This window comes from Rhodococcus sp. As11, from assembly GCF_048957735.1.
GTDB lineage: Bacteria > Actinomycetota > Actinomycetes > Mycobacteriales > Mycobacteriaceae > Rhodococcus > Rhodococcus gordoniae.
Genome location: NZ_JARDJE010000010.1, coordinates 115,343 through 226,982 on the forward strand (window position 1 = coordinate 115,343; position 111,640 = coordinate 226,982).

At 68.6% G+C, this 111,640-nt stretch carries 127 protein-coding genes and 4 tRNA genes; 43 read left to right on the plus strand and 88 right to left on the minus strand.

All coding sequences use genetic code 11. From position 1 onward, the window contains the following. Positions 1-381 precede the first annotated feature (381 nt). From rplA to PV766_RS15120, 11 genes are all read right to left on the minus strand, one after another. A complete protein-coding gene (gene rplA, locus PV766_RS15070; RefSeq protein ID WP_016932671.1) occupies positions 382-1,095 on the minus strand; it encodes a 50S ribosomal protein L1 in 714 nt (237 codons plus the stop codon). A gap of 91 nt (positions 1,096-1,186) precedes the next feature. Next, positions 1,187-1,621 (minus strand): 50S ribosomal protein L11, encoded by a 435-nt coding sequence (gene rplK, locus PV766_RS15075; RefSeq protein ID WP_016932670.1) that lies wholly within the window; start codon positions 1,619-1,621, stop codon positions 1,187-1,189. A gap of 95 nt (positions 1,622-1,716) precedes the next feature. Beyond that, a complete protein-coding gene (gene nusG, locus PV766_RS15080) occupies positions 1,717-2,526 on the minus strand; it encodes a transcription termination/antitermination protein NusG (protein ID WP_421097310.1) in 810 nt (269 codons plus the stop codon). Between the two features lie 52 nt (positions 2,527-2,578). Continuing rightward, entirely contained in the window at positions 2,579-3,004 is a 426-nt protein-coding gene (secE, locus tag PV766_RS15085; protein WP_064062582.1) for a preprotein translocase subunit SecE, read from the minus strand. Between the two features lie 32 nt (positions 3,005-3,036). Next, a tRNA-Trp gene (locus tag PV766_RS15090) sits at positions 3,037-3,109 on the minus strand. 179 nt (positions 3,110-3,288) lie between these two features. After that, positions 3,289-3,714, minus strand: coding sequence for a (3R)-hydroxyacyl-ACP dehydratase subunit HadB (hadB, locus tag PV766_RS15095; RefSeq protein WP_016932668.1), 426 nt, complete (start codon positions 3,712-3,714; stop codon positions 3,289-3,291). Continuing rightward, positions 3,701-4,276, minus strand: coding sequence for a (3R)-hydroxyacyl-ACP dehydratase subunit HadA (gene hadA / locus PV766_RS15100; RefSeq protein WP_016932667.1), 576 nt, complete (start codon positions 4,274-4,276; stop codon positions 3,701-3,703). The genes hadB and hadA overlap by 14 nt, the downstream gene beginning before the upstream one ends. A gap of 84 nt (positions 4,277-4,360) precedes the next feature. Then, positions 4,361-4,528, minus strand: coding sequence for a 50S ribosomal protein L33 (gene rpmG / locus PV766_RS15105; RefSeq protein ID WP_016932666.1), 168 nt, complete (start codon positions 4,526-4,528; stop codon positions 4,361-4,363). A gap of 59 nt (positions 4,529-4,587) precedes the next feature. Further along, a tRNA-Met gene (locus PV766_RS15110) sits at positions 4,588-4,663 on the minus strand. A 43-nt stretch (positions 4,664-4,706) separates the two neighbouring features. After that, positions 4,707-4,779 (minus strand) — tRNA-Thr (locus tag PV766_RS15115). 287 nt (positions 4,780-5,066) lie between these two features. Further along, positions 5,067-5,149: transfer RNA gene (locus PV766_RS15120), tRNA-Tyr, on the minus strand. A gap of 149 nt (positions 5,150-5,298) precedes the next feature. On the opposite strand from PV766_RS15120, the gene PV766_RS15125 reads away from it, so the two are divergent. After that, positions 5,299-5,790: a YajQ family cyclic di-GMP-binding protein gene (locus PV766_RS15125; protein WP_064062583.1), complete on the plus strand. Its 492-nt coding sequence runs from the start codon at positions 5,299-5,301 to the stop codon at positions 5,788-5,790. 73 nt (positions 5,791-5,863) lie between these two features. Here the strand turns inward: PV766_RS15125 and htpX are convergent, their stop codons facing one another. After that, positions 5,864-6,724 (minus strand): zinc metalloprotease HtpX, encoded by an 861-nt coding sequence (htpX, locus tag PV766_RS15130; protein ID WP_064062769.1) that lies wholly within the window; start codon positions 6,722-6,724, stop codon positions 5,864-5,866. A gap of 101 nt (positions 6,725-6,825) precedes the next feature. Next, positions 6,826-7,872 (minus strand): polyprenyl synthetase family protein, encoded by a 1,047-nt coding sequence (locus PV766_RS15135; protein ID WP_064062584.1) that lies wholly within the window; start codon positions 7,870-7,872, stop codon positions 6,826-6,828. A gap of 111 nt (positions 7,873-7,983) precedes the next feature. On the opposite strand from PV766_RS15135, the gene PV766_RS15140 reads away from it, so the two are divergent. Then, positions 7,984-9,255 (plus strand): geranylgeranyl reductase family protein, encoded by a 1,272-nt coding sequence (locus PV766_RS15140; RefSeq protein WP_421097311.1) that lies wholly within the window; start codon positions 7,984-7,986, stop codon positions 9,253-9,255. Between the two features lie 62 nt (positions 9,256-9,317). Here PV766_RS15140 and PV766_RS15145 read toward each other — a convergent pair whose 3' ends face one another. The 4 genes from PV766_RS15145 to menD form a co-directional block, all read right to left on the minus strand. Beyond that, the gene (locus PV766_RS15145) at positions 9,318-10,019 is read right to left on the minus strand and encodes a demethylmenaquinone methyltransferase (protein ID WP_026002958.1); all 702 of its coding nucleotides are present in this window, start codon (positions 10,017-10,019) and stop codon (positions 9,318-9,320) included. Between the two features lie 39 nt (positions 10,020-10,058). Continuing rightward, positions 10,059-11,201 carry a glycosyltransferase family 4 protein gene (locus PV766_RS15150; RefSeq protein WP_064062586.1) on the minus strand — a complete coding sequence of 381 codons (1,143 nt, stop codon included), beginning with the start codon at positions 11,199-11,201 and terminating at the stop codon, positions 10,059-10,061. Positions 11,202-11,283: 82 nt separating this feature from the next. Then, the gene (locus PV766_RS15155) at positions 11,284-11,736 is read right to left on the minus strand and encodes a DUF3592 domain-containing protein (protein ID WP_064062587.1); all 453 of its coding nucleotides are present in this window, start codon (positions 11,734-11,736) and stop codon (positions 11,284-11,286) included. Further along, positions 11,733-13,352, minus strand: a complete 1,620-nt coding sequence (menD, locus tag PV766_RS15160; RefSeq protein ID WP_421097312.1) for a 2-succinyl-5-enolpyruvyl-6-hydroxy-3-cyclohexene-1-carboxylic-acid synthase — start codon at positions 13,350-13,352, stop codon at positions 11,733-11,735. Before menD ends, PV766_RS15155 begins: the two co-directional genes overlap by 4 nt. A 52-nt stretch (positions 13,353-13,404) precedes the next feature. On the opposite strand from menD, the gene PV766_RS15165 reads away from it, so the two are divergent. Further along, positions 13,405-14,034, plus strand: a complete 630-nt coding sequence (locus tag PV766_RS15165; protein WP_255161464.1) for a flavin reductase family protein — start codon at positions 13,405-13,407, stop codon at positions 14,032-14,034. Positions 14,035-14,100: 66 nt separating this feature from the next. Then, positions 14,101-14,961 (plus strand): siderophore-interacting protein, encoded by an 861-nt coding sequence (locus PV766_RS15170; protein WP_165369263.1) that lies wholly within the window; start codon positions 14,101-14,103, stop codon positions 14,959-14,961. Between the two features lie 94 nt (positions 14,962-15,055). Here PV766_RS15170 and PV766_RS15175 read toward each other — a convergent pair whose 3' ends face one another. The 3 genes from PV766_RS15175 to PV766_RS15185 all read right to left on the minus strand — a co-directional run bounded on the left by PV766_RS15175 (position 15,056) and on the right by PV766_RS15185 (position 17,194). Continuing rightward, the gene (locus PV766_RS15175) at positions 15,056-15,496 is read right to left on the minus strand and encodes a DUF6918 family protein (protein WP_016933854.1); all 441 of its coding nucleotides are present in this window, start codon (positions 15,494-15,496) and stop codon (positions 15,056-15,058) included. A gap of 73 nt (positions 15,497-15,569) precedes the next feature. After that, positions 15,570-16,565 (minus strand): o-succinylbenzoate synthase, encoded by a 996-nt coding sequence (locus tag PV766_RS15180; RefSeq protein ID WP_421097313.1) that lies wholly within the window; start codon positions 16,563-16,565, stop codon positions 15,570-15,572. Further along, a complete protein-coding gene (locus tag PV766_RS15185; protein ID WP_064062591.1) occupies positions 16,562-17,194 on the minus strand; it encodes a PaaI family thioesterase in 633 nt (210 codons plus the stop codon). Before PV766_RS15185 ends, PV766_RS15180 begins: the two co-directional genes overlap by 4 nt. A 64-nt stretch (positions 17,195-17,258) precedes the next feature. Between PV766_RS15185 and PV766_RS15190 the strand changes: the two genes are divergently transcribed. Further along, positions 17,259-18,152: a 1,4-dihydroxy-2-naphthoyl-CoA synthase gene (locus tag PV766_RS15190; RefSeq protein WP_016933851.1), complete on the plus strand. Its 894-nt coding sequence runs from the start codon at positions 17,259-17,261 to the stop codon at positions 18,150-18,152. Positions 18,153-18,229: 77 nt separating this feature from the next. Here PV766_RS15190 and PV766_RS15195 read toward each other — a convergent pair whose 3' ends face one another. Next, the gene (locus PV766_RS15195; RefSeq protein ID WP_016933850.1) at positions 18,230-18,526 is read right to left on the minus strand and encodes a DUF4193 domain-containing protein; all 297 of its coding nucleotides are present in this window, start codon (positions 18,524-18,526) and stop codon (positions 18,230-18,232) included. 185 nt (positions 18,527-18,711) lie between these two features. Here PV766_RS15195 and PV766_RS15200 point away from each other — a divergent pair, with 185 nt between their 5' ends. From PV766_RS15200 to PV766_RS15230, 7 genes are all read left to right on the plus strand, one after another. Further along, a complete protein-coding gene (locus PV766_RS15200) occupies positions 18,712-19,158 on the plus strand; it encodes a hypothetical protein (RefSeq protein WP_232284743.1) in 447 nt (148 codons plus the stop codon). Position 19,159: 1 nt separating this feature from the next. Beyond that, on the plus strand, positions 19,160-19,543 hold the full coding sequence (locus PV766_RS15205; RefSeq protein ID WP_421097314.1) for a VOC family protein: 384 nt from the start codon (positions 19,160-19,162) through the stop codon (positions 19,541-19,543). 194 nt (positions 19,544-19,737) lie between these two features. Further along, the gene (locus tag PV766_RS15210) at positions 19,738-20,919 is read left to right on the plus strand and encodes an inorganic phosphate transporter (protein WP_064062593.1); all 1,182 of its coding nucleotides are present in this window, start codon (positions 19,738-19,740) and stop codon (positions 20,917-20,919) included. Then, positions 20,916-21,176, plus strand: a complete 261-nt coding sequence (locus PV766_RS15215; RefSeq protein ID WP_421097315.1) for a hypothetical protein — start codon at positions 20,916-20,918, stop codon at positions 21,174-21,176. Before PV766_RS15210 ends, PV766_RS15215 begins: the two co-directional genes overlap by 4 nt. A 12-nt stretch (positions 21,177-21,188) precedes the next feature. After that, on the plus strand, positions 21,189-21,488 hold the full coding sequence (locus PV766_RS15220; protein ID WP_016934446.1) for a DUF3349 domain-containing protein: 300 nt from the start codon (positions 21,189-21,191) through the stop codon (positions 21,486-21,488). Further along, complete coding sequence (gene menE / locus PV766_RS15225) at positions 21,461-22,630, plus strand: o-succinylbenzoate--CoA ligase (RefSeq protein ID WP_421097316.1); 1,170 nt, start codon at positions 21,461-21,463, stop codon at positions 22,628-22,630. The genes PV766_RS15220 and menE overlap by 28 nt, the downstream gene beginning before the upstream one ends. Positions 22,631-22,696: 66 nt before the next feature. Then, positions 22,697-23,566: a 1,4-dihydroxy-2-naphthoate polyprenyltransferase gene (locus tag PV766_RS15230; RefSeq protein WP_371053377.1), complete on the plus strand. Its 870-nt coding sequence runs from the start codon at positions 22,697-22,699 to the stop codon at positions 23,564-23,566. A gap of 27 nt (positions 23,567-23,593) precedes the next feature. Here PV766_RS15230 and PV766_RS15235 read toward each other — a convergent pair whose 3' ends face one another. Beyond that, positions 23,594-23,983 (minus strand): phage holin family protein, encoded by a 390-nt coding sequence (locus PV766_RS15235; RefSeq protein ID WP_064062597.1) that lies wholly within the window; start codon positions 23,981-23,983, stop codon positions 23,594-23,596. A gap of 110 nt (positions 23,984-24,093) precedes the next feature. Here PV766_RS15235 and PV766_RS15240 point away from each other — a divergent pair, with 110 nt between their 5' ends. Beyond that, entirely contained in the window at positions 24,094-25,098 is a 1,005-nt protein-coding gene (locus tag PV766_RS15240) for a hypothetical protein (RefSeq protein WP_421097317.1), read from the plus strand. Between the two features lie 19 nt (positions 25,099-25,117). Here PV766_RS15240 and PV766_RS15245 read toward each other — a convergent pair whose 3' ends face one another. The 4 genes from PV766_RS15245 to PV766_RS15260 form a co-directional block, all read right to left on the minus strand. Next, positions 25,118-25,678 carry a Clp protease N-terminal domain-containing protein gene (locus tag PV766_RS15245; protein WP_421097318.1) on the minus strand — a complete coding sequence of 187 codons (561 nt, stop codon included), beginning with the start codon at positions 25,676-25,678 and terminating at the stop codon, positions 25,118-25,120. 5 nt (positions 25,679-25,683) lie between these two features. Continuing rightward, the gene (locus PV766_RS15250; protein ID WP_421097319.1) at positions 25,684-25,899 is read right to left on the minus strand and encodes a helix-turn-helix domain-containing protein; all 216 of its coding nucleotides are present in this window, start codon (positions 25,897-25,899) and stop codon (positions 25,684-25,686) included. Between the two features lie 75 nt (positions 25,900-25,974). Beyond that, a complete protein-coding gene (locus PV766_RS15255; RefSeq protein ID WP_421097320.1) occupies positions 25,975-27,072 on the minus strand; it encodes a PLP-dependent cysteine synthase family protein in 1,098 nt (365 codons plus the stop codon). After that, positions 27,069-27,452: a DUF4229 domain-containing protein gene (locus PV766_RS15260; RefSeq protein WP_421097356.1), complete on the minus strand. Its 384-nt coding sequence runs from the start codon at positions 27,450-27,452 to the stop codon at positions 27,069-27,071. Before PV766_RS15260 ends, PV766_RS15255 begins: the two co-directional genes overlap by 4 nt. Positions 27,453-27,660: 208 nt before the next feature. Between PV766_RS15260 and PV766_RS15265 the strand changes: the two genes are divergently transcribed. Both PV766_RS15265 and PV766_RS15270 read left to right on the plus strand, forming a co-directional pair. Further along, positions 27,661-27,870 carry a BldC family transcriptional regulator gene (locus PV766_RS15265; RefSeq protein ID WP_006552323.1) on the plus strand — a complete coding sequence of 70 codons (210 nt, stop codon included), beginning with the start codon at positions 27,661-27,663 and terminating at the stop codon, positions 27,868-27,870. A gap of 207 nt (positions 27,871-28,077) precedes the next feature. Next, the gene (locus PV766_RS15270) at positions 28,078-28,278 is read left to right on the plus strand and encodes a hypothetical protein (protein ID WP_016932633.1); all 201 of its coding nucleotides are present in this window, start codon (positions 28,078-28,080) and stop codon (positions 28,276-28,278) included. On the opposite strand, the gene PV766_RS15275 is transcribed toward PV766_RS15270, so the two are convergent. The 7 genes from PV766_RS15275 to hemL all read right to left on the minus strand — a co-directional run bounded on the left by PV766_RS15275 (position 28,260) and on the right by hemL (position 35,463). Beyond that, positions 28,260-29,315 carry a MinD/ParA family ATP-binding protein gene (locus tag PV766_RS15275; RefSeq protein WP_064062601.1) on the minus strand — a complete coding sequence of 352 codons (1,056 nt, stop codon included), beginning with the start codon at positions 29,313-29,315 and terminating at the stop codon, positions 28,260-28,262. The genes PV766_RS15270 and PV766_RS15275 overlap by 19 nt on opposite strands. Before the next feature lie 51 nt (positions 29,316-29,366). Further along, entirely contained in the window at positions 29,367-30,338 is a 972-nt protein-coding gene (gene ccsB / locus PV766_RS15280; protein ID WP_016932635.1) for a c-type cytochrome biogenesis protein CcsB, read from the minus strand. Next, entirely contained in the window at positions 30,338-32,005 is a 1,668-nt protein-coding gene (gene resB, locus PV766_RS15285) for a cytochrome c biogenesis protein ResB (RefSeq protein WP_016932636.1), read from the minus strand. Before resB ends, ccsB begins: the two co-directional genes overlap by 1 nt. Further along, positions 32,002-32,823, minus strand: a complete 822-nt coding sequence (locus PV766_RS15290) for a cytochrome c biogenesis CcdA family protein (RefSeq protein WP_421097321.1) — start codon at positions 32,821-32,823, stop codon at positions 32,002-32,004. The genes resB and PV766_RS15290 overlap by 4 nt, the downstream gene beginning before the upstream one ends. Next, the gene (locus tag PV766_RS15295; RefSeq protein ID WP_026002952.1) at positions 32,823-33,428 is read right to left on the minus strand and encodes a TlpA disulfide reductase family protein; all 606 of its coding nucleotides are present in this window, start codon (positions 33,426-33,428) and stop codon (positions 32,823-32,825) included. The genes PV766_RS15290 and PV766_RS15295 overlap by 1 nt, the downstream gene beginning before the upstream one ends. Continuing rightward, positions 33,425-34,075: a histidine phosphatase family protein gene (locus PV766_RS15300; protein WP_016932639.1), complete on the minus strand. Its 651-nt coding sequence runs from the start codon at positions 34,073-34,075 to the stop codon at positions 33,425-33,427. Before PV766_RS15300 ends, PV766_RS15295 begins: the two co-directional genes overlap by 4 nt. A gap of 62 nt (positions 34,076-34,137) precedes the next feature. Continuing rightward, complete coding sequence (gene hemL / locus PV766_RS15305) at positions 34,138-35,463, minus strand: glutamate-1-semialdehyde 2,1-aminomutase (RefSeq protein WP_026002953.1); 1,326 nt, start codon at positions 35,461-35,463, stop codon at positions 34,138-34,140. Between the two features lie 126 nt (positions 35,464-35,589). On the opposite strand from hemL, the gene PV766_RS15310 reads away from it, so the two are divergent. Then, positions 35,590-37,536: an acyl-CoA dehydrogenase gene (locus PV766_RS15310; RefSeq protein WP_016932641.1), complete on the plus strand. Its 1,947-nt coding sequence runs from the start codon at positions 35,590-35,592 to the stop codon at positions 37,534-37,536. Here the strand turns inward: PV766_RS15310 and PV766_RS15315 are convergent. The 8 genes from PV766_RS15315 to PV766_RS15350 form a co-directional block, all read right to left on the minus strand. Then, complete coding sequence (locus tag PV766_RS15315) at positions 37,518-38,015, minus strand: hypothetical protein (RefSeq protein WP_421097322.1); 498 nt, start codon at positions 38,013-38,015, stop codon at positions 37,518-37,520. The genes PV766_RS15310 and PV766_RS15315 overlap by 19 nt on opposite strands. Before the next feature lie 209 nt (positions 38,016-38,224). After that, positions 38,225-38,758: a hypothetical protein gene (locus PV766_RS15320; protein ID WP_421097323.1), complete on the minus strand. Its 534-nt coding sequence runs from the start codon at positions 38,756-38,758 to the stop codon at positions 38,225-38,227. Beyond that, a complete protein-coding gene (hemB, locus tag PV766_RS15325) occupies positions 38,755-39,732 on the minus strand; it encodes a porphobilinogen synthase (RefSeq protein ID WP_421097324.1) in 978 nt (325 codons plus the stop codon). The genes PV766_RS15320 and hemB overlap by 4 nt, the downstream gene beginning before the upstream one ends. 79 nt (positions 39,733-39,811) lie before the next feature. Further along, on the minus strand, positions 39,812-41,377 hold the full coding sequence (locus PV766_RS15330; RefSeq protein WP_064062606.1) for a uroporphyrinogen-III synthase: 1,566 nt from the start codon (positions 41,375-41,377) through the stop codon (positions 39,812-39,814). 63 nt (positions 41,378-41,440) lie between these two features. Continuing rightward, on the minus strand, positions 41,441-42,451 hold the full coding sequence (gene hemC, locus PV766_RS15335; RefSeq protein ID WP_421097325.1) for a hydroxymethylbilane synthase: 1,011 nt from the start codon (positions 42,449-42,451) through the stop codon (positions 41,441-41,443). Continuing rightward, on the minus strand, positions 42,448-43,869 hold the full coding sequence (locus PV766_RS15340; protein WP_421097326.1) for a glutamyl-tRNA reductase: 1,422 nt from the start codon (positions 43,867-43,869) through the stop codon (positions 42,448-42,450). Before PV766_RS15340 ends, hemC begins: the two co-directional genes overlap by 4 nt. Further along, positions 43,866-44,735, minus strand: a complete 870-nt coding sequence (locus PV766_RS15345) for a redox-sensing transcriptional repressor Rex (RefSeq protein WP_084421384.1) — start codon at positions 44,733-44,735, stop codon at positions 43,866-43,868. Before PV766_RS15345 ends, PV766_RS15340 begins: the two co-directional genes overlap by 4 nt. Before the next feature lie 159 nt (positions 44,736-44,894). Continuing rightward, complete coding sequence (locus tag PV766_RS15350; RefSeq protein WP_016935629.1) at positions 44,895-45,185, minus strand: glutaredoxin family protein; 291 nt, start codon at positions 45,183-45,185, stop codon at positions 44,895-44,897. Between the two features lie 209 nt (positions 45,186-45,394). On the opposite strand from PV766_RS15350, the gene PV766_RS15355 reads away from it, so the two are divergent. Further along, complete coding sequence (locus PV766_RS15355) at positions 45,395-46,351, plus strand: HAD family hydrolase (protein WP_421097357.1); 957 nt, start codon at positions 45,395-45,397, stop codon at positions 46,349-46,351. Positions 46,352-46,368: 17 nt separating this feature from the next. Here the strand turns inward: PV766_RS15355 and PV766_RS15360 are convergent, their stop codons facing one another. From PV766_RS15360 to PV766_RS15405, 10 genes are all read right to left on the minus strand, one after another. Beyond that, positions 46,369-47,352 (minus strand): lysophospholipid acyltransferase family protein, encoded by a 984-nt coding sequence (locus PV766_RS15360; RefSeq protein ID WP_421097327.1) that lies wholly within the window; start codon positions 47,350-47,352, stop codon positions 46,369-46,371. Continuing rightward, positions 47,349-48,380 carry an NAD-dependent epimerase/dehydratase family protein gene (locus PV766_RS15365; RefSeq protein WP_026003238.1) on the minus strand — a complete coding sequence of 344 codons (1,032 nt, stop codon included), beginning with the start codon at positions 48,378-48,380 and terminating at the stop codon, positions 47,349-47,351. Before PV766_RS15365 ends, PV766_RS15360 begins: the two co-directional genes overlap by 4 nt. A 224-nt stretch (positions 48,381-48,604) precedes the next feature. Continuing rightward, positions 48,605-48,706, minus strand: a complete 102-nt coding sequence (locus PV766_RS15370) for a 30S ribosomal protein bS22 (RefSeq protein ID WP_003402602.1) — start codon at positions 48,704-48,706, stop codon at positions 48,605-48,607. A gap of 249 nt (positions 48,707-48,955) precedes the next feature. Then, entirely contained in the window at positions 48,956-49,192 is a 237-nt protein-coding gene (locus PV766_RS15375) for a helix-turn-helix domain-containing protein (RefSeq protein WP_006552345.1), read from the minus strand. A 167-nt stretch (positions 49,193-49,359) separates the two neighbouring features. Next, entirely contained in the window at positions 49,360-50,220 is an 861-nt protein-coding gene (gene proC / locus PV766_RS15380; RefSeq protein ID WP_016933934.1) for a pyrroline-5-carboxylate reductase, read from the minus strand. Between the two features lie 102 nt (positions 50,221-50,322). Continuing rightward, complete coding sequence (locus tag PV766_RS15385; protein WP_064062611.1) at positions 50,323-51,180, minus strand: thioesterase family protein; 858 nt, start codon at positions 51,178-51,180, stop codon at positions 50,323-50,325. After that, on the minus strand, positions 51,177-51,842 hold the full coding sequence (locus PV766_RS15390) for a MerR family transcriptional regulator (RefSeq protein ID WP_064062612.1): 666 nt from the start codon (positions 51,840-51,842) through the stop codon (positions 51,177-51,179). Before PV766_RS15390 ends, PV766_RS15385 begins: the two co-directional genes overlap by 4 nt. A gap of 161 nt (positions 51,843-52,003) precedes the next feature. Beyond that, on the minus strand, positions 52,004-52,957 hold the full coding sequence (locus tag PV766_RS15395; protein ID WP_129977388.1) for a sugar phosphate isomerase/epimerase family protein: 954 nt from the start codon (positions 52,955-52,957) through the stop codon (positions 52,004-52,006). A gap of 4 nt (positions 52,958-52,961) precedes the next feature. Then, positions 52,962-54,095: a hypothetical protein gene (locus tag PV766_RS15400; protein WP_421097328.1), complete on the minus strand. Its 1,134-nt coding sequence runs from the start codon at positions 54,093-54,095 to the stop codon at positions 52,962-52,964. After that, positions 54,092-55,045, minus strand: a complete 954-nt coding sequence (locus PV766_RS15405) for a Ppx/GppA phosphatase family protein (RefSeq protein WP_081494135.1) — start codon at positions 55,043-55,045, stop codon at positions 54,092-54,094. Before PV766_RS15405 ends, PV766_RS15400 begins: the two co-directional genes overlap by 4 nt. A gap of 45 nt (positions 55,046-55,090) precedes the next feature. Between PV766_RS15405 and PV766_RS15410 the strand changes: the two genes are divergently transcribed. Further along, complete coding sequence (locus PV766_RS15410; RefSeq protein WP_064062614.1) at positions 55,091-55,909, plus strand: hypothetical protein; 819 nt, start codon at positions 55,091-55,093, stop codon at positions 55,907-55,909. Here the strand turns inward: PV766_RS15410 and PV766_RS15415 are convergent. The 9 genes from PV766_RS15415 to PV766_RS15455 form a co-directional block, all read right to left on the minus strand. Then, positions 55,891-56,580 (minus strand): winged helix-turn-helix domain-containing protein, encoded by a 690-nt coding sequence (locus PV766_RS15415; protein WP_421097329.1) that lies wholly within the window; start codon positions 56,578-56,580, stop codon positions 55,891-55,893. The genes PV766_RS15410 and PV766_RS15415 overlap by 19 nt on opposite strands. A gap of 61 nt (positions 56,581-56,641) precedes the next feature. Then, positions 56,642-57,814, minus strand: coding sequence for a sensor histidine kinase (locus PV766_RS15420; protein ID WP_026003098.1), 1,173 nt, complete (start codon positions 57,812-57,814; stop codon positions 56,642-56,644). A 178-nt stretch (positions 57,815-57,992) separates the two neighbouring features. Beyond that, positions 57,993-58,739, minus strand: a complete 747-nt coding sequence (locus tag PV766_RS15425; RefSeq protein ID WP_016933293.1) for a phosphoglyceromutase — start codon at positions 58,737-58,739, stop codon at positions 57,993-57,995. Positions 58,740-58,914: 175 nt separating this feature from the next. Beyond that, complete coding sequence (locus tag PV766_RS15430; protein ID WP_064062615.1) at positions 58,915-60,501, minus strand: AMP-binding protein; 1,587 nt, start codon at positions 60,499-60,501, stop codon at positions 58,915-58,917. Between the two features lie 201 nt (positions 60,502-60,702). Continuing rightward, entirely contained in the window at positions 60,703-61,032 is a 330-nt protein-coding gene (locus PV766_RS15435; protein WP_026003099.1) for a transglycosylase family protein, read from the minus strand. 441 nt (positions 61,033-61,473) lie between these two features. Beyond that, positions 61,474-62,028: a YbjN domain-containing protein gene (locus PV766_RS15440; protein ID WP_016933296.1), complete on the minus strand. Its 555-nt coding sequence runs from the start codon at positions 62,026-62,028 to the stop codon at positions 61,474-61,476. After that, on the minus strand, positions 62,025-63,359 hold the full coding sequence (mshA, locus tag PV766_RS15445) for a D-inositol-3-phosphate glycosyltransferase (protein WP_421097330.1): 1,335 nt from the start codon (positions 63,357-63,359) through the stop codon (positions 62,025-62,027). The genes PV766_RS15440 and mshA overlap by 4 nt, the downstream gene beginning before the upstream one ends. Next, positions 63,356-64,255, minus strand: a complete 900-nt coding sequence (locus PV766_RS15450) for an alpha/beta fold hydrolase (protein ID WP_051017512.1) — start codon at positions 64,253-64,255, stop codon at positions 63,356-63,358. The genes mshA and PV766_RS15450 overlap by 4 nt, the downstream gene beginning before the upstream one ends. Before the next feature lie 5 nt (positions 64,256-64,260). Beyond that, entirely contained in the window at positions 64,261-65,454 is a 1,194-nt protein-coding gene (locus PV766_RS15455; RefSeq protein WP_129977392.1) for an MFS transporter, read from the minus strand. 183 nt (positions 65,455-65,637) lie between these two features. On the opposite strand from PV766_RS15455, the gene PV766_RS15460 reads away from it, so the two are divergent. Then, complete coding sequence (locus PV766_RS15460; protein WP_421097331.1) at positions 65,638-66,732, plus strand: tocopherol cyclase family protein; 1,095 nt, start codon at positions 65,638-65,640, stop codon at positions 66,730-66,732. 16 nt (positions 66,733-66,748) lie between these two features. Here PV766_RS15460 and PV766_RS15465 read toward each other — a convergent pair whose 3' ends face one another. Further along, on the minus strand, positions 66,749-68,074 hold the full coding sequence (locus tag PV766_RS15465; protein WP_421097332.1) for an ROK family protein: 1,326 nt from the start codon (positions 68,072-68,074) through the stop codon (positions 66,749-66,751). A 282-nt stretch (positions 68,075-68,356) separates the two neighbouring features. After that, complete coding sequence (locus PV766_RS15470) at positions 68,357-69,034, minus strand: TetR/AcrR family transcriptional regulator (RefSeq protein WP_016933511.1); 678 nt, start codon at positions 69,032-69,034, stop codon at positions 68,357-68,359. 97 nt (positions 69,035-69,131) lie between these two features. On the opposite strand from PV766_RS15470, the gene PV766_RS15475 reads away from it, so the two are divergent. Continuing rightward, positions 69,132-69,881 carry an SDR family NAD(P)-dependent oxidoreductase gene (locus tag PV766_RS15475; protein ID WP_255161484.1) on the plus strand — a complete coding sequence of 250 codons (750 nt, stop codon included), beginning with the start codon at positions 69,132-69,134 and terminating at the stop codon, positions 69,879-69,881. A 64-nt stretch (positions 69,882-69,945) separates the two neighbouring features. Further along, entirely contained in the window at positions 69,946-70,980 is a 1,035-nt protein-coding gene (locus PV766_RS15480) for a DUF2804 domain-containing protein (protein WP_421097333.1), read from the plus strand. A gap of 30 nt (positions 70,981-71,010) precedes the next feature. Here the strand turns inward: PV766_RS15480 and PV766_RS15485 are convergent, their stop codons facing one another. Further along, complete coding sequence (locus PV766_RS15485; RefSeq protein ID WP_084421433.1) at positions 71,011-72,105, minus strand: UDP-N-acetylmuramate dehydrogenase; 1,095 nt, start codon at positions 72,103-72,105, stop codon at positions 71,011-71,013. A 23-nt stretch (positions 72,106-72,128) separates the two neighbouring features. Between PV766_RS15485 and PV766_RS15490 the strand changes: the two genes are divergently transcribed. The 3 genes from PV766_RS15490 (at position 72,129) to PV766_RS15500 (ending at position 74,049) form a co-directional block, all read left to right on the plus strand. After that, positions 72,129-72,638, plus strand: a complete 510-nt coding sequence (locus PV766_RS15490; protein WP_421097334.1) for a DUF2505 domain-containing protein — start codon at positions 72,129-72,131, stop codon at positions 72,636-72,638. 75 nt (positions 72,639-72,713) lie between these two features. After that, positions 72,714-73,214: a DUF2505 domain-containing protein gene (locus tag PV766_RS15495; protein WP_026003148.1), complete on the plus strand. Its 501-nt coding sequence runs from the start codon at positions 72,714-72,716 to the stop codon at positions 73,212-73,214. 4 nt (positions 73,215-73,218) lie between these two features. Continuing rightward, the gene (locus PV766_RS15500) at positions 73,219-74,049 is read left to right on the plus strand and encodes a hypothetical protein (protein ID WP_016933517.1); all 831 of its coding nucleotides are present in this window, start codon (positions 73,219-73,221) and stop codon (positions 74,047-74,049) included. Positions 74,050-74,071: 22 nt separating this feature from the next. On the opposite strand, the gene PV766_RS15505 is transcribed toward PV766_RS15500, so the two are convergent. Next, on the minus strand, positions 74,072-74,689 hold the full coding sequence (locus tag PV766_RS15505) for a type IV toxin-antitoxin system AbiEi family antitoxin domain-containing protein (RefSeq protein WP_064062625.1): 618 nt from the start codon (positions 74,687-74,689) through the stop codon (positions 74,072-74,074). A 104-nt stretch (positions 74,690-74,793) separates the two neighbouring features. On the opposite strand from PV766_RS15505, the gene PV766_RS15510 reads away from it, so the two are divergent. Further along, positions 74,794-75,555: a DUF2993 domain-containing protein gene (locus tag PV766_RS15510; RefSeq protein WP_129977403.1), complete on the plus strand. Its 762-nt coding sequence runs from the start codon at positions 74,794-74,796 to the stop codon at positions 75,553-75,555. A gap of 36 nt (positions 75,556-75,591) precedes the next feature. Here the strand turns inward: PV766_RS15510 and deoC are convergent, their stop codons facing one another. Next, positions 75,592-76,257, minus strand: coding sequence for a deoxyribose-phosphate aldolase (gene deoC / locus PV766_RS15515; RefSeq protein ID WP_421097335.1), 666 nt, complete (start codon positions 76,255-76,257; stop codon positions 75,592-75,594). Between the two features lie 132 nt (positions 76,258-76,389). Between deoC and PV766_RS15520 the strand changes: the two genes are divergently transcribed. The 3 genes from PV766_RS15520 to purU are packed head-to-tail and all read left to right on the plus strand — an operon-like array spanning position 76,390 to position 78,737. Continuing rightward, positions 76,390-76,923: a GNAT family N-acetyltransferase gene (locus tag PV766_RS15520; RefSeq protein ID WP_421097336.1), complete on the plus strand. Its 534-nt coding sequence runs from the start codon at positions 76,390-76,392 to the stop codon at positions 76,921-76,923. Then, positions 76,920-77,804 (plus strand): class I SAM-dependent methyltransferase, encoded by an 885-nt coding sequence (locus PV766_RS15525; protein WP_421097337.1) that lies wholly within the window; start codon positions 76,920-76,922, stop codon positions 77,802-77,804. Before PV766_RS15520 ends, PV766_RS15525 begins: the two co-directional genes overlap by 4 nt. A 45-nt stretch (positions 77,805-77,849) precedes the next feature. Beyond that, positions 77,850-78,737: a formyltetrahydrofolate deformylase gene (gene purU / locus PV766_RS15530; RefSeq protein ID WP_016935297.1), complete on the plus strand. Its 888-nt coding sequence runs from the start codon at positions 77,850-77,852 to the stop codon at positions 78,735-78,737. Positions 78,738-78,764: 27 nt separating this feature from the next. Here purU and PV766_RS15535 read toward each other — a convergent pair whose 3' ends face one another. The 6 genes from PV766_RS15535 to PV766_RS15560 all read right to left on the minus strand — a co-directional run bounded on the left by PV766_RS15535 (position 78,765) and on the right by PV766_RS15560 (position 83,953). Then, on the minus strand, positions 78,765-79,802 hold the full coding sequence (locus PV766_RS15535; protein ID WP_421097338.1) for an alpha/beta fold hydrolase: 1,038 nt from the start codon (positions 79,800-79,802) through the stop codon (positions 78,765-78,767). 40 nt (positions 79,803-79,842) lie between these two features. Further along, entirely contained in the window at positions 79,843-80,766 is a 924-nt protein-coding gene (locus tag PV766_RS15540; protein ID WP_129977411.1) for an AurF N-oxygenase family protein, read from the minus strand. A 147-nt stretch (positions 80,767-80,913) separates the two neighbouring features. Beyond that, positions 80,914-81,204: a DUF2516 family protein gene (locus PV766_RS15545; RefSeq protein WP_016934518.1), complete on the minus strand. Its 291-nt coding sequence runs from the start codon at positions 81,202-81,204 to the stop codon at positions 80,914-80,916. A gap of 64 nt (positions 81,205-81,268) precedes the next feature. Further along, the gene (locus tag PV766_RS15550; RefSeq protein ID WP_421097339.1) at positions 81,269-82,207 is read right to left on the minus strand and encodes a heparin-binding hemagglutinin; all 939 of its coding nucleotides are present in this window, start codon (positions 82,205-82,207) and stop codon (positions 81,269-81,271) included. Next, positions 82,204-82,680 (minus strand): helix-turn-helix domain-containing protein, encoded by a 477-nt coding sequence (locus PV766_RS15555; RefSeq protein ID WP_026003373.1) that lies wholly within the window; start codon positions 82,678-82,680, stop codon positions 82,204-82,206. Before PV766_RS15555 ends, PV766_RS15550 begins: the two co-directional genes overlap by 4 nt. A gap of 61 nt (positions 82,681-82,741) precedes the next feature. Then, the gene (locus PV766_RS15560) at positions 82,742-83,953 is read right to left on the minus strand and encodes a DUF445 domain-containing protein (RefSeq protein WP_371053392.1); all 1,212 of its coding nucleotides are present in this window, start codon (positions 83,951-83,953) and stop codon (positions 82,742-82,744) included. A gap of 156 nt (positions 83,954-84,109) precedes the next feature. Here PV766_RS15560 and PV766_RS15565 point away from each other — a divergent pair, with 156 nt between their 5' ends. The 3 genes from PV766_RS15565 to PV766_RS15575 are packed head-to-tail and all read left to right on the plus strand — an operon-like array spanning position 84,110 to position 86,191. Then, entirely contained in the window at positions 84,110-84,853 is a 744-nt protein-coding gene (locus PV766_RS15565) for a TetR/AcrR family transcriptional regulator (protein WP_115311496.1), read from the plus strand. Between the two features lie 44 nt (positions 84,854-84,897). Next, positions 84,898-85,305, plus strand: coding sequence for a DUF4873 domain-containing protein (locus PV766_RS15570; RefSeq protein ID WP_421097340.1), 408 nt, complete (start codon positions 84,898-84,900; stop codon positions 85,303-85,305). 28 nt (positions 85,306-85,333) lie between these two features. Further along, positions 85,334-86,191, plus strand: coding sequence for a polyphosphate kinase 2 family protein (locus PV766_RS15575; protein ID WP_421097341.1), 858 nt, complete (start codon positions 85,334-85,336; stop codon positions 86,189-86,191). Positions 86,192-86,301: 110 nt separating this feature from the next. Here the strand turns inward: PV766_RS15575 and PV766_RS15580 are convergent, their stop codons facing one another. The 4 genes from PV766_RS15580 to PV766_RS15595 all read right to left on the minus strand — a co-directional run bounded on the left by PV766_RS15580 (position 86,302) and on the right by PV766_RS15595 (position 89,011). Continuing rightward, entirely contained in the window at positions 86,302-86,523 is a 222-nt protein-coding gene (locus PV766_RS15580; protein WP_016932924.1) for a hypothetical protein, read from the minus strand. Positions 86,524-86,586: 63 nt separating this feature from the next. Beyond that, complete coding sequence (locus PV766_RS15585; RefSeq protein ID WP_129977419.1) at positions 86,587-87,150, minus strand: dihydrofolate reductase family protein; 564 nt, start codon at positions 87,148-87,150, stop codon at positions 86,587-86,589. Then, on the minus strand, positions 87,147-88,082 hold the full coding sequence (locus tag PV766_RS15590; protein ID WP_421097342.1) for a helix-turn-helix transcriptional regulator: 936 nt from the start codon (positions 88,080-88,082) through the stop codon (positions 87,147-87,149). Before PV766_RS15590 ends, PV766_RS15585 begins: the two co-directional genes overlap by 4 nt. 71 nt (positions 88,083-88,153) lie before the next feature. Beyond that, complete coding sequence (locus tag PV766_RS15595; RefSeq protein ID WP_129977423.1) at positions 88,154-89,011, minus strand: SDR family oxidoreductase; 858 nt, start codon at positions 89,009-89,011, stop codon at positions 88,154-88,156. Between the two features lie 126 nt (positions 89,012-89,137). On the opposite strand from PV766_RS15595, the gene PV766_RS15600 reads away from it, so the two are divergent. Next, positions 89,138-90,157: an iron-containing redox enzyme family protein gene (locus PV766_RS15600; RefSeq protein ID WP_421097343.1), complete on the plus strand. Its 1,020-nt coding sequence runs from the start codon at positions 89,138-89,140 to the stop codon at positions 90,155-90,157. Positions 90,158-90,236: 79 nt separating this feature from the next. On the opposite strand, the gene PV766_RS15605 is transcribed toward PV766_RS15600, so the two are convergent. The 3 genes from PV766_RS15605 to PV766_RS15615 all read right to left on the minus strand — a co-directional run bounded on the left by PV766_RS15605 (position 90,237) and on the right by PV766_RS15615 (position 92,276). Continuing rightward, complete coding sequence (locus PV766_RS15605) at positions 90,237-90,509, minus strand: hypothetical protein (protein WP_129977426.1); 273 nt, start codon at positions 90,507-90,509, stop codon at positions 90,237-90,239. Between the two features lie 80 nt (positions 90,510-90,589). Further along, on the minus strand, positions 90,590-91,690 hold the full coding sequence (locus tag PV766_RS15610) for an NAD-dependent epimerase/dehydratase family protein (protein ID WP_421097344.1): 1,101 nt from the start codon (positions 91,688-91,690) through the stop codon (positions 90,590-90,592). A gap of 40 nt (positions 91,691-91,730) precedes the next feature. Continuing rightward, positions 91,731-92,276 carry a Dps family protein gene (locus PV766_RS15615; RefSeq protein WP_016932917.1) on the minus strand — a complete coding sequence of 182 codons (546 nt, stop codon included), beginning with the start codon at positions 92,274-92,276 and terminating at the stop codon, positions 91,731-91,733. 216 nt (positions 92,277-92,492) lie between these two features. Between PV766_RS15615 and PV766_RS15620 the strand changes: the two genes are divergently transcribed. Beyond that, entirely contained in the window at positions 92,493-92,648 is a 156-nt protein-coding gene (locus PV766_RS15620) for a DUF6131 family protein (RefSeq protein ID WP_006552398.1), read from the plus strand. Between the two features lie 227 nt (positions 92,649-92,875). Here the strand turns inward: PV766_RS15620 and PV766_RS15625 are convergent, their stop codons facing one another. The 4 genes from PV766_RS15625 to PV766_RS15640 all read right to left on the minus strand — a co-directional run bounded on the left by PV766_RS15625 (position 92,876) and on the right by PV766_RS15640 (position 96,003). Then, the gene (locus PV766_RS15625) at positions 92,876-93,142 is read right to left on the minus strand and encodes a CDGSH iron-sulfur domain-containing protein (RefSeq protein WP_129977428.1); all 267 of its coding nucleotides are present in this window, start codon (positions 93,140-93,142) and stop codon (positions 92,876-92,878) included. 4 nt (positions 93,143-93,146) lie between these two features. Next, positions 93,147-93,773 (minus strand): HemK2/MTQ2 family protein methyltransferase, encoded by a 627-nt coding sequence (locus tag PV766_RS15630; protein ID WP_255162943.1) that lies wholly within the window; start codon positions 93,771-93,773, stop codon positions 93,147-93,149. A 197-nt stretch (positions 93,774-93,970) separates the two neighbouring features. Then, on the minus strand, positions 93,971-95,563 hold the full coding sequence (locus PV766_RS15635; RefSeq protein WP_255161496.1) for a phytoene desaturase family protein: 1,593 nt from the start codon (positions 95,561-95,563) through the stop codon (positions 93,971-93,973). After that, a complete protein-coding gene (locus PV766_RS15640) occupies positions 95,560-96,003 on the minus strand; it encodes an SRPBCC family protein (RefSeq protein WP_129977431.1) in 444 nt (147 codons plus the stop codon). The genes PV766_RS15635 and PV766_RS15640 overlap by 4 nt, the downstream gene beginning before the upstream one ends. Before the next feature lie 115 nt (positions 96,004-96,118). On the opposite strand from PV766_RS15640, the gene PV766_RS15645 reads away from it, so the two are divergent. Both PV766_RS15645 and surE read left to right on the plus strand, forming a co-directional pair. Next, the gene (locus PV766_RS15645; RefSeq protein WP_421097345.1) at positions 96,119-97,075 is read left to right on the plus strand and encodes a 1-phosphofructokinase family hexose kinase; all 957 of its coding nucleotides are present in this window, start codon (positions 96,119-96,121) and stop codon (positions 97,073-97,075) included. Next, a complete protein-coding gene (surE, locus tag PV766_RS15650) occupies positions 97,072-97,863 on the plus strand; it encodes a 5'/3'-nucleotidase SurE (RefSeq protein ID WP_421097346.1) in 792 nt (263 codons plus the stop codon). Before PV766_RS15645 ends, surE begins: the two co-directional genes overlap by 4 nt. Before the next feature lie 56 nt (positions 97,864-97,919). Here the strand turns inward: surE and PV766_RS15655 are convergent, their stop codons facing one another. After that, positions 97,920-98,975, minus strand: a complete 1,056-nt coding sequence (locus PV766_RS15655) for an alpha/beta hydrolase (RefSeq protein ID WP_421097347.1) — start codon at positions 98,973-98,975, stop codon at positions 97,920-97,922. 190 nt (positions 98,976-99,165) lie between these two features. On the opposite strand from PV766_RS15655, the gene PV766_RS15660 reads away from it, so the two are divergent. The 4 genes from PV766_RS15660 to PV766_RS15675 all read left to right on the plus strand — a co-directional run bounded on the left by PV766_RS15660 (position 99,166) and on the right by PV766_RS15675 (position 103,148). Continuing rightward, positions 99,166-100,692, plus strand: a complete 1,527-nt coding sequence (locus PV766_RS15660; RefSeq protein ID WP_421097348.1) for an FAD-dependent oxidoreductase — start codon at positions 99,166-99,168, stop codon at positions 100,690-100,692. Positions 100,693-100,780: 88 nt separating this feature from the next. Next, a complete protein-coding gene (locus tag PV766_RS15665; RefSeq protein ID WP_421097349.1) occupies positions 100,781-101,347 on the plus strand; it encodes a type 1 glutamine amidotransferase domain-containing protein in 567 nt (188 codons plus the stop codon). A 74-nt stretch (positions 101,348-101,421) separates the two neighbouring features. Further along, entirely contained in the window at positions 101,422-101,568 is a 147-nt protein-coding gene (locus PV766_RS15670) for a hypothetical protein (protein WP_016931993.1), read from the plus strand. Positions 101,569-101,705: 137 nt separating this feature from the next. Further along, complete coding sequence (locus PV766_RS15675; protein ID WP_129977441.1) at positions 101,706-103,148, plus strand: alpha,alpha-trehalose-phosphate synthase (UDP-forming); 1,443 nt, start codon at positions 101,706-101,708, stop codon at positions 103,146-103,148. A 71-nt stretch (positions 103,149-103,219) separates the two neighbouring features. Here the strand turns inward: PV766_RS15675 and PV766_RS15680 are convergent, their stop codons facing one another. Further along, positions 103,220-103,468: a hypothetical protein gene (locus PV766_RS15680; RefSeq protein ID WP_129977442.1), complete on the minus strand. Its 249-nt coding sequence runs from the start codon at positions 103,466-103,468 to the stop codon at positions 103,220-103,222. Between the two features lie 229 nt (positions 103,469-103,697). On the opposite strand from PV766_RS15680, the gene PV766_RS15685 reads away from it, so the two are divergent. Continuing rightward, on the plus strand, positions 103,698-104,054 hold the full coding sequence (locus tag PV766_RS15685; protein WP_016931990.1) for a hypothetical protein: 357 nt from the start codon (positions 103,698-103,700) through the stop codon (positions 104,052-104,054). A 131-nt stretch (positions 104,055-104,185) separates the two neighbouring features. Then, positions 104,186-105,439: a glycosyltransferase gene (locus tag PV766_RS15690; protein WP_421097350.1), complete on the plus strand. Its 1,254-nt coding sequence runs from the start codon at positions 104,186-104,188 to the stop codon at positions 105,437-105,439. Between the two features lie 24 nt (positions 105,440-105,463). On the opposite strand, the gene PV766_RS15695 is transcribed toward PV766_RS15690, so the two are convergent. Further along, positions 105,464-105,970, minus strand: coding sequence for a hypothetical protein (locus tag PV766_RS15695; protein WP_371053363.1), 507 nt, complete (start codon positions 105,968-105,970; stop codon positions 105,464-105,466). A 188-nt stretch (positions 105,971-106,158) separates the two neighbouring features. Further along, positions 106,159-106,602, minus strand: a complete 444-nt coding sequence (locus tag PV766_RS15700) for an STAS domain-containing protein (RefSeq protein WP_129977448.1) — start codon at positions 106,600-106,602, stop codon at positions 106,159-106,161. A 308-nt stretch (positions 106,603-106,910) separates the two neighbouring features. On the opposite strand from PV766_RS15700, the gene PV766_RS15705 reads away from it, so the two are divergent. Together PV766_RS15705 and PV766_RS15710 are read left to right on the plus strand one after the other, a co-directional pair. After that, positions 106,911-107,330 carry an ATP-binding protein gene (locus tag PV766_RS15705; RefSeq protein ID WP_026002807.1) on the plus strand — a complete coding sequence of 140 codons (420 nt, stop codon included), beginning with the start codon at positions 106,911-106,913 and terminating at the stop codon, positions 107,328-107,330. Continuing rightward, positions 107,327-108,109 carry a SigB/SigF/SigG family RNA polymerase sigma factor gene (locus PV766_RS15710; protein WP_016931985.1) on the plus strand — a complete coding sequence of 261 codons (783 nt, stop codon included), beginning with the start codon at positions 107,327-107,329 and terminating at the stop codon, positions 108,107-108,109. The genes PV766_RS15705 and PV766_RS15710 overlap by 4 nt, the downstream gene beginning before the upstream one ends. Positions 108,110-108,166: 57 nt before the next feature. On the opposite strand, the gene PV766_RS15715 is transcribed toward PV766_RS15710, so the two are convergent. Both PV766_RS15715 and metE read right to left on the minus strand, forming a co-directional pair. Continuing rightward, positions 108,167-109,225 (minus strand): NAD(P)-dependent alcohol dehydrogenase, encoded by a 1,059-nt coding sequence (locus PV766_RS15715; RefSeq protein ID WP_421097351.1) that lies wholly within the window; start codon positions 109,223-109,225, stop codon positions 108,167-108,169. 107 nt (positions 109,226-109,332) lie between these two features. Next, a complete protein-coding gene (gene metE, locus PV766_RS15720; RefSeq protein ID WP_421097352.1) occupies positions 109,333-111,624 on the minus strand; it encodes a 5-methyltetrahydropteroyltriglutamate--homocysteine S-methyltransferase in 2,292 nt (763 codons plus the stop codon). Between the last annotated feature and the right edge of the window lie 16 nt (positions 111,625-111,640).

Consider the following 111,640-nt stretch of genomic DNA (forward strand, 5'->3'; position numbering starts at 1 on the left):
AGTAACAGTCGTTTTCCCGGTGTCCCGACTGGGACGCCCCACCGGGGGACCGCAGTGGCCGGAAACGACGAACGCCCCGGCGCAGGGCACACGGGGCGTACAGGAGGAGGAACATCGATCGCGCGCGGAGCACGTTCGCGGTTCGCATCTTTCCTGACCTCGTCCTCCTGCGTGGGCCGCCGGACAACTCCGGACCTTCAACCGATCCGCACGCGGATTCGGTGACCAACGGTCTTGGGTAGAACATGATCGGGGTGAAGATCGGCACACGCCGAACTACCCGACCACTGTAACGGACGAGCTCCTTCGAATGCAAAACGGCCGGCACAGCGATGCTGTGCCGGCCGTTCCGGATGCAAGATCTGCTGCCTGCAGGGCGAATTACTCCGCGGTCTCGAGGAGGTTGCGGGTGCGCTGCGGATCCACCGGGATGCCCGGGCCGGTGGTCGTAGCGATCGTGACCTTCTTGATGTAGCGGCCCTTCGCGCTGGACGGCTTGGCGCGGAGCACCTCGTCCAGAGCAGCAGCGTAGTTCTCGACCAGCTTGGTCTCGTCGAACGAGGCCTTGCCGATCACGAAGTGCAGGTTGGCGTTCTTGTCGACGCGGAAGCTGATCTTGCCACCCTTGATGTCGGTGACGGCCTTTGCGACGTCCGGGGTGACCGTACCCGTCTTCGGGTTCGGCATCAGACCACGGGGACCGAGGACGCGGGCGATACGACCGACCTTCGCCATCTGATCGGGAGTCGCGATGGCGGCGTCGAAGTCCAGCCAGCCGCCCTGGATGCGCTCGATCAGATCCTCGGCGCCGACCACATCGGCACCGGCGGCCTCTGCCTCGGCAGCCTTCTCGCCCACCGCGAAGACGATGACGCGAGCGGTCTTACCCGTGCCGTGCGGCAGGTTGACCGTGCCGCGCACCATCTGGTCCGCCTTACGGGGATCCACACCGAGTCGCATGGCGACCTCGACGGTGGCGTCGTAGTTCTTCGAGGTGGTCTCCTTCGCGAGCTTGGCAGCTGCGAGGGGGCTGTACAGGTTGTCCGAGTCGATCTTCTCGGCCGCGGCGAGGTATGCCTTGCTGCGCTTTGCCATGTTCTTTCCTAACTTCTCACCGACAGGTGAATGGTTCGGGCGTGGTAGCGGGCCTGGCCGGCCCTCCCACGAGTACTACTTGGGGTGGGACTCAGCCCTCGACCGTGATGCCCATCGACCGAGCGGTGCCGGCGATGATCTTCGCGGCGGCCTCGATGTCGTTGGCGTTCAGGTCTTCCTGCTTGGTCTTGGCGATCTCGCGCACCTGATCCATGGTCACCTTGGCGACCTTGGTCTTGTGCGGCTCGCCGGAGCCCTTCTGCACGCCCGCAGCCTTGAGCAGCAGCTTGGCGGCCGGAGGCGTCTTCAGCTTGAAGTCGAACGAGCGGTCCTCGTAGACCGTGATCTCGACCGGCACGACGTTTCCGCGCTGCGACTCGGTCGCGGCGTTGTACGCCTTGCAGAACTCCATGATGTTGACGCCGTGCTGGCCCAGTGCGGGGCCGACCGGCGGAGCCGGGTTGGCCGCGCCGGCCTGGATCTGGAGCTTGATGAGCCCGGCGATCTTCTTCTTCTTGGGGGGCATCTCTATTCCTAGTTTCTTGCTCGGTGTGGTTCTTGCGTACTGCTACTGCAAGTCTGTGCGCGCCGGATGCCGGCGCCGTCGGGTCCTGGGGACCGTCAGATCTTCGACACCTGGTTGAACGACAACTCCACGGGAGTCTCACGGCCGAAGATCGACACCAGGACCTTGAGCTTCTGCTGCTCGGCGTTGACCTCGCTGATGGAGGCGGGCAGCGTGGCGAACGGACCGTCCATCACGGTGACGGACTCGCCGACCTCGAAGTCCACCTCGATGGCGGGCTTCGCAGCGGCGGCGGGAGCCTGCTCGCCTGCGGCCGGGGCGCCTGCCGCCGGCTTCTTCTTCGCCTGCTGCGGAAGGAGGAACTTCACGACCTCCTTGATCGTCAGCGGCGACGGACGCGAGGTGGCTCCGACGAAACCGGTGACGCCGGGCGTGTTCCGGACGGCACCCCACGACTCGTCGTTGAGTTCCATCCGCACCAGGATGTAACCGGGCAGGACCTTGCGGTTGACCTGCTTGCGCTGGCCGTTCTTGATCTCGGTGACCTCTTCGGTCGGCACCTCGACCTGGAAGATGTACTCGGTGAGGTCGAGGTTCTGCACGCGGGTCTCGAGATTGGTCTTGACCTTGTTCTCGTAGCCGGCGTAGGAGTGCACGACGTACCAGTCGCCGGGCTCGCGCCGCAGCTGCTTCTCGAGGGCCTCGGCCGGGTCGACCTCGTCCTCGGCGGCGTCGGCGCCATCCGTTGCGTCGGATACATCGGCATCGGACTCGGCAGCAGTGTCGGACTCGGAGACCTCGGTGTCCGCATCCGCCGACTCGGCCGTCACGTCGTCAACCAAGGCCTCGTCCGAAACGTGCTCCTCGGCCGAAGCCTCGTACGAGTCGTTCTCGGGGGTGCTCACCGGGCACTTTCCTCTCGTCGATCACATTTTTCGTCTCGCGCGCGGACAGGCGCTAACCGAACAACCAGCTGACGCCCTGCACGAACGCCAGATCCAATCCGAAGATGAACGCCGTCATGACGGTCACGAACGCAATGACCACGAGCGTGTAGGTGGTCAACTGCTTGCGATTGGGCCAGATCACCTTGCGGAGCTCGGCGACGACCTCACGGAAGAAGCGCGCGAGACGCTTGAAGATGTTCTCGGACTTCGCGGCGGGACGATCGCTCACGGCCGTGGCCGCACGCGACGTCTTGTTCGTGGACACCGCGCTCGTCGTGGACGCCGAGGAACCGGCTGCACCACGACGGGTGACCCGCTTACCGGTAGGCCGAGCGACCGCGGAGGAACCGTCGGGGGTTGCGCCGGTAGCCGTTCCAGCGTCGCCGGGAGTGTTCCCTGCGGTGCCGCTGTGGCGCTGACCGCGCTCCTCGCTCACATCGTTCCTCTCGGTCGCTGGCAGTCCGGGGGCAGGGGCGACAGGACTTGAACCTGCAACCTGCGGTTTTGGAGACCGCTGCTCTGCCAATTGAGCTACGCCCCTCTGGTCGGACATCCACACTCGTACGAAGCGAGTGTCCGGAACCGACCCATCTGCGACCACATGACACGCGCGCTACTCCGTCGGGCCGTGACGGCCTTCGAAGAGCAGCGCGCTGCTATGCGATCCCAGAAGCCTAAGTGTACTGCATTGCCCCGGGACAAACCCAATCCGCTCGGCCGTCAGGCCAAACGGACCGTTGCCGTGGCCCGCCCGAAGATCTTCCGACCGTCGGACTTCGCCACGATAGCGACCACTGCTGTCTTGCTCTCCTCGTCCACCGACTTGATCCTGCCGGTGAACTCGATCTCGGCGGCCTTGTCGGCCTCCACATACACCGGGCTGGTGAAACGAACGTTGTATTCGGTCACCGCGCCGGGGTCTCCCAGCCACTCCGTGACGAAGCCGGCCGCGATGCCCATCGAGAGCATGCCGTGCCCGACGACATCACGCAAGCCGGCCAGTTCGGCCACCTTGTCGCTCCAGTGGATCGGGTTGGGATCACCCGACACACCTGCATAGTTGACCAGATTTCCGCGCGTGAGTGTGACGACCTTCGACGGAAGCTCGTCCCCCACCGCGACATCCGCGAAGCTACGGAGTGTCACTGTGCATCACCACATCCTTGACCGCGTGTGCGATGTTGTCGTCGACCTCGCCACCGGATCGGGCCACGAGCGTCGTCCAGGACGTGAGCACGAGGTTGTCGTACTGGTCCGTGATCACGTTCTTCGTGGTGATGATGTCGCTGCCGGCCGCCTGACGGAAATCGTCGAGGTAGACGTCGCAGAAGAGCCGGTCACCGGCCTGGATCGGGCGGTGGTAGACCATCCGCTGATCGGTCTGCATGATCTGGCTCAGGTCGTATCCGGTGACGACCTCTTCGAACAGCTTCCGCTGCGCGATCATGCCGACGATGGACACGAAGGTCAGCGGGGCGATCACCCCGTCGTAACCCAGTCCGCGGGCAGCGTCGTCGTCGTGATGCGCCGGATGCGCATCGCGCACGGCCCGGGCGTACTCGCGGATCTTCTCGCGACCCACCTCGTAGTAGTCGTCCACCCGGTAGTGGTGCCCGACCATGGACTTGGCGTGCGCGGCGGCATCGAACGGGATCCCGGCCTGTTCGGTCGCGTCCACCGATTCCTGGTTCTCGAGTACGTTCGTCATACGCAAAACCTCCGCAATCCCGACGACGCCAACTGGCACGGTCGGTATTGCGGAGACCTTATGCGTCGACGTCGTTCCGACCGGCTACTTGGACTCGCGGTGCGACTGGTGCGTACCGCAGTTCGGGCAGAACTTCTTCAGTGCGAGCCGGTCGGGGTCGTTGCGACGGTTCTTCTTGGTGATGTAGTTGCGGTGCTTGCACACCTCGCAGGCCAAGGTGATCTTCGGCCGAACGTCAGTAGAGGAGGCCACGGGATGCCTTCTTTCGCGTCAATCCGATCAGTATCGATCAGGGTGGATCAATGAACTTTTGGTAGCGGTGACCGGACTTGAACCGGCGACGCAACGATTATGAGTCGTTTGCTCTACCAACTGAGCTACACCGCCTCGGTGCCGAGTGTCGCTACGAAGGCGGCACCTCAATCCAGCGAGCCCCCTGACGGAATCGAACCGTCGACCTTTTCCTTACCATGGAAACGCTCTGCCGACTGAGCTAAGGGGGCGTGGCCTCCGGAGCATCTCTGCTCGCTGCGGCCTCCAAAAGATTACACACACTCGGTCCCGGTGCAAAATCCGCAGGTAGAGACACATAAACGGGCACTGCTCGTCGGGCTGCGCCTGTCGAGTCCTTGCGTCGGTGTGCGCTCGCGCATGTGTACCCGCGTTCACCGCCGGCGGTGAACACCCGAAGGGTGGCCACCGAGGACGACGCGACGTCGAAGAGACCGGCATGCGAGACGACCCGGAAATGCAGAACGGCCCCGGTTCCGAAGAACCGGGGCCGTTCCGGTGGCAGGTGTAGGATTCGAACCTACGTAGGCGTAAGCCGACGGATTTACAGTCCGCTCCCATTGGCCGCTCGGGCAACCTGCCGGGTGCTATCGGGACCGCGTCCTCGATGCGTTTGGAAGAATACAACGCATACCCCCCCGAAACGCAAACCGAGTGGTCACAGCTCCGCGCGACCCGATAGCGTCGGGTGGACAGAACCCTTACAGATCGACCCGGAAGTGGAGTGAGACGTGGCTGATTCGTCGTTCGATGTGGTGAGCAAGGTCGACCGCCAGGAAGTGGACAATGCGCTGAACCAGGCGGCGAAGGAGATCGCCAACCGCTTCGATTTCCGGAACACCGGGGCGCACATCGAGTGGTCGGGCGACGAGGCGATCACGATCTCGGCCGAGACCGAGGACCGCGCGCTCGCGGCGCTGGAGGTCTTCAAGGAGAAGCTGATCCGTCGCGATCTGTCGCTGAAGTCGTTCGACGCCGGCGAGCCGGCGCAGTCCGGCAAGGTGTACAAGATCACCGGCACCCTGGTGCAGGGCATCAGTCAGGAGAACGCCAAGAAGATCTCCAAGCTGATCCGCGACGAGGGCCCGAAGGGCGTCAAGGCGCAGATCCAGGGCGAGGAGCTGCGCGTGACCAGCAAGAAGCGCGACGACCTGCAGGCCGTCATCGCTCTGCTCAAGAACGCCGACCTCGACATCGCCCTGCAGTTCGTCAACTACCGCTGACGCACTCCCGTCCTACGACTCCGCCCGCGACGATCGTCGCGGGCGGAGTCGTCCCGGTCGTGGAGTTCCCGGATCAGCGCATCCCCGCCATGCGTTCGAGACGCTCGATGCGATCGGCCATCGGCGGGTGGGTGGAGAACAACCGGCTCATCTTGTCGCCCGCCCGGAACGGCTCGGCGATCATCAGGTGCGACTGCGCCGCGAGTTTCGGTTCGGGCGGTAGCGGCGCGGCCTGCGTGCCGAGCGCGAGCTTCCGCAGCGCCGACGCGAGAGCCAGCGGATCACCCGTGAGCTCGGCGCCCGACTGGTCGGCCTGGTACTCGCGCGACCTCGACACGGCGAGTTTCACCACCGACGCCGCGATCGGGCCGAGCAGGGAAACCAGTAGCAGCGCCAGCGGATTCGCACCGCCCTCCCGGTTACCGAAGGCCGACGCGAAGAAAGCGAAGTTCGCCAGACCCGAGATGACGGCGGCCATCGCGCCGGCAACCGACGAGATGAGGATGTCGCGGTTGTAGACATGGGCGAGTTCGTGTCCGAGTACCGCGCGCAGTTCCCGCTCGTTCAGGATCTCGAGGATGCCCGTCGTGCAGCACACGGCGGCATTGCGAGGATTACGCCCCGTCGCGAACGCATTGGGAGCGTTGGTGGGACTGATGTACAGCCGCGGCATGGGCTGGTGCGCCGCGGTCGCCAACTCCCGCACGATCCGGTACATCGCCGGTGCCTGCACCTCGGTGACCGGCTGGGCGTGCATCGCCCGCAACGCGAGCTTGTCGCTGTTGAAGTACGCGTAGCCGTTCATGCCGACCGCGAGGACGATCGACATCAGCAGGACGGTCGAGTTCTGGAACAACGACCCGACGAACACGATCAGCGCGGACATTCCGACCAACAGACCGGCCGTCTTGAGACGGTTCGAGTATCCGTGCACGTCGCACCCCTTCCGCACCACGATTCCCCACTCGTTCGTCCAACGAACGAGCAGGCGGTGCGGTTCCCGCCCCGAAGGGGGCGGGAGTGCGCGACGGTCCGTCAGCCGACCCGGGCGACCGTGAAGTCCACGAGACGCCGCAGCGCCTCGTTCGCCGGGCCCTGAGGTAGGGCGTCGAGCTCGGCGTGAGCGCGGGCCGCGTAGGTCGCGAGGGTCGCTTTCGCCGCGTTCATGCCGGGCGAGCGGACGAGCAACTCGAGTGCTTCGGCGACCAGCGCTTCGTCCTCGATGGGACCGACGAGCAGTTCGCGGAGGCGATCCGCCTCGGGCCCGCTCTCCTGCAGCGCGTACAGCACCGGCAGGGTGTACACACCCTCGCGAAGATCGGTTCCCGGCGTCTTGCCCGACTCCGAGGTGTCCGACGCGATGTCGATGATGTCGTCGACGATCTGGAAGGCGGTGCCGACGGCGTCGCCGAGCCGTTCGAGACGCTCGACGTGTTCCGGAGCGGCTCCCGAGAACGTTCCCCCGAACCGCCCGCTGGCGGCGATCAGAGAACCGGTCTTCTCCCAGATCACCCGCAGGTAGTGCTCGATGGGGTCGTCGTTGGTACGCACGCCGATGGTCTCGCGCATCTGGCCGGTGACCAGCTCGGCGAAGGTCTCCGCGATGATCTGCACTGCCGACGGACCGAGAGTCGACACCAGCCGGGAGGCATGGGCGAACAGATAGTCGCCGGCGAGGATCGCGACGCTGTTACCCCAGCGCACGTTGGCGCTCGGTGCTCCACGTCTCATCGTCGCCTCGTCCATGACGTCGTCGTGGTACAGCGTCGCGAGGTGCACGAGTTCGACGACGGTCGCCGCCGTCACCACGGCGGGATCGGTCGGCTTCGGTCCGAGCTGTGCGGTGAGGATCGTGAACAGCGGCCGGAACCGCTTGCCGCCCGCCTTCGCCAGGTGCAGCGCGGCCTCCGTCAAGAAGTCCTCACCGTCGGACAATTCCTCGACCAGGAGTTTCTCGACGCTCGCGAGGCCGTCCCCGACAGTCGCGGCGAGGATCGGATCGCCGAGTTCCACACCGGCCACGACGGTGCTCGGCGTCGCGTCGGCCGAACCGGCGGTCCGAGCCGCCCCCTCAGTGCTCACGATGACGTACCCATCCTGTCTGTCGCCTCGACTTCACCGTAGTGAACCTAGCCGTTCGTTCCCCGATCCACCTCGTCGAGGCGGCAGATCGCGGCCTGAGAAGATGGAACGGTGGTGGCCGAACACTCCGCGCGAGATCCGCGGCAATCCCAGTCCTGCGTTCCCGACAGTACCGATGTTCTCGTCGTCGGTGCCGGTCCAGCCGGTTCCGCCGCTGCCGCATGGGCTGCCCGCGCCGGTCGAGACGTCCTGCTCGTCGATGCCGCGACCTTCCCTCGCGACAAGACCTGCGGCGACGGACTGACGCCGCGCGCCGTCGCCGAACTCGACGAACTCGGGCTGGGCGACTGGCTGCGCACCCGCGCCGTCAACCGCGGTCTGCGCCTCGAAGGCTTCGGTGGGCGCTTCGAACTCCCGTGGCCCGACTCGTCGTTCCCGACCGTGGGCAGTGCCGTGCCGCGCACCGAACTCGACGCGCGGATCCGGCAGGTCGCGCTCGACTCGGGAGCCCGCGCCGTGGACGGAACGAAAGCCGTCGACGCCGAACGCGACGGCGACCGGGTCTCGGCCGTGGTCTTCCGCACCGCCGACGGACCGCGGACCGTCGCGTGCCGCACCCTGATCGTGGCCGACGGGGTGCGTTCACCCCTCGGCAAGGTTCTCGGTCGCCGCTGGCACCGCGACACCACCTACGGCGTGGCCGCTCGCGCCTACGCCACCTCCCCGCGCAGCGACGATCCGTGGATCACCTCGCACCTCGAACTGCGCGACGACGCCGGGGCCGTCCAGCCGGGCTACGGCTGGGTGTTCCCGCTCGGCACCGGCGAGGTGAACCTGGGGGTGGGTACCCTCGCGACCGCCTCGCGACCGGCCAACGGATCGTTGCGCCCACTCATCGATCTGTACGCGCGGCAGCGCCGCGCCGAGTGGGAACTCGGCGAGGTGACACGGGTGGCGTCGGCGCTGCTTCCCATGGGCGGAGCGGTGTCGGGAGTCGCGGGCAGGAACTGGGCGCTGATCGGCGATGCCGCGGCGTGCGTCAACCCGCTCAACGGCGAGGGCATCGATTACGGACTCGAAGGCGGTCGGCTGGTCGCCGGACTGCTCGACGCCGACGACCTCACCGACCTGTGGCCGACGACGTTGCGCTCCCATTACGGTCGCGCGTTCTCGACCGCACGTCGCCTCGCGAGCCTGCTCACGATCCCGAAGTTCCTGCCGACGACGGGCCCTGTCGCGATGCGGTCGCGGGCGATGATGTCGGTCGCAGTGCGGGTGATGGGCAATCTCGTCACCGACGAGGACGCCGATCTCGTCGCCCGCGTGTGGCGCACGAGCGGTCACCTCTCGATGCGATGGGATCGGCAACCACTCTTCGCCTGAGCAGTGCACGGCAGCGCTACCGCACACCAGCGCTACCGCACTACAGCGGTACCGACGCGCGGCTACGTGCGCACCGCGCGGTGCAGCGCCGTGATGCCACCGGTGAGATTGCGCCACTTCACGTCGCTCCATCCCGCGGCCTCGATGCGCCGGGCGAGCTGTTCCTGATCGGGCCAGGCCCGGATCGATTCGGCGAGGTAGACGTAGGCGTCGGGATTGCTGCTGACCGCCCGCGCGACCCGCGGCAGCGTCCGCATCAGGTACTCCATGTACACCGTGCGCAGCGGTTCCCGCACGGGCGTGGAGAACTCGCACACCACCAGGCGCCCGCCCGGCTTGACCACGCGGGCGATCTCGCGCAGCCCCTCGTCCGGGTCGGCGACGTTGCGCAGTCCGAAGGAGATGGTCGCGGCGTCGAAGACCGCGTCGGCGAACGGCAGTCGCATCGCGTCGCCGGCGACCATCGGGACGTTGCGGAACTCGCCGGCGTGCAACATGCCCTTCGAGAAGTCGGTGGCGACGACCCACGCGCCGGAGCGTCCCAGTTCGACGGTGGACACCCCGGTGCCCGCGGCGAGGTCGAGTACGCGCTCGCCCGGCTTCAGATCGAGTGCCGCCCGGGTCGCGCGACGCCACCCGCGGTCCTGCCCGAACGACAGGACGGTGTTGGTCAGGTCGTAGCGTGCAGCCACCCCGTCGAACATGGACGCGACCTCACGCGGGTCCTTGTCGAGCGACGCGCGTGATCCCTGAGTTGTTGCCACGGCCGAAACGTTACCCGCTCCCCTGCCGGGCCTCGGCCGTCATGCCGCCCCGTGGAGAGAGTGCACGGGCAGGCCCTGAACGCGGTTGTAGTGTGCAAGAAGCTGCTCGCACACCACCGGCCAGGTGCGTCCGAGCACTCCACGGCGCGCCGCACGCCCGAATTCGTCCCGGACCCCGGGAGCGAGCAGCGCGTCGACGGCTCCGGGCAGCAACTCGGCGAACCGGTCCACGGGCAGGCGGTAACCGTTGCGGCAGTGGGCGACGAGGTCTCGGGGGCCACCTGCGTCCGGCACGATCGCCGGGACTCCGCTCGCCAGTGCTTCCTGCACGGCCTGGCAGAAGGTCTCGTGTTCGCCGGGGTGGACGAACACGTCGAGGCTCGCGTAGGCACGGGCCAGTTCCTCTCCCCCGAGCTGTCCGGTGAACACGGCCGACGGCAGGTGCCGTTCGAGCCGCGACCGTTCGGGACCGTCGCCGACCACGACGAGCTGCAACCGCGGGTCGTGGGCGAGGGTCGCGAGCCGTTCGACATGTTTCTCGGGCGCGAGGCGCCCCACGAAACCCACGATCGGGCGGCCCTCCGGCGCCCAGCGGGCGCGCAGATCCTCGTCCCGCCGGGACGGCGCGAAACGATCGGTGTCGATGCCCCGCGACCAGCGCTGCACGCGCGGGATGCCGTGGGCGACGAGGGCGTCCACAGCGGCGGTCGAGGGCGCGAGGGTGAGATCGCAACCGCGGTGCAGGCGCCGCGTCCATCGCCAGGACGCACGCGCCGCGAGGCCGAGCCCGTAGCTGGAGGCGAATCCGGCCACATCCGTCTGGTAGACCGCGACCGCCGGAACGTCGAGGCGTCCCGCGGCGGCGAGACCGCCGGCACCGAGCACGAACGGGGACGCGAGGTGCACCACGTCCGGTGCGAAATTCCGCAGGACCGGAAGGAGCTCCGGGCCGGGTACACCGATCGGGAGGGAGCTGATCCTCGGTACCCGCACGGCCGGTAGGCGGTGGACGGGTGTCCCGTGATGGTCGGACGGAGCGGGCGGACCACCGGCGACCGTGTCGGGCGCGACGACCAGCGCATCGTGGCCGGTGCGGTCGAGGTGCTCGAGGATGCGGAGCACCGAGTTGGTGACACCGTTGACGTTCGGAAGGAAGGATTCCGCGACGATGGCTACTCGCACCCCGCCAGCGTGGCGAGGTTCCGGGTCGAGCAGGTGCGCCCTCGGTGACCGGCGAGCGAAGTCGCGGCGAACGTTCCGTTCGTCACATCCGCAGCCGCCGATCCTGCCTTCCGCGAGCGGGAGCGGGAGCGACGCCACCCTTCCGCCCGAGCCGGATCAGCAGGGGCGTGGCGATCATCCATGTGACGACGATCACGGATCCGGTGGGGATCAGTGCGACGCGGGCATCGCGTCCGGTCACTCGCACGAGATCGGGATCGCTGCGGGCGTACTCGACGGCGATCCGCTGACCGGCGGTCAACCCCGTCGGGTACAGGACCCCGAGTTCGGGATTGTGCGTGACGCCGTCGGGGGTGACGAAACTCACCGCCGAGCGGAGGGATCCGGCCGAGAGCACCTCCGCGACGGCCGTCCCGGTGTCGGACCGGATGGTGAGGTCGTTGCGGAGTGCGCCGAGGAACAGGATCACCGCGAGACCGGAGATCGCCACCGCGACGACGAGAACCGCGCGCCGCGCGCGCTCGGATCCGCTCACAGCTGCGCTCGCACCGCCGCGTGGAGTTCGCGCAGCCCTGCCCGGTCGGTGGTGACCTCGACGACGCGAACGCCTGCGGGCGGCGGCGCCGTATCGGCGAGGGCCAGAGCGAGTCCCTGCAGATCCACCCGCTCGTGCGGAATTCGGTAGGCCGCGCACAGCGCCGCGAGGTCCATGCCGTGCGGAGTGCCGAAGACACGCTCGAAGACACCCGCGTACTGCGGGTCGCCCTGTTCGAGCAGTTCGAAGATTCCGCCGCCGTCGTCGTTGGCGACGACGATGGTGAGATTCTGCGGACGCGGTTCGGACGGCCCGATGAGCAGACCCGACGCGTCGTGCAGGAAGGTCAGGTCGCCGAGCAGCGCGACGGTCCGTCCCTGCTCGTAGGCCAATGCGGCACCGAGCGCGGTGGACACGGTGCCGTCGATCCCCGCGACACCGCGGTTCGACAGCACCTTCACTTCCGGCTTCGGGTAGCCGACGAGCGCAGCGTCGCGCACCGGATTCGACGCGCCGAGCAGCAGCTGGTCGCCGGGCTTCAAGGCGTCCGTCACGATCGCGGCGACGTGCAGCCCGGTGGGCTTCGGATGCCCGTCGAGCTGGGCGCGCACGGCCTTGTCGGTGTGCGCCGACAGCTGGCGGCACCGTTCGAGCCACGCCTCGTCGGGTGTTCCCGACACCACCGCGCGGGTGCCGGTCGCGATGACGTTGCCCGAGACGTCGGGCCAGCGCGGACCGGTGGTCAGCGCGTACACCGCGACGGCGGGGTCGGCGAGCAGGTTCGACACCGGCCGGTGCAGTGTGGGCCGGCCGGTGATGATCGCCTGCCGCGGCTTCAGGTGCGGCAGCGCCATCGGATGCAGCGGAATGCCGTGCAGCGGGGCAGTGGGTTCGGCGACGGTCGGCAGCCCGGACAGTTCGGAGCGGAGCGCCGAGCCGTGACCGGAGATCACGACCGTGTCGGGGGTCAGGTCGATCTCGAGTGGGACGTCGAGGGTGGCGTGCACCGTCGTGGTCCAGGCCTTGCGGCCGGGACGTCCCTCGGGCACCGGGCCCTTCGCGTCGAGCTCGGGCACGAGCGGTTCGCGCAGCGGGATGTCGAAGTGGACCGGGCCCGCGTTGCCCGATCGGGTCCCCCGGGCAGCGGCGAGGACGCGCGACACCGCCGAACGCCACTGACTGTTCTGCTCGATGCCTTCGGCGAGACCGAGGCTGATGGTCGCGCGCACCTGGCTGCCGAACAATCCGAGCTGCTCGACGGTCTGGTTCGCGCCGGATCCGAGCAACTCGTAAGGACGGTTGGCGCTGAGCACGACCAGCGGCACGCGGGCGTAATTCGCCTCGAGCACGGCCGGCGCGAGGTTGGCCACGGCGGTACCCGAGGTCATGACGACGGGAACGGGACGATCCGAGGCCAGTGCCAGACCGATCGCGAGGAATCCGGCGGTGCGCTCGTCGATACGCATGTGCAGGCGCAGACGCCCCGCGCTGTCGGCGGCCTGGAGCGCGAAGGCGAGTGGCGCGTTGCGCGAGCCCGGGCACAGCACGACGTCCCGGACACCACCCCGGGCGAGTTCGTCGACGACAGCGGTGGCCTGGGCAGTGGACGGATTCACGAAGTCCAGGGTAATTGCGCCGCAAGTGTGGCCGGGGGCAGGTGCGGTCAGAATGGAGCGCGTGCGCACAGTCTTCGATCCCGCCGAGTCGAGCCCGGGCCGCTTCTATCGCCTCCTCACCGCGACAATCGTGCCGAGACCCATCGCGTGGGTGTCCACGGAGGCGGAGGACGGTGTGTTCAATCTCGCGCCGTACAGCTTCTTCACCGTCGCCAGTACCTCACCGCCGGTCGTGCAGTTCACGTCCGTGGGGCGTAAGGACAGTCTGCGGAACATCGAGCAGACGGGCGAGTTCGTGATCAACATCGCGACCGTGCCGTTGATGGAGAAGGTCAACGCCTCGTCGGCGGCGTTCCCGCACGATATCGACGAGTTCACGGAAGTGGGCCTGCACGCCGAGCCGAGCGAGCGGGTGCGGCCGCCGCGGGTCGCGGAGGCGCCCGCGTCGATCGAGTGCCGGCTGCACCGCGTGATCGAGATCGGCGACTCGTTCGTCGTGATGGGTGACGTGCTGGCCGTGACGGTCGATCCGGCGGTGCTGGCGGAGGACGGTGCACCCGACTTCGCGGCCCTCGGCGCGGTGAGTCGGCTGGGACGGGCGGAATGGGGACTGACACCCGAGGTGCGGAGACTCGAACGTCCCGGCACTCCCCGAGGTCGCTCCGAGCCGAAGCGAACATAGGTTAGGCTTCGCTGAACGATTGTCGGGATGCCGTGTGGCGCATCCGTACAACCCACGGAGGGTCGCATGGCGAAGACCACGGGAACCGCGCGGCGCAATCCGTACATCAAGCCGGCCTCCCGGCGCATGGTGCGCGCGCAGGTACTCGCCGCCGAACGGATCAGCCCGACCTTCGTCCGCATCACCGTGGGGGGCGAGGACGTCGACTCGATCGCACCCATGGGTTTCGACCACTGGTTCCGCATGTTCCTCCCCGCCCCGGGCCGGCAGGAACCGACTCTTCCCCGTGCGACCGACGACCGCTGGTGGCCCGAATATCAGGAACTGCCCGAGGAGCGCCGCCCGGTGCTGCGGAACTACACCATCCGCCGCGTGCGACCTGCGGGCGCGGGACTGTTCGGCACGACCTCCGAGATCGAGATCGACTTCGCGTCGCACGGGGATCTGGGTCCGGCATCGGCGTGGGCGGAACGGGCGAAGCCCGGCGACGAGATCGGCATCCTCGACGAGGGCATCAGCACTCTGCCCCTCGACGAAGCACGTTCGTGGCTGCTCGTCGGTGACGAGAGCGCGGTGCCCGCCGTCGCCGGCATCCTCGGGTCGATTCTCGCCGCCGATCCCCTCGCGGCCGTGGAGGTGTTCGTCGAAGTTCCGCACCCCGACGATCTCACCGCCCAGGACCTGCCGACGGGCGAGAACGTGCAGGTGCATCCGGTGATCAGAACGGATGCGCAGGCCGTCCCGGGCAGTCTGGTCGCCGATGCGGTGCGGGAGGCGGCCCCGTCGCCGGATTCCACCCATGCGTTCGTCGCGGGCGAGTCGTCGCTCGCGACCGGCGTGCGCCGCCATCTCGTGCGTGAGTGCGGCTGGGACCGGTCGGCGGTGACCTTCATCGGATATTGGAAGTACGGCGAGCCCGTCTACTGAAGGCCCGAATCCCCCTCGAAACGACGAACGCCGCGGCACCGACCGGCGAACCGGTTCGGGACCGCGACGTTCTGGTGTCGCTGGTGTCGGCGGGTCAGCCCGCGTGCTTCTGGATGAGATCACCCAAGCGCGGCAGCGCCTCGACGACGTGCTTCTTGGCCGAGGGACGCAGCGAGTCGTAGACCTTCTTGACGCCGGCCTTCGACGTGCCGGCGATGCGCTCGTCCGTCACTCCGAGAAGAGCGTCGGCGACGACCTCGCCGCGGGCGACCAGGTAGTCCGAGAACGAACCGTTGCCTGCGTACTCCACCCAGAACGGCTGGAGCTTCTCGACGAATTCGGGCAGAAGACCTTCGACCGCGCCCGGCACGATGCCCGGGCCGACCTTCTTCACTGCTGCGTAGCCACCCTTGAGGGCGAGACCGGACGCACCCTTCTTGTCCGACACCTCAGCATCGATCAGGGCTTCGACGTCTGCCTTGACCGCCGGGAACTTGTCGGCGCCGAGGAGGGCATCGCCCAGAGCTGCAACCACTTTCACTGCCTCCGTAGATGTGACACTTGTGACCGTTGGGACGCGGGGAACGATATACGACGATTCCGCCGCATCACAGTCCGCGTCCGGCGAGCACCGTACGGCAACGCCGCAGCCGTTCGCACCACCACTCGACGCGGTCGGGATCGGCTCGCAGCGCATCGAGCATGTCCGGTTCGGGCGCGACGGGGACGACGTCGAGCGCGCCCTCGGACAGGTGCAGAGCGGGGGCGACATCGGCCTCGAAGAATCCTCCCGTGCCGAGTCCGCAGGCGTAGGGAAGCTCCGGCAGGGCCGCTGCCGCGGCGAGGCCGGTGGCGATGCCCACCGCGGAGTCGAGGGCACTCGAGACGACCACCTCGACGCCGTGACCGGCCAGTTCGCCGGCGAGCGCGACCAGACGTCGGACCCCGCCGAGCGGCGCGACCTTCACGATCGCGACGTCCGCTCCCCCGGCGTGCACGACACGCAGCGGGTCCTCGGCCCGGCGGATGCTCTCGTCCGCGGCGATGCGCACGCCGGGCAGGCGCCGGCGCACCTCGACGAGTTCGGGCACGGTCGCGCACGGCTGCTCGGCGTATTCGAGCGGGGCATCGGCGGTGAGCGCCGTGAGCGCTCGGACGGCCTCGTCCACGCTCCAGCCGCCGTTGGCGTCGATCCGCACGTTCGGTAGGTGTTCGCGCACGGCGCGGACGCGGGCGAGGTCCTGCGCGAGGTCCTGCCCCGGCTCCGCGACCTTCACCTTCGCGGTGCTCGCACCGGGGAAACGGGCGAGCACGTCCGCGACCCGCTCCGGGCCCACGGCGGGCACGGTGGCGTTCACGGCGATCCGGGAACGCCGCGCGGGCGGATACCCCTGCCAGGCGGCCTCGATCGCCGACTGCAACCAATATGCCGCCTCGTCGTCGCCGTACTCGGGGAACGGACCGAATTCTCCCCACCCCGCGGGTCCGCGCAGCAGCAGGACTTCGCGCTCGGTGATACCGCGGAAGCGGACACGCATGGGCAGCGAGACGACGACGGCTCCGTCGAGGAGTTCGTCGGCGGACGGCAGCGGACGGGGGGTCACGGCTGGCCCGGCAGCAGCTGGATCATGAGGGCCTCGCAGTCGGCGAGGAGCGTACCGTCGGTTTCGCGCAATTCGGCCGCACAGAAGATCTTGCGGCCCTCGACGCGCTCGACTCTCCCCTCGACGACGAGTTCGGTCCCGAGCGGCGTGATCTTGCGATAGTTGATGTGGAGATAGCCGGTGCGCGCGATGGGATGCCCCGAGGCGTGGACGACCATGCCGAACAGGTCGTCGAAGAGCAGCGGCAGGGTTCCACCGTGCGCCGCTCCGTTGCCGCCGCGGTGATAGAGCCGGAAGACGCCTCGGGAGCGGACCGATTCCTCGTCGAACTTTTCGATCTGCCAGGGCAGCATCAGCAGGCTGCCGCGACCCGGAAGGTCGGGATTGAAACCGGCCGGGGACCTGCCCTCGGGAACGCGATGGGGAGCGAGCAGATCACCGAGCGCCTCGGCCTGCTCGATCGCGCGGTCGATCACCTCGTCGGGTGCGTGGGTGGACACCGCCAGGTCCTGCAGCCGTCGCAGCGCTTCGACGAATCGACCGTAGTTCGGCCCCGCCTTCACCGGTTCGTAGACCGGGAATCCGCCGTGATGCTCGTAGTCGTCGCGGGGGTCGGTCTGCTCGCTCATGCCTGTGCACGTTATCGGGCCGCAGGTCGCGGCGGACCGGTGCCCGGCCCTTTATGGTGGCGAGGTGACCTTCGATCCAGAACTGTGGCGCCCGGTACCCGGGTTCGAGAACCTCACCGACATCACCTATCACCGACACGTCACGCAGGGCACCGTCCGCGTCGCGTTCGACCGCCCCGAGGTGCGCAACGCGTTCCGCCCGCACACGGTGGACGAGCTCTACCGCACACTCGACCACGCGCGGACCACCTCCGACGTCGGCGTCGTGCTGTTCACGGGCAACGGCCCGAGCCCGAAGGACGGCGGATGGGCGTTCTGCTCCGGCGGCGACCAGCGGATCCGCGGACGCAGCGGCTACCAGTACGCGAGCGGCGAGACCGCCGACACGGTCGACAAGGCCCGTGCCGGCCGCCTCCACATCCTCGAGGTCCAGCGACTGATCCGGTTCATGCCGAAGGTCGTCATCGCGCTGGTCAACGGCTGGGCCGCCGGTGGCGGGCACAGCCTGCACGTCACGTGCGACCTGACACTCGCCTCCCGCGAGCACGCCCGCTTCAAGCAGACCGACGCCGACGTGGGCAGCTTCGACGGCGGCTACGGCAGCGCCTACCTCGCCAAGATGGTCGGCCAGAAGTTCGCGCGCGAGATCTTCTTCCTCGGCGACACCTACACGGCCGAGGAGATGCACCACATGGGTGCGGTCAACAAGGTCGTCGACCACGACGAACTCGAGAACGTCGCGCTGGAGTGGGCGCAGAAGATCAACGGCAAGTCGCCGCAGGCCCAGCGCATGCTCAAGTACGCCTTCAACCTGCAGGACGACGGTCTCGTCGGCCAGCAGTTGTTCGCGGGCGAGGCCACGCGTCTGGCGTACATGACGGACGAAGCGATCGAGGGTCGCGATGCCTTCCTCGAGAAGCGCGACCCGGATTGGTCGCCCTATCCGCATTACTACTGATCCTGACGCGGTGAATCGGGTTTCGCCCCTGCTACAGCAGGCGCACGGCCCGGTTCACCGCGTGAGGCGTGTGATCGTCAGACGCAGTCGCCGCAGAATGCCTGCTCGCCGTCACCCGTGGCGCGACGGCTGTGGTGCTGGACGAGGAAGCAGCCCATGCAGGTGAACTCGTCCGACTGCTTGGGCAGGACCTGGACCGAGAGCTCTTCCGCCGACAGCGCCGACAGGTCGGCGCCGGGCAGATCGAGGGTCTCGAGGATCTCGCCTTCGTCGGTGTCGGCGGCCGCGGTGGGCTTCAGGTCCAGCTCGTCCAGGGCAGTGCCACCGCCGCCCAGGATGTCGGTGGTGCGGGGAGCGTCGTAGTCGGTCGCCATGGCAGTTCTCCTCACTCGATGTCAGCGGTGCCGCGCAGCCACGGCGTGCGGCTGCGACGGACCCGCTGTGGCAGGCCGGCCCTGTCACGGGCACCGTTGCCGTCAGTAATGTCCCAACCGAAGCTTCGTCAAACACATATGTCCAGTTACGTTCGAACCGTGTGCTCTCGGGCACACTGTGGGTCATGACCGACCGCCAGAGTCCGCGAACCGCCCACACCCGCCCGCACGGCGTCTCCGACGCCACCGTCGAAGCGACCGGCAAACTGTCCGAGGCCCTCGAGACCGTCGAGCAGGCGCGGGGCCATCTCTACGCCTTCCACCAGCTGATGGGCCGCGCCGATCTGCTCACCGGCGACGCCGAGGAGCTGATGCGCAAGGCCGGGCACGACGACATCGCCGAGCGACTCGGCACCGAGATCATCGGACGCAACATCGCCGAGGGACGCTGGACCTTCCAGCTCGTCGAGGAGTTCGACGACGGCTACTGGTCGGATTTCCGGAATTTCGAGAAGCAGGTACGCGACGAACTCGTGCAGGGCCGCCGTCACCTGTTCGAAGCCGAGATGAAGGAGTCGCGGCGCACGCACGGCCGCCGGCATCACGAGGCCCGCCCGGCCGAGGAGCAGTGACGTGGAGATCCTCAGCAGCCGCACGATCCTCCGCCCGCGCGATTACGAGGCCGCCCTCGAGTTCTACGGCTCGACGCTCGGGCTGGCCGTCGCGCGGGAGTATCCCGGCGGAACGGTCTTCTTCGCGGGGCAGTCGCTCATCGAGATCGCCGCGCACGGTCGGCCCGACGACACCGGCGAGGTCTTCCACGGTGCCCTGTGGCTCCAGGTGCGCGACGTCTACGGCGCCGAGGCCGAACTGGCGCCGAAGGGTGTGCACATCGTCCGCGGCGCGAAACAGGAGCCGTGGGGGCTGCACGAGCTGTGGGTCGCGGATCCCGACGGGATTCCGATCGTCCTGGTGCACATCCCCGAAGACCATCCGCTGCGCCGCGACCTCCGCTGATCGGATCGAGTTACCCGGCTGCGTCCGGAAGCAGTCCCGCAGCGCCGGTGATCTTGCACACAAGCCATGTGGTCTGCTCTCGACTCCGCGCATGGTCGGAGTCCGAAAGAACCACGGCGGCGCGACGACGCGACACAGAATTCACACCCCCGTCACTGTACATTCACCTGCCCGCTACCCCACAATCGACAGACGTGACCGCAGAGTTCGTCGTGCTCCTGGTGGTGGTCGTCACTGCCCTCGCATTCGATTTCACCAACGGCTTCCACGACACCGGCAATGCCATGGCGACATCCATCGCCACCGGCGCCCTCAAACCGAAAATCGCGGTCACTTTGTCCGCGACCCTCAACCTCGTCGGCGCCTTCCTGTCCGTGGAAGTCGCCGCGACCGTCGCGAAGGGTGTCGTCGACCTCGACACCGTCGGCGGTAGCGATCTGTTGCTCATCGTCTTCGCCGGTCTGGTGGGCGCGATCCTCTGGAATATCGCGACCTGGCTGTTCGGCTTGCCGTCCAGTTCGTCGCACGCCCTGTTCGGCGGTCTCATCGGTGCCGCGCTCGCGTCGATCGGTGTCCAGGGTGTGGTGTGGGACGGCGTACTGGGCAAGGTCCTGCTCCCGGCTGTGCTCGCGCCCGTCATCGCCGCACTCGTGTCGACGGTGGGTATCTGGTCGATGCACCGCCTCACGCGTCCGGTCTCCATCGAGAACCGCGACCGGGGATTCCGGATGGGCCAGATCGGCACCGCCTCCCTGATGTCGCTCGCTCACGGCACCAACGACGCGCAGAAGACCATGGGCGTGATCTTCCTGGCCCTCGTCGCGCACGGCAGCATCACCGCCGACACCGAGATGCCGTTCTGGGTCAAGGTCGCGTGTGCCGTGGCGATCGCCCTGGGCACCTATCTCGGCGGTTGGCGCATCATCCGGACGCTGGGTAAGGGCCTCGTCGAGATCGCCCCGCCGCAGGGCCTGGCCGCCGAGTCGTCCTCGGCGGCGATCATCCTCACCTCGAGCCACTTCGGGCTGCCGCTGTCGACCACGCATGTCGCCACGGGATCGATCCTGGGTACGGGCCTGGGAACCAAGGGCGCCGAGGTGCGCTGGTCGGTGGCACGGCGGATGGTCGTCGCGTGGCTGATCACCCTGCCGTGTGCCGCGGTCGTCGGAGCCGTCTGCTGGGCGATCGCTCATATGATCGGCGGGATGCCCGGTGTTCTCGTGGTCTTCGCCATCCTGTGCGGTCTGGCCCTGTTCATGTGGCTCCGCTCGCGCCGGCAGCCCATCGACGCCTCCAACGTCACCGCCGAGTGGGACGACTCGCTCGCCCCGACGCCGGGTGCCTCCGAAGCGGTCACCGGGGAAGGACGCTCGTGAACCTGCTGACGCACACCCTCGACTCGTTGTGGCAGGTGGTTCTCGTGGGCCTGCTCCTCGGCGCGGGCCTGCCCTGCCTCTTCGCGCTGGGGGTCCGCGCGCTCGACACCGGTCGCGGCAGCGACGGCACCCCGAATCCCGCGGCCAGGACCGCGGCCGTGCTGTGCTTCGCCGTAGTGGCCTGTGCAGTCCTGGCAGGAATCCTCCTGCTGGCCGACGACTTCCTCGCCGGAACGTTCGGCATCGACATCTTCTGATCGGAGTGACGGGTGGCCCTCCCGCCGTTTCTCGCTTCCATCGTCGAGTGGCTCCGCGCCGGTTACCCCGAAGGGGTGCCGGAGCAGGACTACGTACCCTTGTTCGCGCTGCTCGCGCGGCGCCTGTCCGACGAGGAGGTCGCCCAGGTCGCGGACACGCTGATCGAGGACGGCGACCTCTCGATCACCCGCATCGACATCGCAGTCCTGATCAGCAAGATCACCAACAACATGCCGTCGCCCGACGACGTGGACCGGGTCCGCCGCCAACTCGAGGCGGGCGGATGGGACACGACACAATACGATCTGTGACCACACTCGAGCTTCTTCCCGTCCCCGCCGGGGCCGCCGTCCGCTCCGTGCTGCCCGGCCTGCGGCGGATGCTCGACGGTGACGGACCGGCACTGCTCCCCGTCCCTGCCGGGGACGAACGGGAGACACTCCGGCTCACCGACGCGCTGCACCCGGGTGAGCCTGTCGCGGACGGCGTCGGCCTGGTGGTCGCAACCTCCGGCACGACCGGCACCCCGAAAGGCGCCCTGCTCTCCGCGGACGCACTGCGTGCGAGCGGCGACGCCACCCACGCCCGGCTGGGCGGAACGGGCTCGTGGCTGCTGGCGCTGCCCGCCCATCACATCGCGGGCATACAGGTGCTGCTGCGCAGCCTCCTCGCGGGAACCGAACCCGTCGTCGTCGACGTGTCCGCCGGTTTCGATCCCGAGGTTCTGCCGGAAGCGGTGGACGCCGTACCGGGCCCTCGCCGGTACAGCTCGATGGTCCCCACCCAGCTGATCAAGGCTCTCGACCATCCCGACGCGACCGCGGCGCTCGCCCGCCTCGACGCGATCCTGCTGGGCGGTGCCGCGACTCCCGTGCCGGTCCTGGAACGCGCCCGTGCGGCCGGAATCACGGTGGTCCGTACCTACGGCATGAGCGAGACCTGCGGCGGCTGCGTCTACGACGGCGTGCCCCTCGACGGGGTGCAGGTGCGGGTCGACACCGACTCGCGCGTGTGGCTCGGCGGCGCGACCCTCGCCTCGGGTTACCGGAACCTGCCCGACCATCCGGCCTTCGCCGAACCCGGCTGGTTCCGCACCGACGATGCGGGCACGTTCGAGAACGGGGTCCTGCACATTCTGGGACGACTCGACGAAGCCATCTCGACCGGTGGTCTCACGGTGGTCCCGCAGGTGGTCGAGGCCGTACTCGTCGAGCACCCGGCCGTACGGGAAGTCGCGGTGGTGGGTCTGCCCGACACCCGGCTCGGTCAGCGCGTCGCGGCGGTCGTCGTGCCCGTTCCCGGCGCCGTACCGACGCTCGCGGAGCTCCGCGACCACGTCACGGCGACGCTCGACGCGACCGCTGCGCCGCGTGAGCTGCAGGTCGTGGACGCACTGCCTCTGCGCGGACCGGGCAAGGTGGATCGCCGGGCACTGATCTCGCGATTCTCCTGACAGGTGCGCTCGAGGCCGACGGGTGTGCTCGACGCGGTGGCCGGGCCCGGGTGCGAAGATCGACCCATGGCAACGGCTGGTCAATGGCTCGAAGGCGCTCGTCCGCGCACCCTCCCCAACGCGATAGCGCCCGTCCTGGCAGGAACGGGAGCAGCGGCGTGGCTCGGCGAGGCCGTGTGGTGGAAGGCACTGCTCGCGCTGGTCGTCGCGCTCGGACTGATCATCGGCGTGAACTTCGCCAACGACTACTCCGACGGTATCCGCGGCACCGACGACGAGCGGGTCGGCCCGATGCGGCTGGTCGGCTCGGGCGCAGCGAGCCCCGGCGCCGTCAAGCGCGCGGCGTTCGTGTGCTTCGGTATCGCGGCGGTCGCGGGACTCGCCCTCGCTCTCACCACCGCGTGGTGGCTCGTCCTCGTCGGCGCGGTCTGCATCGCCGGTGCCTGGTACTACACCGGCGGAAAGAACCCCTACGGCTACAGCGGCTTCGGGGAGATCGGCGTGTTCGTCTTCTTCGGGCTCGTCGCAGTGCTGGGCACACAGTTCGTCCAGGCCGGTCGCATGGACCGGGTGGGCCTGGCGTGCGCGATCGCCGTCGGCTCGATCTCGACGGCCGTGCTGGTCACGAACAATCTCCGCGACATCGCCACGGACACGGAGACCGGCAAGCGGACCCTCGCGGTCAAGCTGGGCGACCCGAGGACCCGCACACTGCACCTGGTGCTGGTCGTCGTGCCGTTCGTGATGTCGCTCGTGCTGGTCGCGGCGACGCCCTGGGCGCTCGCCGGCTTCCTCGCCGCGCCGTTCGCGATCCGCGCGCACAAGCCGGTCCGGGCCGGTGCTCTCGGTCTCGCGCTGATTCCGGCGTTGAGCGATTCGGGTGTCGCGATGCTGGTGTGGGCGGTGGCCACCGCACCCGCGCTGGCCTTCGGCTGACCGTGACGCGGGCGCGGAGACGGGAGGTCAGTCCCCGTCGGGCACGACCAGTCCGAGGACGAAGTTGACGATCGCGATGATCACGCCGCCCCACAGGGCGGCCCAGAACCCGTCGATCGTGAGCCCGTACTCGGTGAATCCGCTCAGCCACGCGGTGAGCAGCAGCATCAACGCGTTGACGACCAGCAGGAACAACCCGAGGGTGAGAATCACCAGCGGCAGCGACAGCAGCTTCACCAGTGGTTTCACGAGTGCGTTGACGATCGTGAAGATGAGTGCGAGGACGACGAGGGTGACGACCTTGCGGGTCGTGTCGGATGTGCCCGCGGCATCGGTGTAATCGATCCCGTCGACCAGCTCGACCGCGAGCCACAATCCGACCGCGTTGATGATCAACCGCAGTATCAGAGAAATCATGGTGCCACTGTGGCACACGGCGCCCGGTCCCGGAACGGGCGAATCGGGCGGGTGCAGGAGTCCCCCTCCCCTCAGGGGTCTCTCAGCGACGCTCGGTAGCGTCGACGAGCGTGCGTTCACGTCTTCTCCCCCTGTTCCTCGCCGTGGCCGGACTGCTCCTCGTGGGCACGGGTGCGGTGTTCGCCTGGACCGATCACCCCGAGCCGGCGGTCGCGGCCGCTGCGGACCGACCGGCCCCCTCGGCGGACGGCGTCGACGAGGCCCGAAGCGATCTTCAGCGGGCCGGACTGCCGTTGTCGGTGCTCGGCGGCGGGGTCGGGCAGCTGACGGAGGGCAGTACCCAGCTCGACGACGGCGCCCGGCAACTGTCGGACGGCCTCCGGCAGGCACGCGCCGGCGGTGAGCAGCTGGCCGACGGCCTCGGGCAGCTCGACGGCGGTGTCGACATGCTCGGCGACGGTGCTCGTCAGGTCAGCGGCGGCGTCGACGAGGTCGTCGACCGGCTCTCCGGTTTCGGAGAGATGCAAGGGGACGTGACCGCCCGGCTCACCTCCGTCGCCGCCACGCTCGGCGCGTCACCGGATCCGATCTCCCGGAACGCGGCCGCCCAGCTCCGCGGGCTCGTCGAGACCCTGGACACGCAGGGCCTCGGACCGGACACCCTCGACCAGCTCGGACAGTTGCGCGACGGCGCGCAGCAGCTCGCCTACGAACTCACCGATCCGAACGCGCAGTTCGTCGCGGGTATGGCGCAGGCGGCCGACGGGTCGCGGCAGCTACGCGACGGTCTCGTCCTTCTCGACGACGGCGGACGGGCCCTCACGGACGGCACAGGCCGGCTCGTCGACGGTGTCGGCCCGGTGGCCGATGTCGTCGGCGGCATCGCGGACAACGTCCGGTCGGCGACGGAAGCACTGCCACGCACCGCGGCGGGCGATTCCGCGGCCACGCAGGCCACGACCGTCCAGGCCGAAGCGGCGGCCGTGACGGCCGATCGTCTCCGGTGGCCGTTCGCCATGATCGCGATCGGCACCCTCCTGCTCGTCGCGGCGACGGTCGTACCGCTCGTCGCCGCCCGGCCCGTTGCTCCCTCGCCGGCGCAGGCCGGCCGGTAGCACCGTCCGGAAGGCGGCGTCAGGCGGCGTCGAGGTGCGTGTTCAGCAGTTGCCGTAGCTCGTCGCGCGGAATCCGCGATTCGACGAGAGCGGTGGTCGGCGGATCGTCGCTGCGCAGCAGCCCGAGCAGGATGTGCTCGGGACGGATGACGCGTTCGCGGCGTGCGATCGCCTCTCGCAACGCGAGTTCGAGCGACTTCTTCGCGGCCCGGTCGAACGGGATGTGGCCGCAGCGGTGCGCGGCGCCCCGGCGGTCGGCACTTCCCCGATCGAGCACTCCCTCACCGAAGACGGCCTCGACGCGGGTGCGTACCTCGTCGAGATCGATCCCGATCGCTTCGAGCGCCGCGGCGTCCTCGTCCCCCAGCGGCGAGTCGGCGGTACGGGCGGCGCGTTCGGAACGCAGCCCGTCGACCGTCAGGCCGGCCTCCGCGAGCAGTACCCGGAGCGGTTCGTCCGCGGTGACGGCGACCCCGATCAGAAGGTGTGACGCCTCGATCCGGGGGTCGTGCACGCGGATCGCCTCTTGCTGGGCTGCCACGACGCCGGACCTGGCACCGTCGGCGAATCGTTCGAACATGTCGATCACCTGCGCTTCCGGGTGTGTTTCTGATGCACCGCCTGGCGGCTGACCCCGAGTTCGTCTGCGATGGCCTGCCAGGACCAGCCCCGCTCGCGGGCGTTCGCCACCTGGACCTCCTCGAGCCGTTCGAGCAGTCGGCGCAGGGCACGCACGGCGTGTAGGCCCACTGCGGGATCGGAACTCGCGGCGGCAGCGGCGAGGGTGGTGGCTTCACTCATATTGTCAATATAGGTTGACAATCGGGATGCGTCAACGAAAATTGACAACGGCCCGGTGCGCAGGTAGCAGAGGTTCTACCGGGGCCAACGGCCGGTGGCCGAGAACTTCTCCAGCACCGCGAGCGGCCCGGCGAGGTCCATCCCCTCGGCGGCGACCCACTCGTCGGAGAAGTAGGTGTCGGCGTAACGCTCACCGCCGTCGCACAGCAACGTCACGACACTGCCCTCGCGGCCCGCGGCGAGCATCTCGGCGATCAGGCCGAAGGCTCCCCACAGGTTCGTGCCCGTCGAGCCGCCCACGCGACGCCCGAGCGTGGCACTCGCGTGCCGCATCGCAGCGATCGATGCCGCATCGGGCACCCGCACCATCCGGTCGACGACCTCGGGCACGAAGGACGGCTCGACGCGCGGACGTCCGATCCCTTCGATGCGCGAGGACATCCCGGTGGTGTAGTCGGCCGATCCCGTCTCGTATCCGCCGAAGAACGCGGAGTTCTCCGGATCGACGACGGCCAACCGCGTCCGATGCCGGCGGTAGCGGATGTATCGGCCCAGGGTCGCGCTCGTGCCGCCGGTCCCGGCGCCGACGACGATCCACTCCGGCACGGGATGACGCTCGAGGCGCATCTGCGAGTAGATGCTCTCGGCGATGTTGTTGTTGCCGCGCCAGTCGGTGACCCGCTCGGCGTTCGTGAACTGGTCCATGAAGCATCCGCCGAGCTCGTCGGCGAGCCGCTGCGCCTCGGTGTAGATCTCCGGCGGCTGATCGATGTAGTGGCACCGGCCGCCCTGCGCCTCGATGAGCGCCACCTTCGCAGGCGACGTGCGACGCGGCACGACCGCCACGAAGTCGAGGCCGAGAAGTCGCGCGAAATACGCCTCACTCACGGCCGTGGAACCGGACGATGCCTCGATGATCGGAGTTCCCTCTCGGATCCAGCCGTTGCACAGGGCATAGAGGAACAGCGAGCGCGCCAGACGGTGCTTGAGGCTGCCCGTGATGTGCGTCGACTCGTCCTTGAGATAGAGATCGATGCGCCAGTCCCCCGGGAGCGGGTAGCGGAGGAGATGGGTGTCGGCGCTGCGCTGGGCGTCGGCCTCGATGAGCCGGACGGCGTTGTCGACCCAGTCCCGGGCTGCGCTGCGGTCGACGACCGCTCCGGTCGTGGTCACCGCCCGTTCTCGCCGCGCATGCGCTTCTCGAGGTCGGCTCGGTCGGTGCGGCGACGCTCGTCGACCGCGGCGATGCCCTCGTTGACACGACGCCGGAGCGCGGAGAACAGCACGAGCGAGACGGGCAGCGCGATGAGCACTCCGAACAGGGCGGCGACGAGGAGCGGGATTTCCACCCCGAACACACGGGGAACGTAGAGAATGAGCAGAGTGAGCACGACCACGAGAGCGAGCCGGGCCACCGAGTACAACGCGACGTCCCGGATCAGGGACCCGGTCCCCGTCCGGCGGCCGTCGGCCGTGGCACCCCCGCCACGAGGGTGTGGGGCGCGCTGGGAAGGGGTATCCGAGGGTTCGTTCCGGCGTTCGTCGTTCACCAGTCCAGGTTAACCGGCCGTCGGGACCACGAGTTCGGAGACGATTGCCGGAAGTCGGACATCCGTCCGTTTTGTCTATTACTTCCGCTTTACCAACCGTAGACCGTTCGAGCAACCAGGGGTGTCGGTGCCACCATGGGCTTGGACATCCCGATCGAACAACTCGATCGCGTCGAACAACTCGATCACGACAACCGGGAGGACATTCGCAATGAGCGCACCCACTTTCAACGGCGCGAAGGAATCCCTGCTGACCCCGGGTCAGGTGGCGGCCCTGTTCCATGTGGATCCCAAGACCGTCACCCGGTGGGCCCACGCCGGCCGATTGGGCTCGCTGCGGACCCCGGGCGGACACCGCCGCTTCCGTGAGTCGGAGGTCCTGGCACTCCTCCGCTCGCTCACCACCGAAGCAACGCGCTGATCGGAGCACGCACGACTCTTCGAGTCGGCACATCGCACTTCCGGCGTGCACCTACCGGGCACCGTCCGCCCACTCGCGGAACCCACGTGCCGGACCCGGTTCCGCACACATAGACTGTGGACGAACCGTGCTGCGCGCGCCGCAGCCCGGAAGGTGCACGGCGAGGGCGCATCCTCGTCCGGCACTGCCACGGTCAGGAGGTGCAACGTGCTCTATCTGTTGGCACTCATCGGTGCGGTGACCCTCGCCGTCCTGCTGTGGAAGGCGTACGGTCCCGCATCTCGTCCGCCGACCCGCGTGGTCGGCCCGGACGACGATCCCGACTTCCTGTGGAAGGTCGATCGCGAGGTGCACCGCCGCCGCAGCGGCGACGGCACGACCGAGTCCGATCAGGAGCGGGGCGACTGACCGCTCGCACTGCGGACCGAACCACCGGCCGAACCGTCGCGTCCCTGCGCGTCGCGCCACCGGCCCTCGTTCCGCTGGGCGCCGAAACCGTCTGCGATATCCGCGGCGAGTCCGAGGAGGGCACGCCGCGTTCTCCTGTGCACCCGCTCCAGGTCGATCTCCGCGCCTTCTTCGAGGTGGGGATCGAAAGGTAGGACGTGTACCGTGCGGCAACGCTGTTCGAAATGCCGCACCACGAGGTCGAGATCGACCTTGCCCGATCCCGGCCGCACCGCGTTGACCACGGCCACCGATCGCTCGACGAGTTCGCGGTAACCGTGTGCGTCGAGCCAGTCGAGCGTCGCCGAGGCGCTGCGGGCGCCGTCCACCGAACCCGAACTGATCACGACCAGCGTGTCGGCGTTCTCGAGGATCGCGCTCATGGCCGAGTGCATGAGTCCGGTCCCGCAATCCGTGAGCACGATGCTGTAGAACCGGTCGAGCAGGCCCAGCGTCCGCTCGTAGTCGCCGGCGCTGAACGCCTCGGAGACCGCCGGGTCGGTGTCCGAGGCGAGCACCTCGAGACGGTGCGTGTTCTGCGAGGTGTAGGCGCGGACGTCCGCGTACGTCTCGAGCAGTGCCTGGTCGCGCAGCAGTGTGCGCACGGTGGCCGGAGTCTGGTCGGCCACCTTCTGGCTCAGCGTGCCCCGGTCCGGATTCGCGTCGACCGCGACGACCCGATCACCGCGCAGCTCTGCGAAGGTCGAGCCGAGGGTGACCGTCGTGGTCGTCTTCCCCACCCCGCCCTTGAGGCTCAGCAGGGCGATCCGATGGCAGCCGTACAACGGTGCACGGACCCGCTCGGCCAGCTCGTCCTTGCGTTGCTGCCGGAAACTCTCCCCGACGTGGACGCGACCACCGGTCGCCCGGTGGACCACCCGCCGCCAGCCCTTCCGCGGCGGGGCTGCGACCGGCCGTACCAACAGCGACGAATCCAGCGCTGTCGCATCCAGAGCGTTCCCGTCGAGCCCCCACGACTCGATACCGGACCCATCCACCGCGTTCTCCCCCCGTCGACTGTCACGGACGACGGGGGGACGATAGCAGCCTCAGTTGAGCCCGGCGTACGAGTGCAGGCCCGAGACCACCATGTTGATGATGAACAGGTTGAACAGCATCGCGACGAACCCGACGACGTTGATCCAGGCCGCACGGGTGTTACGCCATCCGGAGGTCGCGCGGGCGTGCAGATAGGCGGCGTAGACCACCCATGTGATGAACGAGACCGTCTCCTTCGGGTCCCATCCCCAGAACCGTCCCCATGCCGCCTCGGCCCAGATCGCACCGAGGATGATGCCGACACCGAAGAGCGGGAACCCGATGATCGTGGTGCGGTAGGCGAGCCGATCGAGGGTCTGGGCGTCCGGCAGACGCTCCGCGAGCGCTGCGAACACTCCGCTGTGCTCCTCGCCCTTCGGGAAGCGGATCCGCAGAAGGAACAGCAGACTCGCCACGCCCGAGACGAGGAAGATGCCGCTGCCGACACTGATGATCGTCACGTGGATCGGCAACCAGAACGACTGCAGGGCGGGAACCACGGGAGCAGCGTCGGCGTACAGCACCGTCGCCGCGAGGAACATGAGGATCAGGACGGGGGCCAGCAGGTAGACCCACATCGTGCGGTAGGCCGGCCTGCGCAGGACGACCAGGCCGAAGATCACAGCGGCGGCGCACGCCATCGCCACGAACTCGTACATGTTGCCCAGCGGGAACCGCTCGGTGGCCAGGCCGCGCAGCACGATGGAAGCGACCTGCAGTCCGGCGACCACGACGACCAGTGCGCGTCCCATGTTGCCGACACGCTGCGACAGGGTGCGCCCGGGGGTCTGGTCGATCCGTCCCGGTCCGGCAGGGGCCGATCGGGTGCCGGAGGCCACGAGTTCGCGTTCCCGCTGCGCCACCAGGTCGGCCCGGTGGGTCGCGTACTCGGCGACGAGCAGCACCAGCGCCAGCACGAGCACCGCGAACGCCGATTCGAAGGCCCAGTCGCTGTACCGCGCGAGGGTGTCGTTCTGTGTCATCAGTTCTTCTTCTCCTGTGCCGCCGGGGCGGAAGGTGCGTTGTCGCCGAGAAGGCGCTCGACCAGACGGTCGAACTCGTCTCCCCATCCGGCCTGATCGGTTCGTGCGAGGCCGCCGAGCTCTACTACGGTTCGTCGTTCACCGTCGATCACTGTACCGTCCGGGTACGCGCGTGCCCACACTCTGCGTCGTTTGACCAGCAGCGATACGAGCAGGCCGATCATCATGGAGATCGCCGCGACCAGCACCCACTGCTGAACCGGGTCGTGGGAGACCTGCAGGTTGACGAAGTCGGTGGCCTTGTCGAACCGCACCTCGGTGCCGTCGGCAAGTGTCACGCTCTCCCCCGGACGCAGGTTGACGCGGTCCTGTTTCACGAGGCGTCCCTGATTGATCAGTTCCTTGCTGAGTGAGAACAGCGACTGCGGGCTGCCGGTGTCGAGACCGGAGTCGCCCTTGTAGATGTCGATGGCGACGGCCGGGTCCGTCATCGCCGGGAAGATCGATGTGAGCAGTGTGCCGTGGAACGACGCCGTCGGCGCGAACAGTCCCTCGATGGCGATCTGGTTCTTCCGGCGCTCGTCGGCGTCGGGGAACATGCCGCCGGGCGGGTCGAAGCGCATCGCGCCGCTGCTGAGGAAGGTCGTCGCGTCGTCCGGTGCCCACTGCAGCGTCTCGGTGCGGGTCTCACCGTTCGGCCAGGTGACCGTGAAGGTCGGGGCGTAGCCGTGGCCCTGCAGGTACACACGGTCGCTGCCGACCCGCAGCGGATGATTGACCTTCAACTGCGCGTCGCGCCAGGTGTTCGTGACGAGATCGTCGCCGTACTGGTACTCGATGTCGGAGGTGAACATCTCCGCCTGCCCGTTGTCGAGATAGTCGGCGGCGAAGGTGTGCACCCGTACGCACATCGGGTTCAGTCCGGTCCCGTCGAGCGTGAGACCGGCCCGGAAGGAGTCGAAGGACGCCGGTGATGTCGTGCAGAACTCCTGACCGTTCGCCACGAGGATGCGCTGACCCTCGTAGCCGAGAAGCTTGCCTGCGGCGACCGCGACGAGCAGTCCGACGAGGGAGATGTGGAAGACCAGGTTGCCGGCCTCGCGCAGATAGCCCTTCTCGGCGGAGAGGGTCATCTCGCCGTCGCGCTCCCGGGCACCGCCCTCGCGACGCGCGATCTTCCATCCGCGCAACTGCCCCTGGATGTGCTCGAGGACCGCCTCGGGGGTCTCGGCCACTGTGGTCTGCACATGATGCGGAAGACGCTTCAGGTTGCGGGGTGCGGGGACCGGCGGTGTCCGCAGGGCGCGCAGATGCTCGACGCAGCGCGGCAGGATGCAGCCGACCAGCGAGACGAACAGCAGCACGTAGATCGCGGTGAACCAGAAACTGCCGAAGACGTCGAACAGCTCGAGCCGGTCCATGATCGGGCCGAGGGCCGGACGTGCCGCGATGTACTCGTCGACCTTCTGGTTGTTGAGGCTGCGCTGCGGCAGGAGCGCGCCGGGGATCGCGGCGAGAGCGAGCAGGAACAACAGGACCAGGGCGGTCCGCATCGACGTCAGGCCGCGCCAGGTGTTCCGGACGAGCGCGGCGGCACGTCCGGCCGTGCTCTGCCGGGGCGGAGGCGAGGGTTGCGGGGCGGGCGTCGGGGTGTGTGTCGCGGTCATACGGGCAGAGTCACTTCCGAGATGAACGAGTCACGGATCCAGGACACGAACAGGTCCCATGCGCCGGTGACGAGAGCGATACCGACGGCCACGAGCATCAGGCCGCCGACGATTTGCACGGTACGCGCGTGCGTCCGCAGCCAGCCGACTCCGCGCAATGCCCGCGCCGAACCGAGGGCGAGCACGACGAACGGCAGTCCCAGGCCGAGGCAGTACGCGACGATCAACGCGACCCCACGGGCTGCGGTCGTACCCTCCGTACCCGCCGCGAGCGAGATCACCCCCGCGAGGGTGGGGCCGAGGCAGGGGGTCCACCCGAGCGCGAACACCGCGCCGAGCAGCGGCGCTCCTGCCAGATTGGAGATGCGGCGCGGGGTCGGCCGGGTGTCGCGCTGCAGAGCCGGCACGAGGCCGAGGAAGACCAGACCCATGACGATCGTGATCACACCACCGACCCGCATGAGCAGTTCACGGTTGACGGCGAGCGCGGAGATCGCACCGAAGATCGAGACCGTCGCGAGGACGAACACCACCGTGAAACCCGCGACGAACAGTGCGGCAGCACCGGCGACCCGGAGCCGTCCGTCGCTGCGGAGCGTCGTCGTACGGGTACCGGCCTGCTCCGCGGTCACGGCCGGAGCCTCGGCTCCCACCACCCCGGCGAGATAGGACAGATAACCGGGAACGAGCGGCACCACACAGGGCGACGCGAAGGAGACGAGACCGGCGAGCAGGCACGCGCCCATCGCCAGCAGCAACGGACCCGACAGGGCCGCGTTCTGGAAGGTCTCGCCGATACCCGCCGCCAGGATCGTCATCACCGCTCCGTCTCCGGCTCTGCCGCGACCCGCTCGACGACCGGCTGCAGGTCCTCGGCGAGCAACTCCGTCAGGTACACCGCGGCCACCCGGTGCTCCCGGTCGAGCACGACCGTCGTCGGCACCACCGAGGTCGGATAGTTCCGTCCGAGCGCGAGAAGCGAGCGCATCGGCGGGTCGTAGATCGACGGATAGCCGATCCGCTGATCGGTCACGAAGTCCTGGGCCTTGTCGCGCTGGCTGTCGCGCACGTTGATGCCGAGGAACTGCACCCCGAGATCCTTGGTGGCCTCGTAGACCCGTTCGAGATCGTCGGCTTCGCTGCGGCAGGGGGCGCACCACTGGCCCCACACGTTGAGCACGACCACCTGTCCCTCGTAATCGTCGAGGGAGAGGGTCTCGCCCTCGTTCATGAGGTCTTCCCCGGACAGTTCCCCGAGGGTGCCGCGCTCGGCCGGGGGGTCGTAGAAGATGCGGGTCTGCCCACCGGGCGAGACGAAGTCGAACGTTCCGCCGGTGGCGACGGCGTCGTCGCCGGTGGCACAGGAGGTGAGAAGAACGGCGCCGCAGAGCGCAACGACGGCCGCCCGGAGCACTCTTCTCATGCGCCGTGGACGTTGGGGTCGGAGGCGCCGGCCGGTTCGGAGTACACCAGGTCGACGAGGGTGTCGCCCTCGTAGACCAGGGAGGTCAGCGACGCGAGGCTGCACTGGCGACGGCGCGGATCGTGCCACAGGCGCTCGCCCTCGAGGAACCGGCGCAGCGTCCACACCGGAAGCTGGTGACTCACGCACACCGCTTCGCGTCCCGCCGCGGCCACGCGCGCGGCGTTGACGGCGGCGAGCATGCGGTGGGCGATCTGCAGGTAGGGCTCCCCCCACGACGGCGTGAACGGATCGCGCAGCTTCCACCAGTGCCGGGGCCGGGCGAGCGCACCGTCGCCGACCGAGACCTTGAGGCCCTCGAAGTCGTTGGCCGCCTCGATGAGGTTCTCGTCGGTGCGGATCTGCAGTCCGTGCTTCTCCGCGATCGGAGCGGCCGTCTGCTGCGCCCGGTCGAGCGGCGATGCGACCACGTGCGCGATGTCGTGGTCGGCCAGCGAGGCCGCGACCGCTCGTGCCTGCGCTTCGCCGGTCACCGACAACCGGAATCCGGCCAGGCGACCGTAGAGGATGCCGGAGGGGTTGTGTACCTCTCCGTGGCGGAGCACATGCACGATCGTGCGGGTCTCGGACGGGGCGGCGTCGGTCACGTCGATTGTTCCTCGAGGGGTGTGGAAGGGGCGGGAGTTCGTCGGCAGGGAACGCGGTGGGGTTACGGCGCGGTCGCCGCCGCAGCCGCGCGGGCGGCGTGCGGCAGGGCATCGGCGATCCGCGAGAACGCGTCGTCGTCGAGCGCGGACGAGACGAACCACGTCTCGAAGGCGCTCGGGGGCGCGTAGACGCCACGCTGGAGCAGAGAGTGGAAGAAGGCCGGGAACCGCCAGGTCTGCGCAGCCTTGGCCTGGTCGTAGTTCGTCACCGGCTCATCGGTGAAGAAGACGCTCAGCAGAGTGCCGGCGTTCTGGATGCGGTGCGGCACCCCTTCGGCGGCCAGAGCCTCGCCGAGCAGGCGACCGAGGGTCTCGGCGTTGCGGTCCAGTGCGGCGTAGACGTCGGCGTCGGCGGCCCGCAGGCTCGCGAGGCCGGCGGCGACGGCGACAGGATTACCGGAGAGGGTGCCGGCCTGGTAGACCGGGCCGCTCGGGGCGAGATGGGCCATCACGTCGGCGCGACCGCCGAAGGCCGCGGCGGGCAGACCACCGCTCATGACCTTGCCGAAGGTCATCAGGTCGCCGGAGACGCCGTCGATGCCGTGCCAGCCGGTCGGGCTCGCACGGAAGCCGGTCATCACCTCGTCCATGATCAGCAGCGCGCCGTGCTCGCGGGTGAGCCCGCGGAGCCCCTCGTTGAAGCCGGGCACCGGCGGAACCGTTCCCATGTTGCCGGCGGCAGCCTCGGTGATGACCGCCGCGATCTCGCCGGGGTTCGCTTCGAAGGCGTCGCGTACGGCGTCGAGGTCGTTGTAGGGGACGACGATGGTGTCACCGGCCTGGGCACCGGTGACCCCCGGCGAGGTGGGCAGACCGAAGGTCGCGAGACCGGAACCGGCGTCGGCGAGCAGGGCGTCGACGTGACCGTGATAACAGCCGGCGAACTTCACGATCTTCGATCGTCCGGTGAATCCGCGCGCGAGGCGGACCGCACTCATGGTCGCCTCGGTGCCGGAATTGACGAGCCGGACCTGCTCGACGGGCGCGATGCGAGCGACGATCTCCTCGGCGAGTTCGACCTCACCTTCGGTGGGTGCACCGAACGACAGACCGGCGACGGCGGTGGACCGGACCGCCTCGACGACGGCGGGATGAGCGTGCCCGAGAATCATCGGACCCCAGGAACACACCAGGTCGACATAGGTATTGCCGTCGACGTCGGTGAGCAGCGGACCCGATCCCGACGCGAAGAAGGGGGGATTGCCGCCGACCGATCCGAACGCGCGGACCGGAGAGTTGACGCCCCCCGGTGTCACCTTCGATGCCCGGTGGAAGAGTGCGGCGGATCGAGTGTCGTGGGTGGACGAAGCATCGGGGGTCGCAGTCACGACTTCCAGTGTCCGTAGTTTCGCGAGATTTGCCAAAAACACGGGTGATCAAACCTGATGTGTTTTTTCTCCCGTACCAGGAAAAAGGGACACCGTGAGTGACATGCCGCACCTATCGTCTGAGGCATGCCGACCACAGCCGAACATCTGCGCATCGCTCTCGACGGTGCGTGGCACGAAGCCCGCGAACGCGCACGCACGGATCTCGCGCACGAGAAGTTCGCACCGCACTACACCCCCGAGACCGACAAGGCCCGCGCCATCGCACTCGAGCAGATGCGCCTCCTGGCCGAGCACGGGTACGCCGCGGCAGGCTTCTCCGTCGAATCCGGCGGCACGGGCGACGCGGGCAGTGCGGTGGCCTCCATCGAGATGCTCGCGATGTCCGACCTGTCGCTGATGGTCAAGGCCGGCGTGCAGTGGGGGCTGTTCGGCGGTGCCATCGAGAACCTCGGCACCGAGCGGCACCACGAGAAGTACGTCAGACGACTCATCGATCTCGACGTCCTCGGCTGCTTCGCGATGACCGAGACCGGCCACGGCAGCGACGTCCAGTCGCTCGAGACCACGGCGACCTACGATCCGGACACCCAGGAGTTCGTGATCCACTCCCCCACCCCGTCGTCCCGCAAGGATTACATCGGTGGCGCAGCGCAGCACGCCCGGTTCGCGGCGGTCTTCGCCCAGCTCGTCACGCAGGGCGAGACCCACGGCGTGCACTGTTTCGTCGTCCCGATCCGCGACGAGGACGGCCACGACCTGCCGGGGGTGACGACCTCCGATTGCGGATACAAGGGCGGTCTGCCGGGTGTCGACAACGGCCGCATCGTCTTCGATCGGGTGCGCGTCCCGCGGGAGAACCTGCTCGACAAGTACGCGGACGTCGAACCGGACGGGACGTACGTCTCCGATATCGACAACCCGAGCCGGCGGTTCTTCACGATGCTCGGCACCCTCGTCCGCGGCCGGATCACCGTCGGCGGGTCGGCGGGGGCTGCCGCGCGGGTCGCGCTGTCCATCGCCACCCGCTACGCCGAGAAGCGTCGTCAGTTCGACGCCCCGGGGCGCGAGGGCGAGGTTCCGATCATGGACTATCTCGTCCACCAGCGGCGCTTGCTCCCCCTGATCGCCCGCTCGTACGCGCTCGGTTTCGCGCAGAACGAGCTGCTCACGACGATGCACCGGTTGCAGTCGACGTCCTTGCAGGAACTCGACGCGCAGGAGCAGCGCGAACTCGAGGGCCGCGCGGCCGGTCTGAAGGTCGCCAACACCTGGCACGCGTCGCGGGCGATCCAGGAGTGCCGCGAGGCCTGCGGTGGTGCCGGGTACATGGCCGAGAACCGGCTCACGGCGCTGCGCGCGGATGTGGACGTGTTCACCACCTTCGAGGGCGACAACCACGTCCTGACCCAGCTGGTCGCGAAGGAACTGCTCACGGCCTACGCCGACGAGGTGCAGGGCATGAGCCCGGTGGAGTGGATGCGGTTCGCCGCCACCACGATCTCCGACATCGTCAAGAAGCGCACGGCGGCGCAGCAGATCATCCAGACGATCGTCGACACCCGCCAGGACAACGAGGAGGACGGCAGCCTCTTCGACCGTGGCACGCAGGTGACGATGTTCGAGGACCGTGAGCAGTACCTGCTGTCCACCGCCGCCCGCCGCCTGCAGGGCGCGATGAAGCGCGAGGACAATCCGTTCGACGCTTTCAACTTCGTGCAGGACCACGTGCTGCACGCCGCCCGCGCGCACATCGACCGGGTCGTGCTCGAGGCGTTCGTCGCCGCGATCGAGGACTGCACGGACGAGACCGCCCGCGACCTGCTGTCGGAACTGTGCGATCTCTACGCGCTGACGATCATCGACGAGGACAAAGCGTGGTTCATGGAACACCGCCTGCTGTCGGTCGAACGGGCCAAGGCGGTCACGCGCGGGATCAACGAGCGGTGCCGCAGCCTGCGCCCGCACGCGCTGACGCTCGTGGAGGGTCTGGGTGTGCCCGAGTACCTGCTCGGCTCGGCCATGCTCGAACGTGAGGGAGCGGTCGTTCCGCCTCAGGACGTCTCGGTCTGACCGGGATCGCCGACGAGCTCGCCGAGCCGAGCTCGAAGCTCGTCGGCGTCCTTCGCCCACGCTCGCACGAACGTCCCTCCGGTCAGGCGCAGTCCGACGGCCTTGCGTCCGCGTGGCACGTCGGACAGTTCGCCGAGGCTACGGGCGGTTTCCCATCGTTTCGGTTCCCCGCGGTCGGCGGGCGGCGGCAGCACCGCCTCGATCTCGGCGACCGGCAGTTCCTCGGTGCCCTGCCGCAGGGCCGTGGACGTGAGTTCGACGCTGACGTGCCGGCGGGCCGCCACGACCATGACGTAGGAGAAACCGGCGAGCACGATCGCGAGGATCGGCAACGCGGCCCAGTGCACGACCGGGCCGGTGAGCAGTTCGACGACGAGGGCCACCACGCAGAAGGCCGGGCCGATGGCGACGGTGCGCCATCGCGCGCCGGGTTCGTGGAACAGCGGCTCGGCTGCCTCGGACGGGGACGGACCGGTCAAGCGGCGAACGCGCCGGGGATCACGAGCAGCACCGTGGTCACCAGGCCGAGGACGGCGATGAGAGCGATCAACACCAATTCGCGACGGCGCCCATAGGGCCGCGGTTCCAGCTGCATGACGTCCTTTTCGCTCGACGGGAAGGGCCTTCGGACCCACATGGTGAGCCCACCGTACTCTTCCGCCGCACGCGACGAAACCGAGTGGTACGTCTATTCTTCCGGCAGCCGCAGGAAGAATCGGTTGGCATCGCGCCGGTGCATCAGCACGATCGCTCCGACGGTCGCGACGGCTTGCAGAATGCCCACCACACCGAGTATCCAGCCCGCGCCGCCCTCTCCGACGCCCACGCCGAACACGGTGGGCAGGGTCGACAGCGACATGAACACACCGAGCAGGGTCAGTAGCATCCGGGCCCAGTTCTTGGCCTTCAGCAGCTGCCGGACCACCAGGTACAGCAGTCCGACGATCACCAGCCCGATGCCCGCGGTCAGCACGACCAGCACCGGGACTGCCGACTCGAGTTGCTCCGTGGTGATGCCCTCGACGGCCTGATCGGCGGCCATCGTGGACATGAGATCGAGCAGTTCGTCGCGTCGGCTCAGCAGATCGGCGAGACTTGCCGCCAAACTCACGACGGCGAGAGCGAGTACCCCACACCACAATTGGTAGGCGGTAGTGACGTCTCCGGGGACGGGACGGTTCGCCGCGGGACCGGGCCCGACGGGCGGAGCGGGAAAACTCATGACAGGCGACCCGCGACCTCGGCGGCCCAGTAGGTGAGGACGATGTCGGCGCCGGCACGCCGGATCCCCATCAGCGATTCGAGGATCGCGGCGTCGCGGTCGATCCAGCCTTTCTGCGCGGCCGCGCTGATCATCGAGTACTCCCCGGAGATCTGGTAGGCGGCCACCGGGACGGGCGAACGGTCGGCGACCTCGCGCAGCACGTCGAGATACGACATCGCCGGCTTGACCATCACCATGTCGGCGCCCTCGGCGAGATCGAGATCCACCTCGTGCATCGACTCCCGGCGATTCGCCGGATCCTGCTGGTAGGTGCGGCGGTCGCCTTCGAGGGACGAGCCGACGGCGTCGCGGAAGGGACCGTAGAACGCCGAGGCGTACTTCGCGGAATAGGCGAGCTGGCCGACTTCGGTGTGTCCGGCCTCGTCGAGAGCGGACCGGATGAAACCGATCTGCCCGTCCATCATCCCGCTCGGCCCCAGCAGGTGGGCTCCGGCCTCGGCCTGCGCGACGGCCATCTCGGCGTAGCGCTCGAGCGTCGCGTCGTTGTCGACGACACCGGAACCTGTGAGCACGCCGCAGTGACCGTGGTCGGTGAACTCGTCGAGGCAGGTGTCGGCCATGATCACCGTGGAGTCGCCGAGTTCGCTGCGCAACGAACGCAGTGCGCGGTTGAGCACACCGTCGGGATCGCTCGCCGCGGAGCCGCGGGCGTCCTTGTCCTCGGGCCGGGGCACACCGAAGAGCATCAGTCCGCCGACACCGGCGGCCACGGCCTCGGTCGCGGCCTTGCGCAGCGAATCGGCGGTGTGCTGGTACACCCCGGGCATCGACACGATCTCGCGCGGTTCGTCGAGGCCGTCGGCCACGAACATCGGGAGCACGAGATGGCGGGGTTCGAGGGAGGTCTCTGCCACCAGCCGTCGGATGGCAGGGGTGCTGCGCAGCCGGCGGGGACGGATGTCGGGGAACATGGGGAGAACACCTTCCATACGGGTCGTGCGCGGTTCCGGTAGCGGTGACTACCGGAACCGCGCACGAGTCATCGGAACATCAGCGGCGGGCGCGGGACTTCTTCCGCGGCGGGGGCAATGCGCCCTCGGCACGGAGCCGGGCAGCGTGCTCGGCGAGCGCGTCGACCAGCGGACCGATCTGCGCGGTCTCGGGCTGCACGTCCACCCGCAGGCCGAACTCGATCGCGGTCTCGGCCGTCTTCGGGCCGATGCACGCGACGATCGTGCGGGCGTGCGGCTTGCCGGCGATACCCACGAGATTGCGGACGGTCGACGACGACGTGAAGCACACCGCGTCGAAACCACCGGTCTTGATCATCTCGCGGGTCGCGGCCGGCGGCGGAGCGGCACGCACGGTGCGGTAGGCAGTGACGTCGTCGATCTCCCAGCCCCGTTCGCGCAGGCCTTCGGCGAGGGTCTCGGTGGCGATGTCAGCGCGCGGCAACAGCACCCGGTTGACCGGGTCGAAGACGTCGTCGTACGGGGCGAACTCGGCGAGCAGGCCCAGGCTGGACTGTTCGCCGCTGGGCACGAGTTCGGGGATGATTCCGAACGAGCGCACCTTCGCGGCCGTGGCCTCACCGACACACGCGATCTTGACGCCGGAGAACGCCCGCGCGTCGAGACCGAACGCCTCGAACTTCTCCCACACCGCACGCACGGCGTTGGTGGAGGTGAACACCACCCACTGGTAGCGGCCGTCGACCAGACCCTTGACCGCACGTTCCATCTGGGCGGGGCTGCGCGGCGGCTCGACCGCGATCGTCGGCACCTCCATGGGGATCGCGCCGTGCGTGACGAGTCGTTCGCTCATCTCGCCGGCCTGATCCTTGGTGCGGGGCACGAGGACGGTCCAGCCGTACAGGGCGCGCGACTCCCACCACGACATCTTGTTGCGGTGCGAGACGACCTTGCCCACGGTGACGACGAGCGGCCCGACGAGTTCGGAGCCCGCGTCGTTCAGGGTCGCGAGCGTGGCCTCGACGGTGCGCTGCTGACGGGTGGTTCCACGCACGGTGATCGCTGCGGGGGTCTGCGGCGCGAGACCGTGCTCGACCAGCGCGCTGGCGGTCTCGGCGAGGTGACCGGAGGTCGCGTGGAGGACGAGGGGTCCGGGGGCTGCGGCGAGCGCGGCCCAGTCGACCTCTCCGCGCACGTCGACCTCGGTGTGGCACGAGCCGAGTGCCATGCCGGCGTAGCTCGGCACCGACGATCCGGCGGGCAGACCGGGGAGGACCTCGAAGACCACCTGGGTGCGGGCGACGGCGTTGACCTCGGCGATCACCGAGTCGGTCGTGAGGGGATCACCGGCGACGAGGCGCACCACGTCGTGTCCGGTCTTCGCCTCCGCGACGAGCGTCTTGGCGACCTCGGAGGGCTCGCCGAGCGCGGGACGAACCTCGGCGACGGGTTCACCGGTCTCCGGGTCGGCACCGTGATCGGAACCGACGAGGGCCACGACACCCTTGTCGACATCGGGGTCGGTGAAGGCGATCGTGGCGCCCGCCAGCACGTCACGTGCGCGCACGGTGAGCAACGCAGGATCGCCCGGCCCCGATCCCACGAACAGGATGCGCCCGGGGTTGTGCTTACGGACTCGGCTCATCGGTCATTCTCCAGTGCGGTCAAATCAGTGATAAGGGCAAATCGGGTGACGGTCACGGCTGGGTCAATCATCGGCAGGTCTCGTCTCGGGAACGATCCCGTGCTCGACCATGAGTTCGCGCGCACCGAGCTCGAGCAGTTCGCGCGCGATACGACGGCCGAGTTCCTCGGCCTTCTCCGGCGCCCCCACCGCGCTCGCTCGCAGCACATCCGATCCGTCCAGGGCGGCGGCACACCCCCGCACCGACAACTCCTCGATCACGCGGCCGTCGTCGTCGAGGGATTCGACGACCTCGGCGATCGCTCCGACCGGTGCGGTGCATCCGGCTTCGAGTTCGGCGAGCAGCGACCGCTCGGCGACGACCGCGGCGCGGCTCGGGGCGTGGTCGAGACCCGCGAGCAGTTCGATCATCTCGGGATCGTCCGACCGGCACTCGACGGCGAGCGCACCCTGCGACGGCGCCGGCAGCATCTGCACCGGTTCGAGGGACTCGGTGACGCGGTCGAGGCGCCCGATGCGCGACAGTCCGGCGCGCGCGATGACGATCGCGTCGAGTTCTCCGGAGTCGACCTTGCCGATCCGGGTGTCGATGTTGCCGCGCAGCGGTTCGATCTGCAGTCCCAGTCCGAGCGCGGCGAGCTGTGCCCGCCGGCGCGGTGCCGAGGTGCCGACCTTCGAACCGGGCGGGAGTTCACCGAGGACGAGTCCGTCGCGGGCGACGAGCGCGTCGCGCGGATCCTCCCGTTCGGGGACGGCCGCGATGACGAGGCGCGGGTCCTGGAAGGTGGGCAGGTCCTTGTAGGAGTGCACGGCGACGTCCACCTCACCGGCGAGCAGCGCCTCGCGCAGCTCGGCGGTGAACACGCCGACACCGATGCGCTGCACGGGGCCGGGGGTGACATCGCCCTTGGTGGTGATGATGACGAGCTCTGCCGGGCGACCGGCGGCGATGAGTGCGTCGCGCACGGTGCCGGCCTGGGTCGTGGCGAGCACGCTGCCACGGGTACCGATCCGCAGTGGGCGGTCCTGCCGAGCAACGTCGTCGCGGGAAACCGATGCGGCTTCGGTGCTCATGCGGTGCCGTCCTTTCGTGAGACCTGGAGTTCGGTGGTGACAGCGGGGTCCAGTGCGGCGGACAGATCCACCGCGAGGGTCGGATCGGTCAGCGAGCCCAGGTCCTTGGTGGGAGTCGCGACCGCCTCGGCCGAACCCGGGCTCAGCTCGAACAGCTCCCGCAGGGCCTCGGCGTACTGGTCGCCTCCCGGCGTCGACGCGAGCTGCTTGACGCGCACCGTCGGCGCGTGGAGGAGCTTGTCGACGACCCGACGCACCGTGCGGGCGACCTCACCGCGCTGCCCGTCGTCGAGATCGGGCAGTCGCGATTCGAGGCGCATCAGCTCGGCCTCGACCACTTCGGCGGCACGCTGACGCAGTGCCGTCACCGTGGGGGTGACCTCCGCGAGGCGCTGCGCGGTGAGGTACTGCGACAACTCGGCGGCGACGATCGTGCGGGCGGCGTCCGCGTCGTTCGCCGCGGCGCCGGCCGACGGGTCGCGCTGCAGCGACTCCATGTCGAAGACCTGCACGCCGGGAAGACCCGCGACGGCGGGATCGACGTCGCGCGGCAGGCCGAGATCGCAGATCGCGAGGGGGCGTTCGCCGCGCCCGGGCTGTGCGAGCGCACGGTGCGCGTCGGCGAGAGTGACGACGGCGCCCACGGCCCCGGTGCAGGTGACGGCGACATCGGCGCGGCTCAGTGCGGCCGCGAGGTCGTCGAACGCGACGACCTCGGCCTCGACACCGGCGGCCCGCGCGGTCTCGGCGAGTCGCTCGGCGCGGTCGCGGGTGCGGTTGGCGACGACGATCGAGCCGATCTCCGCCCGGACGAGGTGTGCGACGGCGAGACCGCCCATGGCACCGGCCCCGATCACTGCGGCGGTGCGGCCCCGGAGGTCGCCGCCGAGGAAGTTCGCGGCCTTGTCGAGCGCAACGGAGACGACGGAGGCACCGGCGGCGTCGATGCCGGTCTCCGAGTGCACCCGCTTGCCGACGCGCAGCGCCTGCTGGGCGAGTTCGTGCAGTGTGCGGCCTGCGGCCTGCTGGGCGTCGGCGGCGGCGTAGGCCGTGCGGATCTGCCCGAGGATCTGCTGTTCCCCCACGACCATCGAGTCGAGACCGCTCGCGACGGAGAAGAGGTGTTCGGCCGCCGCCTCGCTGTATCGGACGTAGGCGTGCTTGTGCAGTTCGGTGACGGGAAGACCCGAGTGCTCGGCGAGCAGATCGCTGACCGCGGCCAGCGCACCGTGGAAGGCGTCGACCACCGCGTAGATCTCCACCCTGTTGCAGGTGGAGACGATCATCGCTTCGGAGATCTTGTCCGACGCCAGCATCTTGTCGGTGAGCTTGGGACGGTCGGTGTCCGTGACCGCAACCTTCTCGAGCACCGGGACCGGTGCGCTCCTATGCGATATCCCGACGAGGAGAACACTCACGGTGCGATCACCGATCCGTTTCTGGTCGCGGCCGATCCCATCGGACCCGCCTTTCCTGTTGTGGTACGCCGTGCAGAGCTTCGGGTGGAGACCCGCGGGATGCCGGCGGGGCGGACGTCGCCGGCTGCCGGACGGACGTCGGCGCTCGCGGAACGGGCGGTCTCGTCGTTGCGCGTGCTGTTGAAGGACAGGACCTGCATCTCGACGGACAGGTCGACGCGGCGGATCTCGACATGCTCGGGCACCTCGAGTTCGACGGGCGCGAAGCTCAGGATGCTGCGCACCCCTGCGAGCACGAGCAGGTCGCACACCTGCTGCGCGGCGTCGTCGGGGGTGGCGACGACACCGATGGTCGCGCCGAGTTCGCGGGCGCCGCTCTCGAGATCGTCGACGGGCCGGACGACGAGGTCGCCCACACGGGTGCCCACCACGGCGGGATCGGAATCGAAGAGTCCTGCCATGGTGAAACCGCGGCGGTCGAAACCGGGATACCGGGCGAGCGCTCGTCCGAGATTGCCCACTCCCACGAGTACGACGCGGTGACCCCGGTCGAGCCCGAGGGCGGCTTCGATGCGGGACTGCAGGCGCAGGACGTCGTAGCCGACGCCGCGCACTCCGTTGGGCCCGAGGAAGGACAGATCCTTGCGCAGCTTGGCGGAACCGACCCCGGCCGCGGCCGCGAGTTCCTCACTGGAGACGATGAGCGTGCCCGCTTCCGCGAACGCACCGAGGACCCGGAGATAGGTCGCGAGACGCGTCACAGTAGCCTGGGGGATATCGCGGACCGGAGGGGTGGAAGTGGCACCCTCGCCGGACTCGGCGGTGCCGCGAGCGTCCTCGCCCTGCGGTGGGTGCAACTGCGTCACGGTACGTGGCTCCTCGTCCGGCCGGTGGATACACGCCTGGCCTCACGGTGATCCGGGAATTCGTTCACACCACGGTAACCGCTTGTGAAGCCATGCACAAAGTTGCTCGAAGCACCCCGAATGTGCTTCCCACCTGCTGTACGACGAGGGCCTGTCGCGTCAGCGAGCGAGATCGGCGCGCAAGCGCGGCTCGTCGACCTCCCAGTAACTGTGCTCGCGTCCGTCGAGCAGGACGACGGGCAGGCGGTCCCCGAATTCGGCTCGCAGATCGGGATCGGTTGCGGCAGCAAGATCCACGTCGATGCAGGTGACCTCGACGCCGAGCTCCTCGGCGAGCGCCTCCAACTGTTCGCGTGCCGGCCCACACGCGCCGCATCCGGCACGGACGAGAAGTGTCAGATGATGACGGCGCGCGGAACCGTCCGTTGCCGAAGACGAATGCTCACTCATACCTCCACTGTGCGGCACGGCCCGTCGAGATGAACGTCACACCCGGTCACGGGGGCGACGGCCTCCCCGTGACGAACGGCATCGCGGGCTAGGCTTGGCGCGGGTCGCCCGCGGACGCGCCGGGCACGACCCCGCCCGTTTCGACAGCCCCGCCCGTCACGACACCGGAGGTGCGAGTGCCAGGACGTTCGTTCCCCTACAGCTGGGGCATGGGTGAGACGTGGGCGCGCATCATCCGTCCCGGACGCCGGCTCTTCTCCCGCAAGTTCGGACCCAGCGAGGAAGAGGTCCGCGCCAATCTCGCAGGTGAGGCGAGTGCCGACGCCGCCCTCGCCCTGCAGGAATCCCGCGTCGAACCCGAGCCCTCGCCCGACACCCCGCCCGTTCCGCGCGATCTGACCGCGGCGGCCTTCTTCGACGTCGACAACACGATGGTGCAGGGTGCGTCGATCATCCACTTCGCCCGCGGCCTCGTGGCGCGGAACTATTTCGACAAGTCCGACCTGTTCGAGTTCGCCTGGCAGCAGGTCAAGTTCCGCCTGACCGGCAAGGAGAACATGAACGACGTCGCGTCCGGTCGCGACAAGGCCCTGTCGTTCGTGCAGGGCCGCTCCACCGAGGAGCTGCGCCGGCTCGGCGCGGAGATCTACGACGAGATCATCGCCGACAAGATCTGGCCGGGCACCCGCGCTCTCGCGCAGATGCACCTCGACGCCGGGCAGCAGGTGTGGCTCGTGACCGCGACGCCGGTCGAACTGGCCGACGTCATCGCCGAACGCCTCGGCCTCACCGGTGCGCTGGGGACCGTCGCCGAGTCGGAGAACGGGGTGTTCACGGGCCGTCTGGTCGGCGACATCCTGCACGGTCTCGGCAAAGCGCACGCGGTACGCGCCCTCGCGATCCGTGAGGGTCTCAATCTCAAGCGGTGCACGGCATACTCCGACAGCCACAACGACGTGCCCATGCTGTCGGTGGCGGGCACGGCCGTCGCGATCAACCCCGATCCGGATCTGCGGCAGGTCGCCCGTACGCGCGGGTGGGAGATCCGCGATTTCCGGACGGCGCGCAAGGCCGCGAAGGTCGGGGTGCCGACGGCGCTCGGCCTCGGGGCCGCAGGTGGTGCGGTCGCGGTCCTCGTGGGCCGCCGCCGCGATCGAGCGGCATAGGCCGGAGGCGGCGGCACTCAGCCGAGGAAGACGTTGCGGCGACGCGTGAGCAGCTTGTAGAGGGTCTGCTGGATCGTCTCACGTACGTGGTCGGTGACCTCGAACAACACCATCGGATCTTCCGCCGCCGCGTCGTCGTACACGTCGGTGACGATCGGTGTGCCGAACTCGATGTACCACTTGGAGGGCAGCGGCACGATCCCCAGCGGCCCGAGCGCCGGGAACTGCGGGGTGATCGGGAAGTAGGGCAGGCCGAGCAGGCGGGCGAGCGAGGTGAGGTCGGCGAGATTCGGGTAGATCTCCTCCGAGCCGACGATCGAGCACGGCACGATGGGCGCCTGGGTGCGCAGCGCCGCCGACACGAAACCACCGCGTCCGAACCGCTGCAGTTTGTAGCGTTCCTTGAACGGTTTGCCGAGCCCCTTGTAGCCCTCGGGGAAGACCGCGACCACCTGGTCCTGGGCGAGCAGGCGTTCGGCGTCGGGATGGCACGCGAGGGTGTGGCCCGCCTTGCGGGTGACCGTCCCGACCACGGGCAGACCGAAGGCGAGGTCGGCGGCGAGCATCCGCAGCGGGCGGCCGGCGTGGTCGTGCACGGCGACGGAGGTCATCAGCGCATCGACGGGGAGCGTGCCGGCGTGGTTGGCGACGACGAGCGCGCGGCCTTCGGCGGGGATGTTCTCGATGCCGCGGACCTCGACGCGGAACCACTTGTCGAACAGCGGGCGCAACACCGGCAGGACGACGTTGTCGGTGAAGTGCGGGTCGAAGCCGAAGTCGTCGACCTCGTAGTCGCCGGTCATGCGGCGGCGGACGAACTCGGCGGTAGCCGTGACCTGCTGTGCGAGGGTTCCGCGCAGGTCGTCGAGGAACTGATCGGCGCGGCTCTTCCGTTCGGGGGTGGACGGTGGCCCCATCGACGGATGGGGTGTGCGTGCGACCCGTTCGCCGGGACGGCGGTTGCCGGCGTGCAACGGGATGACCTTCGCGACCTCCGTCATCGCGTCTCCCTCGTCTCTCCGAGCACGGAGAGCGCCATCGACTCGGCCTTGTCCACCCATTCGGTCTTCACGAGGCGGGTGAGGGCGAGGCCCCGGGCGAAATCGTCGAGCGCTTCTCTCGTGGTCCAGCGTGGCTCGAATCCGAACTCGTCGCACATGCGCGTGGTGTCGAGCCCGCATCCGAAATGGAAATAGTCGAGTTCTTCCTTGGTGAACGAGTTCATCACGGAACCCATGAGTGCGTGCCCGACGGTACGGAACAGCGCGTAGGGCATCGGCACGATGACGCCTCCGGCCCGGCGCACGGCCTGGGTCATCATGACGATGCCCTCACCGGCGATGTTGTACGTCCCGGGTGGCCCGGCGACGACCGCGTGTTCGAGCGCACCGAGCGCGTCCTCCTCGTGGAGCAACTGGAGGCGCGCGTCGCGGCCGAGCACGTTCGGGACCAGCGAGGAGGTGAGATAACTCGACACCGAGCCGGGCAACCGGTTCCCGACGGTGGGTGCGAGCCGGAGGATGGTGGTCGCGATGTCGCTGCGCCGCCGGGCGACTCCGCGCAGATACCCCTCGACCTCCAGCATGTCGCGGGCGAAGGCACCGGTGGGCCGGCGGCGGGCACTCATCTCCTCGGTGAACTTCGCGGGATCCTTGGCGCTCGAGCCGTAGACGACGGACGAGGACCGCAGCACGATCCTGCGCACCGACGGCGCCTTCTGGCACACCGCGAACAACTGCATCGCGCCGAGGACGTTCATGTCCTTCATCGCGGTGCGGCTGCCCGACTTCGGGGCCTTGGTGACGGCGGACGCGTGGACGACGGTGTCGACGTCCATGTTGCGGATGATCTTGCCGATGAGCGGATTGCGGATGTCGGCGAGCACGAACTCGGCCCGGCCCATGCGTCGGAGCATGTCCTTCGACGGTGACTGCGTGTCGACGCCGATCACCCGCTCGATATCCGGATTCTGGGCAAGCCTGGTGACGAGGAAACCACCCAGGAACCGACTTGCTCCGGTGACCAGCACGACTCGCGGACGTGCCGCCTCGTGCCCCTGCGAAACCACTCGTGAACCCCCTGCTGCACCACACGCGTCATCGGTCACATTCGCCCCGGCGCGGTATGCCGTCCCACAATACGGCCACTTCGCTGCCGTCGCACGACAGGTCGGTGAATTTTCGGGTGCCGGGATGCGGAGACGAACGATGCCCGTCACCATGGATGGTGACGGGCATCGGACAGGCGCAATGCTTACTTGCCGAGTTTACGACGCTGCACTCGAGTGCGGCGGAGCAGCTTGCGGTGCTTCTTCTTCGACATGCGCTTACGGCGCTTCTTGATCACAGATCCCATGTGGGCATCCCTCACGTTCCTTGTAGCGTTCCTGCGCACGCCGGTGACGTACGCCTGATGTATGTCGACGCTGGGCCTCGTGGCGACGAGTAACAGCGCCTCACGACACCGGCTGGCCGGTACGACGTCAAGCAATCCTACCGGGGCGGCCCACCGGCGTGAAACCGAGGTCCGCCCCGGGACGCGACTTCCCTCGCGCACCGGATCCGTTCGCCGGACCGCCGTCCCCGACGACGCGCCGACCGTCCCTTATCCGACGTCGAAATACGACGTCTCCAGATAGTCGTGGACGGCCTTCGCGTGCACGCGGAACGACCGTCCCACCCGCACTGCGGGTAGTTCGCCGCTGTGCACCAGCCTGTACACGGTCATCTTCGACACCCTCATGAGAGCTGCCACTTCGGCAACCGTCAGGAACTGGGTACCGGCGAGAACCGACTGTCCGTCTTGAGGTTGACCCTTCGACGGCGTGTTTCCTGAAACCATTACACACCTCCGGCACGCCCGCGCCGCCGGCTTCCCCTCCGGCGGAACAGACACGCACGTGCTGATTCGAGCTTAGCGTGACAAATGGTTCGTGTGCGACGATGCAGCCGGGGAATTTCCGGCGAGCGAGCCGTTCGTCGTCACGCTACGCCTCACCTGGGCCTCTGTCAGGCGGTCCCGGAGAGCCCTTCCCGGGCCACGGGCGACACCTGATCGGATGCCGCTCCGAGTTGCGCGGAACGACGCTTCGCGGCGTCGAGCGCCTCGTAGAAGGCAGTGCGCACCCCTCCACGCTCGAGTTCGCGGATCGCTGCTGCGGTGGTTCCTCCCGGCGAGGTGACCGCCGCGCGCAGGTCGGCGGCGTTGTCTCCGGAACGCGCGAGCATGGCCGCCGAACCGGTCATCGTCTGCACCACCAGGTCGGTGGCGACCGCTCGGGTCAGACCGAGCGCGACACCGGCATCGATCATCGCCTCCGCGACGAGGAAGAAGTAGGCGGGACCGGATCCGGACACCGCGGTGACCGCATCGATCTGCGACTCCGGGACCACCGAGACCGTCCCCACGCTCGCGAGGATCTCGCGGACCGTGTCGAGATGCTGCTGCTTGACGTACCGGCCCGCGGACAGCACGCTCGCACCCTCCCCGACCAGCATCGGGGTGTTCGGCATCACGCGCACGACGGGGAATCCCGCCGGGAGCTTGGTCTCGTAGCGGACCGTCGGGATGCCGGCCGCGAGCGACACCAGGATCTGTTCGTCGTCGTTCCCGGCGTCGACCGCCGCGAGGGCGGTGACGACGGCGTCCACATCGTTGGGCTTGACGGCCACGACGACCACGTCGGCGCCTTCCGCGGCGTCGGCGGTGCTGTCGGTGACCCGGATCGAGTAGGTCCGTGACAGTTCGTCACGTCGTTCCTCGAACTTCTCGGCGACCACGAGATCCTTGGTCGCGAAACCGTTCTTCAGCAGACCCGAGACCAGCGCCTCGCCGATCCTGCCGCCACCGATCACTGCGATTCTCGTCATGGGGACAGACTGCCACGACGGCTCGTGCGGTCCACACCACGGTGACGGTCGTGCGGTCACACCGCACGACCCGCCTGCCGGGACCGACCTCGGTGGAGTGCGTCAGCGCGGCATCATGGCCAGCTGACGCGACTGCACGACGACCTGACCGGTCGAGTCGACGACGGTGTGGTCCTCCTCGAACCAGGTGTTGCCGAGGACGCTGCTCTCGGCGATGACGCGCAGCCATCCCGGAGCCGGCACCCGGCGCAGATATGCGGTGAGCTGCACCGTCGGCGCCCACCCGAATCGGCCGAGGTTCATCGCCACGGGAGCCGACACGTCGCCGCACATGAGCGCGAACAGTACCGAGGTGTCGACGTCGGCCTCGTCGCCCGGTGACGGCCGCGTCCACATCGACACGAGCGGTTCGCCCTGCTCCCCGTCGAGGAAGCGCGCGGTGGAGGCGTCGATCCGGAGCCGGGAGGTGGAGGCGAACTTCACGATCTGCCCCATGGGGTGCTCGGGGGTGACGAGCACCGACCCGTCCGGCGGGTCGGCGGGCATGGTGGTCGCGCGGTGCGGCACCGTGTGGAACGGCTGCTCGGTGTCCGGTGCGCCGAGGGTGACGCTCGCCCGCACCGCCACGCGACCGGCCTGGGACAGCTCGACGTCCACGACACCGATCTGTTTGCCCTGCTTGCGCAGGACGGTGGTGAGCTCGACGTCGCCGGGATCGGGCGCGGAGACGAACGAGGCGCTGACGGCGAGGGGCTGGGTGAGGGGGTCGACGCCGGCGTCGAGCACAGACCTGCGGGCCACGGACGCGCAGACCGCGAGCAAGCAGCCGCCGTGCACCTTGGGTCCGATGGTCCACACCGGAGCGATGTGGGCCTGCCATGCGGCGGTGCCGTCGGGGTGGCCGCCCGGCACCCGGGTGACCGAAGTCAGGTCGCGGAAGGGCTGGTCGGTGGGGGTCACTGCTGCTCCTGGTGGTCGTTCGGGGCCGGATCGTCGCCGGTCGTGGGGAGATCGCCGGACCCGAACATGCGGGCGGCGAGATGCTGGTGGGCCAGTCGGCGCATGGCGGTGAGCACCGGTTCGTACAGCGCGGTCCCGAGCACGGCCGCCTCCACGGTGATCTCCCGGGAGTCCGTCGGCAGCAGCTCGAGGTCGAGCTCGGCGATGGCGCGGACGTGTCGGCCGTAGGCATCGATCCGGCGATGTCCCATCCGCAGACCGGCCGTCTCGAGTGCCGCGAGCGCATGTTCGAGTTGTGCCACGGCCGCGAACCGCGGGTCGTAGATCTGGCCGAGGTGTTCGAGCAGCCGACGGGCCCGGGGGTAGTCGGGACCCGTCGAGCCCTCGACGTAGGGAGGCAGCGCGGCAATGGCGTGGCCGAGTTCGACGAACAGGTCGTCGCGGGGGTTGTCGACGAGCTCCACGACGGTCTTGATCTTCTCGAGGGGCAGGCCCTGGGCGGCGAGAGCCCGGACGAGACCGAGGCGGCGGACGTGCCGGTCGTCGTAGGTCGCCGAGGTAGCGCTCGTCGCCACCCCGGGCATGAGCAGCCCTTCCCGCAGGTAGTACTTCACCGTCGGCAGCGGCATGCCGCAGCGCTCGGCGAGTTCCGAGATACGCACGGATCACCTCCCGTCCTCGACACCGGATACTACAACTATCCAGTTACGTGGATCCTGATGAGCAGGTGTGGAGAGGACTTCCGCGCCGGAGCGACTCGGCAGGATGTTCGTGGCGGTTCGGCGGTTCCGCTCGCCGGCCTCCCTCACCGCGGGTGCTGATCTCAGGCGTCGCCGTGTTCGCCGCCGGAATCGGTGCGCTCCGATTCGGGTATGCGCGCGATGTCGGTGTGCCGGGGACTCTCGGGACCGGCCGTGAGCGCGCGCGTCGCCGAACGATCCAGATGCGTCCGCGCGAAGGCCAGCGACCGGGCCAGCATCCCGGCACGCTCGGCACGTGTGCGCGCGCTCTGGGTGCTGATCTCGAGCACGACGTGACCGCCGAAATCGCTCGCCGCGATTCGGCGGCAGACCTCCGCGCACGGCTGCGTGCCCGTTCCTGGGACGAGGTGCTCGTCGAGCGAGGACCCCCTGCCGTCGGCGAGGTGGAGGTGGGCCAGCCCCTCCCCCATCCGATCCGCCAGTGCGAGAGCGTCTGCTCCTGCCGTCGCGGTGTGCGACAGGTCGAGCGTGTAATGCGCGAAACCGGTGTCGGTCGGGTCGAGCGACGGGCTGTAGGCAGAGACCGCGCGGCCCGGACCGCGTCTGCGCAGACGTTCGGCGCCGCGATCACGACCACCGAAGACGACGTCGGCCCTCATGGGATACATGTTCTCGACCGCGACCGCCACGCGACTGTCGGCCTCCAGCGCCGCGACCTGATCGGAGAATCCCTCCGCATAGCGGCGCTGCCACCGGAAGGGTGGATGGACCACCACGGTCTCCGCCCCGAGGATCTCTGCGACACGCACCGAACGGTCGAGCTTGGCGGCGGGATCCGCTCCCCACACGCGCTGCGAGATCAGCAGGCACGGCACGTGCACGGCGAGCACCGGCACCCCGTACTCGCGGACGAGACGCTCCACCGAGGTGGGATCCTGGCTCACCGGTTCCGCCCACACCATCAGCTCGACCCCGTCGAAGCCGAGGTCGGCCGCGAACCGGAACGCCGCTTCGGTGTTCTCCGGGTAGACCGAAGCGGTGGACAGCCCTACCCGGATTCCCTGCGCGGTCGGCATCGGCTCACCCGCCGGGAAGCAGGAACAGGAGCGGCCCGAAGGACACGAAGGCTCCCACGGCGAGTGCGATGAGCTGGCTCGTGATGTCGTCGGTGCGCCGCAGTACGCGCACGAGCGCGACCAGGCCGACGATCACCAGCAGGGCGAGCGCGAAGGCGACCCAGGGCATGAGATCCCACAGACGCTCGAAGCCCTTGAACAGCAACCCACCCGCGACGATCGCCGCGACGCTCTCAACGATCAGCAACGCCCACTGCTTGAGGCTGCTGCCTCGATCCGCGTCGCCGGAACTCTTCCGTGCCGAGTCGTCGGCCGCGGCGGCCGACGATCCCGTGCCTCGGGACTTCCGCGAACGCGTCGCCGGCGATGTCTTCTCCGCAGGCGCATCGGAGGTCCCGGCCGCAGCACCGATGGTGTCGGTCGAGTCGTCGAGGTCGGAGCCGGTGCCCTGCAGGTCGCTCGCAGGACCGGACAGCAGTCGCGGTTCCGCGACATCGGCCTTACGCGCCGATACCGCCGGCGCACTCGCCTTCTCGGACTTCTTGTCGGGGACCGCCTCACCGGGCTGCGCACCCGTTGCGGCAACCGCGCCGAGATGCGCCCGCGCGCGGCGCGGAAGCGCTTCGGGACGAATGATCTCGGTCGGCGACTCGACCTTCGGCGGAGCCGACACGGACACCTTCGATACGGTCGCATTCGCCTCGGGAGAGGGCGGTGTCTCGGCCGGAGGTGTCGTCGATCCGGTCTTCACGGGAGGTGTCTTCGCGGGAGCCTTCACGGGGGGCGTCTTCGCGGGAGCCGTCTTCGATTCGGCAGCGACCCGCGGCGTCACGGTGGTCTTCTCGACATCGGACAGCGCGAAGGTCGCCGTCTTCGGCGTCTCGGCCGTGCGATCCACCGGTGTCGCCGGTTCGCGGGTCTCCGTCTCCGCGGGAGCGACCGGATCCGTCTGCTCGGCAGTCTTGTCGTCGGCTGCACGCGTGATCGGGATCTCGCCCGTCAATTCGGCGACCGAGATGCCGCCGCTCGCACCTCGTCGGCGTCGTCCCCCGGCCCGCGTTCCCACCTTCTGGCCGTTACGCGCCAACAGCTCGGCCACGGAGATCTGGCCCGTGTCGTTGCTGCGATTCTCGCTCATCCGGTTGCCACCACCAGTTCGCCACCCATATCCGTATCGAGCTTCCGAAGAATCAGGCCTTCGCGCAACGCCCAGGGGCAGATCTGCAGCGTTTCCACTCCGAGGGCACGCATACTCGCCTCCGCGACGAGGGCGCCGGCGACGAGCTGCTCGGATCGGTCGGAACTGACCCCTTCGAGTTCTGCCCGGTCGGCCGTGGTCATTCGCGAGATGAAGGCGATGAGCTGACGCAGTCCGCTCGCCGTCAGGGTCCGTTGTACCCGCAGGCCCGCCGACGAAGGAGCCGCGCCCGTCAGGCGCGCCAGGGTCCGGAAGGTCTTGGACGTGCCCACGCACAGATCCGGGTCGCCCGCGCTGCTCAGAATCTTCGCCGGTTCGGCGAGTTCCGCGTCGAGCCAGTCGCGCAGAGCCGATATCCGGCGCTTCCCGGGCGGGTCCTCACGGAACCAGTCGCGTGTGAGTCGCCCGGCACCGAGCTGGAGGGAGTAGGCGATCTCGGGATCTTCGTCGCCGCCGAACGTGAGCTCGAGCGAGCCACCCCCGATGTCGAGATCGAGGATGTTTCCGGCGCTCCAGCCGTACCAGCGACGCACCGCCAGGAATGTCAGCCGGGCCTCGTCCTCACCGGAGAGCACGTCCAGCGACACCCCGGCTTCCCGGCGCACGCGTTGGAGGACCGCCTCGGAGTTCCCGGCGTCGCGCACCGCGGACGTGGCGAACGCCATGAGTTCCCCGCATCCCGACGTGCGGGCGATGCTGGCGAACTCGGCGGTGGTCTCGACGAGCCGGTCGGCGCCCCTGGTGGTGATGTCTCCGTTGTCGTCCGTGTTCTCGGACAGCCGCAGGGTGGCCTTCGTCGAACTCATCGGCGTGGGGTGCCCACCACGATGGGCGTCCACCACCAACAGGTGGACGGTGTTGCTTCCGACGTCGAGTACCCCTAAGCGCACATCAACACGGTACTGGGTCTACCGTCGGGACCTGTGACAGCAGGTATGTCCCATGCCCCACACAAACTCGACCCGGCCCCCGAAGTCCCTCTCGACTTCCCTCGGGAATGGGTGGAGTTCATCGACCCCGACAACGACGAACACGTCATCGCCGCAGACATGACATGGTTGCTCTCGCGGTGGACCTGCGTGTTCGGCACCCCGGCGTGCCAAGGCATCATCGCCGACCGGCCCGACGACGGGTGCTGTTCGCACGGCGCATTCCTGTCCGACGACGACGACCGCACGAAGCTCGCGAAGGCAGTGAAACACCTCACGCCGGCCGATTGGCAGTTCATGGACAAGGGCCTGGGCAAGAAGGGCTATCTCGAAGAGGACGAGATCGACGACGAGCCCGCCCTGCGCACCCGCCGTTACAAGGGCGCGTGCATCTTCCTCAACCGCCCCGGATTCGAGGGCGGCCAGGGATGCGCCCTCCACACCATGGCGTTGCGACGCGGCATCGAACCGCTCGAGATGAAGCCCGACGTGTGCTGGCAGCTCCCGATCCGGCGCACCCAGGACTGGGTCGAACGGCCCGACGGCACCGAGGTGCTGCGCACCGTCATCACCGAGTACGACCGGCGCGGCTGGGGCGAGGGCGGTCACGACCTCGACTGGTACTGCTCCGGCTCACCCGACGCACACGTCGGCGAGCGTCCGGTCTGGCAGTCGTACGCCCCCGAACTCACCGAACTCCTCGGAGCGGCGGCCTACGACGAGCTCGCGCGCCTGTGCCGGCGACGCCAGGGACTCGGCCTCGTCGCGATCCATCCCGCGACGTCGGCAGCACAAGCGGGAGACGGTCAGGCCTCGAGCTTGTAACCGAGGCCGCGCACCGTCACGAGGTGGCGCGGCTTGGCCGGGTCCTGCTCGATCTTCGAGCGCAGTCGCTTGACGTGGACGTCGAGGGTCTTGGTGTCGCCGACGTAGTCGGCGCCCCAGACCCGGTCGATGAGCTGGCCTCGGGTGAGCACCCGTCCCGAATTGCGCAGGAGGTATTCGAGCAGGTCGAATTCCTTGAGCGGCAGGGCGATCGGTTCTCCGTCGACGTGGACGACATGACGGTCGACGTCCATCCGCACCGGGCCGGCCTCGAGCAGTCCGCCGTCCGGCGCGGTCTCGCTCTCGGTGTCGGCCCCACGCCGCAGGACCGCCCTGATCCGTGCGATGAGCTCGCGGGCCGAGTACGGCTTGGTGACGTAGTCGTCGGCACCGAGTTCGAGCCCGACGACCTTGTCGATCTCGCTGTCGCGAGCCGTGACCATGATGACCGGAACACCCGAGCGGGTCCGTAGTTGTTTGCACACGTCGGTGCCGCTCATTCCGGGGAGCATCAGATCGAGCAGGACGATATCGGCGCCCTGCCGGTCGAACTCGGCGAGGGCCGAGGGACCGTCGCCTGCGATCGTCGTCTCGAACCCTTCCTTGCGCAGCAGGAAGGCGAGCGGATCCGCCAACGATTCCTCGTCCTCGACGATCAGCACACGCGTCACGAACTGGTCCTCCGTCTGTTTCTCGATATCCGTCCGCCCGGGAGCCCGGGTGGGGTCTGTGTCACGATCCGACCGCCTTCTCGGTGCGTTCGACGGTCTCGTCGTCGCTGTCCTCGACATGGGCGGGAACGAGCAGGGTGAAGGTGGAGCCGGTGCCCGGCTTGCTCCACAGGGTGATCTCGCCGTGGTGGTTCGCGGCCACGTGCTTGACGATGGCCAGCCCGAGGCCGGTGCCACCGGTGGCCCGCGAGCGGGCCTTGTCGACGCGGAAGAAACGCTCGAAGACCCGTTCCTGGTCTTCCTTCGCGATACCGATCCCCCGGTCGGTGACGGCCATCGCGACCTTGCCGTCGCGCAGCGACCTGCTGATCGACACCGGTGAGCCCGCCGGCGAATAGGCGATGGCGTTCTCGATGAGATTGGTCAGGGCGCTGACGAGCAGTGTCCGGTCGCCGAGCACCTCGTACCCGCTCGGCCGGTCGGTGCTGATCGTGATGGAGGCGTTCTCGGCGGTCAGGTGTGTCCGCTCGAGGGCTTCGGTGACCACGGTGTCGACGTCCACGACTTCGAGGTCGGGCAGTTTCTCGGCGCCCTGCAGCCTGGACAGGGCGATCAGCTCGGTCACCATGTTGCCGAGGCGGGTCGCCTCGCGTTGCACCCGCTCGCCGAAGTGGCGGACGGTGTCGGGATCGTCGACCGATTCGAGCAGTGCCTCCGCGAGCAGCGCCATCGCCCCGACCGGCGTCTTGAGTTCGTGGCTGATGTTGGCGACGAAATCGCGGCGAGTCGCTTCCATCCGGACCTGTTCGGAGTCGTCGAAGGCGTAGAGCACGACGAAGCGCGGGTCGCGGTCGAGGAGTGGCCGCACCGTGCACCGCACGGCGAGGCGGTCCCGTCCGAGCGAGGATTTCGTACCGAGGTCGAGTTCGAGAGGCTTGCGGCTCTCCAGAACCCGGGTGGCCGCGATCCAGGCACGATCGTCGATGAGACGGTTGCGTACGAGTCCGAGTTCCTCGGCCCTCGGATTGAACAGGATGACGTCGTGGAACTTGTCGACCACGGCGATCCCGGTCGACGACCCGTGGACGACGGCGTCGAGCACGTCGAGCATCGTGAGGTCGGCGTCGTCGCTGCCGTGCGCCCGGCGCTGCGCCAGCCTCCCGACGGCGACGGTGACGATCCCGCCGAGGACCGCCGCGACCACGGCCAGCATGACGGCCTGCGTAACACTCACACTTGGAATCGTAATGACACCGGTACCCCGCCGGACACCGGGTAGCCGGCATTTCCCGCACGTCACACCGCATTTTTCGGTTGTTCGAGCGTTGTTCACCGATTGTTCGCCCGGCACGGACGCAACCGACCCCGTCGCCGGCCGGCGACGGGGTCGGTTGTCGGTCCTGTCGGAACCGTTACTTGGCGCCCTGGTTCGCGACCGCGGCCGCTCCGGCAGCCGCGGCCTCGGGATCGAGGTACGTTCCGCCCGGGTTCAGCGGACGCAGGTTCTCGTCGAGGTCGTAGCGCAGCGGGATGCCCGTCGGGATGTTCAGGCCGGCGATGTCGTCGTCGGAGATCCCGTCGAGGTGCTTGACGAGTGCGCGCAGCGAGTTGCCGTGTGCGGTGACGAGCACGGTCTTGCCCGCGAGCAGGTCCTGGGAGATCGTCGACTCCCAGTACGGGATCAGACGGGTGACGACGTCCTTCAGGCACTCCGTGAGGGGAACCTCGTCGACGTCGGCGTAGCGCGGGTCGGCGTCCTGGCTGTACTTCGAACCCGGCTCGATCGGCGGCGGCGGGGTGTCGTAGCTGCGACGCCACAGCATGAACTGCTCCTCGCCGAACTCGTCCTTGATCTCGGACTTGTTCTTGCCCTGGAGCGCACCGTAGTGGCGCTCGTTGAGACGCCAGTCGCGGATGACGGGGATCCAGTGCCGGTCGGCGGCGTCGAGCGCGAAGTTGGCGGTGCTGATCGCGCGGCGCAGCAGGGAGGTGTAGGAGACGTCGGGAAGCACGTTGTGCTCGGCGAGGAGGGCACCGGCCCGCTTGCCCTCGGCGATCCCCTTGTCGGTCAGATGAACGTCCACCCAGCCGGTGAACAGGTTCATCGCATTCCATTCGCTCTCGCCGTGGCGGAGCAGAACAAGTGTTCCGATACTCATGGCCCAATCCTGACACGCGCGGGTGGCGATTTCGCCACGGGCGCCCCCGATCGTCGGCTATATCCGACAACGCGCGTTGCCAGAAAGGCGGGTTCACAGTGCTCCGCGGTCCACGGGCATCGAAAACAGGTGCGGCTCCGATGCGGCGGGCACCGGAGCCACACCCCCGCAGATGTCAGGCGTTCAGTGCACGCAGATCCTTGCGGAGAATCTTGCCCGCAGAGGATTTCGGCACCGTGTCGATGAACTCCACCTGCCGGACCTTCTTGTGCGGCGCGACCCGCCCGGCCACGAACTCGATGACCTCGTCCTCGGTGATCGTCGAATCCTGCTGCCGGACGACGAAGGCCTTCGGGACCTCCTCACCCTCGTCGTCGCGGACCCCGATCACCGCGGCGTCCGCGATCTGCGGATGAGTGAGCAACAGCGCCTCGAGTTCGGCCGGCGGCACCTGGTAGCCCTTGTACTTGATGAGTTCCTTGAGCCTGTCGACGATCCGGACGGCGCCCTTCGCGTCGACGGTGGCGATATCACCGGTATGGAGGAAGCCGTCCTCGTCGAGGGTGTCGGACGTGGCCTCGGGGTTGCCGAGGTAACCGACCATGACGTTCGGTCCCTTGCACCACAGTTCGCCGGGCGCCGAGACACCCTCACCGGTGGGGTACTCGACCTCCTCACCGGTCGCGGGATCGACGATCTTGCATTCCATGTTCGCGATCGTCGGACCGACCGAATCGAGTTCGGTGTCGTTGTCGTCGAAGGGGATTGCGTGCGACACCGGCGACATCTCCGACATGCCGTAGCCCTGCCGGACGTTGCAGCCGAGCCGGGCGGCGACGGCGCCGGCGAGCTCCTTGTCGAGCGGTGCGGCACCGGAGAACACCGTATGCACACTCGACAGGTCGTACCGGTCGACGAGGGGGTGCTTGGCGAGCGCGACCGCGACGGGCGGCGCGATGAACACGTACGTGCACTTGTGTTCCGAGATGTAGGTGAGGAAGTCGACGAGATCGAACTTCGGCATCGTCACCAGCGAGGCACGGTTGCAGAGGGCGGCGTTCAGCAGCACCGTCATGCCGTAGATGTGGAAGAAGGGCAGCAGTGCGAGCACGCGATCGTCGGCGCCGATCCCCATGCGCGGGTTGATCTGGGAGACGTTGGCCACGAGATTGCGGTGCGTGAGCATCACACCCTTGGGCCGGCCGGTCGTGCCCGAGGAGTACGGCAACACTGCGAGGTGAGTCGCCGGATCGAACTCGACGGCGGGGGCCGGTGCACCCTCGGTGAGCAGGTCGCGCAGGGAGGGATGCCCCTCGGCGCCGTCGAGCACGATGAGCAGCTCGTCGGGGATGCCGGCGGCCGCGGCGGCCTCCTTCGCCTGCGGCAGGAACAGGGAGACCGTGAACAGTGCGACGGCTCCCGAGTCGTCGAGCTGCTTCGAGATCTCACCGGCCGTGTAGAGGGCGTTGATCGTGGTCGCGGTGGCTCCGGACCGCAGGATGCCGTGGAAGACCGAGGCGAAGGCCGGCACGTTGGGCGCGAGCAGGCCGACCACCTTCCCGACACCGATGCCCCGGGCGGCCAGCGCCCCGGCCACGGCATCGATGTGGGCCACGAGCGTGCGGTAGTCCGTCACGGCGCCGGACGCGCCGTCGATCAGGGCGGGTCGCGCGAGGTCGGACTCGTCGAGCGAACCGAACAGGAAGTCGTAGACACTCGATGCCGGGATGTCGACGTCGGGAAAGGGACTACGGAAACTCATTCTCATCCTCCGAGCATTCTGTCCGGCACGCGGTGCCGACTTTCGGTCGAGGTCACACTACCGCAGTGATGTGAACCCGGTCACAGGCGTTGTGAGGATACCGGTTGCACCGGGCGCCGGGCCACGCCCGGCCTGCCGGGAGCGCACGAACCCCGCGTGCGACGAATCGCACGCGGGGTTCGGAAGCTGCTCGGGCTGCGCTCAGAGGTACTGACCGCACACCGGCCATGCACCGGCGCCCTGGCCGTCGAGGACGTTCTCGGCGACGCGGATCTGCTCCTCGCGCGAGGCGTTGTGGGCGTATCCGGAGCCGCCGTAACCCTCCCACGTGCTCTGCGAGAACTGCAGGCCGCCGTAGTAGCCGTTGCCGGTGTTGGTCGCCCAGTTTCCACCGCTCTCGCACTGTGCGACGGCATCCCAGTTGCCGGATGCGGCATTGGCGGTACCCGCACCCAGAGCGAACGGGGTCGCAACGAGTGCAGTGGAGGCAGCGAGGGTGCCCAGGGCGCGCTTGATCGTGAACTTTGCCATGTGGATGAATCCTTTCCGGCTGCTTGCGAGGCCCCCGACCCAGGGATCCGCCACACAGGCGGACGGTCGGTGCCGGCAACACGGTGCGGTGCTCGACGCACGCCCGGTTGCTCTCTCGCTCCACCCCTCGGCAGGTTGTGGATCCGACAATCCCGCGGGGGTGGAACGAGCGGCTGCGGGGCCGGTGTGTAACGCCCGTCGGTATCGGGCCTACATCGACCGTAAGGGTTCATCACGGCGAGGTCACGGACCGATTTTCCGGTACGGCCGTCCGAGAACTCCCGGGGGCATTCGGGAAATCCCCAGGTCGACTCGCAGGAACACACCGTTTCCCGGGCGTTTCCGGGACATCGCACTTGTGGCGATGGTCACACGATGTGCCCGTACAGACCTCTCGAACCGGGCATGTTCACGGCGCGATAACGACGCCCGAGTGGAGTGTCACCCGTTCGCTTCGCGCGGATCCTCGGGTTCGTCGTCGTCCGTCTCGGGGTCGAACGGCGTACCGGTCTCCCCCTCGATGAGGTGACGGAACGGCTCGAGATTGCGCAGCGGCTCTCCGCGCGAGACGCGCCACTCCCATTCACGCTTGATCGACGTGATGAACCCGATGCCGAGAATGATGTCGAAGTCGTGGTCGGCCGCCTCGAGCACCTGCCCGAGGACCGCGTCGATCTCCTCGGGGGTCACGGCGTGCGCGGCGATGCGTCCCACCAGGTAGATGTCGCCGACCTTGTCGAGGGTGTAGGCCACGCCGTAGAGGCGCCGATTGCGGCGCAGCAGATAGCGGTACACCGATTCGAAGTTCTCGTCCGGTTTGCGGCACACGAATGCCTCGACCCGCACACCGTGTCGTCCGACACTGAGCAAAGTGGTCGTCTCGAGCTTCTTCTCACCCGGAAGCTTGACGACGAAGTGCCCGCCCTCCTTGACAGAGAACTCGAGCCCGCGATCGCGCAGCGTCGATTCGATCGATTCGATGAGCCGGTCGCTCATGCGGTGACTCCCCTCGTCCGTCGCAACTTCCACACTCCCCGCTGCCGCCGCAGCGAATGCTCGCCGGTACCGAAGGCCCGGTTACGGCGCATCCCCGCCCGGCGGTAGCTGTCGAGCAGGCCTTCTGCGGTGTGTTCCCACGAGAAGGACTCCGCATGCACAGGCGCGGTCGCCGCGAATCGCGCGAGGCGATCGGGATCGCCCACCAGAGAACGCAGCGCGGTCGCCCAGTCGTCGATGCGGTGCCCGTCGACGAGCATGCCGGTCTCCCCGTCGCGCACCGCGACGCCGAGACCACCGACGTTCGCGGCCAGCACGGGCGTGCCGCATGCCTGCGCTTCGATCGCGACGAGACCGAACGACTCCGAATAGCTCGGCACCGCAACGAGATCGGCGGCCCGGTAGACCTGGGCCAGACGGTCCGGGGGTTGCGGCGGGAGAAAGGTGACCCGCGACGCGATGCCCAGCGCGGATGCGAGTTCGATGAGCGCATCGGGCCGCTCGAGGCCGGTTCCGGACGGGCCTCCCACGACCAGCACCCGCAACGGCATGCCGGGGTCGTCGGCGAGTGCTCGCGCGGCGGCCTCGAGCAACACGTCGGGGGCCTTGAGCGGCTGGATACGGCCCACGAACGCCACAACGGTCTCACGCGGGTCGAGTCCGAGTTCTGCGCGAGCGGCCGCACGGTCGCCGGGCCGGTAGCGATTGAGGTCGGCGCCCGGGGCGACGACGTCGATCTTCGCGGGATCGGCCCCGTAGATACGTTCGAGCTGCCCTGCCTCGTCGGCGGTGTTGGCCACCAGCCGATCGGATTCCGCGACGACCTGTTGCTCCCCGATCTGCCGGGCTGCGGGTTCGGGGGTGTCGCCCGCGGCGAGCGACGCGTTCTTCACCGCGGCGAGGGTGTGGGCGGTGTGCACCAGCGGCACACCCCAGCGGTCGCGTGCGAGCCAGCCGACCTGCCCGGACAGCCAGTAGTGCGAGTGTACGAGGTCGTAGTAGCCCTGCGGGTGCCGCGCTTCCTCGCGCAGCACACCGGCGGCGAAGGCGCACAGCTGCGTCGGCAGATCGTGTTTGTCGAGCCCTTCGAACGGGCCGGCCTCGATGTTGCGGACGAGAACCCCGGGTGCGGCCTGCTGCACGGCCGGGTCTGCCGAGGAGGTCGCGCGGGTGAAGATCTCGACTTCCACGCCGCGACGCGCGAGCTCGACAGCGGTCTGCAGGACGTACACGTTCATGCCGCCTGCGTCCCCGGTTCCGGGCTGCGCCAGCGGCGAGGTGTGGACCGAGATCACGGCCACGCGGTGCGGGCGGCTGGGCTGGGACGTCACCCCTCCATACTGCCCTGCTGCCGATCTTCGCGTGTCGTCGACTCCGCCGTCGCGGTCCGAGCGAACTCTCCGACCTCGGCGACGAACCGGTCCGGATCCTCGACGAACGGACCGTGGTCGACGCCCTCCCAGATCGAGGTCGTGACGCGGCGCAGCAGTGACGCCGCATGGTGCGCCGCGGAGACGTCGACGACCGAGTCGGCGTCGCCGTGCAGGAGGAGAACCGGCACCTCCAGGTCCGCGAGCAGGTCGTCGTTGCCCACCGCGCGATCGAACAGGGCGGCACGTACCCGCGGCGGGGTGGACAGACTCGCACCGAACAGCGCCTGCGACACCGCGCCCTTGCCCTCGCGGAGACCACCGCCCTCGACAGGACCGGTGAGCGCGTTGCCGAACGAGCCGAGTGCGCGCACCGCCTCCTCGGGGTCCTCCGACATCGCAGCGGGGATCGCGGCGCGCATCGAGGCACCGACGCGTCCACCCTTCTCGCCGCGGCCGATGCTCGTGATGGCACCCACGAGAACCAGCCCCGCGACGGCTCCCGCGCCGTGCTCGGCGAGATAGTCGCAGATCACCAGGCCGCCGTACGACCAGCCGAGCAGCACCGCCGGGTTCGCCTCCGAGACGCTCTCGGCGGCAAGGACAGCGGCGAGATCACCGGCCCAGAGGGCACGGTCCGCGTATCCGGTCTCGGAAGCCTGCGAGTAACCGTGTCCGCGCAGGTCGACGGCGACCACCCGGAAGTCCCGGGCGAGCGCGTCCAGGACTCGGTCGCCCCAGCAGCGCGACGACTGCGCCCATCCGTGGACGAGCACGAGGACCGGTGCCGTGTCGGAGCCGAATACGCGATACACGAGGGAGGTGCCGTCGATGCCGGCCACTTCACGAACTGCCATGTGCGTCACTCTAACCGTGCCCGAATGTGGATCCCGCCCGCGCACGTGACCGCGAGGATGCCCGCGGCCACCGCCACGAGATATCCGGTGCCGGCATCGGCCCGGTCGATGACCTGACCCACCAGCGCAGAACCCGCCGCGACGCCGACGCCGAGCCCCGCAACCGTCCACGTGATGCTCTCGGTGAGCCGTTCGGGCGGCACGATCTGCTGGGTCAGCGACGTCGCGACGATCATGATGGGCGAGATCGCGCATCCGGCAACGAAGTACAGCACGGTCAGTATCGGCACCGAGCCGGCGAGCAGCAGCGGGCACAGCAGGACCGCGAGAATGCCGGTGGCGACGAACAACTGACGGGTGGGGGCGCCCGGGCCCACCCGGGTACCGAAGATCAGGCCGCTCACCGCCGAACCGGTCGCGAACAACGCCAGCGTCAGGGTGGCGGATCCCGGGGCGCCCTGTTCCGCGGTGAACGCGACGGCCGCCACGTCGATCACCCCGAAGATCACACCCATCGCGACCATCACGACGACGATCGACAGGAGGACGGGCATGCGCAGGATGTTCGTCCTCGCACGACCTTCGACGTGCGGTCGCACGGGTGGCTCGGTGCCGCGCTGGGCCGAGAGGGCCACGGTGCCGACGAGCAACAGCACCGCACCGAGCAGCGGACCGGCCTCGGGGAAGACCGCCACGCTCAGGCCCACCGACAGCACCGGGCCGACGATGAAGCACACCTCGTCGACCACCGCTTCGAGCGCGAAGGCGGTGCGGAGCCGCGGGGTACCGCCGTAGAGCTGTGTCCATCGGGCCCGCACCATCGCACCGACCGTGGGCATGAGTCCTGCCGGGATCCCACAGACGAACAACCACACGGTGGGCACGTCGAGACGGACGCCCGCGAGCATCGCGAGGGTGGAGACCGCACTGACGAGGGCGGCCGCGGGCAGGATTCCGTGCTGGCCGTACCGGTCGACCGCGCGGGAGACGAGCGGGGTGAGTGCGGCGTACGACAGGGCGAACACCGCTGACAATGCGCCGCCCACCGCGTAGTTGCCCTCGAGTTGCGAGAACATCGTGACGATGCCGATCCCGACCATCGCGATCGGCAGGCGCGCCACGAATCCTGCCAGGCAGAACGCGGTTGCGCCCGGTGCTGCGAACAACTCGCGGTACGAGCCGCCTTTCTGTCCTGTCACGTACTTCTCGCGTTCTCGTCGATCCGATCGGTCCGGTCAACGTTATGGCCGGCCGGCCGCGCGGGCGCAGGTACCTCCCCCATCCTGGGCATCGAGGCCCGAATCCGCACGCTCCGTGACGGGAGCGGCCATTCTGGGTACATCAGGAGAACGGACCGGACGGATCGACGGAACGGAGCGGGCATGGCGGTGCGCGGACGGCTGGGACGGTTCTCTCCGAACGAACTCTCCCCGAGAAACCTGTGGACCCGCTATCGCGCGTCGGGCGCCGATCTGCCTTTCGGGAATCCGCTCGCCGCCCACGGCGTCGCGATGGAGGGCTACTTCTGGCGTTTCACCCAGCCCGGAACCGGCCGCGTGGTCATCGCCCTGTGCGGGGTCAACCGTGCGGACGACTCGGCCGGGTCGGGTTCACAGTGGGCGACACTCGGCCTGGCCGCCCATCCGGGAGGTTTCCTGCGCACCGCCGCGCATCCGGTGGCCACCGCCGATCCCGATCGGCTCGGCGCGTCGGCCGGCGATGTCTTCCGCGGCGACAGCGAGCGCGTGTGGATGGATCTCGGCGACGACGCCCGGCTCGACATCCGGTTGTCCGACCTGCGGCCCTGGCCGCGACGGCGCTTCGGCGCATCGAGCGTCTTCCACTCCGTCCCGGCCCTGAACCAGTACTGGCATTCCTGGTTGCTCGGCGGCCGGGCGGAGGGATACGCGATCCTCGGTGACGAGAAGTGGGAGCTGACCGGATCCCAGGTCTACGGTGAGAAGAACTGGGGTAAGGGCGGCTTCCCCGATTCGTGGTGGTGGGGACAGGCACAGGGATTCGCCGATCCGCAGGCATGCGTGGCCTTCGCCGGCGGGCAGGTGCACTCGGGTCCCCTGCGCACCGAGGTGACCGCGGTGGTCGTCGCGCTTCCGGACGGGCGCGTCGTGCGCCTGGGCAATCCCGTCACCTCGCCGGTACAGGCCACGGTCACCGACGAGAGCTGGCTGCTGCGCGGCCGCAACGCCCGGTGGAGCGTGGAGATCTCGGGGAGTTCGCCGATCGGAGCCGCACACGTCCTGCCGGTCCCGCTGCCCGCGGAACGACGGAACGTGGCCGGCTCGATCGAACATCTGGGCGGCCACATGACCGTGACGGTCCGCGAGCGCGGAAGACTGGTATGGGCGGACGAATCCCATTCGGCCGCACTCGAACACGGCGGGCTCGGCCGGGCCCGGGCCGAACTCGATCGGCGGGGCGCCGCCGCGGACGCGACGGACGCCCCACCGATCGTGTGACGACGACGGAAATCCGTCAGCGTTCGGTGCGCTTCATCGCCGCGATCGGATCCGAGAACAACGAGCTGAGCGAGACGACACCCGCAGCGTGGGCCTGCACCCGATTACCGAATCCGGTGATCCGGATGTCCTTGCGTGGCAGGGTGGTCGAGGCGGCGAACGCACGGGCGACGCGCGGAACCGCGGCCGGGTACTCGGTGAAGGCCTGGCCGCCGAGGATGACCCGGTCGGGGTTGAACAGGTCACGGAGCATTCCGACGGTGCGGCCGAGCACGGTGGCGCGCTCGACGAGCAGACCGTGGGCGGCGTCGGATCCGTTCCGCGCGAGGCGGTAGAGCGACCCGATGGTGTCGTCACCGGCGGTGAGGATGCCCTCGGACACCGCGCGCTGCACGACCGCCCGATCGCTCACGGTCGCTTCGAGGCAGCCCGTGCCGCCGCACGAGCACCGCGCAGACGAACCGGTGGGGACATGCGTCACCGAGCCCGGACCGCCGGCCGGGGTGTGCACCTTCCCGTCGAAAGTGATTGCCACACCCACGGTCTCGCGGACGTAGAAGTACAGCCCGGTGCCCTTGACCTCGGGAGCGTCGCGATCGGGGGTCAGGAGCAGCTCGGAGGCGGCCATCGCCTCGACGTGCGCGGCCACCGAGACCGGCAGGCCCATGCCACCACCGACGATCGTGCCGACGCGGGCGTCGACCCAGCCCAGTCGCGGATGCGTCACTACGGCGGTGTTCGAATCCACCCGACCGCCGAGTGCGACGCCGACCCACAGCGGAGTGCGGCGGTGCCACCGTCCCGCGAAAGCCTTGGCGCTCGCGGTGATCGACGCGAGCGCGGCGTCCTGGTGGCCGGCCGGGGTGGGAACCTCGACGGCGCCGATGATGCGACCGCGCAGGTCGGTCGCGACGATGCCGGTGGTGACGGCACCGATGTGGATGCCGACCGTCAGGTAACGCTCGTGGTCGACCTCGACGGGTACGCGCGGCCGGCCGACCGCACCCGGCTCGGTCAGGTCGGCGCGCTCGCGCAGCAGACCTGCCGAGAGCAGGGCCGAGACCTGACGATTGACGGTGGCGATGCTCGCCCCGGTGACCTTCGCGATCACGTCACGCGAGACCGGACCACGATTGGCGGCGACACGGAAGACCGACGCTCCGGTGCCGTCGGCGATACGCAGGTCGGGGGGAACGATCCTGACCTGGCTCGACACGCGCGAGGTTCGAGACCGGATCACTGTCGCACGCGTGGCTCCGCGGACACCGGAGGCGACGGCACGAGGGGGCGCGGACGATCGGGAGGGAAGGGAAACGGACGGCGGAAGAGTGGGAACCGACACGGCGCTGATCCTTGGCTGCTGATCCGGACGTGATGACCGGAGAACGGGCGGGAGACGATCGACGCACCGAATCCCCGGCGTGGAAGCACGATCGGAGGACGGACCCGCCCGAAAGAGGGGGAATCGGTGCGGAGTTACTTTCCGCAGCAGCGACAACAGAGTTCGCGCGCCAGAGGCAGCCGTGATCCCAGCGCGGCGGTCACATAGGTGACCGGCGGTGCGGAGGTGTGGCCGACTGACATGCCGATCAAACTATCGCCCGAACCGGGTCGTGTCCAATCCTCACCGCTCCGGTGGGGAATCCCTCCGCGCATCCCCGCGCACCCGGGCGGTCTCCGCCGACACCGGCGCGAGCAGCAACCCTTCCCACGCGTCGACGAGCGCCGCCAACTCTGCGGTGGTGGGTGATTCACCTGCACGGTGACATCGTGCGAGGGCACCGACGGTACCGGAATACACCAGCCGCAGACGTTGTCCGGCGATGTCGTCGGGCAGTTGCCCGAGCAGCGCCCGCAGCGCGGTGTCGGACCGGCGGCCGCTCTCGGTTCCTGTCGGTCCGGTGACCCGGAAGCATTCGGCGAACCGCTCGTGGTTCGAGAGCCGGTCGAGGAAGGCGACGTAGTGGTTGTTGCGGCCGAGCGTGCCCGCCAGTGGCCGGATGATCGCCCACAGCAGGTCGCGGACCGTGAGCGTGTCCCGCGTCCGAAGCATCTCGGCGACGAGCGCTTCACGCTGGGCGTTCACAGCGGGCAACCGATGGGAGAAGACCGCCTCGAGCAGTCCCTCCTTGGTCCCGAAGTAGTAGCCGATCACCGACGAGTTGTGCTGTCCGGCGGCCTTGCGGATGTCGGCGAGGGTGACTCCGTCGTAACCACCGCGGGCGAAGAGTCGCTCGGCGGCTTCGACGAGCCTGATCCGGGTTTGCTCTCCCGAGCTGTATCGACCGCGGGTGGTGGTCATATGCCGCAGGGTAGCCGCACGGAGGGGACTTCGCAGGGGAGGACTCGGCGGGCGGGGACGTACGGCGTCATCCGGTGCCCGACACTACGATTGCCCCATGAGCATCTCTCCCGATTCCCGCGTCGCCGTCGTCACCGGAGCGTCCTCCGGTATCGGCGAGGCGACCGCCCGTACGCTCGCCGCGCAGGGTTTCCATGTCGTGGTGGGCGCACGGCGCCTCGACCGCCTGCAGAAACTCGCCGACGAGATCGGCGGCACCGCGCTCGAGCTCGACGTCACCGACGAGGATTCGGTGGAGGCCTTCACCACGGTACTTCCCCGGGTGGACGTGCTGGTCAACAACGCCGGAGGCGCCAAGGGACTCGCGCCGGTCGCCGAGGCCGTCGAGGACGACTGGCGGTGGATGTGGGAGACCAACGTCGTCGGCACCATGCGCATCACCAAGGCGCTGATCCCCGAGCTCATCGCGTCGGGCGACGGCCTGATCGTCACCATCACCTCGGTCGCGGCCTTCGAGGCCTACGACAACGGCGCCGGTTACACCTCCGCCAAGCACGCGCAGGCCGTGCTGCACCGCACGTTGCGAGGCGAACTGCTCGGGCAGCCCGTCAGGCTCACCGAGATCGCTCCGGGCGCGGTCGAGACCGAGTTCTCGCTCGTGCGGTTCGAAGGCGACAAGGATCGTGCCGACAAGGTGTACGAGGGCATCACCCCGCTCGTCGCCCAGGACATCGCCGACATCATCGGATTTGTCGCGTCCCGCCCGTCGCACGTCAACCTCGACCAGATCGTCGTCAAGCCGCGCGACCAGGCGAGCGCAGGCCGCTTCCACCGCGTGACCGACTGAGTCCGCTGCGGTGGTGGGAGCGGCAGGAGCGTCACTCCCACCATCGTCGGTACCGTCACGGGATATGCGCCGACGACGCCTCGTGCCCGGACCGCTGCTCGGCGACGACGGAACACTCGCCGAGGCCGGCTGGAGCACCACGGAGACCCGCACCTACGACCGGCAGCGGGTCGCGGCGTCGCGGTTCCGCATCAAGGAATGGGATTACTACTGCGTCCTCTCCGACGGGGACGACGGACCGTTCGGAATCGCCCTGACCGTCGCCGACAACGGCTACGTGGGTCTGCTCGGGGTGAGCGTGCTCGACCTCGCCGGTCGTTCCGAGACCACCGAGAACGCCCTCGTTCCCTTCCCGCTCGGCCGGATGCGCCTGCCACGGAGCGCCGACCGCGGTGATGCCGTCGTCGGCCGTCGCGGCCTCCGGATCGAGTACCACCACGAAGGGCAGGCCCGGCGGCTGGTCGTCGACCATCCTCGCTTCGGAGGTGGGCGCGGCCTGTCCGGCGAATTGCTGCTCGCGCAGCCGCCCGACGACCGGATGGTCGTCGCGACACCCTTTCCCCGGGCGCCGAAGGCCTTCTACTACAACCAGAAGATCAACTGTCTGCCCGCGCAGGGCACGCTCACCGTCGGCGGACGGGAGCTGGTCTTCGACCCCGCCACCGCGTTCGGCGTGTTCGACTGGGGTCGCGGCGTATGGACCTACGACAACACCTGGTACTGGGGTTCCGCGTCGGGAATCCACGACGGGGTGCGCTTCGGATTCAACATCGGCCACGGATTCGGCGACACCACCGCGGCGAGCGAGAACATGCTCTTCCACGACGGTGTGGCGCACAAGCTCGACCGCGTGCACTTCCACCTGCCCCGCGACACCTACGACGGGGCGCCGTGGCGGTTCACCAGCAACGACGCGCGCTTCGAGATGGAGTTCGAGCCGATCCTCGACCGCGCGGCCGACGTGAACGCCCTGCTCGTGCGCTCCACGCAGCACCAGGTCTTCGGACGGTTCACCGGCAGCGCCGTGCTCGACGACGGCACCCGGCTCGAGGTCGAGAACCTGCTCGGCTTCGCGGAGCAGGTCCGCAACCGCTGGTGACCGGCGCCCTGCCGCTCCGGTGTGCGCCGGTCAGATCGCGCAGTTGACGGTGACGGGTTCGGGATGCAGACGAACCCCGAAGGCGTCCTCGACACCGTCGCGCACCCTGCGCGCCAGGGCCACGAGATCCGCCGTCGATGCCGTTCCCCGGTTGGTGAGCGCCAGCGTGTGCTTCGTCGACAGCCGCGCCGGCGCGTCGGCGGCGGGAAATCCCTTCCCGAAACCGGCCCGCTCGATCAGCCACCCGGCCGACAACTTGGTTCCGCCGTCCGCCGGGAACTGCGGGACCCGCACGTCCTCGCCCACCTTCGCCGCGATGGCCGCCAGCACGTCCGGCAACCGATCGTCGGGCACGACGGGATTGGTGAAGAACGACCCGGCGCTCCACGTGTCGGGATCGCCCGAGTCGAGCACCATGCCTTTGCTCCGGCGCAACCCGAGGACGTGCTCGCGCACCTGTGCCGTCGGCCTGCGCTCGCCTTCCTCCGCGCCGAGCGCCACCGCGAGCTCGCGGTACGCCAGCGGTGCGCTGGAGCCGTCGTCCCGCACGTCCAGTTCCACCTCGAGGACCACGGCCGTGTCGGTGTGCTTGAGGACGCTGGTCCGGTAGCCGAGACCGAGAGCTTCGGGCCCCACCCACGAATCCCGTCCGGTGCCGCGGTCGAGCAGACGAACGCGGCGCAGGATCGAGCCCACCTCGACGCCGTAGGCCCCGACGTTCTGCACCGGCGTCGCTCCCGCGGAGCCCGGGATGCCCGACAGGCATTCGAGCCCGCCGAGTCCGGCGTCCACGGTGGTCGCCACCACCGCGTCCCATTCGGCTCCCGCATCCACCCGGATGTGATCGTCGCGGAGGTCGACACCGGTGGTCGCGACGCGGACCACGACCCCGTCGAAGCCGTCGTCCCCGATGACGAGGTTGGAGCCGCCCGCGAGGAGCAGGAGCGGGACGCGCTGCTCGTCGAGCAGCCGCACGACCTCGATCAACGACGAGGTGGACGCGCATTCGACGAGATACCGGGCGGGGCCGCCGAGCCGGAGGGTCGTGAAATCCGACAGCGACACCTGCTCGGACACCGTGGCTCCCGTTTCGGCGAGCCGGGCCCTGGTACGTGGATCAAGCACCAGCAAACGGTAGCGTGCCCCGTATGGGCAGCCCTATCGACCACACTGCGAACTACTCGTCCCCGCCTGCCGCGGTCCACGCGGCGTTCGTCGATCCGCAGTACTGGCAGACCCGGCTGCGTGAGGTCGGCGGTCCGGGCGCGGCGGTCGAGCGTGCCGACAGCGGCGACGGCACGATCGAACTCGATCTCCATCAGGCCATCCCTGCCGAGCACCTGCCGAGCATGGTCACGAGCATCCGCCCGGGCGATCTCGTCATCCGGCGACACGAGGCGTGGGGTGCATTCGCCGACGGTCGCGCCGAGGGCAGGTTCTCGGCGCACGTCGACGGGATGCCGGGTGAGGTCACCGGCGGGATGACGCTGATCGCCGACGGCGCGGGTTCGTCCGTCGTCGTCGAGGGCACCGTCGACGTGAAGATCCCGTTCCTCGGCTCCAAGATCGAAGGGATGATCGTCGAGCAGCTGATCGAACTGTTCGACGCGGAGCGCACCTTCACCGAGCAGTGGTGCCGCGGCGATCATTCCGCCTGATCACCCCCCGCCGGGTCGTCCCGCGGCGACCCGCGATTTCCGGACGGGCCACCCGGCGCGGTAACCTGGCCGGTCGTGGCACGGCGTATCGATTACTCTGCCCGCTTCCCCTACCCACCGGAGCGGGTGTACGAGGCGCTCGCCGATCCCGGGCACTGGGAAGCGCGGATGACCGAGATGCGCAAGTACTCGGAGAACCACGTCCGCGAGTTCACGACCTCCGAATCGGGCATCGCGCTGGTGCTGCACCACGTCCTCCCCCGCTCCGACCTGCCGGAGATCGCCCGCACGGTGATCAAGAAGGACATGGTCATCACGCGCGAGGAGACCTACGGGCCGTTCACCGACCGCGCGACCGGCACCTACCGGGCGTCGATCCCCGGCGGCCCGGGCAGTCTGACGGGCACGATGGAACTCTTCGCCGACGACCACGGCGCCACGCTCCGCACCACCTCCGAGGCCAAGGTGCACATCCCGTTCGTCGGCGGCAAGCTCGAAGAACTCATCCTCACCAATCTCGTCGACGTGTTCCGCACCGAAGCGGCCATCACCGCCGACTGGCTCGCGCGACGGTAACCGAGTGCCGAATCGAGGACCCGTCGGTGTCGTCACGCGCGGCACCACCGGCATCAACCGGCTGCGCCGCAGCGACCGTTGGGCGATGCACGACCCCCACATCGCGAAGGCGCTGACGCACGCCGTCGACCCTCTGGTGGTCGATCTGGGTTACGGCGCCATGCCGGTGACGACCCTCGAACTGGCTACGCGACTGCGGCGGGTACGCGGCGATCTGCGTGTGATCGGCCTCGAGATCGATCCGGAACGGGTGGTTCCGGGCCGCGACGGCGTCGAGTTCGCCCGAGGCGGTTTCGAACTGGCGGGCCTGCGCCCGACCCTGGTGCGGGCGTTCAACGTGCTCCGGCAGTATCCGGAGGAGGCCGTCGAACCGGCATGGGCGCGTCTGCGGTCCGGTCTCGCTCCCGGAGGGCTGCTCATCGACGGCACGTGCGACGAGCTGGGCCGGCGTTGCGCGTGGGTGCTGCTCGACGAGTACGGCCCCCGATCGCTGACGTTGGCGTGGAGCCCGTTCCATGTGGACAGACCATCCGACCTCGCCGAACGGCTACCCAAGGCACTGATCCACCGGAACGTTCCGGGCGAGCCGATCCACGCGCTGCTCCGCGCGGCCGACCGAGCGTGGGCGACGAGCGCTCCGCACGCGGCGTTCGGACCGCGGATCCGGTGGCAGGCGACGCTCGAACTGTTGCGCGATCAGGGCTTCCCCGTGCGCCCTCCTCGTCGCCGTCTCCGCGACTGCGTCCTGACGGTGCCGTGGGACGCGGTCGCACCCACGGACGAACCTGCCGCATCCGAGCGAACCGGCCGAGGAACTGCGCTCGTCGCGGTCTGAGAACCGTCGCGGCCCCGGCCGTTCAGCCTGCGGCCAGGAGTGCCAGCTCGATCCGGTCGGCCACCGCAGCCGGCTGATTCGCCACCGCGGCGTGCAGCTGATCGGAGTCGACCCGCCCGAGCGCGAGGGCGTCGCCGACGAGTTCGTCGAGCACTTCCTGGGACACACCGCCCGCGGCCAGATCGACCGCGGTGCGTGCCGGCGTGGTGATCCGGAATGCGCCGGCGATCTCGCAGTCCTCGTCCGCCAACGTCCGGTGATGGAGCGCGAGCCGGTTGCTCGGCACGGTGCGCTGGTCGGGAGTGGACAGGTGGAGGAAGCGGGGCTGCAGGTGCCCCATGCCGTGCAGGTCGGCGGCGCTCTGGTGCGAGACGACCGCTTCGCCCTCGTACCAGGTGCACCACTGGGCGAACTCGTCGAACTTGGTCCGCGGGCTGTCGCCGAGGCGATACAACTCGGTCTCGACGCGGATCCACAGACCCGCCTCGATGCGTTCCGCGAAGTCGTGCGCTGCTATCCCGTGGCCGACGGCCTGGCGTGCGGTGAAGAACCCGGCTTGCGTGGCGGCGAGGCGCCGCAGCGAGTCGTCGGCATCGGCCCGCCCGGTTGCGTCGTAACCTGAATCCGTCCACCCTGTCATGGCGCCCAGCGTAGCCGACGAATGTGGTACACCTCACATATTTTCCTCATCCTGCGGCCGCGTGTTCAGTCGATCCTCAGAGTTCTCCGGAAGAATCGACACTCATGACGCAACGGAAGCGCAACCGCACCGTCACGATCGCCGTCGTTCTCGTCGCGGCGCTGGTCGCCGTCCTGGTGGGCGCGGAGGTCTACGTCCGCAACCGCGCGACCACCTGTCTCGCCCAATCCTTCGAGAGCGAGCTCGGTACCGGAGTCGACGTCGACCTGAGCTGGAAACCGGTACTGCTGCAACTGCTCGACCGGCGGGTACCCTCGGTGTCCCTCGACAGCGACGACACCGCCTTCGGCCCCGCCCAGCAGATGCAGGTGCACGCCGAGGTCGAGGATGTCGACCTGCGTGATTCCGCAGAGGGTGCCGGCACCATCGGCAGCTCGAGCGCCGATGTGTCGTGGCCCGTCTCCGGGATCCTCGCGACCGTGCAGAGCCAGTCGGTGGGAGCGCTCGTCACCGACGTCACGGCCGACGAGAACGCGGGCACCCTCACATTCACCGTCGGCGGGCAGGGTCTTGCGGAGTTCACCGCGCGGCCGGTGGTGAACGGCGGCGTGGTGACGGTCGAGACGACCGACGCGACGATCCTCGGCATCGGGCTCCCGACGGCCCTCGTCGACGGCGTCGTGGAGATACTCACCTCGGGTCTGCAGCAGTACCCGCTGGGCATGCAGGCCACCGAAGTGGGCGTCACCGACTCGGGCGTCGAACTCCGCCTCGAAGGGGGCCGCTTCGTGCTGCCGGAGAACCCGCAGGGACAGCCGGGACAACAGCAAACGCAACAGCAGAGCAGCTGCGGCCTGCTGTCGTGACCGGCGAGGTCGGCCCTGTGGACCGTCCGGCCCTGCTCAGCCCTGCAGACCGTCCAGCGCGGCGCGGCTGCCGGACAACCCGAGGCGTGTGGCACCGGCCTCGATCATCGCGACCGCGTCCTCGGCGGTGCGGATTCCCCCGCTGGCCTTGACGCCGAGCCGGCCGCCCACCGTCTCCGCCATGAGCGCGACCGCGTGGGTGGTGGCGCCGCCCGCGGGATGGAAGCCGGTGGAGGTCTTCACGAAGTTCGCCCCGGCCTTCTCCGCGGCGCGGCACACCTCCACGATCGCCTCGTCGGAGAGCACCGCGGACTCGATGATGACCTTGAGGACCGGGTCGAATCCGATCGATTCGCGCACCGTGAGGATGTCGGCGAGAACGGCGTTGTAGTCGCCGCTCACGGCAGCACCCACGTCGATCACCATGTCGATCTCGCGCGCACCCTCGTCCACGGCGAGTCGCGCCTCGGCGCCCTTGATGAGCGAATGGTGCTTGCCCGACGGGAATCCGACGACCGTCGCGACCGTGACCCCCTCGGCCCGCAGGGGCAGCATCGACGGCGACACGCACACCGCGTACACGCCGAGCTCGACAGCTTCGTCGACGAGGGCCCGCACGTCCTGCGAGGACGCTTCGGGTTTGAGGAGGGTGTGGTCGATCATCGACGCGACCTGCGCGCGGGTCAGCGGGGTTCCGGACATGAGTGCAGCTTCCCACACGACGGGCCCGACGGTTCGGCACCGCATGTCGTTCGGCCGCATGTTCTCCGGCACCGCACCCTGCCTTCGGTAATCCACTCGCGCAGGAGTCCTCCGGCCACCCACAATGATCGCGTGCTGATCCGTCGAGAGCTTCCTGCCGACATCCGTGCGATCGCGGACGTGCACCGCGCCGCGTTCGCTCCGTTCGCCGCGCCGGGCCACGAGCCGGTCGAGCCCGGTCTCGTCGCGTCGCTGCGCGCGAGCGACGCGTGGCTGCCACCCTTGTCGCTCGTCGCCGAGGACGGGGTGGGCGCGATCGTGGGGCACGTCGTCGCCACCCGTGGACACGTCGGCAGCACGCCCGCGTTGGGTCTGGGTCCGCTCGGTGTCCGACCCGACCTGCAACGTTCCGGTGTGGGCAGCGCACTCGTCCACGCCGTGCTCGGTGCGGCGGACGCCCTGGACGAGTCGCTCGTGCTCCTGCTCGGACATCCCGGCTACTACCCCCGTTTCGGTTTCGCGCCCGCCGCCGAACTCGGAATCTCCCCGGACGTCGAGGAGTGGGCCTCCCACTTCCAGGCCCGGGCGCTCACGGCACACGACCCCGCGCTTCGGGGCACCTTCCGGTATGCCGAACCGTTCTACGATCTCGAGGACCAGGGATGAACGACGAACGACGGGTCGAGCCCGAGAATCCGTGGACCGACTCCACCGAGACCGCCCGCACCTTCGACGCGGCGAGTGGTGATTTCGACGACCTCACCCCGACGGTGTGGGGCCCGGCCGGGCAGGCACTGGTCTTCCAGCTGGGCGTCTCCCCGGGCGAAGCGGTGCTCGACGCGTGCTGCGGAACGGGATCGTCCGCGCTTCCCGCCGCCGCGGCCGTCGGGCCCGACGGACTCGTCCACGGTGTCGACATCGCCGACGAGATGCTCGAACGCGGCCGCCTGAGCGCGGAACGCCGCGGCCTGAAGAACATCGAATTCGTCTGCGCGGACGCCTCGACGTGGGAACCGCCCTCGGACGTACCCGCTCCCGGCTACGACGTGCTGGCGGTCTCCTACGGGGTGTTCTTCCTCCCGGACATGGACCGCGCCTTCTGGCGCCTCGTCTCCCTCGTGCGGCAGGGCGGACGCGCCGGTGTGACGGTGTGGCGACACGGGGCGATGGAGGAGTTCTCGTCGATCGTGTTCGACGTCGCGGCCCACCACTCCCCCGAGCCGCGCGACCGCGGCGCTCTGCGCGATCGCATGCCGCTGCACCGGATCGACACTCCGCGGACTCTCGAGGCGTGGCTCACCGATGCCGGAACGGATTCCGTGGAGGTCCGCACCCTGTCGAATCTGCTTCCCGCGACCGACGAGCTGTGCTGGTCGCTCGTGACGGGTACGGGTCTGCGTGCGGCACTGACCGGGCTCGACTCCGAGCAGGTGGCGGCGGTACGGCACCGGATCGCCGACGAGGTCACGGCACGCGGCCTGCACACGATCGACGCCACCACTCTCGTGGCGACGGCCACGGTGCGGCGTCCTCCGGTCTCGGGCTGACGACCGGCGGACGCGCCCTGCGCAGCACCTGAGACAATCGGAGTCATGACGCTCGCCTCCTCCGCCGACGATCGACGTTACGTTCTGACCCTGGGCTGCCCGGACACCACCGGGATCGTCGCCCGCATCTCGACCTTTCTCGCGGAGGTCGGGGGTTCGATCGTCGAAGCGGCCTACCACGCCGACCAGGACACCGGCTGGTTCTTCACCCGTCAGGCCGTCCGGGCGTCGTCGATTCCGTTCGGCCTCGACGAACTGCGCGAGAAGTTCGCGGGCGTCGCAGCCGACATCGGTCCGCAGACCGAATGGACGCTCTCCGACACCGGCAAGCGCAAGCGCATCGTGCTGCTCGTCAGCAAGGAGGCGCATTGCCTGCACGACATCCTCGGGCGGGTCGCAGCAGGCGAACTCGACGCCGAGGTGTGCGCCGTCATCGGCAACCATCGCGATCTCGAACCGGTCGCGCAGCGGCACGGCATCGAGTTCCACTACGTGTCGTTCCCGAAGGATCCCGCCGAGCGCGGCCCGGCCTTCGAACAGGTGCGCAAGCTCGTCGACGCCTACGACCCGCACGCGGTGGTCCTCGCCCGCTTCATGCAGGTACTCCCGGAGGCGCTGTGCGAGCACTGGGCCGGGCGCGCGATCAACATCCACCACAGCTTCCTGCCCTCGTTCATCGGCGCACGGCCCTACCACCAGGCATTCACGCGTGGTGTGAAGCTCATCGGCGCGACCTGCCACTACGTCACCGCCGAACTCGACGCCGGGCCGATCATCGAGCAGGACGTCATCCGGGTCAGTCACAGCGACAGCGTCAGCGACATGGTCCGCCAGGGCCGCGACGTCGAGAAGCTGGTGCTCTCGCGCGGCCTGCGCTGGCACCTCGAGGATCGCGTGCTGGTGCACGACAGCAAGACCGTCGTCTTCCGGTAGAACACCGGCCGGCCCCGGCGAACCGACTCAGCGGACGGGCACTCCGGCTCGTTCGACGAGGTGCGCGAGCTCCTCGTCGAACCTGTCGATCGCTTCGACCGAGCTCATGTGCCCGATGCCGTCGAGCACCACGAGACGTTCGAGATTGCCCGCGCGCTCGAGTTCCTCGGCCAGGCGCCGAGCGTGTACGGGCGGGGTGAGACGGTCTGCCGAGCCGACGAGCACCGTCGTCGGCACGGTGAGATTCTGCAGGCCCTCCCGGATGTCGAGAGCGCTCAGTGCCCTGCCCCAGCCACCCCGCGTGCGCGGCGGGCACCCGAGCACGATCCGTTCGCAGAACGCCACCTCCGCGGCGCTCGCACCGGGCGAGAGAGCCACGTAGCGCAGTGCCCGGGTCGTCACGGCGGACGACGCCAACGGGACCGTCGCGCCCATGAGCCGGCTCGCCACAGGTGCCGGTACCCGCGGGAAGCGTTGCGGCAGAGGCACGATTGCCGAGTCGGCGACCAGCCGGTCGGTGCCGGTGCTCGCGAGCAGCACACCCGCGACCGTGCGATCGACGTTGTCCGGGTACTTCTCGGCCCACGCGATGATGCTCATCCCGCCCATGCTGTGGCCGGTGAGAACTGCTTTCGAGCCGGGACGCACCACGGCGTCGAGAACCGCCTGGAGATCGTCGGCGAGTACGTCCGCTCCCAGCGACCGCGCCCCCGCCTCGCTGTCGCCGTGCCCACGCTGGTCGTACACCACGACACGGTAGTTCTCCGCGAACGCGTTGATCTGCGGCGTCCAGTAGGCGGCATTGCACGTCCAACCGTGACAGAACACCAGCACGGGGGCGTCCGCGTCGCCGTACGCGAGCACGTTGAGGCGAGCACCGTCCTCGGTGCGCACGTCGACAACCTCGGGTTCGATCTCCGGCTCCCGCAGCAGGGCGTGCGGCGCGACATCCTCGGCACGCACGACCGTCCGGCGACGCCGGCGAACGAGGACGGCGGTGGACGCCGTGGCGGCAAGGACGATCGATCCCGCGACGATCGACGCGGTCGGGGACGGCTTTCTCACGGGTGCAGATCTCCTGTCGGTCCGGTGGAGCGGCGCGGTGTCACAGGACGTGCGCGCGACGCAGCAGCAGGGTGGACGGGCCGCCGATCAGCCCCACCTCGTCGAGGAACTCGATCGTGCGGCGGGTGCCCTGACGGAGCCTGTCGTGATAGTGCTTGTTCTCCCGCGCGGCCTTCTTCGCTTCGTCGACGTCGAGTCCGGCCGCGGCGTACACCTGGTCGTTCACCAGACTGGTGACGACGAAGTAGGCGCTCACCCCGAGGTGGAGCCGGATCCATGCTCGTTCGAGGCGGCCGAGTCGCGCCGACCGCCTGCGGGTCTCCTCGCGGGCGTAACGGATGTGCCGCGACTCCTCCACGACGTGGATGTGACTCACCGTCCGGGTGATCGGCTGCACCCGTTCGTCGCGCAGGAAGTCGCGCTGCATCATGTCGAGGATCTCCTCGGCGAACAGGGTGCCGCCGTAGGCGAGAGCGCCGCGAGCCACAGCCTTGAACACCCGGCCCGTCTCGCGGATCCAGCGCCGGGGACGATAGGACGGGATCCCGTACCGCTGCGCCGACCGGGCGAACATGACCGAGTGCCGGCATTCGTCTGCGATCTCGGTGAGGCCGAACTGCACGTAGGGGGTCGCCGGATCGCGCCGGTAGAGATCGCGGACGAGCATCTGCATGAGGATCATCTCGAACCAGATGCCGGTACCGGCGATGCTCGCGGCCTCGTGCTCGGTGAGGGTGATGCGCTGGTCCTCCGACATGCGTTCCCACAGGTCGGTGCCGTACAGGCTGCACCACTCCGGCGTCATGCCGTACTTGCCGTCCACGAGCGGTGCGTCCCAGTCGATCTCGAGCCCGGGATCGTAGGACAGCCGTGCCGACGAATCGAGCAGGCGTTGCGCGGTCTCCTGCCGGGCGTCCGCGGAATGCTCACCCGGCAGGCTGTCGTGCTTTCGCAGGAGCGTCATCGCCGACCACCTCGTCTCGGAAATTATCCGTTACCCGAAGTGTCATTATCTGGATCACACTTGTCAAGCGGGCCGCACGCGCATGCGCCCTACCACCGAGGACGCCGAACCTCCCCGGTCACCACCGAGGACGCCGAACCTCCCCGGTCACCACCGAGGACGCTGAACCTCCTCGACACGCGGACGGACGTCCACGAGGTACACGCACACCGCCACCACCGCGATGATGCCGAGCAGACCGACCGCGCCGAAGACGACGAGGACGAGGAGGGCGGCCACGAGGATGCCGAGCCAGATGGGCTTGCTCAGCTTGTCGACGGCCGGAAACGCCTCGGCGGGCTGACGCACCACGTGGAACAGCGCGAATCCCGCCCCGGCAATGGCGATGATCTGCAGCGCGAGGATGATCAGACCGGCAAGAGAATCGACATTCGTCACCTCCCCAGTCTACGAGAATCGGCCCCCGCGCGAGTTCGCGCAGGGGCCGATCGATCGCCGCAGGTCAGGAGCCGCTGGTCTTGCGCGGCGCCGCCTTCTTGGCAGGGGTCTTCTTGGCCGGAGCCTTCGCCGCGGGCGTCTTGGCGGGAGCCTTGGCCGGGGTCTTGGCCGGGGTCTTGGCCGGGGTCTTGGCCGGAGCCTTCGCCGCGGGCGTCTTGGCGGGAGCCTTGGCCGGGGCCTTCGCGGGGGCCTTGGCGGGGGTCACCGTGACCGGCTCGGCCGGGGTGGCCACCGATTCGACCTTCTCGGCGGCCTTGTCGGCCGCCTCGCGAACCTCACCGCGCGCCGACTCGACCCGTCCCGCGGTCTCGGAGCCCGCCTCCTCGGCACGCTCACCGAGTGCGACGACGCGCTCGGCGGCCTTGTCGCCGGCGCTCGACACGGCCTCGCTCACGTCGTCGCTCGCCTCCGAGATACGGCCGGCCGCACGACCCGCGAGCTTCGCGGCCTGCTCGCCGACCTCGCGGGTCCGGCGGGCCACCGTCCCGAGGGCTTCCTCCGTGAGATCGGCGGCGTCGCCGAGCACGGCTTCGGCGCGACCGATGCCGTCCTCGAGGCCCGGCTGGGTACGCAGGCGCTCGATGGTCTCCTCACCGCGCTCGGCGAGAGCGGTGTAAAGGTCGGAGGCCACCTTCAGGTACGCCTCGGCCACCTTGCGCAGTTCGTCGGAGCTGAAACGCTCACGCAGTTCCGCGATCTCCTCGGGCAGCTCCGCCGGAAGTTCGGCGAGACGCTCGCGGAGGGATTCGACGGTCTCGGTGAGATCGGCGGGCAGGGCCGCGAAGCGGTCGCGGGCGGTCTCGACCCGGTCGGCGACCTCGTTGCGGTTGGCTTCCGCACGACGACGCGCCTGGGCCACGAGGTCGGCGACGGCCTGGACGACGGCGTCGCCGGCACCGACCGCGGCGTAGAGGGAGGTTCGGATGCTGGTGGGATCGGTCATGGAGATTTCTCCTCGTCGAAGTCTGTCGGATGGTCGGGCCGGGCATCGCCGGCGTCCTGCCGGTTCTCTCGGCAGAACGAGTCGTAGATGTCGAGCAGGACCTGCTTCTGCCGTTCGGTGAGAACGGTGTCGACGAGCACCGCATCGCGCACGGCGCTCTCCGCTCGATGCTCGAGGATCCCCGCTCGTACGTAGAGAACCTCTGCCGAGAGCCGCAGCCCCTTGGCGATCTGGGCGAGCACTTCTGCGGACGGCTTGCGCAGGCCGCGTTCGACCTGGCTCAGGTACGGGTTGCTGACACCGGCCAGTTTCGACAACTGACGGAGTGAGACCTGAGCAGCCTCGCGCTGGGACCGGATGAATGCACCGATGTCCTGGGCGGCGTTGTTGACCACCCGTGCGGCGATATCCCCCGGCCCGGCACTGTCGTCCGGCGTGTCCGAGCCCTCGATCGGATCTGGTTCCGTGGACACGAGACCCACTCTACGGACAGGTGCTAGCTACAGCAAGCACTCTGCTAGCACGTGACGGGTGTCACGCGAACAGCAGTTCGGACACCGTGTAGATCGCGAGTCCGGCGAGCGAGCCGACCACCGTGCCGTTGATGCGGATGAACTGCAGGTCGCGCCCCACCGCGAGCTCGATCTTGCGGCTGGCTTCCTCCGCGTCCCAGCGCTCGACGGTCTCGCGGATGACGGAGGTGATCTCGTCGGCGTAGTTGGCCGCGACGAAGCGCACCGCGTCGAGCAACCAGCCGTCGATCTTGGTTCGCAATTCGGCGTCCTCGCGCACCCGGATACCGAACGCCATGACGTTCTCCGCGATCTTCGTGCGCAGCGTGCTGTTCGGGTCGTCCACCGAGTCCAGGATCATCCGCTTCGCCGTCCGCCAGGTGGCCGCGGCGAGCCCGGTGATCTCGTCCCGCCCCATGATCTCGGCCTTGACCTTCTCCGCCTTGGCGATGGTCACGGGATCGCTCTGCAGGTCGCGGGCGTAGTCGGCCAGGAACTTGTTGACCGCGAGGCGCACCTCGTGGTCGGGATTCGAACGGACCTTCCACGTGAACTCCACGAGTTCGCGGTGGATCTTCTCGCCGAGCAGCAGGTCGACGAACTTCGGCGACCACGACGGCGAGTCGCGGCTGATCACGCGATCGATGGTCTCCTGACTTCCGAGCGCCCACTGGTGCGCTCGTTCGGCGAGCATGTCGACGAGCGGGAGGTGCCGGTTCTCGGCGAGCAGCTCGGTGAGGACACGTCCGAGCGGCGGTCCCCACTCCGGTTCGGCGATGCGTTTGACGATGGTGTGGTCGATGATCTGCTGGATGTCGTCCTCGCGCAGGATCCCGACCACACCCCGCAGGACCGTCGACGTCTCCTTGGCGACCCGGGCGGCGTTGGCGGGTTCGGCGAGCCAGCTACCGACCCGCAACGGGATCTGCGCCGACTCGACCTTGGCGGACACCACCTCGGGGGCGAGGAAGTTGCTGCCGACGAACGAGCTCAGATTGGCACCGAGCTGGTCCTTCTTCCGCTTGATGATCGCCGTGTGCGGGACGGGAATCCGCAACGGGTGCCGGAACAGGGCGGTCACGGCGAACCAGTCGGCGAGCGCGCCGACCATGCCGGCCTCGGACGCCGCCCGCACGTACCCCACCCACGCTCCGGCGCCGCGGGTTTCCTGCCACCGGCAGAAGAGATAGATGATCGCGGCAACGACGAGGAACCCGGTCGCGACCGCCTTCATACGGCGGAGGTCTCGGCGTTTGATCTCGTCATCGGTCGTCAGAAGCTGCACCCGATCGATTGTGCCGAAAGTCGGCACTCGGCGGACGGATCGGCCTCGAGTTCTGAAGGACGGAAGGCCGGATCGTAGACTGAGCCGACGATCGACACCGAACGGATGTGCCACACAGTGTCCAGCAGACCGCAGACGACTCCGAACCCGACCTCGACCGAGGTCGTCCCGCCCGTCAAGCAGGACGGCCGCAAACGGCGCTGGCACGAACACAAGATCGCTCGCCGGGAAGAGCTCGTGGACGGCACCATCAACGCGATCCGCTCCCGCGGACACGAGATCGGCATGGACGAGATCGCCGCCGAGATCGGCGTGTCGAAGACGGTGCTCTACCGGTACTTCACCGACAAGAGCGACCTGACGACCGCCACGATGCTGCGGTACGTCGAGACGGTTCTCGCCCCCCGGATCTACGCGGCGGTGGCCGAGGATCTCGACGAGTACGACCTCACCCGGGAGGCGATCACGGCGTACGTCGAGACCGTCGCCGACGATCCCGAGGTCTACCTGTACGTGATGAGCAACAGCGCGTCGGCGGGACGCGACGTGGTGGCCGATTCCGAGCGGATGATCGCCGAACTCGTCGCGACCGTCCTGGGCGAGCGACTGCGACTGCTCGGGATGGATTCGGGTGGCGCCGTGCCCTGGGCGTACGGAATCGTCGGCGGCATCCAGCTCGCGACGCACTGGTGGATCTCGAACAAGTCGATGACCACCGAAGACCTCATCGATTACCTGACGATGATGATCTGGGGTGGCATGACCGGCATCGCCGGTGTCGCCGGATCGCCCATGCGCTTCAAGTCGCAGCCGCATCCGCTCCTGCCGGAGTCCTCGCCCGCTCCCTGATCGACAGCTTTACCGTTACTCGAAGTAGCACGTATAGTGCGGGTATGAGCAACCATGCGGACGATCCGCACGACCAGGACGAGCCCGGTTACCGCGGCCCCGCCGAGGTTGCCGTGGGAGACCGCACGGTCGGCGTCGATGTCGAGATCTCCGGCCGGTTCGATCCGCTGCTCGGCCGGCACGTGTGGCGGGGCCGGATCCGTAAGCTCGCCGAGGCTCTCGGCGGAGACCCCTCCCCCGCGCCGGGAACCACCGTGACCATCACGGTCCCGGGCGCGGCGGAGACTGCGACCGCCCGCATCTCGGAGATCGATCTGTGGGGCAGCCACATGGTCGACGGCATCTCACGTCCGCCGTACCCGCTGCCGACCGACGCGAACGGCGTCCATTCGAGCGCCGACGCGAACGGCGTCCGTTCGAGCGCCGACGCGAACGGTGTCGATCCCACCTGAGGCTCGTCGCGTGTGACACGCTGGGCCGATGACGAAGGACGATGTCTTCCGGCCGGCCTCGATCGTCGAAGCCGTCCGGGCAGGACCCGACACGCGCGTCGCCGCCATCGACACGAACGCCACGCCCGGTTTCGACGGCGACAAGGCTCTCGGCGAGCGTCTGCTCACCGAACGCGGCGCCGATCTCTCCGGACTCCAGGAGATGCTGTTCGCGGAGGGCCGGACCGGCGGTACCCGCTCGGTGCTGCTGATCCTGCAGGGCATGGACACCGCCGGGAAGGGCGGGATGGTGCGTCACGTCGTCGGTCACGTCGACCCGCAGGGCGTCGATCACACGGCCTTCGGTGTCCCGACCGCGGAGGAGAAGCGGCACCACTTCCTGTGGCGGATCTCGAAGGCACTCCCCCGCAACGGTCAGCTCGGCGTCTTCGACCGCTCACACTACGAGGACGTGCTCGTCGCCCGGGTGAGGTCGCTGGTGCCGGAGAGCGTCTGGCGCGGACGCTACGACGAGATCAACCGGTTCGAGAGCGAGATCGTCCGCGAGGGCACGACCATCGTGAAGGTGGCGATGTTCGTCTCGCTGGATGAGCAGAAGAAGCGCCTCGCCGAACGTCTCGAGCGCCGCGACAAGTATTGGAAGTACGACCCGAGCGACGTCTCGGAACGCGCCCTGTGGCCGCAGTACCAGCAGGCCTATCAGGACATGCTGGATCGGACGAACACCGACGAGGCGCCCTGGTACGTCATTCCGTGCGACCGCAAGTGGTACAGCCGCCTGGCGGTCACCGAACTGCTCATCGACGCGTTCGAGCGTCTCGACCTCGACTGGCCGGAGCCCACTTTCGACGTCGAAGCGGAGAAACGCCGACTCGCAGAGTCGTAGGATGACCGACTCGCACAGTCGTAGGATGACCGACTCGCACAGTCGCGAGGAGGCCGTGCGAGGCGTAGGGACGCGAGCCGGCTCTCACCGACTCGCGTCGCGTACGGCCCTCAGAACAGGTGCGGTGTGTCGTAGTGCCGCTTGTGGTCGCGGCGAACGGTTCCGGTGACCATGCCGAATGCCGCTCCGAGCGCGACGACCGCAGCGAGCGCCGCGACGATCGCCCAGCCCTCGAATCCGTAACCGGCCGCGACGATCGTCAGGGCGATCATCAGGACCGAGGCCAGCGCGAGCGCGTAGGCGCTCCACGCCACGAAGAGATTGAGTTTCACGACCGGCCTCCTTGGACGAGGTGTGTCCCTCTCGGTGCCGACGGTACCTTCAGGTGACGCACATCACAACCGGCTGGTGGCGTCCTTGCGCACTTCGTAGCGCATGACGGCGAATTCCCCGCTCTGCCCGATCTCGGTGAGACGCATCTCCACGTGCCGCGGGAGCAATGGACGGCCGGATCCGATGGTCACCGGCGCGAACGAGACGACGAGTTCGTCGAGCAGGCCGTGCTCGGCGAACTGTCCGGCGAGGTCGCCGCCACCCACCATCCACAGGTCGCGGCCGTTCGCGGCTTCGGCCATCTCGGCGTAGACCTGCCGGACGTCCTTCTGCGTGAAACGGATGTCGCCGGGTTCGTCCCCCGCCCGGGCCACGGGCAGGTCGTCGCGATGCGTGAACACCCAGCAGGGCAGGTCGTACTCCCACTTGTCCGCACCGGCATGGTCGAGAACCCAGCGGTAGGTGGACGACCCCATCACGATGGCGCCGATACCGGCGATGAACTTCTCGTACCCGACGGGCCCGCCGTCCCCGGTCTCGCGGGTGAGCAGCCAGTCGAGCGAATGGTCCTCGGTCGCGAGAAATCCGTCCAGCGTGCTTGCGGTGTAGTAGATCATCCGGGTCATGGGCTGCTCCTGTTCCAGTCGAGTGGATCGCCGTGGTCGACGTCGAGGCCGGCCGCCCGCATCATGTGCCGGGCGAGTTGGCGGCGGTGCGCGGCGAAGGTGAGGACATGGGTGACCACTCCTGCGAGGACGAAGCTCTCGGGAGGGTCGCACAGGGCGTCGATGAGTACGTCACCCCAGGCGCCACGGCGATGGATGTCGCGGATCGTCTCCACCCATCGCGGTGCGATATCCTCGAAACGTGCTGCCAGCGAGCCGATTCCACTGCCCGATTCCACGGGCTGGTCGGCGCCGACCATCGACGCCAGCCAGACCTCCTTGGCGCGCACGAGGTTGCCGAGCACCCGCGACACGGACTCCTCGGGGCCGTCCCACCCGAGCACGACGAGGCCGGGGAACCGGATCCGCTCGCGTTCGTCGTCGTCGAGTTCCGCGGCACGGCCGAGGAGATAGCGGGTGTCCGCGAGATCGTGCTGCACCATCTGCGCCAGCACCTCGGGCTCCGGATGGGCGGGTGCCGCGGGCCGTTGCCCGTCCTCCTCGACCCAGAGATTGGTGGGCGGATGGAAGTGGACGCCGTTGGGGGCGGGGAGCCAGTGGTCGCTGCCACCGGTGCCGAGCACCCGGGCGGTCACGCTCGGGGGATACCCGTAGGCGCGGGCGAATGCGCGTCCGAACCCTTCGACGCTGTCGTAACCGGCGGCGAACGCCGCATCCGTGACCGACCTGCCGTGGCGCAACTGCCAGGCGGCGCGTTCGAGCATCACCCGGCGGCGCAACGCCACCGGCGACTCGCCGGTACCGACCGCGAAGGTGCGGCTGAAATGCCACGGCGAGGCGTAGGCGTGCTGCGCCATCCGTTCGAGTGTTGCGTTGTTCTCCTCGAGAACGGCGTCGAGCAGTTCCCGGAGTCGGTCACGGCCGAGGGTCATGCGTTCAGTGTCGCGTGCAGACCCTTGCCGCCGCCCGACCGTTCTTGCTCTCTCCCGGCCCCACCTCGGCGTCAGCCCGGCATGGTCTCGCCGCCGAGCGGGGCGAGCACTTCACCGCTGTAGTACGAGGACATCGTCTCCGACGCGAAGAACACGTAGGACGGGGCGATCTCGTCGGGCTGGGCGGCGCGCCCGAAGGGTGCCTGCTGCCCGAACTCGGACACCTTCTCGGCGTCCATGGTCGCCGGGATCAACGGGGTCCACACCGGTCCGGGCGCCACGCAGTTCACCCGGATCCGCCTGTCCTGCAGTGCCTGCGCGAGCGAATAGGTCAGCGCGATCACGGCACCCTTGGTGGCCGAGTAGTCGATGAGCGTCCTGTTGCCACGCAGCCCGTTGACCGAGGCAGTGTTGATGACGGACCCACCCGGCGTCAGGTGCGGCAGTGCCGCCTTCGTCACGTGGAAGAAGCTGTCGATGTTCACGGCGAAGGTGTGCCGCCACTGTTCCTCGCTCAACTCGGCGAGGTCGTCGACGGGCTGCTGGGTGCCCACGTTGTTGACGAGGATGTCGAGTCCGCCGAGTTGCTCGACCGTCTCGGCCACCACCGACCGGCAGTGCTGCGCATCGCCGAGGTCGCCGGCGATGACGTGGCACGTGCGGCCCTCGCGTCGCACGAGGTCGGCGGTGTGCTCGGCGTCGCGGTGTTCTTCGAGGTACGCGATCGCGACGTCGGCACCCTCCTTCGCGAAAGCGACCGCGACGGCACGTCCGATGCCGGAGTCGCCGCCCGTGACGAGTGCCTTGCGACCCGACAGCAACCCGCGTCCGACGTAGCCGCGCATCTCGTCGGCGGGACGCTCGGCCATGTCGTCGGTGTCACCGGGGTAATCGATGGTGTGGGGTTCTCGTTCGCGATCCTCGCTCATGGCCGCCGGATACCCACAGACCGTTGCGGTATTCACCGCCGGCATCGTTGTCCGGAGACCGGTATGCGCAGCTCTCGCCGCCCTCCCGGTCGTTTTTGCGAGCCTCCGAGCGGGTAACCCGGCCTCATGGCCCACGAGACCCGGATGTGCGATGTGCACGATGCTCCGCTTCCCACGCCCCGCGGACCCATCTCCGCCGAGATCGTCGAACGTCTCGGCGGTCCGGTGGACGATGCCCCGTGGAATGTGACGACCGACGGCGCGGAGGCCTACGGCGAGGACGTCCAACTCGCCCTGGCCGTTCTCTACGAGCTCCACTACCGCGGTTTCGCGGGTGTCGATCCCGCGTGGGAATGGGCGCCGGGGCTCCTCGGGGTCCGGGCACGTCTCGAGCGCGTCTTCCTCGATCGGTTGCGTGCCGACGTACCGGCCTCGGACGATCCGCAGAGCGTCCTCGAGAATCTGTGCTGCGAACCCGACGACTCGTGGGGTGTCTCCCACGAACTCGCCGCGAACGGCACGTGGGAGATGATGCGCGAGTTCTTCGTCCATCGCTCGATCTACCACCTCAAGGAGGCGGACCCGCACGCTCTCGCGATCCCCCGGTTGTCCGGTCGAGCGAAGGCCGCGCTGGTCGCCGTCGAGTTCGACGAGTACGGCGGCGGCCGTGCCGAGCGCATGCATTCGCGGCTGTTCGCCGACCTGCTGCTCGCTGCCGGCCTGAAGGACGACTATCTGGGATATCTCGACGTCGTCCCTGCCGTCACCCTCGCAACGGTGAACTTCATGTCTTTGTGCGGTCTGCACCGCGCGTACACACCGATGCTGGTCGGCATGTTCGCCGCCGCCGAGATCACCACCGCCCCGAGCGCCCGGCGCATGGTCGAGGCCCTCGAACGCCTGGATGCGGACGACGCCTGCATCCTGTTCTACTCCGAACACATCGAGGCCGACGCCGTCCACGAGCTCGTCCTGCGGCACGACGTGGTCGGTTACATGCTCGAACAGGACCCGGCTCGGGCACAGGACATCTCGTTCGGCGCGCAGGCCATCGAGTTCCTGGAGGGACGGCTCGGGAGTCATCTGCTGGGCAGCTGGGCCGCCTGCCGCAGTTCGCTCCTCACGTCGGCCGCGGCGCCGGCCTGATGGCCGGGTACGACGCAGCGGGGTGGAGCCTCGGGACGGTGCGTCCCGAGGCTCCACCTCCTTCGTGCCGGGATCCGGCTCAGTCGATGAGACCGGGTTCGTGTGTGGGGGTACCACCGGAGCCGCGGAGGCGGCGTCGACGGAGATTGACAGCGGACATCACGACGCCGACGACGATGAGCACGGCCGCGGCGACGGCACCGACGAGCACCCATCCTTCGAAGCCGTCGCCCGCCGCGTAGAGGACGAGAGCGACGACAGCGATCCCCGCGAGGATGCAGGCGTATCCGACCCAACCCGAAGCTCGGGAAGCAGTGGTGGGAGCGTGAGCTCGATTCGATGGTTTCGTCATGCTCGTGGATACCGCATCCGGTCGCCCGTGAAACCCAGGGCCGACAAGAGCGGGAACGGATGATTCTGCGCCGGAGAGTGTTACGACGGAATCCGCCGGCCGATCGGTCCGCGCTCGACGAGTGCGGCAAGGCGTTCCCGCGCGCTGCGCGGAGAGAGGACAGGACTGTCCGTGCCCGTCGCGCTGCGCATTCCGCGTACCGTCTCGGCCCACACTTCAGGACCGTCGTGTTTCGGCGACCACCCGAGTTCGTCCCGGGCCCTGGTGCAGTCGAGCAGGGGGCAGGAGTACGCGAGATCGATCCAGCCGCCCTGCACCGGTTGCAGCCGGAGGCGCCAGGTCGCTTCGGCGAGCACCGACAGCCCCCATCGCGGCACCGGAACCGTCGGGCAGTCGAACGGAGCGGCGAAATCCCGCGCTCCCACCGGAGTCGGCGCCGCCAGATTGAACGGACCGGGTACCCGACGTTCGAGGGCTGCGACCAGCGCGTCCGCGACATCGTCGGAGTGCACGGCCGGAATGGTGAGACCGTGGTCGATCGGAATCACCGGCAGGTGGTTCGTGATGCCGGCGGGCACGAACTCGGGCAGCACGTAACGTTCGAGGCCCGAGCCGGAGACCAGTTGCCCGATGAATCCCGGTCGGAAACGCGTGAGGACGGGAACGTTCGTACCCGTCTCGTAGTCGTCGAGGAACTTCTCCGCCGCGACCTTGTCGACGCTGTACACGCAGGTGGGCACCCCTTCACGACCCCACGACTCGTCCACTTCCCGGCCGTACGCACCGCCGGAGTAGACAGCGGCCGAGGACATGTGAACCACGTGCCGCACCCCGGCATCGGCAGCGGCCGTCAGTACGGCGCGGGTGCCGTCCACCGCGACCCGGCGGAGGTAGTCGCGACGGTGCGAGGGCTGGAATCCCCACGCGAGGTGGACGACGGCGTCGGCGCCCGCGAAGATCGGCGCCAGCACCCGTGCGGCGTCGGGATCCGCGAGGTCGACGGCACACCACGTCGCTGCCGCATACGGATCGCGCGCCGGAGGAGTCCGGCGCGCGATCGCGACGATATCGAGTTGTGCGGGATGAGCGGCCAGCCGGCGCAGAAGCGCCGTGCCTACATTTCCGCTCGCTCCGGTGACGACGATGCGTCGTGGCAGGCCGGTCCGTGATGTCGAGGCCATCGGGATCGTCGGTGCCGTCCGTGCCGTCCGTGTGTCCCGGTCAGCGGGCCGAGTCCGCTGCGTCCTTCTCCGTCTGCGCATCCGCGTTCGGGAGAGCACCCGAGGCGTTCTCCAGGTGTGCGCGGACGAACCACTGGAACTTCTCGAGCTGGCCGGTCTGGCCGATCAGGACGTCCTCGGTGATCGGATCGAGCTTGCCGACCTCGTCGATGGCCTTGCGGTTGTCGGTGATCAGCCCGTCGTAGACGAGATCGAGGGCGGCGAGGTGCGCCTGCGCGGTGTCGCGGCCGACCGAGTAGTCGTCCCACGTGCGGTTCTTCTCGATGGCACCGGGCGTGCCCTTGGGGGAACCACCGAGCGCGGCGATCCGCTCGGCGACTTCGTCCGCGTACCCGCGTACGAGCTCGACCTGCGGGTCGATCATCTCGTGGACGCCGATGAAGTTCGGGCCGACGACGTTCCAGTGGATGTGCTTCAGTGTGAGGTGCAGGTCGTTGTAGGCACTCAGGCGCTCCTGGAGAATCTGCGCGGTGCGCGAACCGTCGGCATCGCTCAGGCCGGGAACCGTGTAGCTCGACTTCGACATATCTACCTCCAGAATGCTCGGGTGTGTCGGCAGACGGGTACCCGGGACACGGCGAGATCCAAACATCCGGGCGTACTCGATGACCTTCGACCGGCGCGGGAGGACTTTCGTCCGAATTTCTCCTGTCACAAACGTTTGGAAACGGACCAACCCGGTTATTCGATCGCCGGGCTCCGAGACTTCCAGGTCTCGGACATGACATCTGAGGTGGCGACAATGATCATTCTGGGTCTGATTCTGTTGGTGGTGGGGTTCTTCACCGGTATCTCCATCCTCACCACACTCGGAGTGATACTCCTGGTGATCGGCGTGATCCTTGCGATCCTGGGCGCGACGGGCCGGGCCATCGGCGGACGCGCACACTGGTACTGACCCCTTCGACAGTCCGTGCCGGGAGGAGACGCCCGGCACGAGACAGGACTCCGGATCCCGGGTGCTTCCGAGCACCCGGGATTCGTCGTTTCCGGCCTGTCCACCGCCGGGGGTTCCCCGCAGGCCGCCTCGGCCGGCCGACCGGCTCCCCGGAAACGGCATCCGGGCCGGCCCCGTACAGGGGCCGGCCCGCATTCTCGGTGTCGTCTCGGTCTCTCGGTGTCGTCTCAGTGATGTTCGGTATCGGTGCGCGCAGCTGCCGTCTTCGGTTTCCGGAGGGCGCGATGACTGGTGTCGCACAGGGGGTACAGGGCGCTGCGGTGGCAGCGGCATACGGCCACCACGAAGCGGTCCGACACCGTCTCGGCGCCGTCGTCGGCGACGATCCGGACCGGGCCCTCCACGAGGGTCGGACCGCCCCTCACCTGCCGCACCACACGTGCTTCGCATTCACCGTCCGCGGTGAGCCGTGTGATCTTCGGTGTACCACTCACATTCTCAACCCCTCGTGCGGGGACGGTCGGCACGCACGACCACCACTTCTTCGATCAGAGCCCCGGGTTCCGCCAGTTGTGTCGAATACAGATATCCCGCACGGTTGCGCAGAACCGGCCCGAAGGGGATCCGGTTGCGGGCCACCACGGACGCCTCGAGATCCGCATCCCGCAGACGGGACAGCGTCGCATCCACACCGGTGAACTCCGAGTGCACGATCAACGCGAATCCGCCGGGAGCGAGCAGCGAGGGAAGACTGTCGCACAACGGATCGAGAACGCAGCGTCCGTCGGCGCCGGCATCCCAGCGCGCGTCGCGGTTCTGCCCCTCACAGGGAACGTACGGCGGGTTCGACAGCACGACATCGAACGGACCGTGGAGCAACGCGTCGTCCAGGCTTCCCTGCCGGGCACGGATCGGCAGCCGGCGCGACCACGCGTTGAGGCGTGCGCTGAGCACCGCGCGTGGGTCGATGTCGAAGGCCGTCACCGAGGAAGCGCCGAGCAGGGCAGCGTTCACCGCCAGAAATCCTGTCCCGGTGCAGAAATCGAGTACATTCGCACCTTCGGCACCGCCTGCGTCCGCAAGCGCGCCGGCCAGCAGGTACGAATCCTCCTGGGGGCGGTACACCCCCGGAAGACGCCATACTCGCGGCGAATCCGATCCGTCCAGCGCCAGGGAAGCTGTCACGTCACACCACCTCGGTATCTCGAGCTCGACGGCATCTCCACCACACCGGGCGAAAACCCGGATCCGTCCGTTCGCGGGCGGATACCCGTGCTACTTCCGTGTGAAACACGCCACCGAGGCACACGTGGCGTCCGGTGTCACGAGAACAGCATCCGGCGAGCCGCATTGCGCACACGACGCGTCACCGGAGCAGTGCGTTTCCCGTCCGCGAGCGCGGCATGCGCGGCGTTCCAGCCACCCATCCCGTGGACTCCGCCGCCGGGATGCGCGGCCGCACCCGCGAGATAGACACCGTCGACCGGAGTTCGCGGTCCGCCGAATCCGGGGGTGGGCCGAAGGAACAACTGCTGGTAGACCTGCGCGGTTCCACCGTTGACGGCGCCGCCGACGAGATTCGCGTCGGCTGCTTCGAGGTCCCCGGGCCGTTGGACGTGTCGCCCGACCACACGTGCGCCGAATCCCGGTGCGTAGGACTCGAGTTGCGCGTCGACACGCTCGGCGAGGCGGTCGGCTGACGCGTCGTCCGTGACGCCGCGCGGCAGATGTGTATAGGCCCAGCAGCTTTCGGTGCCCTCCGGCGACCGCGTGGCATCGGTCGTGGTCATCTGCCCGAACAACAGGAAGGGCGATTCGGGGACGACGCCGGTGGACAGATCGGCCGACCACCTGATCATCGCGTTCGTGTCGGCGCCGACGTGCACGGTGCCGGCTCCGCTCAGCGAGGGCGAACGCCACGGCACACGGCCGTCGAGGGCATAGTTCACCTTCACCACCGGGGTGTCCCATTCGAACTTGCGGAGGTCGTCGAGCACGCGCGAACCGACGGCGGCGGCCGGGAGGAGCCGCGTGTACAGGGCCGGAGCCGAGACGTCGGCAAGGACGGCGCGTCGCACCTTCACCCGGTCGCCGCCGGCGGTGCGCACGGCGGACACCTTCCCGCCCTGCACCTCGATGCCCACCACGGGCGAAGTGCACCGCACCTCCGCACCCGCCGAGGTGCCGCGCCGGACCAGTGCATCGGTGAGCGCCCCCGCGCCACCGACCGGCGCGGGGAAGCCGACGTCCTGCGCGAGCATCGTGAGCATGTACCCCATGACGCCGCTGCCGGGCGCTTCGGGCGGGGTGTCGGCGTGCATCGCATTGCCCAGGAGCAACAGCCGCGCCGCCGAGCCACCGAACAGTTCGGCGGACATCCGGGTGACGGGCAACGCGAGCATGCGTGCGTAGCGCAGCAGGTCCCCCGTCTTCATGGTCCGCATCAGGTCGACGGAGCCCCGGACGGGCGGGAAAGGCCCGAGGAGCAGTTCGAGCAGTGGGCCGCGCACCTGCTTCCATTGTTCGAACAGGGCCAGCCACGCCGCACCGTCACCGGCGCAGCGGCGTTCGAGGTCCGCTGCCGTGTCCGCCGGATCCGGCGAGACGACGATCGCGTCCTCGTCGTGCGGTCCGAGCGGATGACCGAATGCCTTGGGCGATCGCGCCCACCGCAGTCCGTGTGCCTCCAGATCGAGGGCCCGGAAGGCAGGTGAGGCCACACCGAGGGGATAGAACGCACTGAACAGATCGGCGCGGAATCCGGGATGGAGCTCGGCGCTGCGTACCGCTCCGCCGGGTTCGGGTTGCTCTTCGAGCACGAGGACGTCCCATCCCGCGTCGGCGAGCACAGCGGCGGCCGTCAGGCCGTTCTGCCCGGCACCGATGACGACCGCATCGACCGTCGTGTCGCTCATTCGGTGGCGCCTTCGGCGAGCAGCACCAGTCGTCGCAGACATTCCTGGTTCCGCGGCAACACCAGTTCCTCCTGCACACGATCGGGGACGTGTGCGTACGGTCCTTCGACGACGTGTTCGGCCATTGCGATGCGGGTGCCGCCGTCCTGGGTGGGTTCGAGGGAGATCGCGATCTCGGCCTTACCGAACAGCCAGGCGCGTGCCCGCAGCACGAGTTCCCGTTCGGGCACCATCGCGCAGACCTCGGTGTGGTCGTCGAGCAGGAACGGCCACAGACCCACCGAGTGGTGGATCCGGGTTTCCGGGCGGGGCCAGGCGGGGTCGACCGCTCGGATGCGGGACGCACCCACCACCCATCCCGCGTACCGCCAGCCGTCCGCGAGGATCTCCCAGACCTTCGACGGTGTCACCGGTGCCTCGATCGTCGCGATCCTGGCCATGCCCACTCCTCATGTTCTGGACGACAGCTCGCTTGCGGCAGACGCATACCCCGCTACCGCAGGTGTCACACGAGATCGGGTGTCATCGCTGCTCGGAGGGGGTATACGGACCGGCATGGAACCCGAGAACACGTCCGTGAACCCGTACGCCTTCGTCTTCGCCCCCTCTCCCCTGCTCACGGTCACGCTCGAGAAGGCGCCGGACGGAAGCACCGAACTGCACGTCCACCCGGGCGGCCAGGGCTTCTGGATCGGGCGCATGGCCGCGACTCTGGGAATGGACGTGCATCTGTGCGGGCCCTTCGGTGGTGAATCGGGGTCGATCCTCGTGGACATGATCAACCGGGAGGGGCTGACGGTGCATCCGGTGGAGACCGCATCGGCCAACGGTTCCTACATCCACGACCGTCGGGAAGGCGAACGCAAGGAGATCGTGGAGATCGCCCCACCGGCGCTCACCCGGCACGAGACCGACGACCTGTTCAGCGCGTCTCTGGCATCGGCGATGTGTGCGAAGGTCGCGATGCTGGGTGGGCCGCACTGTGACGAAGCCGTGCCCACGGAGGTGTACGAACGGTTGTGCGCCGACCTGGGGGCGCTGGGCATACCGGTCGTGGCCGACCTGTCCGGCCCCACCCTCGGTGCTGCCCTCGAAGGCGGGGTGACGGTGCTGAAGGTGAGCCACGAGGATCTCATCGAGGACGGTCGTGCCGAGTCCGACGACCTCGACGATCTCATCGAGGCCATGCACCGTCTCCACGACGACGGTGCCGCCTCGGTGGTCGTCTCCCGGGCCGGCGACCCGGCGATCGCATTCGACGACGGGAACCTCTGGGAGGTGGAGGCCCCCTCGGTGCAGACGGTGGATCATCACGGCGCCGGCGATTCGATGACCGCAGGTATCGCGTCGGCCTATGCCGCGGGCGCGACGTTCGAGGACGCGTTGCGTCTCGGCGCCGCTGCGGGCGCAGTCAACGTCACGCGTCGCGGTCTGGCGACGGGGCATCGTTCCGCGGTCGAGAAGATGGCCGAGAAAGTACAGGTCCGGAAGTTGAAGGGGAAGCGTTCATGAGAGCACTGATCGTCAACGACGACGGCATCGACAGCCCCGGTCTCGCACTGCTCGCCCGCATCGCCGTCGAAGCGGGATTCGACGTGCAGGTGGCGGCGCCCCACGTCGAGCGCAGCGGTGCGAGTGCATCGTTGACCGCTCTCCAGGACGAAGGAAAACTCCTGTTGAGCAGCCGCCCACTCGACGGCCTTCCCGACGTGGAATCCTATGCGGTGGAAGCATCTCCGGCGCTGATCACCTTCCTCGCCTCGTACGGCGCGTTCGGGACCGCACCGGACATCGTGTTGTCCGGGATCAACCTGGGCCCCAACACCGGTCACGCCATCCTGCACTCGGGCACCGTGGGCGCGGCCCTCACCGCGGCGAGTCACGGAGCCCGGGCGGTCGCACTGTCCCTCAACGGCACCGCTCCGTCCCAGTGGGAGACGGCCGAACTGGTGGCACGTCGGGCTCTGGAATGGGCGATCGAGAACACCCGTCCTGGTGCGGTGCTGAACGTCAACATCCCGGACATCCCGGTCGGCGAACTCCGCGGACTGCGCAGTGCTCCGCTCGCCGAGTTCGGTGCCGTCCAGGCGGAGATCGGGGAGGTCGAGAACGACGGCGACATCTCACGTGCCGTGCCCGTCACCTTCCGGGCGGTCGAACTCGACGAATCCCACGACAGCGACGCCGTTCTCGTGTGTCGGGGGTGGGCGACCGCCACCGTGCTGACGATGCCCTTCGAGGTGGCGGACGCCGACCTCGGCGCTCTGGAGTTCGCCCACTCGGACAGTTCGCAGCAATAGGTCCGGATCGCTCGGTCACGGAGGCCGTGACCGAGCGATCCGGCCCGCGAAAGATGTCAGGCCACTGCGGAATTCGACACGAAACCGGAGATCGGCGTCACCACGGGCTTCTCCGCACGACCGGCCGATTCCGTCACCGACCGCACGAAGTTACCGGCCTCGGCGATCGCACGCCGGCTCTCGGGAAGACTGTCGGCGAAGATCGGGAACGCGTGCACCTGGTGTCGCCACACGTGCAGGTCGCAGTTCACGCCGGCCTCCCGCACGGCCCGAGCCATGGATTCGGCGTCGCTGCGCAGCAATTCGTCGTGGCCGGCGTGGATCATCACCGGCGGAAGCACACTGAGGTCGTTGTCCAGCGGGCATATCAGCGGCCCGGGCTCCCCGTCGACGGTCAGCCGGGTGTGGGTGCCCTCGATGTACCGTACGAGCGACTGCACGGCCGATCCCGGGAACATCGGGCACGCCGACCGCATGTCGTGTTCGGCGCGCCGATCCGGGTCGAGATCGACGAGCGGGGAGAGTGCGACGATCCCCGCCGGGCGGGGCAGATCGGACTCCGCGATCGCCAGGGCGGTCATGAATGCCAGATATCCACCGGCGGAATCGCCTGCGATGACGATGTCCTCCCCCCGGTAACCCTTCTCGCGCAACCACTCGTAACCGCGTACGGCATCGTCCACCGCATGGGCGATGGGAGCATTCGGCAGCATCCGGTAGTCGACGCTGAGAACCGCGCCGTCCGCGCGATCCGACAGGCTCACGGCGAGTGAGCGGTGGGTGTTCAGGCCGCACATGAGAAATGCGCCACCGTGCAGGTACAGCACCGCGCGCTTGGTCGACCGTCCCTCCGCTCGGATCCACTCGGCACTACACGAGCCCAGGTCGACGTTCACGTACTGCGCTCCGGAGGGCTTGGGCAGCAAGGACGCAGCGCCGTCGACGACCGACAGGGGCCACGCGAGGTCCGGCCGGGCCATCCATGCCCCCACCACCGGCTTCGCGAGCGCACGTATCGCGCCCCGCACGACCCGCGAGCGCACGCTACCTCCACGATGGGTGCGGCTGACACCTCCACACTCACCGGCATCGTCGATCTGCGAAGACAGCACTGGAACCTCCTGTGGATCACCCCACGAAACTCGTCGATTTCTTTCGCCTTACTCAGCGTGGTACTGCGGTTTACCCACAGTTGTCCGGGATCGAAACACCCGGCCCGGGCGACGGACCGGGGACTCGGGGGGGCGACCGTACTCGGGCGGGATCCGTTTACCTGCCCGGGCCGGGAGGTAACCAGCGCGTATGTCTACCGAGACCACGGTGTCCCTGTGGCGGGATCGCGCCCCGCAGACCGCGACGTACGACGACTGGACGACCCGCCGGGAGCGCTACGACGTCGTGGTCGTCGGTGCCGGGATCACGGGTACCGTGACAGCTCTGCTTCTCGCGGAGCGCGGACTTCGCGTCGCGGTCGTCGAGGCCCGGGACATCGGGGCCGTGACCACCGGGAACACCACCGGTAAGGTGAGCGTGCTGCAAGGAACGCGCCTGTCGCAGATCGGCCGCAGGCATTCCGGCGCGATACGTCAGGGTTATGTGGACGGCACTCTCGCGGCGCAACGATGGATCGTCGACTTCTGCACGCAGCACGGACTCGACTTCGACCGCGCGGACGCCTACACCTACGCACAGGACCCGTCGAACGTGAGCATGATCGACGCGGAGCACCACCACTGCCGCGCCGCCGGACTGCCGGCAGAACGGGTCGGCGAGATCCCGCTCCCCTTCGATGTGGCCGCCGCGGTCATGATCCCCGATCAGGTCCAGATCGACCCCATGCCCCTCCTGGTCACGACGGTCGATCGGGCACGCACGGCCGGGGCGGAGGTGTTCGTCGGGCGTCGCGTGAAGACCGTGGACACCGAGAACGCGAGATGCATCGTCCGGACCGACGACGGCGATGTCCGCGCCGATCGCGTGGTACTCGCGACCGGCATCCCCATCCTGGACCGCGGGGCGTTCTTCGCCCGCATGGAGCCCGACCGCTCGTACTCCATCGCGGTCGAGGTGCCCGGCGGTCCTCCGGAGGGAATGTTCCTGTCCGCCGACAGTCCCACCAGGTCGCTCCGCACCGCCTCCGCGGCGGGCACGTCCGCGTCGGCGGATCGCCTGCTGCTCGTCGGCGGGAACGGGCACGTGGTGGGCCGGCACGATTCGGCCCGCGCCGCCTACGACGACCTGCTGCGATGGAGCCAGCGGACGTTCCCCGGAGCCCGCGAGCTGTACCGCTGGTCGGCGCAGGACTACACGAACATGGACAGCCTGCCCGAGGTCGGGCCGATCCTGCCCGGCGCCGACAGGATCTGGGTGGCGACCGGCTTCGGCAAGTGGGGAATGACCGGCGGCGTCGCGGCGGCCCACATCATCGCGTCCCGGTTCTCGGAGTCGCCGGATCCCGAGGTCGAGGCGTGGGCTCCTGCCATGGCGGCCTGGCGCACCGAACTGGTGACCGGAGCGCCCACGGCCGCACGCCTCAACGCCACCGTCGCGCTGCACATGGCGAAGGGCTGGTGGCAGGCCGTGACGTCCTCGGGCTCGGAACCCGGGGAAGGACAGGGGCGGGTGGTGCGCAGCTGCGGGCGACCCGTCGGAATCTCCACGGTCGACGGTCGGACCCACCGCGTGAGCGCGGTCTGCCCGCACCTCGGCGGCATCCTGCGGTGGAACGACGCAGAGTCGTCATGGGACTGCCCGCTCCACGGCTCCCGGTTCGCCGCCGACGGCGGCCGGTTGGAGGGTCCGGCGACCGGCGACCTCTCCCCCAGGTGAAGCCGAAGGTGAAACCGGAGGTGAAAGCCCGCGTTTGGCTCCCGGACCGGCCGGGTATCCGACCGCACCGAGAAAGGATCACACGACCATGAGTTCCGCCGATGGGGCACGACTGTCCGGACTGACCGTCGCAATTCTCGCGACGAACGGAGTCGAGGAGGTCGAGCTCGTCGAGCCGCGCCAGGCACTCGAGAGTGAGGGCGCCACCGTCCGGCTCGTCTCTATCGAGCAGGGCGAGATCCAGGCCATGGAGAAGGACGTCCACGCCGCGGGGAAGTACATCGTCGATCGCCTCGTCTCCGAGGTGTCTCCCGACGACTTCGACGGTCTGGTCCTTCCCGGGGGCACCACGAATCCCGACCACCTGCGGCAGGACGACAGTGCCGTCTCCTTCGTGCGGGAATTCGTCATGTCCGGGCGTCCCGTCGGCGTGATCTGCCACGGACCGTGGACGCTCGTCGAGGCCGACGTGGTGCGCGACCGCACGCTCACGTCGTATCCGAGCGTGCGGACCGACATCCGCAACGCCGGCGGAAACGTCGTCGATCAGGAGGTGGTCGTCGATCGCAACCTCGTGTCGAGCCGCAATCCGGGCGACCTGCCGGCCTTCTGCAAGGCTCTGATCGATCTCTTCGCCGCGCGCCGCGCAGGCTGAATCCCCTTCCGTTCCCGGGCTGCGACCACGGAGGTCGCAGTCGTTCCCCTCTGCCTTCCGAAAGGACCTCGACGATGCTCGAGCAGAACCCCGTTTCCGGCGTCACCATCTCGTCCTCCGCGACCCTCCCCCAGGGCGTGCGATTCAGTACCGCAGAGATCAAGAAGCGTATCGACGAGATGTTCGACAACTCGGCGGCGCCCGTGGCGAGCGAGAACTGACATCTCGGAAACCTGCTGTCGGAAGGCTCGCATCCGCTGTCGCGGTTTGCGGTACCCGACCCGCCTTGATAGCAAGAAGTGGTCGATTTCGAAATGTGGGGTTGGTTCGCCGTGAGGCATTGCACGAAGGCGGGATTATGAACGAGCCGCACTCCGACGATTTCGTCGTGGTCGCCAATCGCTTGCCGGTCGATCTGGAGACGCCTGCCGATGGCAGCCCACCGGTGTGGCGGCGCAGCCCCGGTGGTCTGGTGACCGCGATGGAGACGGTCCTCCGTTCCAGCGGCGGCGCGTGGGTCGGATGGCCCGGCACCCCCGACGTAGCCCTCGAGCCCTTCGAGGAGGACGGGCTCTCCCTGTATCCGGTCGAGCTGTCCGCGCAGGAAGTGGAGGAGTACTACGAGGGCTTCTCGAACGACACCCTGTGGCCTCTCTACCACGATGCACTCATCCCCCCGACTTTCGATCGCCGCTGGTGGCGCACGTATCGCGACGTCAACAAGCGGTTCGCCGAGGCCGCGGCCCGCGCTGCGGCCCCCGGGGCGACGGTGTGGGTGCACGACTACCAGCTCCAGCTCGTCCCCAGGATGCTGCGCGACCTCCGGCCCGACCTCACCATCGGGTTCTTCCTCCACATCCCCTTCCCTCCCACCGAACTCTTCCTGCAGTTGCCGTGGCGCACGGCGATCGTCGACGGTTTGCTCGGTGCCGATCTCGTCGGCTTCCACCTTCCCGGTGGAGCACAGAACTTCGTCTATCTCGCGAACCGGCTCTTCGGGCTCCCGGCACCGCGCGGAACCTCGTCCGGCGGGACCGTCGATCTCGGCGACCGGAAGGTTCGTGTCGGCGCCTACCCGATCTCCATCGATTCTGCTCACCTCCGGGATCGCTCGCGCGAGAAGGCCATCCGCGATCGTGCTGCGGAGATCCGCAGGGATCTGGGCGATCCGGAGGTCATGCTGCTCGGCGTCGACCGTCTCGACTACACCAAGGGGATCGACGTCCGCCTCGAAGCACTGCACGAACTCTTCGCCGAGGGAACTCTCGATCCCGAGAAGGTCGTGATGGTGCAGTTGGCCACTCCGAGTCGTGAACGGTTGACGGCGTACGCGCAACTCCGCGACCAGGTGGAGCGCGAAGTGGGCCGGATCAACGGCGAGTTCGCACGTCTCGGATCACCGGTGGTCCACTATCTCCACTCCTCGGTCGACCGCGACGAGTTGCTCGCGATGTACACCGGCGCCGACGTCATGCTGGTCACTCCTCTGCGCGACGGCATGAACCTCGTCGCGAAAGAGTTCATCGCCTGCCACGGCGACGGTAGCGGCTCGTTGGTGCTCAGCGAATTCGCCGGAGCTGCAGCGGAACTGCGTCGCGCCCTCCTCGTCAACCCGCACGACCTCGAAGGAGTCAAGCGCGCGATCGTGGAGGCGATCGAGGAGGATCCCGCCGAACGCATGCGGCGCATGAAGACCATGCACGCCCACGTGATGGAGCACGACGTCGCCCGATGGTCGCGCACTTTCCTCGAGGATCTGCAGGCTGCCTCGGGTGCCCGCGTCGGCGTCTCCGGCAGTTGATCGCGGTCCCTCTCCGGTGCGTACCGGAGAGGGACCCATACCCGGCTCCCGGGCCCGAAGGACCGCAGGACCTACCGACTCGGCTGCGGCACCTCGCACTCGACCTCGGGGTTGACGCCCACATAGTTGAGCGGCCCCGCCACGACCGTGACCGCCACCGTCGCAAGACTGCTGCAGTTCTGGTCCGAGTCGCCGAAGTAGCCGCGCTGACCGGCCGCCACCGCGCCGATGATCAACCAGACCAGGACCACGAGACTCAACAATCGCACGATCTCACCTCGATCCGTACCACACGCCGGACCGTCCGGCCGGGTAGCCATACCCGCGACGGAAACCGAACAAACGCACCGAGAACCACGATCCGGTCATACCGGATGTGCCGATGGGATTCCGGAAGGTTCCGGCGCGAACCCCGGGCCGAGAGATCGCGTGATCGCTTCATGCCCGATTGAGCGGTGCGGTCCGGGGTACTCGAAGGTCGAGTCGCACCCGACACTGCGTCGGCCCGGTGCGCGCACGTGTGCCTTTCGACGTGAGGAGAGCCGAACCATGACCCAGGATGTGGAGAAACGCTGGAACGACCCCCGCACGGCCCGTAAGGCGACGGGTTACGCGGTCGGCGTGATCGCAGTGGCACTCGCGCTGATGGGTGTCGCCATCCTCTGGGGTACGAATTCCGGGCAGGACTGCACGGATGCGGCCTTCGCGGTCTGCACCGATCCCGCCCGCCGGATCCTGGTCTTCGGCCCCACCCTCGTCCTGCTTCTCGGCGGACTCGGGGCACTGCTGACGGCCTACCGCACCTGGAAGCGTGGGGGGCGCTGGCCGATCTGGCAGGGCGCGGGATGGGCGCTTCTGGTCCTGATGGTCGCCTACGCCACCATCTCCGTCCGCGCCGTCATCTGAGCCCGCCCCGTCCCCTCCGACCACCGCAGACCACGACTCCCACGAGAACGAACTCGCTGGACAACAGCATATTTCGGTCCACTCCTCCCACCGTGACGGGTTTATCCCCCTTCCCGCACGGGAATACTGCTGTGGTGAAGATCGCGATGGTTGCGGGACAAGTGAATCCCCTGCTCGGTCATGCTGCGCCCGCGAGCGCGCCGCCCGGAGGACTGCATGTCCATCTCGACGGGCTGTCCTCTGCCCTCTCTGCGGCCGGCCACGAGGTCGTGGTGTACACGCGCCGCGAGGACAGCACCGGTCCCGACCGGATCTCGACCCCCGGCGGATACGAGGTGGTGCAGATACCGGCAGGGCCGCTGTCCCCGCTGCATCCCGACGAAACAGCTTCCGCTATGGGTGAATTCGGCACCTTCCTGGATCGGGAATGGCGCGTGCACCCACCCGATATCACGCACGCCCACTACTGGCTGTCGGGTCTGGCCACCCAGCTCGCCACCCGGTCACTGGGCATTCCCACGGTCCAGACGTTCCACTCACTGGGCACGGTCGAACAACGGATCCGGGAGAAGCCTTCGACGGATACACACTCACGGGATCGAATCCGCTTGGAGCGACTCATCGCCCGAGGCGCGACACGCATGATCGCGACGAGCTCGGACGAAGTCTTCGAACTGGCACGCATGGGACTTCCGCGCACGCGCACCACGGTGGTCCCGAGTGGAGTGGACGCCGCACACTCCTGCACCGCCGCCGCTCCCGACACCACCCGGACCCGCCGGCATCGGCTCGTCTCCGCCGGCCCTCTCGAACCGGGTTCCGGATTCGACACCGTCATCGACGCTCTGGCCGGTGTTCCCGATACCGAACTGGTCATCGCCGCACATCCCGCTCCCGCCTACGTGTCACGCCGATCCGACGAGCAGGAGAAGTCCCGTCTCACGAAGCTCGCGCGTGCGCGCGGAGTGCACGGACGCGTTCGGATCCGGCACGACGTCGGCCGGGACGAGATGCCCGCACTGCTCCGCTCCGCCGATGCCGTGGTGTCGACCCCCTGGCACGACCCGTCCGGGATGCTCGCCCTGCAGGCGATGGCATGTGGTCGTCCGGTGATCGCGTCGGCCTCCGGAGGAATGCTCGACACGGTTCTCGACGACGCCACGGGCATTCTCGTGCCCACCCGCTCCCCCGAGGCCGTCGCTGCGGCCGCGCGCCGGCTCCTCGCCGATGCCACGACGCGCGCAACCTTCGGGATCGCCGGACGCGACCGCGTACTGGCCCGATACACCTGGGATCGCGTGGCCGAGGACACCCTTCGGGCCTACGAGCGGTGCGTACCTGTCCGGCGCACTGCACACCGGACCGCACGGACCGGTGTGCAGTAGCGTCCGGTAGGGACGCCGGAACGATCAGCGACGGTGGTCCTGATCGTTCCGGTGGGCGCCCGCACGGCCGGCGTCGTCGATCCGCCCCTCACCTGTGGGCACACCGTTCGGGACCTGGCCCGACGAACCGGCCGTGCGCGGAGTCGATTCCGCGCGGTGGCCGGCCGACCCGGCACGCTCTGCCGAACGGGGATCCAGCTCTTCTGCCCGGCGACGACGTTCGTCGAGTTCGGCCCGGGCGGCGTCGGCCGTGTGCCGCTCCTCTTCGGACCGGGCACGCAGACGCTCCGCTTCGGCCGCCTTCGCTTCGGCTTCCGCCGCGGCGCGACGGGCTTCCGCTTCCGTACGTTCGGCCGACGCGGCCCGCTGCTCGACTCCCGGCCTGTTCTCCTCGACGCTGCGACGCAGCCGCTCGGCTTCGGCGCGCCGACGCTCGGCCCGCCGGTTGCGGAGCGTCCACACCAGCACCGCAAGCAGCACCAACGCGACGACCACCGCTATCACCAGCAGAATCCAGTCGTTCGTGCTCATCTCGACCTCCTCGGGTTCATCAGCGGGTTCCCCGGGGTCGAAGCGACGAAACGGGCAGGTCGAGCCGAACGGCACAGGACGGACCGGCCTCGAACGGAACCGTTGCCGCCCGGGTGTCCCGAACGGCAACGGTATGGAGGGGCGTGGCGGATTGCGGGCCACGCCGTGTGGTCGACTCTCCCGACCTCTTACGTCACAGGAGCGACCGCAGCGAGCGCTGCTTCGCGTGTCCTACAGGCCTTGGCCGCGAGGTCCGCGTCGGCGATCCGGAGAAGCCGTTCCACGGGCCGCCCGCTCAGGAGAACCCAGCGGACGTTCAGAGCACGAGCACGTTCGTCGAGATCGTCGAAGACCGACAACCCGGCCGCACCGAAGAACTCGACGGCCGCGAGGTCCACGACCATACGGACCGCCTCTTCGAGCTGTCGGTGCGTGAATGCGTGCAGAGCGTGTGCGTTACGGATGTCGATCTCGCCTCGCACACCGACCCAGACCAGATCCGGTTCGATCCGCTGAGCGCTGAACTCCGCCCCGACGACCCGCTCTGCAGGGATATCGGATCTGATCGGCCGAGCCGACCATGCGGATGCGGCAGGATCTACCTGTGCGGCAATTCGCTGAGGAACTGTCATAGCACTTCCCAACATCGAAAATTTCAGGAAGCGCGACCGACGAGACAGGCACAGCCGGTGATCGATCGGAACCCTCCCGTTACGGGTGGCGCTTCCGGGTTCTCGGCTGTGTGCTCAACCTTCTTTCCCGACAGTAGTCCACCAACCGTCGGCGCTCAACAGGTCGATCGTGCATTTCGGGCGGATCGCCGGCACCTGCGCAGGTCACAGCAGATGGATTGAATTCGCGGTATCTGGGTAATCTCTCCGACGACGACCAGACAGACACGACCCGCTCACCCCACCCCCGTACTGGAGACACAAGGCTCATGGCAAAATCCGCGTCGATCGAATCGGCACGCGACCACACTCCCCCGGTAGTCGAATTGCGAGTGGAAGCCCACCCCGATCAGCTCGCGGTCCTCCGCGCGGTAGCCGCCGCGATCGCGCTGCAGCACGACTTCGACCTCGATACCGTGGCGGACGTGAAGCTCGCTGTCGACGAAGCGGCCACGCGGCTGATCATGGGCGCGCCCGAGGACGCGATCCTGGCGTGCTCCTTCCGGGCGGCCCTCCCGCTACTGCACATCAGCCTGTCGGCACCGACGGAGGACGCCTCCGCTATCGGACAGCCGCGATCCTTCGGATGGCACGTGCTCAACTCGTTGACCGAGTCCATCTCGGTGACCAGCAACGACTCGCGCGCCACGATCGACATGTCCATCGCCGAAGGCAGCGCCGATCGGTGACGCGCAACACGGGTAGGTCGAGCGACGAATACGCCGACGTCACCGAAACTCTCAGAACACTCCTTGCGCTCGACGAGGACGACCCCGGTCGTATCCGCATTCGCGACGAAGTGGTCGCCCGGTGCCTTCCGCTCGCCGAGCACATCGCCCGTCGTTTCGACGGCCGCGGTGAGGCGTTCGAAGACCTCTTGCAGGTCGCGCGTCTGGGCCTGGTCAACGCAGTCGACCGCTTCGACCCCGAACGAGGTTCGGATTTCGTCTCTTTCGCGGTCCCCACGATCATGGGCGAGGTGCGTCGGCACTTTCGTGATGCCGGCTGGGCCGTTCGTGTGCCCAGGCGGATGAAGGAACTGCACCTGTCCCTGAGCAAGGCCACATCCGAGCTCTCCCAGCAGCTCGGCCGGGCGCCCACCGCCTCCGAACTCGCCGAGGAACTCGGCATCGAGCAGGAGGAGGTGCTGCAGGGTCTCGTCGCCGGCAACGCCTATCAGACGGTGTCGGTCGACCGGTCGTCCCCGTCCGGCGACGACGGGCTCACCCTCGCCGACACGCTGGGCGACTACGACGCCGCACTCGACGAGGTCGAGAACCACGAGGCGCTGAGACCACTGCTCGAGGCCCTTCCTGCAAGGGAGCGCACGGTCGTCCTGCTGCGCTTCTTCGGCAACATGACGCAGACGCAGATCGCCGAGCGAGTGGGTGTCTCGCAGATGCACGTGTCGCGTCTGCTCACGAAGACCCTCGCGCAGCTGCGCGAGCAACTCGGCGACAACTTCTGACGGGGTCGACGTCCCGGGTCTGCACCCGGGACGTCGACCGTCGCCCGAACGTGATGCTCAGAATGTCGAGGCGTCGATCACGAAGCGATAGCGCACGTCGCTGGCCACGACGCGGTCGTACGCCTCGTCGATCCGGTCCGCCGAGATCAGTTCGATCTCCGCACCGATGCCGTGTTCGGCGCAGAAGTCGAGCATCGCCTGCGTATCGGGAATGCCGCCGACATTCGATCCGGCCATCGCGCGATCGTTCATCGCCAGGGAGAATGCCCGCACCGACAGCGGCTTCTCCGGCAGCCCCAGGCCGACGAGGGTGCCGTGCAGCCGCAGCAACGACAGGTAGCGGTCGAGGTCGAGGTTGACCGAGACGGTGTTGAGGATCAGGTCGAACTTCCCGCGGAGCTCCGAGAACGTCTCCGGGACCTCGGTGGATCGATAGTCGACCGCACCGAATCGCAGGCCGTCCTCCCTCTTCGACAACGAATGGCCGAGCACGGTCACCTCCGCGCCCATCGCCGCCGCGATCTTCACACCGACGTGTCCGAGGCCGCCCATCCCGATGATCGCGACCCTGCTCCCCGGACCCGCGTTCCACCGCTTCAGCGGCGAGTACAGGGTGATCCCCGCGCACAGCAACGGTGCTGCGGCAGCCGGATCGAGCCCGTCCGGGATCCGCAGGACGAAATGTTCGGTGACGACGATGTGCGTCGAGTAGCCGCCCTGGGTGACGGTGCCGTCGCGGTCGACGGAGTTGTAGGTCCCCGTGGCACGAGCGGTGCAGTGTTGTTCGAAACCCGTTCGGCAGGGGTCGCATTCGCCGCACGAATCGACGAAGCAGCCCACGCCCACCCGGTCGCCGACGGCGTGGCGAGTGACCTCGGGACCGACCGCGGCCACGGTGCCGACGATCTCGTGCCCCGGCACGATCGGGTACTTGGTTCCGCCCCACTCGTTCCGCGCGGTGTGGATGTCCGAATGACAGATGCCGGCGAACTCGATGGCGATGAGCACGTCGAGCGGGCCGAGGGCACGCCGTTCGACGGTGGTCTTCGACAGAGGCGCATCGGGCGCGGTGGCGGCGTAGGCGGCGACGGTGGTCGTACCGGTGGTGGACGTCATCCCTCCACAACTACTCCACCTCACGACGACATGCACCCGCGGTAGTTCCCGCGGGTGCATGTCGTCGATACGGTTCCGCTCTCCGGCCCGGTGCGCCGCCCGGCGACCTAGTCGGCCGACTGCGCCGCCCGGCGGCGCAGTCGGCGGGCTGCCGCGACGAGATTGCGCAGCGACGGTTCGAGCTGCCAGTGGTGACGGGTCTTGAGGCCGCCGTCCGGGTTGGCCCACAACCGGTCCAGTTCCACCGATTCGGCCGCTTCGGTGAGCAGCTCGTCCAGTTCGTCGATGTCCGGGATCCGCGCCGACCGCGACTCGTAGACGCCGGGGCCGACACCGTGGGACAGCGCGCGGTCCTTGATCGCCTCGAGCACCCAGCGGATCGAGCGCGTCGCCACGATCGCCGTGACGTCGGCATCGAGCCGTTCGATCGCGTCGACCACCGACGTCTGACCCGAGTAGGTCAGGTGCGTATGGATCTGCGTCTCCGGCTTCGCACCACCGGTCGCGAGACGGAAGGCATCGACCGCCCAGTCGAGGTACTCGGCGCGCCCGTCCTGCCGCAGCGGCAGCAGTTCCCGGATGGCCGGTTCGTCGACCTGGATGATCGCGATTCCCGCCCGCTCGAGATCGGCGATCTCGTCACGGATGGCCAGCGCGAGCTGATCGGCCGTCTCGTGGAGCGGTTGATCCTGACGCACGTACGAGCGCGCCAGCATCGTCACCGGGCCGGTGAGCATGCCCTTGACCGGCTTGTCGGTCAGCGACTGCGCGAACGCGATCCACTCGACCGTCATCGACTTCGGGCGCACGATGTCTCCGTAGAGGATCGGCGGACGCGTGCAGCGTGAACCGTAGGCCTGCACCCAACCGAAGTGCGTGGTGGCGAAGCCCTCCATCAACTCCGCGAAGTACTGCACCATGTCGTTGCGTTCGTGCTCGCCGTGGACGAGGACGTCGAGACCGATGTTCTCCTGCAGACGGATGGTGGACTCGATCTCCTCCTGGATCCGCTTGACGTACTCGTCGTACGACATGCGACCACGACCGAGTTCTGCTCGCGCCCTGCGGATCTCCGCGGTCTGCGGAAACGACCCGAGGGTGGTCGCCGGCACCGGCGGAAGATTCAGGCGCTCGCTCTGTGCGACCTGCCGCTCCTCGTACGGCGCGCGCACCCGATGGGCGGGTGTGACCGCATTGAGACGCGCACGCACGGTGTGCTTCTGCTTGAAGTGCACCGACACGGGCGGCTTGCGCCAACGCTCCTCTGCTCCGGTCGTGAGCGCCTTGGCGAGGGAGACCACCTCCCCCACCTTCTGCTTCGCGAAGGCGAGACGATCGGCCACGTCTCCGGGGATGTCGTACTCGACGAGCACGTCGTAGGGCACGTGCAGCAGCGAGCACGAGGTCGACACGACGAGATCCGGTGCGACGGCGGCGATCGACTTCAGGTACTCGAGCGTGCGGTGGCGGTCGGCCTTCCACACGTTGCGGCCGTCGACGACCCCGGCGTAGATGCGTTTGCGCTTCAACCCGGGAACGGCGGTCAGTTCGGCCGCGCCGATGCGTCCGTTGACGAGGTCCAGGCCGATCGCCTCGACCTTCGACGCGGCCAGGATCGGCAGCGCCTCACCGAGATGCCCGTACGGGCCGGTGACGAGCAGACGCGGCCGCAGCGGAGCGTGCGAGAGCACGTCGTAGGCCCGCGCGAGGGCTGCGAGCTCCTCTTCCCTGCGGTCCTCGGTGAACGACGGCTCGTCGAGCTGCACGCAGGTCGCGCCGGCCCGCGCGAGCTGCTCGAAGAGCTTCTCGTACTCGGGGAGCAGTGCATCGAGCAGGTCGAGGGTGCGGAAACCCTCCTTCGTCGAGGTCGGCGCGACCTTCGACAGCAACAGCAGCGAGACCGGGCCGAGCACCACCGGCCGCAGTTCGACGCCCTCGGCCTTCGCGCGCTCGAACTCGTCGAGCACTGCCGCCGAGTTCAACCCGAAGACGGTGTTCTCGTCGAGTTCGGGCTGGCGGTAGTGGTAGTTGCTGCCGAACCAGCGCACCAGCTCGAGCGGCGGGAAGTCCTCGCGTCCGCGGCAGAGTGTGAAGTACAGATCGAGCGGGTCGAGCTCGTCGACCAGCGGACGGAACCGCTCGGGCAGCGCCCCGAACAACAGGGCGTTGTCGAGGACGTGGTCGTAGTAGGAGAACGTGTTGCCGGGTACCTGGGTCAGACCCGTGGCTGCGAGCTCGCGCCAGGTGTTCTCCTGGAGCTCGCGAGCGACCGCGACGAGTTCGTCCCGCGTGCCCTCACCGTGCCAGTAGGCCTCGAGGGCGAACTTGAGCTCGCGGCGGGGTCCGATGCGCGGGTACCCGAGGATGCTGGATCCGTATCCGTCGGCAGGAGTTGCCATGTCGGCGTCGACCTTT

Coding starts and splice junctions, on each gene's coding strand:
- rplA (WP_016932671.1), bottom strand. CDS start 1,095: ATGGCAAAGCGCAGCAAGGCATACCTCGCCGCGGCCGAGAAGATCGAC.
- rplK (WP_016932670.1), bottom strand. CDS start 1,621: ATGCCCCCCAAGAAGAAGAAGATCGCCGGGCTCATCAAGCTCCAGATC.
- hadA (WP_016932667.1), bottom strand. CDS start 4,276: ATGACGAACGTACTCGAGAACCAGGAATCGGTGGACGCGACCGAACAG.
- PV766_RS15165 (WP_255161464.1), top strand. CDS start 13,405: ATGGAGCGCGTGCGCACAGTCTTCGATCCCGCCGAGTCGAGCCCGGGC.
- PV766_RS15170 (WP_165369263.1), top strand. CDS start 14,101: ATGGCGAAGACCACGGGAACCGCGCGGCGCAATCCGTACATCAAGCCG.
- PV766_RS15185 (WP_064062591.1), bottom strand. CDS start 17,194: ATGAGCGAGCAGACCGACCCCCGCGACGACTACGAGCATCACGGCGGA.
- PV766_RS15195 (WP_016933850.1), bottom strand. CDS start 18,526: ATGGCGACCGACTACGACGCTCCCCGCACCACCGACATCCTGGGCGGC.
- PV766_RS15200 (WP_232284743.1), top strand. CDS start 18,712: ATGACCGACCGCCAGAGTCCGCGAACCGCCCACACCCGCCCGCACGGC.
- menE (WP_421097316.1), top strand. CDS start 21,461: ATGGGACACGACACAATACGATCTGTGACCACACTCGAGCTTCTTCCC.
- PV766_RS15230 (WP_371053377.1), top strand. CDS start 22,697: ATGGCAACGGCTGGTCAATGGCTCGAAGGCGCTCGTCCGCGCACCCTC.
- PV766_RS15235 (WP_064062597.1), bottom strand. CDS start 23,983: ATGATTTCTCTGATACTGCGGTTGATCATCAACGCGGTCGGATTGTGG.
- PV766_RS15245 (WP_421097318.1), bottom strand. CDS start 25,678: ATGTTCGAACGATTCGCCGACGGTGCCAGGTCCGGCGTCGTGGCAGCC.
- PV766_RS15250 (WP_421097319.1), bottom strand. CDS start 25,899: ATGAGTGAAGCCACCACCCTCGCCGCTGCCGCCGCGAGTTCCGATCCC.
- PV766_RS15265 (WP_006552323.1), top strand. CDS start 27,661: ATGAGCGCACCCACTTTCAACGGCGCGAAGGAATCCCTGCTGACCCCG.
- ccsB (WP_016932635.1), bottom strand. CDS start 30,338: ATGACACAGAACGACACCCTCGCGCGGTACAGCGACTGGGCCTTCGAA.
- resB (WP_016932636.1), bottom strand. CDS start 32,005: ATGACCGCGACACACACCCCGACGCCCGCCCCGCAACCCTCGCCTCCG.
- PV766_RS15290 (WP_421097321.1), bottom strand. CDS start 32,823: ATGACGATCCTGGCGGCGGGTATCGGCGAGACCTTCCAGAACGCGGCC.
- PV766_RS15295 (WP_026002952.1), bottom strand. CDS start 33,428: ATGAGAAGAGTGCTCCGGGCGGCCGTCGTTGCGCTCTGCGGCGCCGTT.
- PV766_RS15310 (WP_016932641.1), top strand. CDS start 35,590: ATGCCGACCACAGCCGAACATCTGCGCATCGCTCTCGACGGTGCGTGG.
- PV766_RS15320 (WP_421097323.1), bottom strand. CDS start 38,758: ATGAGTTTTCCCGCTCCGCCCGTCGGGCCCGGTCCCGCGGCGAACCGT.
- hemB (WP_421097324.1), bottom strand. CDS start 39,732: ATGTTCCCCGACATCCGTCCCCGCCGGCTGCGCAGCACCCCTGCCATC.
- PV766_RS15330 (WP_064062606.1), bottom strand. CDS start 41,377: ATGAGCCGAGTCCGTAAGCACAACCCCGGGCGCATCCTGTTCGTGGGA.
- hemC (WP_421097325.1), bottom strand. CDS start 42,451: ATGAGCACCGAAGCCGCATCGGTTTCCCGCGACGACGTTGCTCGGCAG.
- PV766_RS15350 (WP_016935629.1), bottom strand. CDS start 45,185: ATGAGTGAGCATTCGTCTTCGGCAACGGACGGTTCCGCGCGCCGTCAT.
- PV766_RS15355 (WP_421097357.1), top strand. CDS start 45,395: ATGGGTGAGACGTGGGCGCGCATCATCCGTCCCGGACGCCGGCTCTTC.
- PV766_RS15360 (WP_421097327.1), bottom strand. CDS start 47,352: ATGACGGAGGTCGCGAAGGTCATCCCGTTGCACGCCGGCAACCGCCGT.
- PV766_RS15370 (WP_003402602.1), bottom strand. CDS start 48,706: ATGGGATCTGTGATCAAGAAGCGCCGTAAGCGCATGTCGAAGAAGAAG.
- PV766_RS15375 (WP_006552345.1), bottom strand. CDS start 49,192: ATGGTTTCAGGAAACACGCCGTCGAAGGGTCAACCTCAAGACGGACAG.
- proC (WP_016933934.1), bottom strand. CDS start 50,220: ATGACGAGAATCGCAGTGATCGGTGGCGGCAGGATCGGCGAGGCGCTG.
- PV766_RS15395 (WP_129977388.1), bottom strand. CDS start 52,957: ATGCCGACCGCGCAGGGAATCCGGGTAGGGCTGTCCACCGCTTCGGTC.
- PV766_RS15400 (WP_421097328.1), bottom strand. CDS start 54,095: ATGAGCGAGAATCGCAGCAACGACACGGGCCAGATCTCCGTGGCCGAG.
- PV766_RS15410 (WP_064062614.1), top strand. CDS start 55,091: ATGTCCCATGCCCCACACAAACTCGACCCGGCCCCCGAAGTCCCTCTC.
- PV766_RS15425 (WP_016933293.1), bottom strand. CDS start 58,739: ATGAGTATCGGAACACTTGTTCTGCTCCGCCACGGCGAGAGCGAATGG.
- PV766_RS15430 (WP_064062615.1), bottom strand. CDS start 60,501: ATGAGTTTCCGTAGTCCCTTTCCCGACGTCGACATCCCGGCATCGAGT.
- PV766_RS15435 (WP_026003099.1), bottom strand. CDS start 61,032: ATGGCAAAGTTCACGATCAAGCGCGCCCTGGGCACCCTCGCTGCCTCC.
- PV766_RS15440 (WP_016933296.1), bottom strand. CDS start 62,028: ATGAGCGACCGGCTCATCGAATCGATCGAATCGACGCTGCGCGATCGC.
- PV766_RS15450 (WP_051017512.1), bottom strand. CDS start 64,255: ATGGCAGTTCGTGAAGTGGCCGGCATCGACGGCACCTCCCTCGTGTAT.
- PV766_RS15460 (WP_421097331.1), top strand. CDS start 65,638: ATGGCGGTGCGCGGACGGCTGGGACGGTTCTCTCCGAACGAACTCTCC.
- PV766_RS15470 (WP_016933511.1), bottom strand. CDS start 69,034: ATGACCACCACCCGCGGTCGATACAGCTCGGGAGAGCAAACCCGGATC.
- PV766_RS15475 (WP_255161484.1), top strand. CDS start 69,132: ATGAGCATCTCTCCCGATTCCCGCGTCGCCGTCGTCACCGGAGCGTCC.
- PV766_RS15480 (WP_421097333.1), top strand. CDS start 69,946: ATGCGCCGACGACGCCTCGTGCCCGGACCGCTGCTCGGCGACGACGGA.
- PV766_RS15490 (WP_421097334.1), top strand. CDS start 72,129: ATGGGCAGCCCTATCGACCACACTGCGAACTACTCGTCCCCGCCTGCC.
- PV766_RS15505 (WP_064062625.1), bottom strand. CDS start 74,689: ATGACAGGGTGGACGGATTCAGGTTACGACGCAACCGGGCGGGCCGAT.
- PV766_RS15510 (WP_129977403.1), top strand. CDS start 74,794: ATGACGCAACGGAAGCGCAACCGCACCGTCACGATCGCCGTCGTTCTC.
- deoC (WP_421097335.1), bottom strand. CDS start 76,257: ATGTCCGGAACCCCGCTGACCCGCGCGCAGGTCGCGTCGATGATCGAC.
- PV766_RS15525 (WP_421097337.1), top strand. CDS start 76,920: ATGAACGACGAACGACGGGTCGAGCCCGAGAATCCGTGGACCGACTCC.
- purU (WP_016935297.1), top strand. CDS start 77,850: ATGACGCTCGCCTCCTCCGCCGACGATCGACGTTACGTTCTGACCCTG.
- PV766_RS15540 (WP_129977411.1), bottom strand. CDS start 80,766: ATGACGCTCCTGCGAAAGCACGACAGCCTGCCGGGTGAGCATTCCGCG.
- PV766_RS15550 (WP_421097339.1), bottom strand. CDS start 82,207: ATGACCGATCCCACCAGCATCCGAACCTCCCTCTACGCCGCGGTCGGT.
- PV766_RS15560 (WP_371053392.1), bottom strand. CDS start 83,953: ATGAAGGCGGTCGCGACCGGGTTCCTCGTCGTTGCCGCGATCATCTAT.
- PV766_RS15565 (WP_115311496.1), top strand. CDS start 84,110: ATGTGCCACACAGTGTCCAGCAGACCGCAGACGACTCCGAACCCGACC.
- PV766_RS15570 (WP_421097340.1), top strand. CDS start 84,898: ATGAGCAACCATGCGGACGATCCGCACGACCAGGACGAGCCCGGTTAC.
- PV766_RS15575 (WP_421097341.1), top strand. CDS start 85,334: ATGACGAAGGACGATGTCTTCCGGCCGGCCTCGATCGTCGAAGCCGTC.
- PV766_RS15585 (WP_129977419.1), bottom strand. CDS start 87,150: ATGACCCGGATGATCTACTACACCGCAAGCACGCTGGACGGATTTCTC.
- PV766_RS15590 (WP_421097342.1), bottom strand. CDS start 88,082: ATGACCCTCGGCCGTGACCGACTCCGGGAACTGCTCGACGCCGTTCTC.
- PV766_RS15595 (WP_129977423.1), bottom strand. CDS start 89,011: ATGAGCGAGGATCGCGAACGAGAACCCCACACCATCGATTACCCCGGT.
- PV766_RS15600 (WP_421097343.1), top strand. CDS start 89,138: ATGGCCCACGAGACCCGGATGTGCGATGTGCACGATGCTCCGCTTCCC.
- PV766_RS15605 (WP_129977426.1), bottom strand. CDS start 90,509: ATGACGAAACCATCGAATCGAGCTCACGCTCCCACCACTGCTTCCCGA.
- PV766_RS15610 (WP_421097344.1), bottom strand. CDS start 91,690: ATGGCCTCGACATCACGGACCGGCCTGCCACGACGCATCGTCGTCACC.
- PV766_RS15615 (WP_016932917.1), bottom strand. CDS start 92,276: ATGTCGAAGTCGAGCTACACGGTTCCCGGCCTGAGCGATGCCGACGGT.
- PV766_RS15620 (WP_006552398.1), top strand. CDS start 92,493: ATGATCATTCTGGGTCTGATTCTGTTGGTGGTGGGGTTCTTCACCGGT.
- PV766_RS15635 (WP_255161496.1), bottom strand. CDS start 95,563: ATGAGCGACACGACGGTCGATGCGGTCGTCATCGGTGCCGGGCAGAAC.
- PV766_RS15640 (WP_129977431.1), bottom strand. CDS start 96,003: ATGGCCAGGATCGCGACGATCGAGGCACCGGTGACACCGTCGAAGGTC.
- PV766_RS15645 (WP_421097345.1), top strand. CDS start 96,119: ATGGAACCCGAGAACACGTCCGTGAACCCGTACGCCTTCGTCTTCGCC.
- surE (WP_421097346.1), top strand. CDS start 97,072: ATGAGAGCACTGATCGTCAACGACGACGGCATCGACAGCCCCGGTCTC.
- PV766_RS15660 (WP_421097348.1), top strand. CDS start 99,166: ATGTCTACCGAGACCACGGTGTCCCTGTGGCGGGATCGCGCCCCGCAG.
- PV766_RS15665 (WP_421097349.1), top strand. CDS start 100,781: ATGAGTTCCGCCGATGGGGCACGACTGTCCGGACTGACCGTCGCAATT.
- PV766_RS15670 (WP_016931993.1), top strand. CDS start 101,422: ATGCTCGAGCAGAACCCCGTTTCCGGCGTCACCATCTCGTCCTCCGCG.
- PV766_RS15675 (WP_129977441.1), top strand. CDS start 101,706: ATGAACGAGCCGCACTCCGACGATTTCGTCGTGGTCGCCAATCGCTTG.
- PV766_RS15680 (WP_129977442.1), bottom strand. CDS start 103,468: ATGGCTACCCGGCCGGACGGTCCGGCGTGTGGTACGGATCGAGGTGAG.
- PV766_RS15685 (WP_016931990.1), top strand. CDS start 103,698: ATGACCCAGGATGTGGAGAAACGCTGGAACGACCCCCGCACGGCCCGT.
- PV766_RS15695 (WP_371053363.1), bottom strand. CDS start 105,970: ATGAGCACGAACGACTGGATTCTGCTGGTGATAGCGGTGGTCGTCGCG.
- PV766_RS15700 (WP_129977448.1), bottom strand. CDS start 106,602: ATGACAGTTCCTCAGCGAATTGCCGCACAGGTAGATCCTGCCGCATCC.
- PV766_RS15705 (WP_026002807.1), top strand. CDS start 106,911: ATGGCAAAATCCGCGTCGATCGAATCGGCACGCGACCACACTCCCCCG.
- PV766_RS15715 (WP_421097351.1), bottom strand. CDS start 109,225: ATGACGTCCACCACCGGTACGACCACCGTCGCCGCCTACGCCGCCACC.
- metE (WP_421097352.1), bottom strand. CDS start 111,624: ATGGCAACTCCTGCCGACGGATACGGATCCAGCATCCTCGGGTACCCG.